99 protein-coding genes and 1 tRNA gene are annotated in these 115343 nt (G+C 65.1%); 21 read left to right on the forward strand and 79 right to left on the reverse strand.

Annotation, left to right across the window (positions count from 1 at the left end; genetic code table 11):
* The first annotated feature begins 198 nt into the window (after positions 1-198).
* Positions 199-513 (forward strand): hypothetical protein, encoded by a 315-nt coding sequence (locus AC1DS6_RS18835; protein WP_477102911.1) that lies wholly within the window; start codon positions 199-201, stop codon positions 511-513.
* 169 nt (positions 514-682) lie between these two features.
* Here AC1DS6_RS18835 and AC1DS6_RS18840 read toward each other — a convergent pair whose 3' ends face one another.
* From AC1DS6_RS18840 to AC1DS6_RS18850, 3 genes are all read right to left on the reverse strand, one after another.
* Positions 683-1243: an NADPH-dependent FMN reductase gene (locus AC1DS6_RS18840; protein ID WP_441632208.1), complete on the reverse strand. Its 561-nt coding sequence runs from the start codon at positions 1241-1243 to the stop codon at positions 683-685.
* Between the two features lie 139 nt (positions 1244-1382).
* Positions 1383-2459 carry an enoyl-CoA hydratase/isomerase family protein gene (locus AC1DS6_RS18845; RefSeq protein ID WP_441632206.1) on the reverse strand — a complete coding sequence of 359 codons (1077 nt, stop codon included), beginning with the start codon at positions 2457-2459 and terminating at the stop codon, positions 1383-1385.
* A 111-nt stretch (positions 2460-2570) separates the two neighbouring features.
* Positions 2571-4133 (reverse strand): methyl-accepting chemotaxis protein, encoded by a 1563-nt coding sequence (locus AC1DS6_RS18850; protein ID WP_477102912.1) that lies wholly within the window; start codon positions 4131-4133, stop codon positions 2571-2573.
* Positions 4134-4375: 242 nt separating this feature from the next.
* On the opposite strand from AC1DS6_RS18850, the gene AC1DS6_RS18855 reads away from it, so the two are divergent.
* On the forward strand, positions 4376-5281 hold the full coding sequence (locus AC1DS6_RS18855; protein WP_477102913.1) for a sterol desaturase family protein: 906 nt from the start codon (positions 4376-4378) through the stop codon (positions 5279-5281).
* Between the two features lie 75 nt (positions 5282-5356).
* Here AC1DS6_RS18855 and typA read toward each other — a convergent pair whose 3' ends face one another.
* Positions 5357-7177, reverse strand: coding sequence for a translational GTPase TypA (gene typA, locus AC1DS6_RS18860; RefSeq protein ID WP_035867884.1), 1821 nt, complete (start codon positions 7175-7177; stop codon positions 5357-5359).
* Between the two features lie 224 nt (positions 7178-7401).
* On the opposite strand from typA, the gene AC1DS6_RS18865 reads away from it, so the two are divergent.
* The 4 genes from AC1DS6_RS18865 to AC1DS6_RS18880 all read left to right on the forward strand — a co-directional run bounded on the left by AC1DS6_RS18865 (position 7402) and on the right by AC1DS6_RS18880 (position 12418).
* On the forward strand, positions 7402-7881 hold the full coding sequence (locus AC1DS6_RS18865) for a MarR family winged helix-turn-helix transcriptional regulator (protein WP_035867882.1): 480 nt from the start codon (positions 7402-7404) through the stop codon (positions 7879-7881).
* 100 nt (positions 7882-7981) lie between these two features.
* Positions 7982-9487: an efflux transporter outer membrane subunit gene (locus AC1DS6_RS18870; RefSeq protein WP_477102914.1), complete on the forward strand. Its 1506-nt coding sequence runs from the start codon at positions 7982-7984 to the stop codon at positions 9485-9487.
* A 73-nt stretch (positions 9488-9560) separates the two neighbouring features.
* Entirely contained in the window at positions 9561-10811 is a 1251-nt protein-coding gene (locus AC1DS6_RS18875) for an HlyD family secretion protein (protein WP_441632198.1), read from the forward strand.
* A gap of 2 nt (positions 10812-10813) precedes the next feature.
* Positions 10814-12418, forward strand: coding sequence for a DHA2 family efflux MFS transporter permease subunit (locus AC1DS6_RS18880; RefSeq protein ID WP_441632196.1), 1605 nt, complete (start codon positions 10814-10816; stop codon positions 12416-12418).
* A 108-nt stretch (positions 12419-12526) separates the two neighbouring features.
* On the opposite strand, the gene AC1DS6_RS18885 is transcribed toward AC1DS6_RS18880, so the two are convergent.
* The 9 genes from AC1DS6_RS18885 to AC1DS6_RS18925 form a co-directional block, all read right to left on the reverse strand.
* Complete coding sequence (locus tag AC1DS6_RS18885) at positions 12527-12907, reverse strand: GreA/GreB family elongation factor (RefSeq protein WP_441632194.1); 381 nt, start codon at positions 12905-12907, stop codon at positions 12527-12529.
* Between the two features lie 416 nt (positions 12908-13323).
* Positions 13324-14271 (reverse strand): tRNA pseudouridine(55) synthase TruB, encoded by a 948-nt coding sequence (truB, locus tag AC1DS6_RS18890; protein ID WP_477102915.1) that lies wholly within the window; start codon positions 14269-14271, stop codon positions 13324-13326.
* 101 nt (positions 14272-14372) lie between these two features.
* Positions 14373-14741: a 30S ribosome-binding factor RbfA gene (rbfA, locus tag AC1DS6_RS18895; RefSeq protein ID WP_035867871.1), complete on the reverse strand. Its 369-nt coding sequence runs from the start codon at positions 14739-14741 to the stop codon at positions 14373-14375.
* 62 nt (positions 14742-14803) lie between these two features.
* Entirely contained in the window at positions 14804-17704 is a 2901-nt protein-coding gene (gene infB, locus AC1DS6_RS18900) for a translation initiation factor IF-2 (protein ID WP_035867869.1), read from the reverse strand.
* 94 nt (positions 17705-17798) lie between these two features.
* Positions 17799-19274, reverse strand: a complete 1476-nt coding sequence (nusA, locus tag AC1DS6_RS18905; RefSeq protein ID WP_477102916.1) for a transcription termination factor NusA — start codon at positions 19272-19274, stop codon at positions 17799-17801.
* Positions 19271-19759: a ribosome maturation factor RimP gene (gene rimP, locus AC1DS6_RS18910; RefSeq protein WP_035867865.1), complete on the reverse strand. Its 489-nt coding sequence runs from the start codon at positions 19757-19759 to the stop codon at positions 19271-19273. Before rimP ends, nusA begins: the two co-directional genes overlap by 4 nt.
* Before the next feature lie 332 nt (positions 19760-20091).
* The gene (gene rluB / locus AC1DS6_RS18915; RefSeq protein WP_477102917.1) at positions 20092-22065 is read right to left on the reverse strand and encodes a 23S rRNA pseudouridine(2605) synthase RluB; all 1974 of its coding nucleotides are present in this window, start codon (positions 22063-22065) and stop codon (positions 20092-20094) included.
* A 5-nt stretch (positions 22066-22070) separates the two neighbouring features.
* Complete coding sequence (gene scpB / locus AC1DS6_RS18920; RefSeq protein ID WP_477102918.1) at positions 22071-23123, reverse strand: SMC-Scp complex subunit ScpB; 1053 nt, start codon at positions 23121-23123, stop codon at positions 22071-22073.
* Positions 23124-23709: 586 nt separating this feature from the next.
* Complete coding sequence (locus AC1DS6_RS18925) at positions 23710-24468, reverse strand: sulfite exporter TauE/SafE family protein (protein WP_441632181.1); 759 nt, start codon at positions 24466-24468, stop codon at positions 23710-23712.
* A gap of 286 nt (positions 24469-24754) precedes the next feature.
* Between AC1DS6_RS18925 and fnr the strand changes: the two genes are divergently transcribed.
* The gene (fnr, locus tag AC1DS6_RS18930) at positions 24755-25480 is read left to right on the forward strand and encodes a fumarate/nitrate reduction transcriptional regulator Fnr (RefSeq protein ID WP_035867856.1); all 726 of its coding nucleotides are present in this window, start codon (positions 24755-24757) and stop codon (positions 25478-25480) included.
* Between the two features lie 161 nt (positions 25481-25641).
* Here fnr and AC1DS6_RS18935 read toward each other — a convergent pair whose 3' ends face one another.
* The 13 genes from AC1DS6_RS18935 to AC1DS6_RS18995 form a co-directional block, all read right to left on the reverse strand.
* Positions 25642-25887, reverse strand: coding sequence for a hypothetical protein (locus AC1DS6_RS18935; protein ID WP_441632179.1), 246 nt, complete (start codon positions 25885-25887; stop codon positions 25642-25644).
* Between the two features lie 2 nt (positions 25888-25889).
* Positions 25890-26105, reverse strand: a complete 216-nt coding sequence (locus AC1DS6_RS18940; RefSeq protein WP_081862235.1) for a FixH family protein — start codon at positions 26103-26105, stop codon at positions 25890-25892.
* Between the two features lie 24 nt (positions 26106-26129).
* Entirely contained in the window at positions 26130-27623 is a 1494-nt protein-coding gene (ccoG, locus tag AC1DS6_RS18945) for a cytochrome c oxidase accessory protein CcoG (protein ID WP_477102919.1), read from the reverse strand.
* A 49-nt stretch (positions 27624-27672) separates the two neighbouring features.
* Positions 27673-28599: a cytochrome-c oxidase, cbb3-type subunit III gene (gene ccoP / locus AC1DS6_RS18950; protein ID WP_045239399.1), complete on the reverse strand. Its 927-nt coding sequence runs from the start codon at positions 28597-28599 to the stop codon at positions 27673-27675.
* Between the two features lie 3 nt (positions 28600-28602).
* Positions 28603-28806, reverse strand: a complete 204-nt coding sequence (locus AC1DS6_RS18955; protein WP_035867847.1) for a cbb3-type cytochrome oxidase subunit 3 — start codon at positions 28804-28806, stop codon at positions 28603-28605.
* Between the two features lie 3 nt (positions 28807-28809).
* Entirely contained in the window at positions 28810-29487 is a 678-nt protein-coding gene (gene ccoO, locus AC1DS6_RS18960) for a cytochrome-c oxidase, cbb3-type subunit II (protein ID WP_441632174.1), read from the reverse strand.
* Between the two features lie 19 nt (positions 29488-29506).
* Entirely contained in the window at positions 29507-30955 is a 1449-nt protein-coding gene (gene ccoN, locus AC1DS6_RS18965; protein ID WP_035867843.1) for a cytochrome-c oxidase, cbb3-type subunit I, read from the reverse strand.
* 232 nt (positions 30956-31187) lie between these two features.
* Positions 31188-31334: a cbb3-type cytochrome oxidase assembly protein CcoS gene (gene ccoS, locus AC1DS6_RS18970; protein WP_006162067.1), complete on the reverse strand. Its 147-nt coding sequence runs from the start codon at positions 31332-31334 to the stop codon at positions 31188-31190.
* Positions 31335-31337: 3 nt separating this feature from the next.
* Positions 31338-33896 (reverse strand): heavy metal translocating P-type ATPase, encoded by a 2559-nt coding sequence (locus AC1DS6_RS18975; protein WP_477102920.1) that lies wholly within the window; start codon positions 33894-33896, stop codon positions 31338-31340.
* Between the two features lie 86 nt (positions 33897-33982).
* On the reverse strand, positions 33983-35080 hold the full coding sequence (gene zapE / locus AC1DS6_RS18980; RefSeq protein ID WP_441632170.1) for a cell division protein ZapE: 1098 nt from the start codon (positions 35078-35080) through the stop codon (positions 33983-33985).
* Between the two features lie 149 nt (positions 35081-35229).
* Positions 35230-36666 (reverse strand): dihydrolipoyl dehydrogenase, encoded by a 1437-nt coding sequence (gene lpdA / locus AC1DS6_RS18985; protein WP_477102921.1) that lies wholly within the window; start codon positions 36664-36666, stop codon positions 35230-35232.
* Between the two features lie 133 nt (positions 36667-36799).
* Complete coding sequence (gene odhB, locus AC1DS6_RS18990) at positions 36800-38059, reverse strand: 2-oxoglutarate dehydrogenase complex dihydrolipoyllysine-residue succinyltransferase (protein ID WP_441632166.1); 1260 nt, start codon at positions 38057-38059, stop codon at positions 36800-36802.
* A 97-nt stretch (positions 38060-38156) separates the two neighbouring features.
* Positions 38157-41012, reverse strand: coding sequence for a 2-oxoglutarate dehydrogenase E1 component (locus AC1DS6_RS18995; RefSeq protein WP_441632164.1), 2856 nt, complete (start codon positions 41010-41012; stop codon positions 38157-38159).
* 429 nt (positions 41013-41441) lie between these two features.
* Between AC1DS6_RS18995 and AC1DS6_RS19000 the strand changes: the two genes are divergently transcribed.
* Positions 41442-43100, forward strand: a complete 1659-nt coding sequence (locus tag AC1DS6_RS19000; protein ID WP_441632162.1) for a SulP family inorganic anion transporter — start codon at positions 41442-41444, stop codon at positions 43098-43100.
* A gap of 27 nt (positions 43101-43127) precedes the next feature.
* On the opposite strand, the gene ugpQ is transcribed toward AC1DS6_RS19000, so the two are convergent.
* The 5 genes from ugpQ to ugpB all read right to left on the reverse strand — a co-directional run bounded on the left by ugpQ (position 43128) and on the right by ugpB (position 48303).
* Positions 43128-43874: a glycerophosphodiester phosphodiesterase gene (gene ugpQ / locus AC1DS6_RS19005; protein ID WP_441632160.1), complete on the reverse strand. Its 747-nt coding sequence runs from the start codon at positions 43872-43874 to the stop codon at positions 43128-43130.
* Position 43875: 1 nt separating this feature from the next.
* A complete protein-coding gene (locus AC1DS6_RS19010; RefSeq protein WP_035867003.1) occupies positions 43876-44979 on the reverse strand; it encodes a sn-glycerol-3-phosphate import ATP-binding protein UgpC in 1104 nt (367 codons plus the stop codon).
* A gap of 68 nt (positions 44980-45047) precedes the next feature.
* Positions 45048-45896 (reverse strand): sn-glycerol-3-phosphate ABC transporter permease UgpE, encoded by an 849-nt coding sequence (gene ugpE / locus AC1DS6_RS19015; RefSeq protein WP_035867005.1) that lies wholly within the window; start codon positions 45894-45896, stop codon positions 45048-45050.
* Positions 45897-45912: 16 nt separating this feature from the next.
* Entirely contained in the window at positions 45913-46794 is an 882-nt protein-coding gene (ugpA, locus tag AC1DS6_RS19020; RefSeq protein ID WP_276291302.1) for a sn-glycerol-3-phosphate ABC transporter permease UgpA, read from the reverse strand.
* 192 nt (positions 46795-46986) lie between these two features.
* Complete coding sequence (gene ugpB, locus AC1DS6_RS19025) at positions 46987-48303, reverse strand: sn-glycerol-3-phosphate ABC transporter substrate-binding protein UgpB (RefSeq protein ID WP_035867008.1); 1317 nt, start codon at positions 48301-48303, stop codon at positions 46987-46989.
* A gap of 175 nt (positions 48304-48478) precedes the next feature.
* On the opposite strand from ugpB, the gene AC1DS6_RS19030 reads away from it, so the two are divergent.
* Positions 48479-49270 (forward strand): HAD-IIB family hydrolase, encoded by a 792-nt coding sequence (locus tag AC1DS6_RS19030; RefSeq protein ID WP_441632155.1) that lies wholly within the window; start codon positions 48479-48481, stop codon positions 49268-49270.
* A 99-nt stretch (positions 49271-49369) separates the two neighbouring features.
* Here AC1DS6_RS19030 and ntrC read toward each other — a convergent pair whose 3' ends face one another.
* The 4 genes from ntrC to AC1DS6_RS19050 all read right to left on the reverse strand — a co-directional run bounded on the left by ntrC (position 49370) and on the right by AC1DS6_RS19050 (position 54298).
* Positions 49370-50914, reverse strand: a complete 1545-nt coding sequence (gene ntrC, locus AC1DS6_RS19035) for a nitrogen regulation protein NR(I) (protein WP_441632153.1) — start codon at positions 50912-50914, stop codon at positions 49370-49372.
* A gap of 115 nt (positions 50915-51029) precedes the next feature.
* Entirely contained in the window at positions 51030-52181 is a 1152-nt protein-coding gene (gene glnL / locus AC1DS6_RS19040) for a nitrogen regulation protein NR(II) (RefSeq protein WP_045239410.1), read from the reverse strand.
* Between the two features lie 4 nt (positions 52182-52185).
* Positions 52186-52749 carry a DUF4124 domain-containing protein gene (locus tag AC1DS6_RS19045; protein ID WP_441632150.1) on the reverse strand — a complete coding sequence of 188 codons (564 nt, stop codon included), beginning with the start codon at positions 52747-52749 and terminating at the stop codon, positions 52186-52188.
* A 133-nt stretch (positions 52750-52882) separates the two neighbouring features.
* Positions 52883-54298 carry a 3-hydroxylaminophenol mutase gene (locus AC1DS6_RS19050; RefSeq protein WP_035867014.1) on the reverse strand — a complete coding sequence of 472 codons (1416 nt, stop codon included), beginning with the start codon at positions 54296-54298 and terminating at the stop codon, positions 52883-52885.
* A gap of 568 nt (positions 54299-54866) precedes the next feature.
* On the opposite strand from AC1DS6_RS19050, the gene AC1DS6_RS19055 reads away from it, so the two are divergent.
* Positions 54867-55331, forward strand: coding sequence for a rhodanese-like domain-containing protein (locus AC1DS6_RS19055; RefSeq protein ID WP_477102922.1), 465 nt, complete (start codon positions 54867-54869; stop codon positions 55329-55331).
* 78 nt (positions 55332-55409) lie between these two features.
* On the opposite strand, the gene AC1DS6_RS19060 is transcribed toward AC1DS6_RS19055, so the two are convergent.
* From AC1DS6_RS19060 to hrpA, 6 genes are all read right to left on the reverse strand, one after another.
* Entirely contained in the window at positions 55410-56243 is an 834-nt protein-coding gene (locus tag AC1DS6_RS19060) for a competence/damage-inducible protein A (RefSeq protein WP_441632148.1), read from the reverse strand.
* Positions 56244-56255: 12 nt separating this feature from the next.
* Complete coding sequence (locus AC1DS6_RS19065; RefSeq protein ID WP_441632147.1) at positions 56256-57131, reverse strand: EI24 domain-containing protein; 876 nt, start codon at positions 57129-57131, stop codon at positions 56256-56258.
* Positions 57132-57293: 162 nt separating this feature from the next.
* Positions 57294-58268 (reverse strand): sterol desaturase family protein, encoded by a 975-nt coding sequence (locus AC1DS6_RS19070; protein WP_441632145.1) that lies wholly within the window; start codon positions 58266-58268, stop codon positions 57294-57296.
* Positions 58268-59134: a polysaccharide deacetylase family protein gene (locus AC1DS6_RS19075; RefSeq protein WP_441632143.1), complete on the reverse strand. Its 867-nt coding sequence runs from the start codon at positions 59132-59134 to the stop codon at positions 58268-58270. Before AC1DS6_RS19075 ends, AC1DS6_RS19070 begins: the two co-directional genes overlap by 1 nt.
* 110 nt (positions 59135-59244) lie before the next feature.
* Positions 59245-60171, reverse strand: a complete 927-nt coding sequence (locus tag AC1DS6_RS19080) for a YVTN family beta-propeller repeat protein (protein ID WP_441632212.1) — start codon at positions 60169-60171, stop codon at positions 59245-59247.
* A 195-nt stretch (positions 60172-60366) separates the two neighbouring features.
* Positions 60367-64629: an ATP-dependent RNA helicase HrpA gene (gene hrpA / locus AC1DS6_RS19085; RefSeq protein WP_477102923.1), complete on the reverse strand. Its 4263-nt coding sequence runs from the start codon at positions 64627-64629 to the stop codon at positions 60367-60369.
* A gap of 23 nt (positions 64630-64652) precedes the next feature.
* Between hrpA and argA the strand changes: the two genes are divergently transcribed.
* Complete coding sequence (gene argA, locus AC1DS6_RS19090) at positions 64653-66089, forward strand: amino-acid N-acetyltransferase (RefSeq protein WP_045239419.1); 1437 nt, start codon at positions 64653-64655, stop codon at positions 66087-66089.
* 110 nt (positions 66090-66199) lie between these two features.
* Positions 66200-66475, forward strand: coding sequence for an oxidative damage protection protein (locus AC1DS6_RS19095; RefSeq protein WP_035874906.1), 276 nt, complete (start codon positions 66200-66202; stop codon positions 66473-66475).
* 107 nt (positions 66476-66582) lie between these two features.
* Here the strand turns inward: AC1DS6_RS19095 and rpiA are convergent, their stop codons facing one another.
* Positions 66583-67269: a ribose-5-phosphate isomerase RpiA gene (gene rpiA, locus AC1DS6_RS19100; RefSeq protein WP_035874903.1), complete on the reverse strand. Its 687-nt coding sequence runs from the start codon at positions 67267-67269 to the stop codon at positions 66583-66585.
* Positions 67270-67444: 175 nt separating this feature from the next.
* Here rpiA and tal point away from each other — a divergent pair, with 175 nt between their 5' ends.
* The gene (tal, locus tag AC1DS6_RS19105) at positions 67445-68383 is read left to right on the forward strand and encodes a transaldolase (protein ID WP_441637509.1); all 939 of its coding nucleotides are present in this window, start codon (positions 67445-67447) and stop codon (positions 68381-68383) included.
* A gap of 175 nt (positions 68384-68558) precedes the next feature.
* Here the strand turns inward: tal and AC1DS6_RS19110 are convergent, their stop codons facing one another.
* From AC1DS6_RS19110 to rnr, 3 genes are all read right to left on the reverse strand, one after another.
* A complete protein-coding gene (locus AC1DS6_RS19110) occupies positions 68559-69317 on the reverse strand; it encodes an SIR2 family NAD-dependent protein deacylase (RefSeq protein ID WP_477102934.1) in 759 nt (252 codons plus the stop codon).
* A 4-nt stretch (positions 69318-69321) separates the two neighbouring features.
* Entirely contained in the window at positions 69322-70065 is a 744-nt protein-coding gene (rlmB, locus tag AC1DS6_RS19115; RefSeq protein WP_035874924.1) for a 23S rRNA (guanosine(2251)-2'-O)-methyltransferase RlmB, read from the reverse strand.
* Positions 70066-70141: 76 nt separating this feature from the next.
* Positions 70142-72730, reverse strand: coding sequence for a ribonuclease R (gene rnr, locus AC1DS6_RS19120; RefSeq protein ID WP_441632062.1), 2589 nt, complete (start codon positions 72728-72730; stop codon positions 70142-70144).
* 70 nt (positions 72731-72800) lie between these two features.
* On the opposite strand from rnr, the gene AC1DS6_RS19125 reads away from it, so the two are divergent.
* The 3 genes from AC1DS6_RS19125 to AC1DS6_RS19135 all read left to right on the forward strand — a co-directional run bounded on the left by AC1DS6_RS19125 (position 72801) and on the right by AC1DS6_RS19135 (position 74516).
* Positions 72801-72887 (forward strand) — tRNA-Leu (locus AC1DS6_RS19125).
* A 451-nt stretch (positions 72888-73338) separates the two neighbouring features.
* Positions 73339-73773: an Rrf2 family transcriptional regulator gene (locus AC1DS6_RS19130; protein ID WP_045239423.1), complete on the forward strand. Its 435-nt coding sequence runs from the start codon at positions 73339-73341 to the stop codon at positions 73771-73773.
* A 131-nt stretch (positions 73774-73904) separates the two neighbouring features.
* On the forward strand, positions 73905-74516 hold the full coding sequence (locus tag AC1DS6_RS19135) for an NAD(P)-dependent oxidoreductase (RefSeq protein ID WP_477102924.1): 612 nt from the start codon (positions 73905-73907) through the stop codon (positions 74514-74516).
* An 87-nt stretch (positions 74517-74603) separates the two neighbouring features.
* Here AC1DS6_RS19135 and AC1DS6_RS19140 read toward each other — a convergent pair whose 3' ends face one another.
* The 16 genes from AC1DS6_RS19140 to ndk form a co-directional block, all read right to left on the reverse strand.
* Positions 74604-75167, reverse strand: a complete 564-nt coding sequence (locus AC1DS6_RS19140) for a phosphoribosyltransferase (RefSeq protein WP_477102925.1) — start codon at positions 75165-75167, stop codon at positions 74604-74606.
* A 143-nt stretch (positions 75168-75310) separates the two neighbouring features.
* Positions 75311-76651 (reverse strand): adenylosuccinate synthase, encoded by a 1341-nt coding sequence (locus AC1DS6_RS19145; RefSeq protein ID WP_035874886.1) that lies wholly within the window; start codon positions 76649-76651, stop codon positions 75311-75313.
* Between the two features lie 114 nt (positions 76652-76765).
* A complete protein-coding gene (locus AC1DS6_RS19150) occupies positions 76766-77929 on the reverse strand; it encodes an ATP phosphoribosyltransferase regulatory subunit (RefSeq protein WP_035874882.1) in 1164 nt (387 codons plus the stop codon).
* A 226-nt stretch (positions 77930-78155) separates the two neighbouring features.
* Positions 78156-79064: a protease modulator HflC gene (hflC, locus tag AC1DS6_RS19155; protein ID WP_441632055.1), complete on the reverse strand. Its 909-nt coding sequence runs from the start codon at positions 79062-79064 to the stop codon at positions 78156-78158.
* A gap of 11 nt (positions 79065-79075) precedes the next feature.
* Complete coding sequence (gene hflK, locus AC1DS6_RS19160; protein ID WP_441632053.1) at positions 79076-80473, reverse strand: FtsH protease activity modulator HflK; 1398 nt, start codon at positions 80471-80473, stop codon at positions 79076-79078.
* Between the two features lie 104 nt (positions 80474-80577).
* Complete coding sequence (gene hflX, locus AC1DS6_RS19165; protein WP_441632051.1) at positions 80578-81825, reverse strand: GTPase HflX; 1248 nt, start codon at positions 81823-81825, stop codon at positions 80578-80580.
* A gap of 296 nt (positions 81826-82121) precedes the next feature.
* Positions 82122-82361: an RNA chaperone Hfq gene (gene hfq, locus AC1DS6_RS19170; protein ID WP_006157757.1), complete on the reverse strand. Its 240-nt coding sequence runs from the start codon at positions 82359-82361 to the stop codon at positions 82122-82124.
* Between the two features lie 208 nt (positions 82362-82569).
* The gene (gene der, locus AC1DS6_RS19175; protein ID WP_035874870.1) at positions 82570-83913 is read right to left on the reverse strand and encodes a ribosome biogenesis GTPase Der; all 1344 of its coding nucleotides are present in this window, start codon (positions 83911-83913) and stop codon (positions 82570-82572) included.
* A 225-nt stretch (positions 83914-84138) separates the two neighbouring features.
* Positions 84139-85326: an outer membrane protein assembly factor BamB gene (gene bamB, locus AC1DS6_RS19180; protein ID WP_441632048.1), complete on the reverse strand. Its 1188-nt coding sequence runs from the start codon at positions 85324-85326 to the stop codon at positions 84139-84141.
* A 95-nt stretch (positions 85327-85421) separates the two neighbouring features.
* Positions 85422-86054, reverse strand: a complete 633-nt coding sequence (locus AC1DS6_RS19185; protein ID WP_441632046.1) for a YfgM family protein — start codon at positions 86052-86054, stop codon at positions 85422-85424.
* Positions 86055-86129: 75 nt separating this feature from the next.
* Positions 86130-87503 (reverse strand): histidine--tRNA ligase, encoded by a 1374-nt coding sequence (gene hisS, locus AC1DS6_RS19190; RefSeq protein ID WP_441632044.1) that lies wholly within the window; start codon positions 87501-87503, stop codon positions 86130-86132.
* 39 nt (positions 87504-87542) lie between these two features.
* The gene (gene ispG / locus AC1DS6_RS19195) at positions 87543-88835 is read right to left on the reverse strand and encodes a flavodoxin-dependent (E)-4-hydroxy-3-methylbut-2-enyl-diphosphate synthase (RefSeq protein WP_441632042.1); all 1293 of its coding nucleotides are present in this window, start codon (positions 88833-88835) and stop codon (positions 87543-87545) included.
* Positions 88836-88886: 51 nt separating this feature from the next.
* On the reverse strand, positions 88887-89903 hold the full coding sequence (locus tag AC1DS6_RS19200; RefSeq protein WP_477102926.1) for a RodZ domain-containing protein: 1017 nt from the start codon (positions 89901-89903) through the stop codon (positions 88887-88889).
* Positions 89896-90675, reverse strand: coding sequence for a type IV pilus biogenesis/stability protein PilW (pilW, locus tag AC1DS6_RS19205; protein ID WP_035874855.1), 780 nt, complete (start codon positions 90673-90675; stop codon positions 89896-89898). Before pilW ends, AC1DS6_RS19200 begins: the two co-directional genes overlap by 8 nt.
* The gene (gene rlmN / locus AC1DS6_RS19210) at positions 90672-91820 is read right to left on the reverse strand and encodes a dual-specificity RNA methyltransferase RlmN (RefSeq protein ID WP_276290033.1); all 1149 of its coding nucleotides are present in this window, start codon (positions 91818-91820) and stop codon (positions 90672-90674) included. Before rlmN ends, pilW begins: the two co-directional genes overlap by 4 nt.
* Before the next feature lie 53 nt (positions 91821-91873).
* Positions 91874-92299: a nucleoside-diphosphate kinase gene (gene ndk, locus AC1DS6_RS19215; RefSeq protein ID WP_441632036.1), complete on the reverse strand. Its 426-nt coding sequence runs from the start codon at positions 92297-92299 to the stop codon at positions 91874-91876.
* A gap of 336 nt (positions 92300-92635) precedes the next feature.
* On the opposite strand from ndk, the gene AC1DS6_RS19220 reads away from it, so the two are divergent.
* A complete protein-coding gene (locus AC1DS6_RS19220; protein WP_477102927.1) occupies positions 92636-93337 on the forward strand; it encodes a Bax inhibitor-1/YccA family protein in 702 nt (233 codons plus the stop codon).
* 101 nt (positions 93338-93438) lie between these two features.
* Here the strand turns inward: AC1DS6_RS19220 and rlmD are convergent, their stop codons facing one another.
* The gene (gene rlmD, locus AC1DS6_RS19225; RefSeq protein WP_441632068.1) at positions 93439-94893 is read right to left on the reverse strand and encodes a 23S rRNA (uracil(1939)-C(5))-methyltransferase RlmD; all 1455 of its coding nucleotides are present in this window, start codon (positions 94891-94893) and stop codon (positions 93439-93441) included.
* 179 nt (positions 94894-95072) lie between these two features.
* Between rlmD and AC1DS6_RS19230 the strand changes: the two genes are divergently transcribed.
* The gene (locus tag AC1DS6_RS19230; RefSeq protein ID WP_035874841.1) at positions 95073-95942 is read left to right on the forward strand and encodes an endonuclease/exonuclease/phosphatase family protein; all 870 of its coding nucleotides are present in this window, start codon (positions 95073-95075) and stop codon (positions 95940-95942) included.
* Between the two features lie 18 nt (positions 95943-95960).
* Here the strand turns inward: AC1DS6_RS19230 and AC1DS6_RS19235 are convergent, their stop codons facing one another.
* Genes AC1DS6_RS19235 through surE form a run of 5 tightly spaced genes read right to left on the reverse strand, consistent with a single transcriptional unit; the run spans position 95961 to position 100525 of the window.
* Positions 95961-96809 carry a 3'-5' exonuclease gene (locus AC1DS6_RS19235; RefSeq protein WP_441632032.1) on the reverse strand — a complete coding sequence of 283 codons (849 nt, stop codon included), beginning with the start codon at positions 96807-96809 and terminating at the stop codon, positions 95961-95963.
* Positions 96806-97978, reverse strand: coding sequence for an RNA polymerase sigma factor RpoS (rpoS, locus tag AC1DS6_RS19240; RefSeq protein WP_035874835.1), 1173 nt, complete (start codon positions 97976-97978; stop codon positions 96806-96808). The genes AC1DS6_RS19235 and rpoS overlap by 4 nt, the downstream gene beginning before the upstream one ends.
* A gap of 6 nt (positions 97979-97984) precedes the next feature.
* A complete protein-coding gene (locus tag AC1DS6_RS19245) occupies positions 97985-98839 on the reverse strand; it encodes a peptidoglycan DD-metalloendopeptidase family protein (protein ID WP_441632030.1) in 855 nt (284 codons plus the stop codon).
* An 8-nt stretch (positions 98840-98847) separates the two neighbouring features.
* On the reverse strand, positions 98848-99744 hold the full coding sequence (locus AC1DS6_RS19250) for a protein-L-isoaspartate(D-aspartate) O-methyltransferase (protein WP_477102928.1): 897 nt from the start codon (positions 99742-99744) through the stop codon (positions 98848-98850).
* 28 nt (positions 99745-99772) lie between these two features.
* Entirely contained in the window at positions 99773-100525 is a 753-nt protein-coding gene (surE, locus tag AC1DS6_RS19255; protein WP_045239443.1) for a 5'/3'-nucleotidase SurE, read from the reverse strand.
* A 220-nt stretch (positions 100526-100745) separates the two neighbouring features.
* Here surE and AC1DS6_RS19260 point away from each other — a divergent pair, with 220 nt between their 5' ends.
* On the forward strand, positions 100746-101720 hold the full coding sequence (locus tag AC1DS6_RS19260) for an NADPH:quinone oxidoreductase family protein (RefSeq protein WP_441632066.1): 975 nt from the start codon (positions 100746-100748) through the stop codon (positions 101718-101720).
* A gap of 115 nt (positions 101721-101835) precedes the next feature.
* Here AC1DS6_RS19260 and AC1DS6_RS19265 read toward each other — a convergent pair whose 3' ends face one another.
* Positions 101836-102897, reverse strand: a complete 1062-nt coding sequence (locus AC1DS6_RS19265) for a porin (RefSeq protein ID WP_441632026.1) — start codon at positions 102895-102897, stop codon at positions 101836-101838.
* Between the two features lie 269 nt (positions 102898-103166).
* Between AC1DS6_RS19265 and AC1DS6_RS19270 the strand changes: the two genes are divergently transcribed.
* Both AC1DS6_RS19270 and AC1DS6_RS19275 read left to right on the forward strand, forming a co-directional pair.
* The gene (locus AC1DS6_RS19270) at positions 103167-103865 is read left to right on the forward strand and encodes a response regulator (RefSeq protein WP_477102929.1); all 699 of its coding nucleotides are present in this window, start codon (positions 103167-103169) and stop codon (positions 103863-103865) included.
* On the forward strand, positions 103862-105268 hold the full coding sequence (locus AC1DS6_RS19275) for a sensor histidine kinase N-terminal domain-containing protein (RefSeq protein ID WP_477102930.1): 1407 nt from the start codon (positions 103862-103864) through the stop codon (positions 105266-105268). The genes AC1DS6_RS19270 and AC1DS6_RS19275 overlap by 4 nt, the downstream gene beginning before the upstream one ends.
* Before the next feature lie 29 nt (positions 105269-105297).
* Here AC1DS6_RS19275 and AC1DS6_RS19280 read toward each other — a convergent pair whose 3' ends face one another.
* The 11 genes from AC1DS6_RS19280 to AC1DS6_RS19330 form a co-directional block, all read right to left on the reverse strand.
* Positions 105298-106002 carry a hypothetical protein gene (locus AC1DS6_RS19280; protein ID WP_441632020.1) on the reverse strand — a complete coding sequence of 235 codons (705 nt, stop codon included), beginning with the start codon at positions 106000-106002 and terminating at the stop codon, positions 105298-105300.
* A gap of 278 nt (positions 106003-106280) precedes the next feature.
* The gene (locus tag AC1DS6_RS19285) at positions 106281-107072 is read right to left on the reverse strand and encodes an ABC transporter permease (protein WP_441632018.1); all 792 of its coding nucleotides are present in this window, start codon (positions 107070-107072) and stop codon (positions 106281-106283) included.
* A gap of 129 nt (positions 107073-107201) precedes the next feature.
* Positions 107202-108014, reverse strand: coding sequence for an ABC transporter ATP-binding protein (locus AC1DS6_RS19290; RefSeq protein WP_035874817.1), 813 nt, complete (start codon positions 108012-108014; stop codon positions 107202-107204).
* Positions 108015-108230: 216 nt separating this feature from the next.
* Positions 108231-109277 (reverse strand): ABC transporter substrate-binding protein, encoded by a 1047-nt coding sequence (locus tag AC1DS6_RS19295; protein WP_441632016.1) that lies wholly within the window; start codon positions 109275-109277, stop codon positions 108231-108233.
* Positions 109278-109593: 316 nt separating this feature from the next.
* Complete coding sequence (locus AC1DS6_RS19300; protein ID WP_477102931.1) at positions 109594-110628, reverse strand: Bug family tripartite tricarboxylate transporter substrate binding protein; 1035 nt, start codon at positions 110626-110628, stop codon at positions 109594-109596.
* Positions 110629-110738: 110 nt separating this feature from the next.
* A complete protein-coding gene (locus tag AC1DS6_RS19305; protein ID WP_441632012.1) occupies positions 110739-111713 on the reverse strand; it encodes a hydroxymethylglutaryl-CoA lyase in 975 nt (324 codons plus the stop codon).
* On the reverse strand, positions 111710-112906 hold the full coding sequence (locus tag AC1DS6_RS19310) for a CaiB/BaiF CoA transferase family protein (protein ID WP_441632010.1): 1197 nt from the start codon (positions 112904-112906) through the stop codon (positions 111710-111712). Before AC1DS6_RS19310 ends, AC1DS6_RS19305 begins: the two co-directional genes overlap by 4 nt.
* 162 nt (positions 112907-113068) lie before the next feature.
* Complete coding sequence (locus AC1DS6_RS19315; protein ID WP_035874805.1) at positions 113069-113974, reverse strand: LysR family transcriptional regulator; 906 nt, start codon at positions 113972-113974, stop codon at positions 113069-113071.
* 52 nt (positions 113975-114026) lie between these two features.
* On the reverse strand, positions 114027-114641 hold the full coding sequence (gene recR / locus AC1DS6_RS19320) for a recombination mediator RecR (RefSeq protein WP_045239450.1): 615 nt from the start codon (positions 114639-114641) through the stop codon (positions 114027-114029).
* Entirely contained in the window at positions 114638-114961 is a 324-nt protein-coding gene (locus tag AC1DS6_RS19325) for an antibiotic biosynthesis monooxygenase family protein (RefSeq protein WP_477102932.1), read from the reverse strand. The genes recR and AC1DS6_RS19325 overlap by 4 nt, the downstream gene beginning before the upstream one ends.
* A 20-nt stretch (positions 114962-114981) precedes the next feature.
* Positions 114982-115314, reverse strand: a complete 333-nt coding sequence (locus AC1DS6_RS19330; RefSeq protein ID WP_035874797.1) for a YbaB/EbfC family nucleoid-associated protein — start codon at positions 115312-115314, stop codon at positions 114982-114984.
* Positions 115315-115343: the final 29 nt, after the last annotated feature.

Here is a 115343-nt window from a genome sequence, read left to right on the forward strand (position 1 = left end):
CAAAGCATCAACGTGAACACGCTCAACAACGTCGGCGTGATCGGCTCCGGCTTCGGCCCGCTGAGCATCGACGTCAACCCGTCGCAATGGGCCGCCACCCACGCCAAGGTCTGAACGAAATGCGCCAGGCTCCGTGGAAACCCCTGCGGTTTCCACGGCCGTTGCGCATGCAAAGGCAGTGCCTCGGAGGTAAAACCCGTGGCCTATACTGATCTGGATGGGCTTGCCGCATCACCCGCACCCACCCGGCGAGCGCTGGACAACCCGGCCCTCGCCATCAAGCAGGAGGAAGTCATGGCCGTCATCGTCATCAAGGATTTGCCAGACAGCGTGGATCTCGACAAGGAAGCCATGGTGGCAATCACAGGCGGCGCGAGAGTTCGCGCCGGGCATGCATGGACGCCGCGCATGGCAGGGGGAGGCATGCGCGTCATCAGCTATCCGGGGGGCTTTCCAGGCCAGCCGCTGGCAGGTACGCAGGAGCGGCCGGCCACGGACATCAAGCGCAAGTAAGCAGAATCAGAAGCGCAAGGCAGCGATATTCTGCCCTCCGCGCCCGCTGCCCTGTCGGCAGCGGGCGTCAGTGCTTTTTGGGGGGTGGTTGACGTTGATTCCTGTTGCTTGACGTCAAAGACTTCAAAGTCAGGGGCCTGAAGTCAACGACGGTCCCCCTCTGCCAGTATCAGCGCGGTGCGTTGCGCTCGATCCAGGCTTCGAAGGTCGTCAGGTATTTGCCCAGGAAGCCGCGAGTGGATTCGTTGGCGATGCCGCCTTGTTCGTCGAACAGTTTATCGACACCGCTGATATAGGCTTCCGGCTGCTGCAGCACGGGGATATTGAGGAAGACGAGCGACTGGCGCAGGTGGTGATTGGCGCCGAAACCGCCGACGGCGCCCGGCGACGCGCTGATCACACCGCCCGGCTTGCCGTCCCAGGCACTCTTGCCATAGGGGCGGGAGCCGACGTCGATGGCATTCTTGAGTGCCGCCGGCACCGAGCGGTTGTATTCCGGCGTCACGAACAGCACGGCATCGGCACGGCGGATGCGATCACGAAAGACCACCCACGGCGCGGGCGGGCTGGCGTCTTCGTCCTGGTTGTACAGCGGGAGCTGCCCGATCTCGATGATCTCGAGCTTGATGCCTGCCGGCGCCATCGCGGCCAGCGCCAGCGCGAGCTTGCGGGTGAAGGAGTCCTTGCGCAGGCTGCCTACCAGTACGGCTACGTCACGGGGAGTACTCATCGCGATTCCTTTCTCGTTCACTGCACCATGGGTGGCAGGACACAACCGTCCCGGTCGGCACAGACAGCGTGCTGCGCGCAGCGGCAGGTCCAGACGACACTCTAATCCATTTGCGGGAAAGGAACCGCCCGGCACGTGCCTACAGCGACGCGAGGGGATGTCCGCCGTGCGCCCAGGGACTGTCGAAGAAGGCGCGCACGCGTTCGCGGCTTACCTCATCCAGGCGCGCCGGCTGCCACTTGGGCGCATGGTCCTTGTCGACCGCCAGTGCACGAATGCCCTCGACGCCATCGCCTTGACGGAACACGTAGTACATCATGTCCAGCTCCATGCGCAGTTCGTCTTCCAGCGACATGGTGCGGGCGCGGCGGATTTGCTCCAGCGTGACATTCAGCATCAGCGGCGAGCGTGCGCGCAGCATGGCGGCTGTCTGCGCGGCCCAGTCGGAGCCGGCATCGCTGACGGCAGCCAGGATGTCGATCACCGAGGCAGCGGCGAACAGACGGTCGATATCATCCTGCAGCGCGGCCAACTGGCTTTCCCCCGGCGGGCAGGCTGCACGGTGCGCGGCGGTGGCCTCGTCGATGCATGCCAGCACGGCGTCGCCATTGGCGAAGTCGCGGGCACGCAGGGTGTCCACCAGCTCGGCCATCGCATTGCCCGGCAGGTAGGCATCGGCCAGGCCGGCATGAAGTGCGTCGGCGGCATGGATCATGGCGCCGGTCAGGCCCAGGTATTCGCCCAGGCGGCCTGGCGTGCGCGACAGGAACCAGCCGCCGCCCACGTCGGGAAACAGGCCGATATTGGTTTCGGGCATGGCCATCTTGGTCCGCTCGGTCACCAGCCGGCGGCGCGCACCTTGCGAGATGCCCATGCCGCCGCCCATCACCACGCCATCCATCAACGCGATATAGGGCTTGGCATACCGATGGATCAGGTGATTGAGCGCGTACTCCTCGACAAAGAACTGGTCGAGCGAAGGATCGCCGGCCTGCGCGGCCTTGTGGAAGAAGCGAATGTCGCCGCCGGCGCAAAAGGCCTTGCCGCCAGCGCCGGCGATGACCACCGCCACCACCTCGGGCGCCACCGCCCAGTCATTGAGCGCCGTGGTAATGGCGCGAATCATCTCCAGCGAAAGCGCGTTGAGCGCCTGGGGCCGGTTCAGCGTCAGGTAGCCGATACCGCCGCGAATCTCGCTTGCGACCAATTCAGTCATGTCTCTTTCTCCGCGAATGCAACCCGCAACTTTACACCAGCCGCGCCGCAGGCCGCACCCGCCGGCACATGGCGCGCGGCGTGCCGCTCAGCGCCGCCGCGCGCCATCCGCTCAGACCACCCGGAACGCCGACATCAGCCCTGTCAGGCGCTGCGCCTGGTCTTCCAGCGATGCCGCGGCGGCGGCTGCCTGCTCGACCAGCGCGGCGCTCTGCTGGGTCATGCCGTCCATCTGCGCCACCGCCTGGTTGACCTGCTCGATCCCGCGCGATTGCTCGTCGGAGGCCGAGCTGATGCCGCCCATGATGCCGCTCACGCGCCGCACCGCATTTACCATCTCCTGCATCACCTGCCCCGCCTGATCCACCATCTCGCCGCCGGCGCGCACCCGGGACACCGAATCGCCGATCAGCGTGCGGATCTCCTTGGAAGCGCCCGCGCAACGTTGCGAAAGATCGCGCACATCACCCGCCACCACCGCGAAGCCGCGCCCGTGCTCGCCGGCTCGCGCAGCCTCCACCGCCGCGTTGAGCGCGAGGATATTAGTCTGGAACGCAATTTTCTCAATCACGTCGATGATGTCCACGATCTTGTTGGCGCTGGCATCAATGGCTTGCATCGTGCTTGCCACCCGCGCCACAGCGTCGCTGCCGCGCTCCGCCAGGCCGGTGGCATCGCTGGCAAGGTCGTTGGCCTCGCGCGCGCTGTCGGCGTTCTGGCGTACCGTGCCCGTGAGCTGCTCCATGCTGGATGCGGTCTCTTCCAGCGACGCGGCTTGCTGCTCGGTGCGCTGCGAGAGATCGCTGTTGCCGCTGGCGATCTGCTTGCTGGCGGCGGCAATCGAGTCCGCGCCACCGCGCACATCGCTCACCATCGCGGCCAGGCTCGCCTGCATGCGGCCGAGCATGGCCAGCATCCGGCCTGTCTCGCTGCGCTCGCCCTCGGCGCTCAAACCCGCGCCATCGGACTTAGCGCCAAGATCGCCGGCCGCGATGCGTTCGAAGCGTGCGATGGCCGCATCGAGGGGACCCACGATGGAGCGGCGCAAGCGCCAGGCCACCACCGTGCTGAAGCACAGCCCGAGCGCCAGCACGCCAATCGAGAGCGAGCGCAACGTGGTGTAGCGCTCCTGCGAACCGTGATAGACCGCCTCCGCGCTGGCGACCTGTAGCCTGCCCAGCTCGGTGTTGACGGCGGTAAAAGCGATATCGAGCTTGGGAATGGTTTCCAGCACGGCACGCATCACGGCCTCGCGATCCCCTTGATGCAGCGCTGCGATCATCGGTGAGACGCCTTGCGTGAACAACGCTTCACGCCTGGCGGCAACTTCCTCGGCGGCCTTGGCTTCCTCGGGCGAACGCGGCAGCGCCAGGTAAGCCTTCCAGGCGGCGTCCGACTGGCGCGCAAAGCCCTCTGCGGTAGCGGCACGCGCACGCGCATCGGCCGGGTCGGCGGCAAAGGTGGCCTGGTCCAGCAAGACGCGAACGAGCAACTGGTTCGAGCGTGCCTCTGCCAGATTCACGGCGGCGGCGAGCTGCTGCTGGTAGATCTGCCGGGTGGCGTCATTGCTGCGCGACATGCCGAGCCAGCCTACGGCACCGACAACCAGCAACAACATATTGGTAACAACAGTCAAAATCCACAATCTAGTACCGATGGTGGTGTTGCGAAACATGAGGGCTCCCCGTTGGAATTAGCGCTGACGCGGCTCTGTTTTCAGCCGCCCTGCTATAACGGCGCCACGCTTGCCGGCTTGACCCCACGCGCATGGATATTCAGTCGTGCAAAATGATCAGGAATGCAAATGTGCGTCACAAGCATTACTGAGTGCATCGGCGTGCGCATTTGGCAACGCCACACGGGCGTATAGAGGATCGCCTCCAGACAAAACACCCTGAATCGCGCAACATTGCCCGGATGAAACCGTCAACAATCGATCCCGGCCTGATCCTGCTGGCGTTCGCGCCGGCCTTCCTGCTGACCATCGGCGCGGAGGCGTGGTACTGGGCGCGGCGCGATCCCGCCGTCTACAGCTTGCGCGATACCGTTTCCAACGCGGCGCTGGCGCTGATGCATCAGGCGTCGGATGCCTTTTTCCTCTGGCTGATGGTGCGCACGGTCTACACCTGGAGCTACCAGCACGGGTTGAAGGCGATGCCGCAAACCCTGTGGTCGTTTCTTCTGCTGCTGCTATTGCAGGACTTTCTCTATTACTGGTTTCATCGCGCCAGCCATCGGGTGCGCTGGATGTGGGCCTCGCACGTCACCCATCATTCCTCCGAGGGCATGAATTTCTCGACGGCCTTCCGGCAGAGCCTGACTTATACGCTTTCGGGAATGTGGCTCTTCTGGATTCCGCTGGCGCTGATCGGCTTCACGCCCGACTGGGTGATCCTGGCGGTGGGGCTGAACCTCGCATTCCAGTTCTTTGTGCATACGCGGCTGGGCGGCCGCTGGCACCGGCTTGAATGGCTGGTCAATACGCCCTCGGTCCACCGTGTGCACCATGCCAGGAACCCGCAGTACATCGACCGCAACTATGCGGGCGTGCTGACCGTGTGGGACCGGATGTTCGGATCCTTCGTGCCTGAGCAAGCGCCGCCCGAGTACGGCATAACCCGAGGCATTGCCAGCCATAACCCGCTCACCCTCACCTTCCACGAATGGCGCGACATGTTCGCCGACGCATGGCGCCACCGGGATCCGCGCCATCTCTGGAAGCCGCCGGAGTGGCGCAATCCGCGCGAAGCGGCCGCCAAGCTGGCGCCGCCCGGCGCGGCGTTTGGAGCGGATCGCAGCCAGAATGCCCGACAGCCCCGATAACCCCGAAAAACGGGCAACAAAAAACCGCGCACAAGGCGCGGTTTTTTGTTGGCAAGACTGCCCGAGGCGAAACGCTTACGCGGTTTCGCGCGAAGCACGCTTACGCTCGTGCTCCTTCAGGTGACGCTTGCGCAGGCGGATGCTCTTCGGCGTGATCTCGACCAGCTCGTCGTCGGCGATGAATTCCACCGCGTATTCCAGCGACATCTGGATCGGCGGCACCAGGCGCACGGCTTCGTCGGTACCCGAGGCGCGCACGTTGGTCAGCTGCTTGCCCTTGATCGGGTTCACGACCAGGTCATTGTCGCGGCTATGGATGCCGATGATCATGCCTTCGTACAGCGCATCGCCCGGCTTGACGAACATGCGGCCGCGGTCCTGCAGCTTCCACAGTGCGTAGGCCACGGCATCGCCGTCGTCCTGCGAGATCAGCACGCCGTTGTGGCGCTCACCCAGGCCGCCTTCGCGCACGGGCGCGTAGTCGTCGAAGATGTGGCTGATCAGGCCGGTGCCGCGCGTCAGCGTCAGGAACTCGCCCTGGAAGCCGATCAGGCCGCGTGCCGGAACGCGGTACTCGAGGCGGGTGCGGCCCTTGCCGTCCGATGCCATGTCGAGCAGTTCGCCCTTGCGGCGGCCCAGTTCTTCCATCACGCTGCCCTGGTGGCCGTCTTCGACGTCCACGGTCAGCAGTTCGTACGGCTCGTGCTTGACGCCGTCAATTTCCTTGAACACCACGCGCGGGCGCGACACGGCCAGCTCGTAGCCTTCGCGGCGCATGTTTTCCAGCAGGATGGTCAGGTGCAGTTCACCGCGGCCCGACACTTCGAAGATGGTGTCGTCGCCGGTTTCGGCCACGCGCAGCGCCACGTTCGACTTCAGTTCGCGGTCCAGGCGCTCGCGCAGCTGGCGGCTGGTCACGAACTTGCCTTCGCGGCCTGCCAGCGGCGAGGTGTTGACGCAGAAGTTCATGGTCAGCGTGGGCTCGTCCACCTTCAGCATCGGCAGCGCGTCCTGCGCGTCCGGTGCGCACACGGTACAACCGATGCCCAGTTCTTCGATGCCGTTGATCAGCACGATGTCGCCGGCTTCGGCTTCCGCCACGATTTCGCGCTCCAGGCCCTGGAACTTCAGCACCTGGTTGATACGACCCTTGATGGGGTTGCCTTCGGGGCCGAACTTGACCACCACGTCTTGCAGCGAGCGAGCGCGGCCACGCGAAATGCGGCCCACGCCGATCTTGCCGACATAGCTGTTGTAATCGAGCGAGATGATCTGCAACTGCAGCGGGCCATCCGGGTTGTCGTCACGGACGGGCACCTTGGACAGCACCGTCTCGAACAGCGGCTTCATGTCGCCTTCGCGCACGTCGTCGGTCAGGCCGGCGTAGCCGTTCAGGCCCGAAGCGTAGATCACCGGGAAGTCGAGCTGTTCGTCGGTGGCGCCCAGCTTGTCGAACAGGTCGAAAGTCTGGTTGATCACCCATTCCGGACGCGCGCCCGGACGGTCGACCTTGTTGATGACCACGATCGGCTTCAGGCCCAGCGCCAGCGCCTTGCGCGTGACGAAACGGGTCTGCGGCATCGGGCCTTCAACGGCGTCGACCAGCAGCAGCACGCCGTCGACCATCGACAACACGCGCTCCACTTCACCGCCGAAGTCGGCGTGGCCAGGGGTGTCGACGATATTGATATGGGTGCCGTTGTATTCGACAGCGCAATTCTTCGCGAGGATGGTGATCCCGCGTTCCTTTTCAATGTCGTTCGAATCCATCACGCGCTCGACCACTTGCTGGTTGTCGCGGAAGGTGCCTGCCTGGCGCAGGAGTTGGTCGACCAGAGTGGTCTTGCCATGATCGACGTGAGCGATGATGGCGATATTGCGGATGGCGCGGGTCATTGCAGCGTCTCGCTTTGGGGGCTGAGCATCAAAAGATAACCCGAAATTATAGCATGTTGCGGCGCAAAACCCGAGGCCGACATTCGGACACTTCTTACCCACCCCGCTCGACTGGATTTGGATTATTGCGTCATTAGCAATAACAAATTGCCCTCCTTGCGATTAGCAAATCGTGAACATATAGTTGCCACGACAAACATTGCAGCGACAAGCACCCGAGCGAGATGTCCGAGCAGACCCAATCCACTCCCGATGACACCCACCCCTTCGACCCGGCCGAATATTGCATGGGCGAAAGCGTGGGCTACCTGATGGCGCGCGCCAAGAACGTGTTATCGCACGAGGTGGAGCAGGAGGTGACCGGCCTGGACATCACGCATGCCCAGGCAACCTGCCTGATGATGCTGGCCGCTGGCCGTGGCAGCACGGTGACCGACCTGGGCCGGGAACTCAACACGGACATGGGTTCTGTCACGCGCCTGCTCAGCCGCATGGAGAAACGCGGCCTGATCGAGCGCCAGCGCAGCGATGCCGACCGGCGCGTGGTCGACCTGTCGATCACGCCCGCCGGCCGGATCCTGGTGGACGAGTTGCCCCGGATCTACTGCCGCGTGCTGAACCGGCATTTCAAGGGCTTTTCCGATACCGAGTTGCAGACCTTCCGCTCGATGCTGCACCGGATCATCAGCAACAACAGCGGCTAGCCGGCGTAACAGACGCGCCTTTGCCAAGCCTCCCGGCCGCCGCCGCCCCGACCTCTCGAATAAAAGAACAAACAACAAGGCTCTGTCGTTCCGCACCCAGATGAATCAAGCTCTCTTCTCTCTCGCCCTGTCGCCGCGCGCAAGCGCGGCGGGCCGCCGGGCCGGCACGCTGGCGCTGACGGCGCTCGCGGCCGCGGTTCTTGCGGGTTGCGCCGCGTTCGGCAATTCGCACAGCACGCAGACGGTCACCGCCCCTGGCGCTCTTGCCAGCGCCCAGTCCCTGCCCTCGCAGCACGGCCAATGGCCCTCGCTCGACTGGATCGACCAGTTCAAGGATGCGCAGTTGCGCGGCCTGGTCGACGAGGCGGTGAAGGACAGCCCTAACCTGCAAGCCGCTTTCGCCCGCGTGGAAGCCTCGCGCGCAATCGCCGACGCCACCCGCAGCGCCCTGTATCCACAGGTCGACCTCCAAGGCAGCCTGGTACGCCAGCGCTTTTCCGAGACAGACCTGTTTGAAGGCACGCCGCTGGCCGGTTCGTGGCAAAACCAGACACGCCTGCAAGCCGGCCTGTCGTACGACTTCGATTTCTGGGGCAAGAATCGCGCGGCGCTCGAAGCCGCGCTGTCCGACGATCGCGCCATTGAGGCCGAAAGCCAGGCCTCGCGCCTGATCCTGACCACATCCGTGGCCCGCACCTATGCGCGCCTTGCCGCCTTGTACGCGCAACGCGACGTGGCCGAGCGCGCTATCGCCCAGCGGCGCGGCCTGACCCAGTTGTCGAGCGAGCGTCTCAGCGCCGGGCTGGATACCCAGGTGGAAACCACCCAGGCACGCGGCACGGTGGCTTCGGCGCAAACCGACCTGCTGCGCGTGGACGAAGACATCACGCTGGCGCGCAACCAGCTCGCCGCCCTGTTGGGCAAGGGCCCGGACCGCGGCCTGGCGATCCAGCGCCCGACCATCCTGGCGCAAGACACACCGCAACTGCCGGACAACCTCACCATCGACTTGCTGGGCCGCCGCCCCGACCTGGTTGCAGCCCGCTGGCGCGTCGAGGCCAGTAGCAAGGATATCGAGGTGGCGCGCGCGGAATTCCTGCCCGCCGTCAGCCTGACCGCCTTCGCCGGCGTCGCCTCGCTGGACCCCGCCAACCTGCTGATGAGTATCAGCCGCACCTTCGGCATCGGCCCGGCCATCCGCCTGCCGATTTTCCAGGGTGGCAAGCTGCGCGCCAACCTGAAGGGCAAGTACGCGCAATACGACCTCGCCGCGGCAAACTACAACCAGACGCTGGTCGACGCGCTGCGCGAAACCGCCGATACGGTCGCCAGCATCCGCAGCGTGGACACGCAGATCACGGCCCAGCGCGAAGCACTGGCCCTGGCCGAGCGGGCTTACTCGCTGGCCACCATCCGCTACAAGGCCGGACTGGGCACGCAGCTCACCGTGCTCAATGCCGAAAGCAATGTGCTGCAGCAGCGCCGCCTTGCCACCGACCTGCAGGCGCGCCGCCTGGATCTGCAAATGGGCCTGATGAAAGCGCTCGGCGGGGGCTACCAGGAACAAGCCGAAGGCACGCCAAAGCCGGCCGAGGCACGCGGCTAAGCCCGCCCTCGCAGCGCAGGCACAGACAACAAGAACAGACCAACGGTACCGACAGCATTCTTCAAAGACGATCATGAGCGATAACAAGCAAGCGGCCCAGACTCCCGCCTCCCAGGCGGCCCCTGTCAACAACAACGGCAAGCGCAAGCGCCTGCTGCTTTCCCTGACCGCCGCGGTAGTGGTGGCCGGCGTGGGCTACGGCGTTTACTGGGGCCTGTACGCGCGCCATTTCGAAAGCACCGACGACGCCTATGTGGCGGGTAATGTCGTGCAGGTTACGCCGCTGGTGGGCGGCACCGTGATCTCGATCGCGGCCGACGACACGCAACTGGTCACTGCCGGTCAGCCCTTGATCCAGCTCGACCGCGCCGACTCGCAGGTCGCCCTGGAACAAGCCGAAGCGCAGCTGGCGCAAGCCGTGCGCGAGGTCCGCACCCTCTACGTCAACAACGGTTCGCTGGCAGCCAACGTGGCGATGCGCGAGGCCGATGTGGCCAAGGCGAAGGAAGATCTCAGGCGGCGCATGGCCATCGCCAACTCCGGCGCGGTGTCGGGTGAAGAAATTTCGCACGCCCAGACGGCGCTGACGGCAGCCCAGTCGGCGCTGTCGGCAACACGCGAGCAACTGGCGTCCAACAAGGTGCTGACCGACCAGACCACGGTGGAGAAGCATCCCAATGTGCAGCGTGCCGCGGCCAACCTGCGTGCCGCCTACCTCGCGTTCGCGCGCTCGACCCTGCCGGCGCCGGTGACGGGCTACGTGGCCAAGCGTTCGGTGCAGGTGGGCCAGCGCGTGGCACCGGGCGCGCCGCTGATGGCCGTGGTGCCGCTGGACCAGGTGTGGATCGACGCCAACTTCAAGGAAGTGCAGATCACGCATATGCGTGTTGGCCAGCCGGTCACGCTGGAGGCCGACCTGTACGGATCCAAGGTGACTTACAACGGCAAGGTAGAGGGTTTCTCGGCCGGTACCGGCTCGGCCTTCTCGCTGCTGCCGGCGCAGAATGCCACCGGCAACTGGATCAAGGTGGTCCAGCGCCTGCCGGTGCGTATCGCGCTGGATCCGAAGCAGCTGAAGGACCACCCGCTGCGTGTCGGCCTGTCGATGAACGTGACCGTCGACGTGCGCAAGGAGGAAGGCGCTGCGATGTCCAGCACCACGGTCGCCCGGCCGATGCAGACCGACGTCTATGAAAAGGTCGCGCAGGACGCCGACGCGCTGATCGCCCGCATCATCTCGCTGAACAATGGCGGCCGCCATGCGGCCGAACCCATGGCAGCGCCGGTTGCAGCCCCCGCCTCGGCCAAGCCCGCCAACACCTGAACATGGCCACCTCCATCCCCGCGCGCGACGGCGCCGCTCCCGGCGCCCCCGCGCCGGCTGCGCGCCCTGCCGCGCCAGTACCGCTCTCGGGCGGCAAACTGATCATCGGCACGATCGCGCTGTCGCTGGCCACGTTCATGAACGTGCTCGACTCGTCCATCGCCAACGTGTCGATTCCGGCGATTTCGGGCGACCTCGGCGTGGCGCCCAACCAGGGCACCTGGGTCATCACCTCGTTCGCGGTGGCCAACGCGATCTCGGTGCCGCTCACAGGCTGGCTGACAACGCGCTTCGGGGCGGTACGGCTGTTCATCACCTCGATCCTGCTGTTCGTGCTCTCGTCGTGGCTGTGCGGCGTCGCGCCCAACCTGGAAGTCCTGCTGGCGGCGCGCGTGCTGCAAGGCGCCGTGGCCGGGCCCATGATCCCGCTGTCGCAATCGCTGCTGCTATCGAGCTATCCACCGCAGAAGAGCACCATGGCGCTGGCGCTATGGGGCATGACCACCCTGGTGGCACCGATCATGGGGCCGCTGCTGGGCGGCTGGATCTCGGACAACATGACCTGGCCGTGGATCTTCTACATCAACATCCCGGTGGGCCTTGGCGCTGCCTATGCCACCTGGGCGATCTACCGCGATCGCGAAACGCCCGTCAAGATCCTGCCGATCGACCGGATCGGGCTGGCGCTGCTGGTGATCTGGGTGGGGTCGATGCAGCTCATGCTCGACAAGGGCAAGGAGCTGGACTGGTTCCACTCGACCTCGATCGTGGTGCTGACCGTGGTGGCCATTGTCGGATTCCTGTTCTTCCTCATCTGGGAGAGCTATGAAAAGCATCCGATCGTGGATATCACGCTGTTCAAGGGCCGCAATTTCAGCGCGGGCGTGGTCGCCATCTCGGTCGCGTACGGACTGTTCTTCGGCAACCTGGTGATCCTGCCGCTGTGGCTGCAAACCATCGTCGGCTATACCGCGACCAATGCCGGCATCGTGATGGCGCCGGTCGGGATCTTCGCTATCCTGCTGTCCCCGGTGATCGGGAAGAACCTGCCCAGGATGGATGCCCGCTGGGTCGCCACCGTGGCCTTCATCACCTTTGGCGTGGTCAGCCTCATGCGTTCGGGCTTCACCCTGCAGGTCGATACCCGCTCGCTGATGATCCCGACGCTGATCCAGGGTGCGGCGATGGCGATGTTCTTTATCCCGCTGACCTCGATCATCCTGTCCGGCCAGCCGCCGGAGAAGATCCCGTCGGCCTCGGGCGTCTCCAACTTCGTGCGGATCACCTTCGGCGCGATCGGCGCTTCGATCTCGACCACAATCTGGGAGAACCGCACGGCGATGCATCACGCGCAGCTGGTGGAACAGGTCAACCCTTACAACCCGGCATACGCCGACCAGTTGAATCACCTGACGCAGTTGGGCATGAGCCAGGCCCAGGCCATTGGTCAGATCGAGCGCAGCATTTCGCAGCAGGCGGCCATGCTCGGCGCCAACGACATCTTCTGGATCTCGGGCGTGCTGTTCTTCGTGCTGATTGTTTTCGTCTGGCTGACCAAGCCGAAAAAGGGAGGCGAACTTGACGCCTCCGCCGCCGGGGCGCACTAAGCCAAGCGAGTGCTTCGCGCCCCCGGGCCAGGCCGGTGCCCTCACAGGCATCGGCCTCCCCCCCAATCGCCAATCGCCGGCGTACCTGCTCGACCCTCCCCTACCGGTTCAAGCCGGCAGGATTTCCTGCACCACGAATTCGACTGACTGCGCACCATCGGCGACGGGCAGGCGAACATGCCATCCAGTTGGCGTCCCTAGCAACGCCATGCCGGCGGGCGACAGGACAGACAGCTGTCCGCGCCGGAAGTCCGCCACATCGGGGTAGACGATGCGCCAGACAAAGTGCTCGCGGTGCTGCGCCTCAATGCAGAGAAAAGGTGCATTCAGCGTGACCACCTCGCGCGGCCGGTTGGCGGAGGCGCCGACCACGGCACGTCCGATGACTTCGCGGATGGACTTGCGCTGGAGCGCCGCCGTCCGTTGATCGGCGGCGAGCGCATTCAGGCGTTCGATATCGCAGGGGGTGAGGAAAACTGTCTTTCGCATGCCGACTCCCGGTGTCAACGCGCGCGACGTGGTCGCGCGTGTGGCATTTGGCTTCTGGGGGGAGCGAGGTTCGGCCCGGTGCGCTGCGCTTCGACGCGCCTTGCAGGCGGATCAGGCAGCGTACCGGGCGGCAGCGAGCGAGGCGGCTGTTGCCGCGCGTAAGAGCAGGAAGAGGCGGTTCACGAAGGCTCTGCAGTCGTGCCGCGTGTGCCCGGACGCAGGATGCGCCGGGTTGCGCGACAGATATTTTATATTTAAACAAATATCCGCCACAAAGGAAAGGCATCGCGCCAACCCTGCGCGCTTTCGCCGCGGCTCTCGTGATGTGAAGCGGCCTTTTTGCGCGATGCAACACGTTGGTAGCACCAAAGTCAGGCCGATGCGCCATTCGGAGCAGGGTCGGGCGCCCGCCTCCCTTATAGCTTGACCAGCCGCTCGGGACGGAGCGCCCCTTCGCGCATGCGTGCCACGCCCAACAGGCGTTGCGGTGCATCGCCATAGACGCGGGCAAGCTCGTCCTCCGCCAGCGCGGTGCCGGCAGGCAGGTCGCGCTGCGCAATACGCTGCCCCTGCAGGAAGCGTCCCATCGCCGCCGCATCGAGCGTCACCGGAACGCAGCGCTGCAACAAGGCATCGACCGGAGCCAGCAACGCCGGGCGTTCGTCATCGCCGTGCTGTTCGATCTGTTCCAGCGTGACCGCGCCGGCCAGGCTCAGGTCGCCAACCGCGGTGCGGCGCAAGCCGGTCAGGTGCGCGCCACAGCCCAGCGCCTCGCCGATATCTTCGGCCAGGGTGCGGATATAGGTGCCCTTGCTGCAAGTCACGCGCATGCTGAAGGTGGGTGCCAGCGGCAAGCCGCACTCCAGCAGCGCGATTTCGTGAATGGTGACGCGGCGCGCCGCGCGCTCCACTGTCTGGCCCGCGCGTGCGTACTCGTACAACGGGCGCCCGTCTTTCTTCAGCGCGGAATGCATCGGCGGCACCTGCTCGATTTCTCCCGCGAAGCGCATCATGGCTTCTCGCAGTGCCTCGATGTCACACGTCACCGGGCGTTCCACAATCGCCTCGCCTTCGGCATCGCCGGTGGCGGTCTTGATGCCCAGGCGCACGACCGCCTCGTAGGTCTTGTCGGCCTCAAGCAGGTCCTGCGAAAACTTGGTCGCCTCGCCGAAGCACAACGGCAACAGCCCGGTGGCAAGCGGGTCGAGCGTGCCGGTATGGCCGGCCTTGAGCGCGCGCAGCAGGCGCTTGGCACGCACCAGCGCATCGTTGGACGACAGGCCGAGCGGCTTGTCGAGCAGCAGTACACCGTGCACCTCGCGGCGGGGCTGCCGGGGCGGGCGGTTGTTTTTGGGATCGGTCATGACGGGAGCAATGTGGCGCCGGCGGGATTCCGAGCCCGGCGCGACAAACGGAAACAAGACAAGCGGGAACAAGAAAACGGCCCGTAATCACGGGCCGCCTTTCAGTCTTCTTTTGCGCGAGTGGAGTTCGCTTCTTTAATCAGCTTGGACATCTCGATCGCCTGTTCCACCGAGGTATCGTGGAAAAAGCGCAGCGTCGGCACCGTATGGATATGCAGCCGCTTGTAGAGCAGCGAATGCAGGTAGCCGGACTTTTCGTTGAGGATACCTTCCACTTCCGCGGCGTCGGCCGCCAGCACGGTGAAGTACACCTTGGCGTGCGCGTAGTCGGGGGTCAGCGTGACCGACTGCAGTGTGACGAGCCCCAGGCGGGGATCGCGCAGCTCACGCTGGATCATCTCGGCCAGGTCGCGCTGGATCTGGTCGGAAATCCGGAGATTACGGGAGGAGATACTGCCTTTCTTGGCCATTCAATACGCTTCTGTCGAGAAGGGCAGCGGCGGGCCAGTTGGCCCGCCGCCCGCAACACGCCTTACAGCGTGCGCGCCACCTCGGTGATTTCATACACTTCGAGCTGGTCGCCTTCCTGAACGTCGTTGAAGTTCTTGATCGACAAACCGCACTCGAAGCCTTGCTTGACTTCCTTGACGTCGTCCTTGAAGCGCTTGAGCGAATCGAGCTCGCCGGTATGGATGACCACGTTGTTACGCAGCACCCGCACCAGGGCGGTACGCTTGACCATGCCATCGGTGACCATACAGCCAGCCACCGCACCGATCTTCGGCACACGGAATACCTGGCGCACCTCGACCGTACCCAGCGTGACTTCGCGCTTTTCCGGAGCCAGCATGCCCGACATTGCCGCCTTGATCTCGTCTACCGCATCGTAAATGATGTTGTAGTAGCGGATATCGATGCCGTTGTTCTCGGCCAGCTTGCGCGCGCCAGCATCGGCACGCACGTTGAAGCCGATGATGACCGCCTTCGAGGCCGTGGCCAGGTTGACGTCCGACTCCGAGATGCCGCCCACGCCACCGTGCACGATCTGCACGCGCACTTCTTCGGTCGACAGCTTCTGCAGCGATTGCACCAGCGCTTCCTGCGAACCCTGAACGTCGGCCTTGACGATCAACGGCAGCGTCTGCACTTCGCCTTCGCTCATCTGCTCCAGCATGGTTTCGAGCTTGGCCGCCTGCTGCTTGGCCAGCTTGACGTCGCGGTACTTGCCTTGGCGGAACAGCGCGATTTCGCGCGCCTTGCGCTCGTCCGGCAGGACCAGGACTTCTTCACCGGCGGCCGGCACTTCGGACAGGCCCTGGATCTCGACCGGAATCGAGGGACCCGCTTCCTTGGTCGGCTTGCCGGTTTCGTCCAGCATGGCACGGACACGGCCGTATGCGCTGCCAGCCAGCACCACGTCGCCACGCTTGAGCGTGCCGCTGGTGACCAGAATGGTCGCGATCGGGCCCTTGCCCTTGTCCAGCTGGGCTTCCACCACCAGACCCTTGGCCGGGGCATCCACCGGAGCGCGCAGTTCCAGCACTTCGGCCTGCAGCAGCACTTGCTCCAGCAGATCGTCGATGCCCGCGCCGGTCTTGGCGGATACCGGAACGAACGGCGAATCACCGCCGTACTCTTCCGGCAGCACCTGCTCGGCCACCAGTTCCTGCTTGACGCGGTCCGGGTTGGCTTCAGGCTTGTCGATCTTGTTGATCGCCACAACGATGGGCACGCCCGCCGCCTTGGCGTGGGCGATAGCTTCCTTCGTCTGCGGCATCACGCCGTCGTCGGCCGCCACCACCAGGATCACGATGTCGGTTGCCTTGGCGCCACGGGCACGCATGGCCGTGAAGGCCTCGTGACCCGGGGTGTCCAGGAAGGTGATCACGCCGCGTTCGGTTTCCACATGGTAGGCACCGATGTGCTGCGTAATACCGCCAGCTTCGCCCGCCGCCACCTTGGCACGACGGATGTAGTCCAGCAGCGAGGTCTTGCCGTGGTCGACGTGACCCATCACGGTCACCACCGGCGGACGCGGCAGCTGCTCGGCGTCGGTGTGGTCTTCGCCACCCACCACCAGCAGCGCTTCCGGATCGTCCAGCTTGGCGGCAAACGCCTTATGGCCCATTTCTTCCACCACGATCATGGCGGTTTCCTGGTCCAGCACCTGGTTGATGGTCACCATCTGGCCGAGCTTCATCATCTGCTTGATGACCTCGGATGCCTTGACGGCCATCTTGTGGGCGAGATCCGCCACCGAGATGGTTTCCGGCACGTGCACTTCGCGCACCACCGGCTCCGTCGGCGCCTGGAAATTGGTGCCGCGATCATCCTGCTGGTGACGGTTGCCACGACCGCGCGGACCGCCGCGCCAGCCGCCAACGCCACCCGACGAATCGCCGCGAGTCTTCAGGCCGCTGCCCTTCTTCTTCGAGCCTTCGTCCTGCCAGGTCGAGGACGTACCAGCCTTCACTACCTTGCCGGTCTTCTTGTCGACGGTGGTGGTGGCGGTGGTCGTCGTCGTTGCGGGCTTCTTGTCGTCTTTCTTGACTTCGGTGCCCGGTGCCTTGACCGGCTTGTGCAGGGTACCGGTCTGCTCGGCCTTTTTCTCTTCGGCCTTGCGTTCCGACGGCGCCTTGAGCACGCGCGCCGGCGCATTCAGCATCTGCTGAATGGCTCGCGCCTCGGCTTCGGCGGCCTCGCGGCGCTTGCGCGCTGCGTCCTGCTCTGCACGCGCCTTATCGGCAGCCTGCTTGGCATCGTCGGCGGCCTTCTGCGCGGCAGCGCGCTCGGCGGCCAGACGGACCTTTTCGTCCTCGGCCTTCTTGCGCGAGTCGTCGTCTTCCGGCGCCTTGGCGGTAGCGGCGGCGCGCAGGGCAGCGGCTTCCTCTTCCGCCTTGCGGGCGGCGAGCTCAGCCTGGCGGCGTTCTTCCGCCTCCAGTGCTTCCTGCTTGGCACGGCGCTCGGCTTCCTCGCGTTCAGCCGCCTCCTGGCGTGCCTTCGACTCGGCTTCCTGGCGTGCCAGCAACTCGGCCTGCTGACGATCTTCCTCTTCCTGGCGCGCCTGCTCGGCCGCATCGACCTGCAGGTCGGCCACGTCGTGGCCATCGGCGCCCTCGGGCGAAGCCTCGTCGCGCTTGATCAGGACGCGCTTCTTGCGCACCTCGACCTGCACCGTGCGAGTCTTGCCGGTGGAATCAGCCTGGCGGATCTCGGAAGTCTCACGCTTGGTCAGCGTGATCTTCTTGCGCGCGCTGTCATCGGCCGCCCCGTGCGAACGCTTGAGGTAATCCAGCAACTTGGTCTTGTCGGATTCGGTGATGATGTCGTCAGGCGTCACCTTGCCCACCCCAGCTGCCTGCAATTGTTCCAGCAGGGCAGCTGCGCTGCGGCTCAGTTCTGCGGCCAGTTGGGCAACTGTTGTGCTTGCCATTCAAACCCTTTCAATGCTCGGTTTATACGTCGGGACAGTCGTGTGCGGAATGCGCGCTCAGGTAGCCTGAAAAAGCGTTACGTGAGCGTGTCCCTCAGTTAAACCAATGTTCCCGTGCTTTCATGATCAGCGCGCGGGCGTCTTCCTCGCCGAGACCAACCATGTCGACAAGTTCGTCGACGGCCAGCTCGGCCAGTTCGTCACGCGTATGGATATTGCCTTCAGCCAGCTTGCCGATCAGTTCCGGGGTCAGGCCGTCGAGCGAACGCAGATCCTGCGACACCTCTTCCACCTTTTCTTCCCGGGCCAGTTCCATCGTCAAGAGCGCATCGCGTGCGCGGTTGCGCAGCTCGTTGACGGTATCTTCATCGAAGGCGTCAATCTCCAACATCTCGCTGATGGGCACATAGGCCACTTCTTCCAGCGTGGAGAAACCTTCGTCGATCAAGATGTCAGCCACTTCTTCGTCCACGTCCAGCTTGGCCATGAACAACTTGCGCACCACGTCGCTTTCCTCGGCCTGCTTCTGCGCCGATTCTTCCTGCGTCATGATGTTGATCTGCCAGCCGGTCAGCTCGGACGCCAGGCGTACGTTCTGACCGCTGCGGCCGATGGCGACAGCGAGGTTTTCCTCGTCCACCACCACGTCCATGCTGTGCTTTTCCTCGTCGACAACAATCGACTGTACCTGTGCCGGCGCCAGCGCGCCAATCACGAACTGCGCTGGGTCTTCCGACCACAGCACGATGTCGACCGCTTCGCCGCCGATTTCGTTACGGACCGCGGTCACCCGCGTGCCGCGCACGCCAACGCACGTCCCGATCGGGTCGATGCGCTTGTCATGCGCCACCACGGCGATCTTGGCGCGTACGCCAGGGTCACGGGCAGCCGCCTTGATCTCCAGCAGGCCCTGCTCCATCTCCGGCACTTCATTCTCGAAGAGCTTGATCAGGAACTCGGGCGCGGTACGCGACAGCTCGATTTGCGGGCCGCGTGCGGTGCGATCCACATTCAGGATATAAGCGCGCACACGGTCGCCGGTGCGCAGATTTTCCTTCGGAATGATCTGGTCGCGGGCCAGCAGCGCTTCCACGCGGCCGGACTCGACGATCAGGCCCTTCTTGTCGGCACGCTTGACCGTACCGGTCATGACCTTTTCGCCACGATCGAGGTAATCGTTGAGGATCTGCTCGCGCTCGGCGTCGCGGATCTTCTGCAGGATCACCTGCTTGGCGGCTTGCGCACCGATACGGCCGAACTCGACCGATTCGATCTGCTCTTCGATGAAGTCATCCAGCTCGATGTCCGCATTCTGCTCGCGTGCCTCGAACATGAGGATCTGCTTGTCCGGCTCCTGCAGGCCCTGTTCATCGGGGACCACAAGCCAGCGACGAAACGTCTCGTGCTCACCGGACTCGCGATCGATGGCGACGCGAATGTCCACGTCTTCCTCGAAGCGCTTCTTGGTTGCCGAAGCGAGTGCCGCTTCCAGCGCACCGAATACCACATCCTTGTCGACGTTCTTCTCACGCGCAAGCGCATCGACGAGCAACAGAACTTCGCGGCTCATTGCTTGTTCCCTTTTTTCTGATTTCCTTTGAAGTCGATCACCGGCACCAGGCGTGCGCGATCGACATCGGATATGGCGAATTCCAGCAGTGCCGTGCCATTCTGGCCTTCGAACTCGAGGCCGACCTGCTCCGCCCCCGGCTCGCCGGTGGGCGTCTGCAGGATGCCGACGAAATTCTTCTGGCCATTGACCGGCAGGCGCAGCGTGACCCTGGCTTCCTGACCCGCGAAGCGGACGTAGTCAGCCAGTTTCTTCAGCGGCCGGTCCAGCCCCGGCGAGGACACTTCGAGGCGCTCGTAGTCGATATTCTCGACGGTCAGCACGTGGGTAAGCTGGCGGCTTACCTTCTCGCAGTCCTCAATGACGATGCCGGTTTCAGGCTGATCGATATAGACGCGCATGAGTCCGCCCGGAGCGCGCTCGAGCTCAACCAGCTCGTACCCCATGCCGTTAAGGGTGGTTTCGATCAAATCTGCCAGATGCACTGTATTCCCGAATAATGGCCATCAATACCGTGGCAGACCCAGCCCACCGGCACGGCCGCCTTTGTTGGCGGCTTGCAGCCTGCTTGCCTGCCAGCCATCCCGACCGGCGCGCCGTGAAACACGGCAAGCACACGAAACGGGCGAAGCAAAAAAAAATGGGCGCAATGCCCATCATTCGCCCACCCTTTTACAGGATGACTTTTGAATAGACTTGGATTATACGCTGTCGCGATGCAAAAGGCAAAGGCACCAGGACTTGGCTTGCCAGGGGCGCGGCCCGGGCCGCGCTTTTCCTTGCGTGGCCGGCCCCGCGCGCACTGCCTTCCCTCGCTTTAGCGATTGCCGTCGCGGCCACCGCCGCCGCGAGGACGGCGATTGCCACTGGGCTTGCCAGCCTGCGGCATCACATTGCCGTTGGCTTCACCACCGCCGCGACGCTGGGAACGGCCTTGGCCGCCACCCATGCCACCCATACCGCCCATACCACCCATCGGGCCCATGGGTCCGTTCGTGCCTCGGCTGCCCCGGCCACCGCCGCGCCCCGGACCACTAGGACCACGCGGGGAACCCGCCGCGCCACCGCCAAACTTCGTGGTATGCGAGGTGAGCAGCGTCGGGCCGCCGATATAACCCATCGAGGTCTGCATCGGATCTGGCTGACCCCGGCCTGCGCCACTACCGCGCGGGCCATTGTTCCTGTTGACGCGCGGCAGGCCATCCATGCCGGTCGGCATCGGCATGCCGGCAATGGCTGCCTCGGTGCGCTGCTGGCGACCACCCACCTTGGTGCCACCTCTGGGGCCGCCATCACCCTTGCCGGGCGCCTTCAGGCCGATGGACGCCATCAGCGCGCGCACGTCATCCGCGGCGAGTTCCTGCCAGCGGCCGCGCTTAAGGCCGCGGGGCAGCAGGAACTGACCGTACCGGGTGCGAATCAGGCGCGACACGGTCAGGCCGACGGCCTCGAACATGCGGCGCACTTCGCGATTGCGGCCTTCGGTCAGCGCGACGTGATACCAGTGGTTGATGCCCTCGCCACCGCCGTCGGCGATGCGCAGGAAATTGGCTTCACCATCGTCAAGCTTGATGCCATGCAGCAGGCGCTGGCGATCCGCCTCCGCCAGCTCGCCCAGCGTGCGGACCGCATACTCGCGCTCCACGCCGTAGCGCGGATGCATGAACTTGTTGGCGATATCGCCCGAGGAGGTAAAGATCAGCAGCCCTTCGGTGTTGAAGTCCAGGCGGCCCACGGCCACCCATTTCCCTGCCTTGATGCGCGGCAGGCTGTCGAACACGGTCGGACGGCCTTCCGGATCCGACTGGCTGACGATCTCGCCCGCCGGCTTGTGGTAAAGCAGCACGCGCGGCGGCTTGGTCGACACACGGCGATGGATCAGCTTGCCGTTGACGCGGACCTGATCGGCCGGCAGGATGCGTTGTCCAATATGGGCCGGCAGGCCATTGACAGAAACGCGCCCCTGCAGGATCAGCTCCTCCATCTCGCGGCGCGAACCCAGGCCGCCCTCGGCGAGCACTTTGTGCAGCTTGGGCGCATCGTCATCGGCCGAGAGCTCGCGCACCGGCTTTACCTTGGCACGCACACCGCTGGTATCTTCCTGGTCGTACTGGCCGGAGATGACGAAACGAAACAGGTCTTCGCCACCTGCGGCTGCAGCCGCGGGGGCCTTCTCGGGCACGCCCGGAGCCTGGCGCTGCGTGCCGCCCCTGCCTTTGTTTCCTTTGCTTGCCTGGCGCGGGCCACCCTGCTGCCCCTCGGCACTGCCGCGCCTGGCCGCGCCCTGCGGCTGCTGGCCTTGCTGCGGCTTGCGCTTGCGCGCGCCGTTGGAGTTGGCGCGGGCACCGTCGCGCTGGCGCTCTCCAGCGGCTTCGCCGCCGGTTTCGCTCGCACCTTCGGCAGTGTCGCCGCCGAACGCGCGGCGGCCTCGCGGCGCCGGGCGTTCGCCCTGCTGCTCGCCGGCCTGCACGGACTCGCCTTCGGCGGGCTTGCGCTTGCCGCGCGTACGCCCCTTTCTCACGCCATCGCCACGCGCGGATTGCGCGTCCGGTGCGGCTCCCGCGTCCGGACCGCCAGCGAAGGCAAGTGCATCGCCTTCCGCGGCACGCCCGCCATCGCGGTCCTGCGTGGCCTGGCGGCGCGTGGCCACCAGATTGCGCAGGCCACGGCGCAGGCCCTTGCGGCGCGGCGCGCCTTCGGCGCCATTGCCGGCATCGCCGGCCGGCGTATCCGCCTGGCGGACGTCTTGATCAACAGAATCGGACAAGGTATTCACATTCGGATGTTGCATGGTGTTCAGTTGGACACGCGCTCGTCGTGCTCGCTGGGGTGCGCCGGATTCGTCTTGGACGCCCCCGGGACTTCGGACTCCTGCTCGCCGGAGGCCACTTGCTCGTGGTAACCGTTGGCGGGTGCTTCCGTTTGCTCATTTGCTTCGCCGTCGTCGACGGCATCCTCCACGGCTGTGCCGTCAAGCCGCGCCCCCATGGGCTCGGCGGACACCAGTTCGCTCTCCGGCCCATCATCCGGCTCGGACACCGCGGGTACTTCAGCCTCGGGCACGGCTTGCGCTTGCACCGAGGCTTCCTTCTTTTCAAATGCTTCCACCAGTTCGGCGATGCCATCCGTGGCACCGGCATCGAGGACACCGGGGACGGAGCGGGTCAATTCGCCAGCATTGGACACATCGGCGACGGCAGCGCCAGCGCCGCCCGCAGGCTCCTCGCCGGCCTCCGCAAACGCTTCTTCGTCGCTTCCGGCCGGCAAAGCGGGCACAGTGCCCAGGGCCTCGAAATCTATGGGCTCCTGGTTCAGCAGCGCGGCTTGCGTCTGCGCCTGGACATCCTCCAGCGGCGGCAACTCATCTAGCGTACGCAGGCCAAGGTCATCAAGGAAGTTCTTGGTGGTAGCGTACAAGGCCGGCCGGCCCGGTACGTCGCGGTAGCCGATCACCTCGATCCAGCTACGGTCCTCGAGCTTCTTCACGACTTCGGTGCTCACCGCAACACCGCGGATTTCCTCGATATCGCCCCGGGTGACCGGCTGCCGGTAGGCGATGATCGCCAGCGTCTCCATGACCGCGCGGGAATATTTCGGCGGCTTTTCAGGATTCAGCCGGTCCAGGTATTCGCGCATGACGGGGCGGCTCTGAAAGCGCCAGCCGCTGGCCAGCGCCACGAGTTCCACGCCGCGCTGCTCCCAGTCGCGGCGCAACTCTTCCAGCAGCACCCGAATGGTGTCGGCACCGACGTCGTCGGCAAAAAGCCGGCGCAAGTCATTGACGCGCAAGGGTTCCTGCGCACAAATCAGCGCGGTCTCGAGGACGATCTTCGCCTCTTGGGTATTCATGTGATTGCGTGCAGCCTGTCTTTGCACCTGCGCCCCGGACAAACCCGGACGCACTGGAGATTGCGGGTTCAGCGGTTGGAATTGCCACCGCCATCTGACCGCGCAGCCAACCACAATGCTTGATGCATGCAGTCGTGCGCTTTCTTTTTTGCATCGGGTGCCGGACCTGCCCGGCAGGAGATCGCCCGGCCACCGGCTTTACCTGCCGGTCGACGGAGCCCTTGCGTCGCGCCTTCCCCCTGATGTGGCGGACCTGTCCGGCACGACGTCCGTCGCTCCGGGTGCAAGAAAAATACGGATATCGGGCCTGCTTGGCCTATTTCACCCCGCCCTGCCGTGGCTGGTCTTTTGAACCAAATAATCTTTTGAACCGGACGGCGGATTGGGAACGGTCCCTGGCGGTAATACGTGCTGGAGGGTTCCTGGCATGCATCCCCGAGTGCGAATGCTACCTGACGATGCCACGATGAAATACGCTGCGCGATATCGCTGTTCTTGCGATTGTATGGCATTCCCTGGCAAACCTGCAACCGATTCACACAGGCATCTGCCCGACAAAGTGCGCAATGCGCCATGAAGCGGCGTATCAGAAGACCAGACAGAAGCCGTGCGCGGCCAGCGTCTCTGGCAAAAGCAGCGCGCGCGCCACCCCGACGACACCAAAGGCAGCCACTGCCAAACCGGCAAGGGTACGTACCGCCGGGCGGCGCGACCACTGCCTGAGGTAGCCGGACAGGCCCGAGATAACCAACAGGTTTGGCAAAGTGCCCAGTCCGAACACGGCCATCACCAGCGCACCCGAAGGGGCGTTCCCGGCCAGCAGCGCCATCGCCAGGGCGCCATAGACCATGCCGCATGGTACCAGCCCCCAGGCCAGCCCCATGCCGTAGCGGCGCAGCAGCCGCCCCTGTGGCAGGCCCAAGGGCGCCAGGCGCACGCCCACGGCGGCAAGAAAACGGAGCAAACCGCCAGCGCCGCGCGCGGCAAACCGCTCCAGCCAGCCAGCCCCCACGGCGCGCCCACGCAACATCCATAATCCCGACATCACCAGCATCATGCTGCCGATTCCGAACAGCCAGCGCTGCAGCGGCAAGTACTGGGCCTTCCACACACCGGCGCCCAGGGTACCCAGCAAGGCGCCCAACAGCGCATACATGCTCAGCCGCCCGGCATGCATCACCAGGAGTTCGAGCAGCCAGTGGCCTGGCCGGCGCAGGATGGTGGCCGGCACACGGGCCGTGCCGCCTTGCTCGGCCGCAAGCGCAATGCCGCCACACATGGCCGCGCAATGCACACCACCTAGCAAAGCCAGGGTAAAAACGCTGAAGAGCACGCCTACGGTCAACTTCTCCTCCCAATCACATCGCCTGGCGCGGTAAAATGCGCCCTACGCGCCCCCGCGACTCCAAGAGGCGCTATCAACATGAAGCCCAGCGCCCGCGCACATCCGCGCAATCGCAAATCATGACGACGGGCACGGCAGGCGGCGCCACGCAGATGGCAGGCCCCGCCAGACCCGCGCCAGGCTAATGTGGATAGCGCTTCCAACCGACAGCTCTCAACGTCAAGCTTTCAACTCAATGCGCCTGCCACACGCGCTTGAGTGATTGCGCTAAACCGACAGGCCCCAATTGCTAACATCCATTCCCATTACCGAGATGTCGCCCCGCTGCTCCACTTGCTCGCTGGGACAGCTCTGCCTGCCCGTCGGCATGTCGCAGCAGGACCTCGAAAAAATGGATTCGCTGGTGCAGGAGCGCGTGCGCGTACGCAAGGGCGAGACCCTGTACCGCCTCGGCGATCCGCTCACCGCCGTCTATGCGATCCGCTTCGGCACGCTCAAAACCCACCTGACGATGGAAGATGGCCGCTCGCAGATCACGGGCTTCCACCTCCCCGGCGAAGTCGTCGGGCTCGACGGCCTTGGCGAAATGCAGCACGCGTCCGACGCCACCGCCCTTGAGGATACCGAAGTTTGCGTGGTGCGCTTCGGCGACCTCCAGTCGCTGTCCGGTGCGCTCCCGTCGTTGCAACATCAGTTCATGCGGCTGATGAGCAAGGAAATCTCGCAGGACCAGGTGATGCTGATCACGCTGGGCTCGATGCGCGCCGAAGAGCGGCTTGCCGCCTTCCTGATCAACCTTTCGGAGCGCCTTTCCGCGCGCGGCTATTCGGCCTCCGAGTTCGTGCTGCGCATGAGCCGCGAGGAGATCGGCAGCTACCTCGGGCTCAAGCTCGAAACCGTCAGCCGCCTGTTCTCCCGTTTTGCGGAAGCCGGGCTGATCCAGATCCGCCAGCGGCACGTCAAGCTGGTCGACATGACAGGCATCAAGCAGATCATCAACAAGTCCTGCTAGTCCGGCAGGCATCGACCGGCCGCGCGGAGTTTCCCGGCTCCCGCGGCATTGGCAGCCGCCTTGCCTTCCTTGCGTGGTGCCAATACCACGTCGCGCCGGCCTGGTCACGACACTCCTGCTCCGCCGCCCCCTGCCCCGCGGCGCGAAGACGCGCATCGCGCTCACTCCAGTTCGTCTGTCTCCGCCAGCCGCGTGGGCATGGTGTAAAGCGTCAGGCCGCTCGACAACGAACAAAGCACCCACGCGACCAGGAAGCCCACGGTGTAAACCGCCTCCCGCGACGCCTCGACCGGCTGTCCGAAGAAGCGCAGATCGCCGGGATCGACCATCGAAAACACCAGGGCGGTCGTCAGCCCGGCTACCAGGAAGCCGGGCCATAGCACCCACATCAGCCAGCGCAGTCTCATGGTCACCTCGCCTGCGCCGTGGCCGGCTCAGCCTGCCGCCCGATACCCGTCTTCTCGACCACCAACCCGTGCCGCGATACGCCATCGACAACGGGCGGGTCCGGGTGCGTCATGGCCAGCCAGATCGTGACCCCGCAGGCCACCATCGCCAGCAAGGGCCCGCTCATCAGCAGCCATGGCCAGGGTTCCTTCCACCAGGGATTGCTTTGCTGCATCATCAGGCCTCCTCTAGATTTCTCGGTTCAAAGATTGCGCGGTACGATGAAGCTGGTGCCCTGGCTGATTTCCGCACCGCCCCCACTGTCATCTCCTGTCGCAGTGACCGTCACCTGGATCTTGTGGGTGCCCTGGCCAGCGGCTTCGATCGGCACGCGCACGCGAATCGGAATCAGGCGGTTTGAGGTGGGCTCGAGATTGCCGGCAGCGTGATCGTATTCCACGGCCAGGCCCTTCAGGTCATCACTGTCCGCGCGAATGGCCACATGCATCGGCGCCTCGGTCGTGTTGATCAGTTGCAGGCGATACACGTTCTCGATCCAGCGTCCCTCCACTTCCCTGCCCAGCGCGCCGCGGTCGCGGATGATATCGACCTTGATCGGTGTGCGCATGGCCAGCGACACCGTGAAGCCGGCAACCAGGGCCAGCCAGATCACGGAGTACACCACCGTGCGCGGCCGGAACAGACGCTTGCGCGCCTCCGCCTCGGGCAGCACGCTGCGCATGGCGTTCTCCGAGGTGTAGCGGATCAGCCCGCGCGGATACGCCATCTTGTCCATGACTTGGTTGCAGGCGTCGATGCAGGCGCCGCAACCGATGCAGTCGTACTGCAGGCCGTCGCGAATATCGATGCCGGTGGGGCAGACCTGCACGCAGATGCTGCAGTTCACGCAATCGCCCATGCCGGCGGCCTGGTGGTCCACCTTGCGCGAGCGGCTGCCGCGCGGCTCGCCGCGGCCCACGTCATACGTCACCACATACGTGTCGCGATCGACCATCACGCTCTGGAAGCGTGCATAAGGACACATGTACTTGCACACCTGCTCGCGCATGAAGCCGGCGTTGCCCCAGGTGGCGAAGGCGTAGAACAGCATCCAGAACGTTTGCCACGGCCCCAGCGACAGGCTGAGCACGTGGCCGCCCAACTCGCGAATGGGCGAAAAGTACCCGACGAAGGTAAAGCCGGTCCATAGCGCGATCACGATCCAGAGCGTGTGCTTGGTGGCCTTGAGCCGCAGCTTGCGCGCGCTCCACGGATCGCCATCCAGGCGGATGCGGGCAAAGCGATCGCCTTCCACATGCCGCTCGATCCACATGAAGATTTCTGTGTACACCGTCTGCGGACAGGCATAGCCGCAGAACAGGCGACCCGCGATCGCCGTGAACAGGAACAGCGAGAGCGCGGAAATCACCAGCAGCACGGACAGGTAGATCACATCCTGCGGCCAGAGCACCAAGCCGAAGATGTAGAACTTGCGCGCGCCGAGATCGAACAGCATGGCCTGGCGGCCGTTCCATTGCAGCCAGGGCATGCCATAGAAGAACAGCTGGGTCAGGACCACCATCCAGACCCGCCAGCTCGAAAACGCCCCTGTGACTGAGCGCGGATAGATCTTGCGGCGGACTTCGTACAGGGTTTCATCCGAGGTTTCCCCATCCCCCGTGGCGGATGCGGGCTCCCGCAGAGGCCCCCAGGCGGCTCCGTGCTTTCTCAGCGGTTCCGGTTCCGGGGCATTCATGGGCGATCACCCCCAGCGGCACGCAGGCTCCACATGCTGGCGTCGCCGTTCATTGCCCGCTCCCCGCGGGGGCTGCCCCATTGTTCGACAGTCCCCAGACATAGGCCGTCAGCATGCGGATGCGCTCCGGCGTCAGGATTTCCTCGTGTGCCGGCATGTGGTTGTTGTGACCCTTCAGGATGGCGTCGACGATGTTTGCCTCCGAACTGCCGTACAGCCAGACCTTGTCCGACAGGTTGGGCGCACCGAGCGCCTGGTTACCCTTGCCGGAAGAGCCATGGCAGGCCGCGCACGTGGACTTGAATGTGCTTTCGCCACGCGAGGCGCGAATCGGATCGGAAGACAAGCCTGACAGCGAACGAACGTATTGCGCCACGTCGCCGGCCAGTTTGCCGTCGATGGTCGAAGCGAATGACGGCATCACGCCGTTGCGCCCCTTGGTAATGGTCTGGGTGATGGTCGCGGGATCGCCGCCATACAGCCAGTCGTTGTCGGTCAGGTTGGGAAAGCCGCGGCTGCCGCGCGCGTCGGAGCCATGGCATTGCGCGCAGTAGTTGAGAAACAGGCGCTGCCCGATCTCGCGCGCAGCCGGATCCGCGGCCACCTGCTTGACGTCCATCTGCATGTACTTGCCATAGACATCGCTCTGCACCTGCTCAGCCGCCTTGCGATGTGCCTCCAGTTCGACCCGGCTGGATGTCTTGAGCACGCCGGCGTAGGAACCCAGTCCCGGGTACAGCACCAGGTAGACCAGCCCGAAGAGGCAAGCCAGCAGGAACATCCACATCCACCAGCGTGGCAGCGGATTGTTCAGCTCGCGCAGGTCGCCGTCCCACACGTGGCCAGTGTCTTCGGTAGCGCCGGCCACCTTGACCACCTTGCGCTGGGAGAACAGCAGCCATATGCACCAGACGATGCCTACCAGCGCAATGGCGGCGATGTAGTAACTCCAGAAATCCGTGAAGAAGTCGCTCATGACTCAGTGTTCCTGCTTGGTGTTGTTTGCTCCGCCGGCACGATGGCGGCCGTCGTGGTTCGCGGCCAGCGGCTCGTCGGGCAGCGCGAATGGCAGCATGGCCGACTCCTGGTTGGCTGCCTTGCGGCCGGACGACCAGGCCCACCAGCAGATCGCGAGAAACGCCACCATCGAGATCACGGTGGAAAACGCAGTGATCATTGCCATGGCTTACTCCTTGGCCGGCGCGGCTGCGGGCTGAACCGCGGCTGCGGTGTCCACACGCACATTGCGCTTGCTGATGCCAAGCTCCTGCAGGTAGGCGACCATCGCGTCCTCTTCGGTCTTGCCTGCCAGCGTGGCGGGCGCCTGTTCGATCTCGGCGTCGGTATAGGGCACACCCAGCCGCCTCAGCGCACGCATGCGGTCGCGGATATCGTTGGCCTGCAGCGGAGCCTTCTCGAGCCACGGGTAGGACGGCATCACCGACTCGGGCACCACGTCGCGCGGATTGCGCAGGTGGATGCGCTGCCAGTCATCGGAATAGCGGCCGCCCACGCGCGCCAGGTCGGGACCAGTACGCTTGGAGCCCCACAGGAAGGGATGGTCATAGACCGATTCGCCGGCCGTCGAGTAGTGGCCATAGCGTTCGACATCGCCCTGCAGCGTACGCACCTGCTGCGAATGGCAGCCCACGCAACCCTCGCGGATATAGATATCGCGGCCCATCAGGCGCAGCGGCGAATACGGCTTGATCCCCGCATCGGGCTCCGTTGTGGAGTGCTGGAAGAACAGCGGCACAATCTGGACTAGCCCGGCGATACTGACCACCAGGATGGTGCAGATGATCAGCCAGCCGATGTTCTTCTCCAGGGTCTCGTGCGTAAAGAAGCTTCGTTTTTCAGACATCGTTTCTATCCTGGAATGATCAATGGGCGGAGGCACCAACGCTGGTCGGGATCGGCGCATCCACCGCGGGCTTGCCGATGATGGTTCGCGCCACGTTGTAGGCCATCAGCAACATGCCGGACAGGAAACACAGGCCACCCAGCAAGCGGATCAGGTAGAACGGGTACTTGGCCTTGACCGCTTCCACGAAGGCATAGGTGAGCGTGCCGTCGGGCTGCGTGGCCCGCCACATCAAGCCTTCCATCACGCCTGCGATCCACATCGAGGCGATATACAGGACCACGCCGATGGTGGCGATCCAGAAGTGCAGTTCGATCAGCCGCACGCTGTACATCTCCTTCTCGCCAAACAGACGCGGGATCAGGTAATAGAGCGAGCCGATCGAAATCATCGCGACCCAGCCCAGCGCACCGGAGTGCACGTGGCCGATGGTCCAGTCCGTGTAGTGCGACAGCGCGTTGACAGTCTTGATCGACATCATCGAGCCCTCGAAGGTCGCCATGCCGTAGAAGGACAGCGCCACCACCAGGAACTTGAGGATGGGATCGGTGCGCAGCTTGTGCCAGGCACCCGACAAGGTCATGATGCCGTTGATCATGCCGCCCCAAGAAGGCGCCAGCAGGATCAGCGAGAACACCATGCCGAGCGACTGCGCCCAGTCGGGCAGCGCGGTGTACTGCAGGTGGTGGGGGCCGGCCCACATATAGGTGAAGTTCAGCGCCCAGAAGTGAACGATCGACAGGCGGTAGGAGTAGATCGGGCGGCCGGCCTGCTTGGGAATGAAGTAATACATCATGCCCAGGAAGCTGGTGGTCAGGAAAAAGCCCACCGCGTTATGGCCGTACCACCACTGCACCATGGCGTCCTGCACGCCGGCATAGGCCGAGTAGGACTTCCACATCGTCACAGGCATCTCGACGTTGTTGACGATGTGCAATATGGCGATGGTCAGGATGTAAGCGCCGAAGAACCAGTTGGCCACGTAGATATGGCGGGTCTTGCGCTTCATGATGGTGCCGAAGAACACGATGGCGTAAGCCACCCAGACCAGCGTGATCAGGATGTCGATCGGCCATTCGAGTTCGGCGTATTCCTTCGAGCTGGTGAAGCCCATCGGCAGCGTGATGGCCGCGGCAACGATCACCAGTTGCCAGCCCCAGAACGTGAACGCGGCCAGCGGGCCGCAGAACAGCCGTGCCTGGCAGGTACGCTGCACGATGTAGTAGGAGGTGGCAAACAGCGCGCTGCCGCCAAACGCGAAAATGACGGCATTGGTATGCAGCGGACGCAGGCGCCCGAAGGACAGCCATGGCGTGTTGAAGTTAAGCTCCGGCCAGATCAGCTGTGCTGCGAGCAGCACGCCGACGGCCATACCGACGATCCCCCAGACTACCGTCATGACGGCAAATTGCCGCACGACGCCGTAATTGAAGGTGTCGGCGCGAGAATACGCGGCGGTGACAGCCATTCAGACCCCCAGATTGGATAAATATGAATTGATGTTGTGACTGTAGGAAAACCGCGCTCCGGGCGTCTTGATCTGTATCAAGCGCACGGGAAAGCATGGGAACTAAGGCGCAACGGCGTCTCGCATCCGCACGCATGCGCGTCGCGCGTGGGCGAGGACAGCCATTCTTGCCGCGGCAAGCGGCGGCGAAAAAGGGGGATCTCCATGCGGGGCGGAGCGCGGCCGCGATGGATCAGGGCTTGTCGTTATCGAGCAGGATGGCCTCGCCGGGCCGGTCGAGGTCGTCATATTGCCCGGCATGCAGCGCCCACCAAAGCGCGCCGGCGATCACGGCCACCAGCACCAGGCTCATCGGCACCAGCAGGTAGAGCATGTCCATGTGTCAGTCTCCGGGCTTGCCCGAGCGCAGCAGGCGCCAGGCGTTGGCCACCACCAGCAGCGACGACACCGACATGCCGATGCCCGCCATCCAGGCGGTGACATAGCCGGTCGCAGCCAGCGGGATGGCGATCACGTTGTAGGCAAAGGCCCAGCCGAGATTCTGGCGCACCACGCGGCGGGTGCGGCGAGCCATCTCCAGCGCGTTCGCGATCTCGGCCACACGGCCATGGGTCAGCACGGCATCGGCGCCGGCCTGCGCCAGCGGGGCGCCGCTGCCGATGGCGATCGAAACCTGCGCCTGCGCCAGTACCGGCGCATCGTTGATGCCGTCGCCCACCGCCAGCACAACCGCACCGGCACGCTGCAGGTTCGCCACATACTCGCGCTTGCCTTCGGGCGTGACGCCGCCCTCGCGGCGCGCGATCTGGAAATGATCGGCCCACCAGCCGACCGTGGCCGGCGTGTCGCCTGACACCAGGTGGCAGGTCACGCCGAGCGCACGCAATGCAGCAAGCAATCGCGCCGACTGCGCGCGTTCAATGTCGGCGAGCACGAACACAGCCTGCGCGCCCTTCGCACTACCCAGCCACACCAGGGTGGCGCCGCTGCGCTCGCTGGCTGCCAGCGCGGTGGAGATACCTTCACGGTCCGTGCTTGCGCTCGTGCCCAGCGCGGTAACAAACTCGCGCCGGCCCAAGCGGTAACGCTGCCCGTCCACTTCAGCCTCCAGGCCCTGCCCCGGTACATTGCGCATGGCACTGACGGCGTGCGCGCCGCAGGCGAGTCCCTGAGCCTGCGCTGCCTCGACGATGCCCCGCGCGATGGGATGCTCGCCGGAACGTTCCATGGCCGCGGCCAGTTGCAGGCTGGCATCGGCGCTGGCGTCGCCCAGGGCCAGGATTTCGGTCAGCGCGAAACGGCCTTCCGTGAGCGTGCCCGTCTTGTCGAGCATCACGTCGGTAACGGCAGCGAGCGTTTCCAGCGCGTGACCGCGCGTCAGCAGCAGCCCGCGGCGCGAAAGCGCCGCCCCGGCGGCGGCCAGCGCGGCGGGCGTGGCCAGCGAGAGCGCGCACGGGCAGCTGACCACCAGCACCGCCACCGTCACCAGCAGCGCGCGCGACGGGTCGATCCAGGCCCACCAGACCGCCCCGGCAAGGGCGGCAAGCACCAGCAATATGCCGACGAACCATCCGGCAACACGGTCGGCCACTGTGGCCAGGCGCGGCTTCTCCGCCAGCGCGCGGTCCAGTACGGCGACGATCTCGGCCAGCCGGGTCGCCGCGCCTACCTTCGACACGCGCAGCTCAAGCGGACTGGTGGTATTGAAGCAACCCGCCAATACCGGATCGCCGATACCACGCGGCACCGGACGGCTCTCGCCGGTCAGCATGGATTCGTCCAGCTCACTGGCGCCAGCAACAACGGTCGCATCGGCCGGAACCACCTCGCCAGCCTTGACGCGGATCAGGTCACCTGCGCGCAAGCGCGCCACCGGCACCCGCTCGCCCGCCCCGCCTTCGGCCCGCAGGCGTTCGCAGGTGGCAGGCAACTGCCGTGCGAGCATCTCGGCGCCGCTGCGCGATGCCTGGCGCACGCGCAGTTCCAGGTATCGCGCCAGCAGCAGGAATGCGACGAACATGGTGACCGAGTCGAAGTAGACCTCGCCAGTGCCGCGCAGCGTGGCCACCGTACTGGCAAGGAAGCCCGCGCCGACGCCGATCGCCACGGGCACGTCCATGCCCAGATGGCGCTGCCTCAGGCTGCGCCATGCCCCGGCGAAGATTGGCGAAGCCGAGTACAGCACCACGGGCAAGGTCAGCACCAGGCTGGCCCAGCGCATCAACTGCAACTGGCCGGGATCGATGGTGGCTTCATGGGTGTAGATAGGCCATGCGTACATCATCACCTGCATCATGCCCAGCATGGCTACCGCCATGCGCATCAGCAGGCCACGGCGTGCGTGGCGATCCTGCCGGTCGGAGCGTGAGACCTCGAACGGCCACGCCAGGTAGCCGATGCCGGCCAGTGCCGCGAGCAAGGCGGAAACCGGCTGCTCGGCGGCGCGCCAGCGCACCACCACGCGGCGGGTCGCCACATTGGCAATCACCGATTCCACGCCAGGCAGGCTGCCGAGGTGCTGCTCGATCAGCCAGGCACAGGCCGCGCAACGGATGTTCTCCGGCGCCAGCGTGATCTCGGCACGGCGTTCGTCGAGCGGGCGCACGAACTGCGTCCGCAATTCCTCGGTGTCGTAGGCGGCCCACACGGGCTCGGCCTCGCGCCGCGCCGCCTCGTCGATGGGGCGGGCAAAACGGGCTTGGTCGCCATAAAGATGCCCGAACCCGGCGGCGTGCAGGGTCTGCGCCAAGGCCTGGCAGCCGCCGCAGCAGAAGGATTGGTCCTTGCCGTCGATGCTGGCACGCAGGGAGGGCTCGGCGGCTGAAAGCGGCTGTCCACAGTGAAAGCAGCCTTCCTGCACGACGGCCGTCGGCGCGCCGCTTGCGCGTGCAAGCGGCGAATTGGGCAGATCGGGCAGGGAATAAGCAGGAGAAGGCGGCATCGGGGCTCTTTTTTACCAACTGCATGGTAAGAGCCCAGGCTGCAAGCCGCCTTGATACAGATCAAGCGTGCGGTGGGATGGCCGCCTCAGGTCAGCGAGGTGTCGACAGTACGGCGCGGCGCTTCGAGATATTCGCGCGACTGCATCTCGATAATGCGCGAGACCGTGCGGCTGAACTCATTGGCCATCTGACCTTCCGTATAAAGCTCATCGGCAGGCACTTCCGCGGAGATCAGCAGCTTTACCTTGTGATCATAGAAGACGTCGATCAGCCAGGTGAAACGCCGTGCTTCCGAGGACATGCGCGGCGTCATCTTCGGCACATCGGAGAGAATCACCGTGTGGAACTCGGTGGCCAGTTCGAGATAGTCGTTCTGCGAGCGCGGGCCGCCGCACAGCGTATTGAAATCGAACCAGACCGCCCCGCCCGCCTTGCGCAGCGCACGCAGTTCGCGATGCTCGATATGCAGGATGGGCGACTCGTCGGCCACACCGGCAATGCTGGTGAATGCGTGACGCAGCGCCGAACTGGCTTCGGGCCCCAGCGGCGTGTGATAGGCATCGACCTGTTCCAGCGCACGCTTGCGATAGTCGATGCCGGCATCCACGTTGAGCACATCGAGCTTCTGTTGCAGCAGTGCGATTGCCGGCAGCACACGGTCACGGTGCAGCCCGTCCGGATACAGCAGGTCGGGCCGGTAGTTGGAGGTCATCACGAACTGCACGCCGTTCTCGAACAGCTGCTGCAGCAGGCGGTGCAGGATCATCGCGTCGGCCACATCGCTGACGTGGAATTCGTCGAAGCAGATCAGGCGGAAACGCCGTGCAATCCGCTTGGCCAGTTCGTCCAGCGGGTCCGGGCGGCCACGCAGCTCTTCCAACTGGCGGTGGACCTCGCGCATGAATTCGTGGAAGTGCAGCCGCGTCTTGCGCACCACCGGCACGCAGGTATAGAAGCTGTCCATCAGGAAGGACTTGCCGCGCCCCACCCCACCCCACAGGTAGACGCCCTTGGGCACGTCCGGGTGCACCAGCAGCTTCTTCAGCGTGCTGTTGCGCCGGCTCTTGTACGCCACCCACTCGTCGTAGCACTGCTGCAGCCGGTCGACGGCGCGCAGCTGCGCCTCGTCGGAGGTGTAGCCACGTTGCTTCAGTTCCTGCTCGTAGTACTCACGGACGTTCATGCTGACTGCTTGCGCTGGATGCCGGGAGGCTCCGGCTTGAATGAGGATCGGGACGCCTGACAAGGCAAATAGCCCCTGTCGCCCCGAAAGCGAAAACGGCGCGCCGCTGGAGCGGCGCGCCGGTACTCAACAATACGAAGGCTTGTGCCTTACATATTGAGCTGGCGCTTGTCCACGGCGAGTGCGGCTTCGCGCATGACTTCCGACATCGACGGATGCGGATGGCAGGTGCGGCCGATATCTTCGCTGGCGGCCTTGAACTCCATCGCCACCACGGCTTCGGCGATCAGGTCCGACGCGTTCGCGGCAACCACATGCACGCCCAGGATCTCATCGGTCTTGGCATCGGCCAGCATTTTGACGAAGCCATCCGAATGACCCATGCCCAGCGCACGGCCGTTGGCCATGAACGGGAACTGGCCGGACTTGTACTCGCGGCCCTCGGCCTTGAGCTGCTGCTCGGTCTTGCCCACCCATGCGATTTCCGGGAAGGTGTAGATCACCCACGGAATGCAGTTGTAGTCGATGTGCGGCTTCTGGCCGGCGATGCGCTCGGCAACCGCCACGCCTTCGTCCTCGGCCTTGTGCGCGAGCATCGGGCCACGCACCACGTCACCGATGGCCCACAGGCCCGGCACCTTGGTGGCGCAGTGGTCGTCCACCTCGATAAAGCCGCGCTGGTCGGCAGCCAGGCCGATGGCGTCCAAACCGAGGTTATCGGTGTTGGGCACGCGGCCGACCGACACGATCAGGCGATCGACTTCCAGCGTCTGAGCAGCGCCGTCCTTGTCGGTGTAGCTGACAGTGACGTTGTCCTTGCCGGTCTTGACTTCCTTGACCGTCACGCCCAGGCTGAACTTCAGGCCCTGCTTGATCAGCAGCTTCTGCGCTTCCTTCGCCACGCCTTCGTCGGCGGCGCCCAGGAAGGCCGGCAGCGCTTCCAGCACGGTGACTTCGGCACCCAGGCGGCGCCATACCGAACCCAGCTCGAGGCCGATCACGCCGGCACCGATCACACCCAGCTTCTTCGGCACGCCGGAGAACTTGAGCGCGCCTTCGTTATCGCTGACCAGCACGTTGTCCACCGCGACGCCCGGCAGGTGACGCGCCTTGGAGCCCGTGGCGATGATGACCTGCTTGGCCGTCACGACTTCGGCGCCGGCCTTGCCGGCGATCTCGACCTGGAAGCCCTCGGCGGTCTTGCCGACGAACTTGCCGTAGCCCTTGAGCAGCGTGACCTTGTTCTTGCGGAACAGGAACTCGATGCCCTTGGTCATCTTGCCGACGATATCGTCCTTGCGCTTGAGCATCTTGGCCACGTCGACCTTGACGTCGCCAACCGTGATGCCGTGGTCGCCCAGGTGATGCTGCACGTTCTCGAATTCTTCCGAGGAGGCCAGCATTGCCTTGGAGGGGATGCAACCCACGTTCAGGCAGGTGCCTCCCAGGCGCGGTTCGTCCTTGGGATCGTCGTAGGCATTGCCTTCGCAGCAGGCCACGTTCAGGCCCAGCTGGCCGGCACGGATGGCGGCGATGTAGCCGCCGGGGCCGGCACCGATGACCAGCACGTCGAATTGTTTGCTCATGGAGATTCCTTTTGCAGCCCGGGCCGGGGCAACATCGCCCGCCAGGCCGCCTTCAACTCTTCGGTCCGTCATGCCCGCCCGCGCCGCGTATATCTGCGGGCATGGCGGGCAAGACCTCAGTCAATGCGGATGATTACAGGTCCAGCAGCAGGCGGGCCGGATCTTCCAGCGCATCCTTCATGGCGACCAGGCCCAGGACGGCTTCCCGGCCGTCGATGATGCGGTGGTCGTAGGACATGGCGAGGTAGTTCATCGGGCGGATCACGATCTGGCCGTCTTCCACCACCGCGCGGTCCTTGGTGGCGTGCACGCCCAGGATGGCCGACTGCGGGGGGTTGATGATCGGGGTCGACAGCATCGAACCGAAGGTGCCGCCATTGGAGATCGAGAACGTACCGCCGGTCAGCTCTTCCAGGGACAGCTTGCCGTCACGGGCCTTCACGCCGAATTCGGCGATCTTCTTCTCGATGTCCGCCAGGCTCATCTGGTCTGCGTTGCGCAGGATGGGCACCACCAGGCCGCGCGGCGAGCCCACCGCGATACCGATGTCGAAATAGCCGTGGTAGACGATGTCATTGCCGTCGATCGAAGCGTTGATCAGCGGGAACTTCTTCAGCGCATGCACCGCGGCCTTGACGAAGAAGGACATGAAACCCAGCTTGACGCCGTGTTCCTTCTCGAAGCGGTCCTTGTATTTGGCGCGCAGGTCCATCACCGGCTTCATGTTCACTTCATTGAAGGTGGTGAGGATGGCGTTGGTGGATTGCGATTGCAGCAGGCGCTCGGCAATACGGGCGCGCAGGCGACTCATCGGCACACGCTCTTCCGGACGGTCGCCCAATGCGGCGAAGTCCACCGGGGCGGAAACCTGCTGCAGCGCCGGCCTGGCGGCGGCCGGAGCCGGAGCGGCCTTGGCGGCAGGCGCGGCGGCCGGAGCCGAGGTCGCGGCCAGCACGTCGCCCTTGGTGATGCGGCCATCCTTGCCCGTGCCAGCGACCTGGCCGGCCGACAGGCCACCTTCGGCCATCAGCTTGGCTGCCGAAGGCATGGCAACGGCGCCGGCTGCGGCGGGCGCAGCGGCGGCCGGTGCGGCAGCGGCAGCAGCGGCGGGCGCCGGTGCGGCAGCAGCCGGTGCGGCGGCGCCAGCGGTGGCTTCGGTGTCGATCTTGGCGATCACTTCGTCGGCGACCACGGTGTCGCCATCGTTGCGGATGATTTGCGACAGCACGCCGGCCGACGGGGCGGGCACTTCGAGCACGACTTTGTCGGTCTCGATTTCAATCAGGATTTCGTCTTGGGCAACCGCTTCGCCCGGCTTCTTCTTCCAGTTCAGCATGGTTGCTTCTGCAACCGATTCAGAGAGTTGCGGAACCTTGACGTCAACAATAGCCATGGTTGGAATTTCCTTGATGTATTCGTTTTTGCTTAAGGCAGGTGGCAAAAAACATGGCGGTGCGCGCTCTTCGCGCGCGCCGCCATGCTGGCCACGATCATTTGGTCAGGACAAAGCCCTTGAGCTTGGAGAACGCCGCATCCAGCAGCGCCTTTTGTTGCTCGTTGTGCTTGGCGTAGTAGCCCACCGCCGGCGATGCCGAGGCGGGACGACCTGCGTAACCGAGCTTCTGGCCTTCCGCCATGTTTTCCATGATGAAATGCTGGACGAAGAACCAGGCACCCTGGTTCTGCGGCTCGTCCTGGCACCACACGATTTCGTTGGCGTTCGGGTACTTCTTCAGCTCGGCTGCCACTGCCTTGTGCGGGAACGGATACAGCTGTTCCATGCGGATGACGGCCGTGTCGGTAGCGCCGCGTTCCTTGCGGGTGTTGACCAGGTCGTAGTAGACCTTGCCCGAGCACATGATCACGCGCTTGACCTTGCTGGCGTTCAGTTCTTCGTGATCGGGGATGACCGTCTCGAAGTGACCCTTGGCCAGGTCGGACAGTGGCGAGACCGCATCCTTGTTACGCAGCAGCGACTTCGGCGTCATGATCACCAGCGGCTTGCGGAACAGACGGATCATCTGGCGGCGCAGCAGGTGGAAGATCTGGGCCGGCGTGGTCGGCTGGCAGACCTGCATGTTGTGGTCCGCGCACAGCTGCAGGAAGCGCTCGATGCGCGCCGAGCTGTGTTCCGGACCCTGGCCTTCATAGCCGTGCGGCAGCATCAGGGTCAGGCCCGAGGCGCGGCCCCACTTCACTTCGCCGGAGGAGATGAACTGGTCGATCACCACCTGGGCGCCGTTGACGAAGTCGCCGAACTGGGCTTCCCAGATCACCAGCGCGTTCGGCTCGGCCGTGGAGAAGCCATATTCGAAGCCGAGCACGGCCTCTTCCGACAGCACCGAGTCGATCACCGTGAACGGTGCCTGGTTTTCCGACACGTTCTGCAGCGGCACGTAGCTGCCGGCATCCCAGCGCTCGCGGTTCTGGTCATGCAGGACCGAGTGGCGGTGCGTGAACGTACCGCGGCCTGCATCCTGGCCGGTGATGCGCACCGGGTAGCCCGAAGCCACCAGCGACGCGAAGGCCAGGTGCTCGCCCATGCCCCAGTCGAGCGCCTGGTCGCCGCGGCCCATGTTGGCGCGATCCTTGACAACCTTCTCGACCAGCGGGTGCAACTTGAGGTGCTCGGGGATGGCGGTAATGCGTTCGGCCAGGCGCTTGAGCTCGGTCACCGGCACGGCGGTGTCGGCGGCGTCGGTCCACTTGCGGTTCAGGAACGGCATCCAGTCCACGGCGAACTTGTTCTTGAAGTTCGACAGGACGGGGTCGACCGTGTGCTTGCCCGCATCCATGGCGGCGCGGTATTCCTTGACCAGTTGATCGCCGAAGTCAGCGGGCACCAGGTTTTGCGCAGCCAGCTTGTCAGCGTACAGCTTGCGCGTGCCCGGGTGCTGGGCGATCTTCTTGTACATCAGCGGCTGGGTAACGGCCGGGGTGTCCTGCTCGTTGTGGCCCAGCTTGCGGAAGCAGATGATGTCGACCACGACATCCTTCTTGAATTCCATGCGGAATTCCACCGCCAGCTGCATGGCGAACACCACGGCTTCGGCATCGTCGCCGTTCACGTGCAGCACCGGTGCCTCGATCATCTTGACGACGTCGGTGCAATACAGCGTGGAGCGCGAGTCGCGCGGGTCCGAGGTGGTGAAGCCGATCTGGTTGTTGATCACGATGTGCATCGTGCCGCCCGTGCCGTAGCCGCGGGTCTGAGCCAGGTTCAGCGTTTCCATCACCACGCCCTGGCCTGCGAAGGCCGCGTCGCCGTGCACTTGCACCGGCAGCACTTCCGCATGGCCTGCGGGTTCGCCGCGGCGTTCCTGGCGGGCCTTGACCGAGCCTTCCACGACCGGGTTGACGATTTCCAGGTGGGAAGGATTGAAGGCGAGCGACAGGTGGATCGGGCCGCCTTCGGTGGAGACGTCGCTGGAGAAGCCCTTGTGGTACTTCACGTCGCCGGCCGGCAGGTCGTCGACGTGCTTGCCCTCGAATTCGGCGAACAGGTCAGCCGGCATCTTGCCCAGCGTATTGACCAGCACGTTCAGGCGGCCGCGGTGGGCCATGCCGATGACGATTTCCTGCACGCCCTTGCTGCCGCTGTGCTGGATCAGTTCGTCCATGGCGGCGATGAAGCTTTCACCGCCTTCGAGCGAGAAGCGCTTCTGGCCAACGTACTTGGTGTGGAGGAAACGCTCCAGGCCTTCGGCCGCCGTGAGGCGGTCGAGGATATGCTTTTTCTTCTCGAGCGTGAACACCGGCTTGGAACGCGTGGTTTCCAGACGCTCTTGCCACCAGCGCTTTTGCGCCTGGTCGCTGATGTACATGAACTCGGCGCCGATGCTGCTGCAATAGGTTTCGCGCAGGTTGTTGAGCAGCTCGCGCAGGCTCATCGATTCCTTGCCGAAATACGTATTGCTGGCGTTGAAGACGATATCGAGATCGCTTTCCGAGAAGCCGTAGAAGGCCGGATCGAGATCCGGCAGGGGCGGACGTTCCTGGCGCTTGAGCGGATCCAGGTCAGCCCAGTGCGAACCGATGTTGCGGTAAGCGGCGATCAGCTGCGTGGCAGCGACGCGCTTGCGCCCCATATCGGAGTCGGCCGAAGCAACAATTGTCTTGATCGGGCCCGCCTTGGCGCGCTCTGCGAACGAGGCGACGATGGGAGCGTGGGGGATATCGCGGGCGTTGGAGCCATCGACAGCCGGCACGTTCTGCATCGCGTCGAAGTACGCGCGCCAGTTATCGGGAACCGAGGAGGGATTTTCGAGGTAGGCCTCGTACAGCTCTTCTACATAGGGGGCATTGCCGCCGAAGAGGTACGAATTGCTCTGATACTGCTGCATCATGGGGCGCTCACTATTATCCGGGAATGCCGGAATAAAGCGGGTTTATCAACCTTCCGCGACACGGCTTGACCGGTTAGCGGATTGCAAACAACTCTTTAGGGGCAGCAACCGAAACATATTCATGCATCATTATGCAAACGGCACCACAGCGGGTGCCGAACTGTTCAGTCGCCCTGAAAGGGTCAGTTGTGCGTGGAAGGACCTAAGTCTTCACTCGCATAAGGATAGCACGTTTGACACATAAGCCGGGGGAATTTTGCCTCACGGCCCTTTTGCGGGCGTGCCACGTTGCGTAGAGGCCAATGCACGCAGCCAGCAAGGCAGCAGGGCCTGCCGGTTCGATAGCATGGACAGGAAACCAAAACCAATGGAGCGCTCGGTGTATTTCTCGAAATATCTACGCCAATCCGGCGCGAACGGCAGCCAATAATGCCAGCTCCCACCATCAACGCCGCCGCACCGAGCGCCGGCCCCGCCACATGGCGGGCAGACCTGGTGGCCGGGCTAGCCATCGCCGGTCTGTTGCTCCCCGAAGCCGTGGCCTATTCCGGTATTGCCGGACTGCCGCCGCAAGCCGGCGTGATCGCGCTCTTCGCCGGCCTGTTGGTCTACGGCGTGCTTGGCAGCAGCCGCTTTGCCATTGTCTCGGCCACGTCATCGTCGGCAGCGGTGCTGCTGGCTGCCACCACCGCTGCGGCAGAAGGTGACATGGGACTGCGCATCGCGCTTGGCACCGCGGTCATCCTGCTGGCGGGGGTGTTGTTCCTGCTGGCGTCGCTGGCGCGCCTGGGGGCGATTTCCAGCCTGATCGCCAAGCCCGTGCTGCGCGGCTTTGCATTGGGGCTGGCGCTGACCATCGTGCTTAAGCAATGCCCGAAGATCCTGGACATTCATCCGGCGCATGGCGACTTCCTGCGCCTGGCCTGGGAACTGCTCGCCGGATGGCGCCACTGGAACCTGGCAGGCGCGGCGGTGGCCCTGGTGGCGCTGGCGCTGCTGCACGTGTTCGCGCGCTGGCGCGCCATGCCGGGCGCGCTGCTGGTCATCGCCGCCGGCATCGTGCTCGATCTCAGCGGCTGGACCCAGGCGCACGGCGTGGCGGCCGTCGGCAACATCGCCTTGCAGTTCTCGGCGCCGCGGGTGCCGGAACTGACCCCGACCGACTGGATGCGAGTGGGCGAGCTGGCGGCCGCGCTGGCGCTGATCCTCTACGCCGAAAGCTACGGCTCGATCCGCACCTTTGCCATGCGCCATGGCGATATCGTCTCCCCAAACCGCGACCTAGCGGCACTGGGGCTAGCCAATCTCGCCTCGGGGCTGTTCCAGGGCATGCCGGTGGGTGCGGGTTTTTCCGCCACCTCGGCCAACGAAGCGGCCGGCGCGCAAAGCCGCCGCGCCGGCCTGGTTGCCGGCACGGTGGTCTTTGCCGCTGTGTGCACGCTGCTCCCCTGGATCTCGCACACGCCGGAGCCGGTACTCGCGGCCATCGTGATCCGCGCGGTCGGGCATAGCCTCAATCCGGGCAGCCTCAAGCCGTATTTCGACTGGCGGCGCGACCGGCTGGTCGCGCTGACCGCCTTTGCCGGCGTGCTGTTGCTGGGTGTGCTGCATGGGCTGCTGCTGGCGATCGGGGTCAGCCTGGCGATGCTGCTGCAACGCTTGTCGCGCCCGCAGGTTACGTGGCTGGGCCGCTGGGCCGATAGCCACGACTTCGTCGACATGGCGCGCCACCCCGAGGCCACCGCGCCCAAGGGACTGCTGATCGCGCGCCCGGAAGTCCCGCTGTTCTTCGGCAATATCGATAGCGTGCTTGGCACCGTGCGCCAGGCACTGGCGCACGAGCACCCCCAGTATGGCCTGGTGCTAAGCCTCGAAGAATCGTCGGATCTCGACGGCACCGTCCTGGAAGCCCTGGGCGAACTGGCGGTGTTTGCGAAGGCACACGGCATACCGCTGCGGCTCGCGCGGGTCAAGGACGAGGTGCGCGACCTGCTGGCCCACGCGCGCAACCCGGCCCTGCCCGAAGAAATGTGGCGCGGCTGGAGCGTGGACGACGCGGTCCGCGACGCGCTGGCGCAACCTGCATGAACAGGCGATGCGCCCGCGCCTGGCGGACTAGCCCTGGCGCGGCGCGATCAGGTCGACCGCGTCGGTAATCAGCGCGTCGAGCCCCCAGCCAAGCAGTTCAGTCGCGCGCTCCGGGTCATTGACCGTATAGCAGGCCACCCTGAAGCCGGCCGCATGGGCGGCCCGGATGACCTCGGCACTGAGTTCGCGATGATTGGCATCGAGCGCCACGCAGTCCAGACGGCGCAGCCGCTCCAGCCAGTCGGGTGGCAGCTTGTCGAGCAGCAGCGCGCGCGGCAGGCCCGGCGCGGCCCGACGGGCCGCCTCCAGCGACTCTTCCGAGAACGACGACAACAGCGGCTGGGTGTCGCTGCCAGCCCACAGCGCCTGGGCATCGAGGGCCACGGCGGCGCCGGTACGCCATTCCGCGCCCGGCACCGGCTTGATCTCGATATTGACCATGAACCCGTTGGCGCGCGTATAGCGGGCAATCGCCGCCAGCGTGGGAACCGGCTCCCCGGCATAGGCCGGGCTATGCCAGCTGCCCGCGTCCAGCATGGCAATCTCACCCAGGGTCAGCGCATCGGCGCGACCCTGGCCGTTGGTGGTGCGGTCGAGCGTAGCGTCGTGCAGCAACACCGGCCGCCCGTCGCCCGACAGCTTCACATCGAACTCGAACATGCGATAGCCGAACGACGCGCCGTGGCGGAAGGCCGCCAGGGTGTTCTCGGGCGCCAGCTTGCCGGCGCCCCGGTGGGCGATATGGCGCGGATAGGGCCAGGCGGCTTGGGTCATGTCAGGCCTCGATGCGTTTGCCCGAATCGGCGTCGAAGAAGTGCAGGTGCTCGGCCGTGGCCGTAATCGGCAGGCGATCGCCGCCGCGCACCGGCATGTTGCTGTCCAGCCGCACCACGACCGGCTGGCCACCCAGCGTGCCGTAGGCAAAGGAATCGGCACCCAGCGCTTCCACCAGACGAACCTCGATTTCGGCAATCGCATCGTGCGCCGCGCACGGCTCGATATGCTCGGGACGCAGGCCAAGCAGCGCGCGCTGAGGCAGGTGCAGGCCCATCGGCAGGTGGCCGAGGGTGGCGGCTTGCCCTTGGGCGCCCTCCTTCTGCTCCACACGCATCTGCGCCTCGCCCTGCCCGCCATTGGTCCGCGCAACCGGCACGAGGTTCATCGGCGGCGAGCCGATGAAGCTGGCGACGAACGTGCTGGCGGGGCGCGCATAGACTTCCAGCGGCGTGCCGATCTGTTCCACGCGCCCGCCGTTGAGCACCATCATGCGGTCGGCCAGCGTCATGGCCTCGACCTGGTCGTGCGTCACATACATGCTGGTGGTACGCAGGCGCCGATGCAGTTCCTTCAGTTCCAGGCGCATCTGCACCCGCAGCTTGGCGTCGAGGTTGGACAGCGGTTCGTCGAACAGGAACACGGCAGGCTCGCGCACGATCGCGCGGCCCATGGCCACGCGCTGGCGCTGGCCGCCCGACAAGGCGCGCGGCTTGCGCTCCAGCAGCGGCGCCAACTCGAGAATGCCCGCGGCATGCTTGACGCGCTGCTCGATCTCGCTCTTTGCCATGCCACGTATCTTCAAGCCATAAGCCATGTTGTCGTACACGCTCATATGCGGATAGAGCGCGTAGTTCTGGAACACCATGGCGATGTCCCGCTCGGCGGGTTCGAGGTTATTGACGATCTTCTCGCCAATATGCACCTCCCCGCCACTGATGGCTTCAAGCCCGGCCACCATGCGCAACAGCGTGGATTTGCCGCAGCCCGACGGGCCGACAATGACGATGAACTCGCCATCGTTGATTTCCATATCGATGCCGTGCACAACCTTGACGTTGCCGGCGTAGGTCTTCTGTACGTTGCGAAGCGACAGTTTTGCCATTGCTATTCTTTCTCGCTGGGCAAGCGTGGCGGGCGCGCCAACCAGTGGGCACACCCCGCCCCGCCCGCTTATTTTTCGGTTTCGACCAGGCCCTTGACGAACCACTTCTGCATCAGCACCACCACGATCGCGGGCGGCACCATGGCCAGCATCACGGTGGCCATCACCAGGTTCCAGTCGGTGGCTGCGTCTCCGGAGCGGGAGATCATCTGCGTCACGCCCACCACCACCGGCGTCATCGACTTCTGCGTGGTGATCAGGAGCGGCCACAGGTACTGGTTCCAGCCGTAGATGAACTGGATCACGAACAGCGCCGCGATGCTGGTCTTGGACAGCGGCAGCACCACGTCCTTGAAGAAGCGCAGCGGCCCGGCACCGTCGATGCGCGCGGCCTCGGCCAACTCGTCCGGGATGGTCAGGAAGAACTGGCGGAACAGGAAGGTCGCGGTGGCCGAGGCGATGATCGGGATGGTCAGGCCAAAGTAGCTATCCAGCATGCCCAGGTCCGACACTACCTTGTAGGTCGGCAGGATCCGCACTTCCACCGGCAGCATCAGCGTGATGAAGATCATCCAGAAGAAGGTCTTGCGCAGCGGGAACTTGAAGTACACCACCGCGAAGGCCGAGATGATCGAAATCGCGATCTTGCCCAGCGAAATGCCCAGCGCCATGATCAGGCTGTTGAACATCATGCTGGAGACGGGGGAAGCGGACTCGCCCACGCCCCTGAACAGCACGGTGCGATAGTTCTCGAAGAAATGGCCGCCGGGGATCAGCGTCATCGGTGCGTCAAGCACCTGCTCCGCCGTCAGCGTGGAGGCCACGAAGGTGATATAGACCGGAAACGCCACTACCAGGATGCCGAGGATCAGCACCGCATGCGTGAGGAAATCCAGAAAGGGTCGTCGTTCTACCATGTTTGCGCCCGCCTGATCAGTATTGAACCTTGCGTTCCACGTAGCGGAACTGCACCACCGTGAGCGCGATCACGATCACCATCAGCACCACCGACTGCGCTGCCGAGCCACCGATGTCCATGCCGCGGAAACCGTCGTGGAACACCTTGTAGACCAGCGTGTTGGTGGAGTTGAACGGACCACCGTGCGTCACCGAGTCGATGATGGCGAAGGTATCGAAGAACGCGTACACCACGTTGATCACCATCAGGAAGAAGGTGGTCGGCGACAGCAGCGGAAAGATGATCGACCAGAAACGGCGCCACGGCCCCGCGCCGTCGATGGCGGCAGCCTCGATCAGCGACTTTGGAATGCTCTGCAGGCCCGCCAGGAAGAACAGGAAGTTGTAGCTGATCTGTTTCCACGCCGCCACCAGGATCACCAGGGTGAGAGCCTGCTGTCCGTTGAGCAGGAAGTTCCAGTCCATGCCCAGCGCGCGCAGCGCGTACGACACCACGCCCAGGCTGGGGTTGAACAGGAACATCCACAGCACGCCCGCCACTGCCGGCGCCACGGCATAGGGCCAGATCAGCAGCATCTTGTAGGCCATCGCGCCACGCAGCACGCGGTCGGCGAAATACGCCAGCACGAGCGCGAAGGAGAGCCCCACCAGCGTGACGCCCACGGCGAATACGCCGGTAATGCGGAAGGACTCCAGGTAGAGCGGATCATTCCACAGCGTGCGGAAGTTCTCCAGCCCGACAAAGTCCAGGTTGATGCCGAACGCGTCCTGCTGCAGCACGGACTGGTACAGGGCCTGGCCCGCGGGCCAGAAGAAGAAGATGAGCGTGATGGCGATCTGCGGAAAAACCAGCAGATAAGGCAGCCATCGCGATCGGAAGACAACCCGTTTTTCCATGGGCAATTGTCCAACGGATGCCGCGCGAAGCGGCATCAAACCAGATCACAGCGCGAGTCCGCGAAGCGGCGCGCCAACCAATCGGCGCATTGGCCGGGACGCACCCTTGCGGGAACGCCCCGGCCAATGCGCCGGGCCAACAAAAACGGGCGGGATACTGCCCCGCCCGTTTTGCGGCAAAACAGGCCTAGCTTACTCGCGCGCGGTCTTCTGGAAACGCTCGAGCAGATCGTTGCCGCGCTTGACGGCGGTATCGAGGGCTTCCTGGGGCTGCTTCTTGCCTGCCCAGACCGCTTCGAGTTCCTCGTCAACCACGGTACGGATCTGCACCAGGTTGCCAAGGCGCACGCCGCGCGACTTGTCGGTGGTTTTGACCACCATCTGCTCCACGGACACGTCGGCGCCCGGGTTCTTGTCATAGTAGCCGGACTTCTTGGTCAGCTCGTAGGCCGCCATGGTGACCGGCAGGTAGCCGGTAGCCTGGTGCCAGTCGGACTGGATTTCCGGACGCGACAGGTAGGTGAAGAACTTGGCCACGCCCTTGTACTCCTCGGCCTTCTTGCCGCCCATGACCCACAGCGAAGCGCCGCCGATGATGGTGTTCTGCGGGGCGCCCGGCACGTCCGCGTAGTACGGCAGCTGCGATACGCCGAAGGCGAACTTGGCATTCTTGCGGATATTGGCCAGCGAAGCCGACGAACCGGTGAACATCGCGCATTCGCCGTTATAGAACTTGGCCTGCGATTCCGACTTGCGCCCGCCGTAGCTGAAGTAGCCCTTCTTCACCATTTCCTGCAGGTTGGCGATGTGCTTGACATGCAGCGGGCTGTTGAAGACCAGGCGCGCATCGGTGCCGCCGAAGCCGTTGTTCTTGGTGGCGAACAGCGTGTTGTGCCAGGCCGAGAAGCTCTCCAGGTGCACCCAGCCCTGCCAGTCGGTGGTGTACGCGCACTGGCCGCCGGAGGCCTTGATCTTGGCCGAGTACTGCATCACTTCGGGCCAGGTCTTGGGCGGCTTGCTGGCGTCCAGGCCGGCCTTCTTGAAGGCGTCCTTGTTGTAATAGAAGACCGTGGTCGAACTATTGAACGGGAAGGACAGCATCTCGCCCTTGGACGAGGTGTAGTAGCCGGCGACGGCGGGGATGTAGATCTTCTGGTCGAATTTCTCGCCCGCATCCTTCATCACGGTGGATACCGGCTTGATGGCCCCCTTGGCGCTCATCATGGTCGCGGTGCCCACTTCGAAGACCTGCAGGATGGCAGGCTGCGTACCGGCGCGGAAGGCGGCGATGCCCGCTGCCATGGTCTCGTCGTAGTTGCCTTTATTGACCGGCACGATCTTGTAGTCGGACTGGCTGGCGTTGAACTTGTCGGCGATCTCGTTCACCTTGTCATTCAGCGCGCCCTGCATGGCATGCCACCATTGGATCTCCACAGCGGCGTGGGCGGTCCCGGCCCCGGCCAGCGCGGCAAAGGCCGCAATCTTCAGCACGGTACGTTGGAAGGTCATCGACAGCTCCTAGTTTTGTTTTCTCAGTACGGACAAAAATCGTCCGACTGTATGCAGTTTTTGTGACAGCCGGATGTTACCCCGCCGTGTCGGATTGGAAAACCGGGCATTTCTACTAAATTACAATAATATGACAACGATTTATCGACAGCTTGACAGGGTAAAATCTTGCGCTATGCAAGCCATCCACACCCTTCCCGCTCCGGCGCTGCGCCGCGTTCGCGGCGTACTGACCGATATCGACGGCACCATCACCACCGACGGCAGGCTGCCGGCGGCCACCTACCTTGCGCTGGACCAGCTCAAGCGAGCCGGCCTCCATGTCATCCCGGTGACCGGCCGCTGCATTGCCTGGGCCGAGATCCTGACCCGGCTCTGGCCAGTGGACGCCATCATTGGCGAAAACGGTGCCTTTTACTCCCACCTGCGCGCGGGGAAGCTCGTGACCCGCTACCTGGACGACTCCGCTACCCGGGCCGATAACCTGGCGCGCATCCATGCCCTGGGCGCACGCATCGTGCAAGAGGTGCCGGGCTGCGCGCTGGCCTCCGACCAGGCCTGGCACGCCGCCGACCTGGCCATCGACCATGCCGAGGACGTGGCGCCACTACCCCCGGCAGCGGTCGACCGCGTTGTCAGCCTGATGCGCGAAGCCGGCATGACCGCTACCGTCAGTTCGATCCATGTCAATGGATGGTTCGGGGAGCACGACAAGCTGAGCATGAGCCAGTTGTGCGCTGCGGAATTGCTGGGCGCCGACCTCGATGCCGAACGCGACGAGTGGCTGTTTATCGGCGACTCGGCCAACGATGCGAGCATGTTCGCCCATTTCCCCTTGTCGGTCGGGGTCGCCAATATCCGCGACATCCTGCCGCAACTGCCGGCCAAGCCCGCCTACATTACCGAGGCGGCTTGCGGCGAGGGTTTTGCCGAGATGGCAGCGTTGCTGCTGGCCGCGCGCGACTGAGCGCGGCGACGAAAGGCGACGGCGGCAAGCCACCATCAAAAAAAGAGCCGGGACAAGCCCGGCTGTTTTTTTGTGCCCCGCAGCAACCCACTACCTGCTTCAATCGAAGCCCAGTTCCTGCAGCTTGCGGGTAATGGTGTTGCGGCCGATGCCCAGGCGGGTTGCCGCCTCGACACGGCGCCCACGCGTCACGCCCAGGGCCGCCTCCAGCACCGCCTTCTCGAAGCGCCGCGTGAGCGCATCCATCACCTCCGGCTGGCCAGACTCCAGCATGGCGCGGGCCTCCCCTGCCAGCAGGTGCTCCCAGCCGGCAATCGCGCTCGCGGCAGCAGTGCGGTTCGCGTAGGCCTGCGCGGAATCGGCCTCCGCGCCCATGCCGGCAGGCGCGGCGCCATAGTCGACGGCGTCGTGGCCCTCGGCGTCGTCCGCCCTGCCCTCGGCGCGTGGCTCCGCCATGCGCGGCACACCGGCATGGCTGCCCTGCGGCGTGCCCGTGCCGATCATCTCGCGCGGCATGTCCTTGACCTCGATGGTCTGCGCCGGCGCCATCACGGTCAGCCAGTTGCACAGGTTCTCGAGCTGGCGGACGTTGCCGGGGAATGGCAGCGTGCTGACATAGACCAGGGCCTCGTCCGACATGCGCTTGGGCTCGACGCCTAGTTCCTTGGCGCTCTTCTGCAGGAAATGACGGGCCAGCAGCGTAATGTCTTCCGGCCGCTCGCGCAGCGGTGGCAGGCGCAGCCGGATCACGTTGAGGCGGTGGAACAAATCCTCGCGGAACAGCCCTTCCTTGACGCGCGTTTCCAGGTTCTGGTGGGTGGCGGCAATCACGCGCACATTGGCGCGCAGCGGATTGTGCCCCCCCACGCGGTAGAAGTTGCCATCCGACAGCACACGCAGCAGGCGCGTTTGCAGGTCGAACGGCATATCGCCGATTTCGTCGAGGAACAGCGTGCCGCCCTCGGCCTGCTCGAAGCGGCCGCGGCGCATGGTCTGCGCGCCGGTGAAGGCGCCGCGCTCATGGCCGAACAATTCCGACTCGAGCAGATCCTTGGGGATGGCCGCGGTATTGAGCGCGATAAAGGGCCCATTGGCGCGCGGGCTGTGCTTGTGCAGCGCCTGCGCCACCAGTTCCTTGCCGGTGCCGGACTCACCGGTGATCAGCACCGTCACGTTCGACTGCGACAGGCGGCCGATGGCGCGGAACACATCCTGCATGGCCGGCGCCTGCCCGAGAATCTCGGGCGCGTCGACCAGGCGGTCTTCCAGCTCCTCCTCGCGCAGGCTTTCCTGCAGCGCGCGGCGGATCAGCTCGACCGCCTTGTCGACGTCGAACGGCTTGGCCAGATATTCGAAGGCCCCGCCCTGGAAAGCGGCTACCGCGCTGTCCAGGTCGGAGTAGGCCGTCATCACGATGACGGGCAGCCCCGGGTGCCGGGCCTTGAGCGCTTGCAGCAAATCCAGGCCCGAGCCTCCCGGCATGCGGATGTCGGAGATCAGGACTTGCGGCTCGTCATCTTCCAGCGCGGCCAGTACGTCGCGCACGTTGGTGAAGCTGCGCGAAAGCAGGCTTTCACGGGCGAGGGCCTTTTCCAGGACCCAGCGGATTGATTGATCGTCGTCGACTATCCAGATCGGCTTCATGTGCGTCGCTTGTCTGCTCGGTGTCATTTGGTCTTCCGTGAACCTGGCCGCACACCGCCGGCAAGCCGGTCGGCAGCAATCATTGGGGCAGTTCCAATTGCTGTCGCCGATGCGCTCAATGCAGGGGCAGCAGGATACGGAAGTCGGTACAGCCGGGCCGGCTCTCACATTCGATCAAGCCCTCGTGCTGCTGCACGAAGGTTTGAGCGAGTGTGAGACCGAGGCCGCTGCCGCCATCCCTACCCGACACCAGCGGGTAGAAGATGCGTTCGCGAATATCCTCGGGGATGCCCGGACCGTTATCGATGACATGCAAGTCCAATGCCAGCTTGAACAAACGCTTGGCAATTGTTACCTGGCGGGCCACCCTGGTACGCAGGATGATCTGCGCATCGCCGCGCGCGACGCGCTCGGCGAGCGCCTGGGCGGCGTTGTGGACGATGTTGAGCACGGCCTGGATCAACTGTTCCATGTCGCCGCGCAAGTCGGGCAGGCTCGCGTCGTAGTCGCGCACGATATCCAGCCCGGAGGGGAATTCGGCCAGCACCACCGAGCGCACGCGCTCCAGCACCTCGTGGATATTGAGGTCGGACACGATATGCGGATGGCGGTGCGGCTCCAGCAGGCGGTCCACCAAAGTCTGCAGGCGATCCGACTCCTTGATGATGACCTGCGTGTATTCGCGCAGCGAACGATCGGGCAACTCGAACTCAAGCAGTTGCGCCGCGCCGCGGATGCCGCCCAGCGGGTTCTTGATCTCGTGGGCGAGATTGCGGATCAATTCCTTGTTGGCCGAGGTCAGGTCGAGGATGCGCTCCTCGCGGTCGCTGCGCACCTTTTGCTCGTTGGGCAGCACCTCCACCACCACGGCGTCGGAATTGGCGTCCAGCGCCCCGATGACGACATGGGCGTGCATGGGCTCCTGCAACGGCGGATGCAGCACCACGTCTTGCCGGCGGGCATCGAACTGCCGCGAAATCACGGTCTCTATCATGCTGGCCAGCTCTTCCGAGCTACCAAACAGGTCCGCGAGCGACAGCTCCACCATGGCCTTGCGCGACACCGCGAAACTCGCCTCGGCCGCGGGATTGGCATAGACGATGCGCAGGCCGGGCTGGCGCACCAGCAACACGGGGTTGGCCACGACGTCCAGCCCCTGGTGGTAGGACACATCGCCCAGGGGCAGCACCACGGCCTCTCCTTCGGGCGGGGTACCGGCTCCGGCCGAGGCTACCTTGCGCGAGACGCTGCGAATCAGGCGACGCATGACACTAGTCCTTCAAGTTGGAGAGTTCGCGCCGCAGTGAAGCGGCATTGGCCTCACCGCGCGCAATGTCGTCGCGTAGCGCGGCGGTGCGGTCGAGATACCTCTGGTAGTTGCGTTCATTGCCCTGGCGCTCGGGCTGGCCGTTGTTGTACTCGGCGCGCAGCGCGGCCAGCTTGGCCTCTTCGCTTTGCAGCTCCTGGTCGAGTACGGCGCGGCGCTCGCCATCGCGGCTTTTCTGGGTCGCGCTGTCGACTCGCGGAAACGCCGCGGGCGCCACGGCAGGGCCGGCGCCCTTGCCCGCCGCAGGGGCATTCACGCGCCCGCCCGGCACGGTCATCACCTCGGGCAGGCTGAGCCGCTTGCAGCCCTTGCCGCCGTTGCCGTTCCGGTATTCCGGCACCCCGTTGGGGCCGGTGCAGACATAGATTTCCGACTGGGCCGGGGCCGGGCGGCTCCAGCACAGCAGGGCCAGCGCCAGCATGGCGCAAACGGCTGCCGATGCGTGCATGCGGGCACCGAAGCGGTGCACCGGGTGGAGCGAGGGGGGCGGGAATTCGAGCGCGTCCATTGACATCAGCAGGGATGGTGGGAAAGGAGCCCCATTCTAGCGATCAAACCAGCGAACAAAACAAAAAGGGACAGCCGAAGCCGCCCCTTCCTGGTGCAACTGTTGCCCGGTCACAACCTGGCAACGCCTCGCCTTACAGCGAGTAGTACATGTCGAACTCGATCGGGTGAGTCGTCATGCGGAAGCGGGTCACTTCTTCCATCTTCAGTTCGATGTAGGCATCGATCATGGAGTTGGAGAAGACGCCGCCGCGCGTCAGGAACTCGCGGTCATTGTCGAGGTATTCCAGGGCCTGGTCGAGGCTGGAGCACACGGTCGGGATCTTTGCATCCTCTTCCGGCGGCAGGTCGTACAGGTTCTTGTCGGCAGCTTCGCCCGGGTGGATCTTGTTCTGCACGCCATCCAGGCCGGCCATCAGCAGTGCCGAGAAGCCCAGGTACGGGTTCATCAGCGGATCCGGGAAGCGGGTCTCGATACGGCGGCCCTTCGGATTGGCAACGTACGGAATGCGGATCGAAGCCGAACGGTTGCGAGCCGAGTACGCCAGCTTGACCGGTGCCTCGAAGCCCGGCACCAGACGCTTGTACGAATTCGTGCCCGGATTGGTCAGGGCGTTCAGCGCGCGAGCGTGCTTGATGATGCCGCCGATGTAGTACAGGGCGAATTCCGACAGGCCGGCGTAGCCGTTGCCCGCGAACAGGTTCTGGCCGTCCTTCCATACGGACTGGTGCACGTGCATGCCCGAGCCGTTGTCGCCAACGACCGGCTTCGGCATGAAGGTGGCGGTCTTGCCGTAGGTGTGGGCGACGTTCTGGATCACATACTTTTGCAGCTGGGTCCAGTCGGCGCGCTGCACCAGCGTGCTGAACTTGGTGCCGATTTCGTTCTGGCCCTGGCCGGCAACTTCGTGGTGGTGGACTTCCACGGGGATGCCCAGCGATTCCAGGATCAGGCACATTTCCGAACGGATATCCTGGAACGTGTCGATCGGGGCGACCGGGAAGTAGCCGCCCTTCTTGCCCGGACGGTGACCGCTGTTGCCGTGCTCGAATTCCTTGCCCGACGACCACGGTGCTTCTTCCGACTGGATCTTGACGGAACAGCCCTGCATGTCGATGTTCCAGGTCACGCCGTCGAAGATGAAGAATTCGGGTTCCGGACCGAAGAAGGCGGTGTCGCCCAGGCCCGTGCTCTTCAGGTAAGCCTCGGCGCGCTTGGCGATGGAACGCGGGTCGCGGTCATAACCCTTGCCGTCCGACGGTTCAACCACGTCGCAGGTCAGGATCAGGGTGGGTTCTTCGTAAAACGGATCGACGTTGGCGGTGTTCGGATCCGGCATCAGCAGCATGTCCGAAGCCTCGATACCCTTCCAGCCGGCGATCGACGAGCCGTCGAAAGCGTGGCCGCTTTCAAACTTGTCTTCGTCGAAGTGCGACACGGGTACCGACACGTGTTGCTCTTTGCCTTTGGTATCGGTGAAACGGAAATCGACGAACTTGACGTCGTTTTCCTTCACAAGCTTCATCACATCTGCAACGCTGTGGGCCATGCCTATCTCCTGGAAATTCGGCTGAAGTCTATAAAGCCATTCTTGCGTCGATCTCTACAGCGCTACGCCTGGAAGGCGTTGGGGGCAGGATAAAGATCGGCCACGAAAGGGACGAGGAATGTTAGCAGAAAGCGTGCCAAGGCAACCCCCTTGTCACCCCTGCGTTCCCGAAAAAAGTGCAGCTGCGCGGCGCGATTCAGGGCCTGCGGCGCGTTCCGGGTGCAGCATATGACATACACCACAATTCTGCTGCCTCGTCGGTCGCGCCCGCTGCGGCAAGGCTCCGCGACCGCCGCAAACAAAAACACCCTAATGGTGCATTTGCACGCCAATTTGCACCGTTTCCGTGCTCACGCACCAGATTAGTTCATTTTGGCGCGAGCGGGGCAGTCTTGCCTGCTTGCGGTGCAGAAGTACCCGGTGCGGACACCATGCCGCCGGTATTCCCGTTGTCCCGGCGGAAGTCTATACCGTTCCCCGCCAAACGCACCGGCACGCACTCCCGGCGCGCTAGAATACTTGCCGGGCTCCCCCTGACGCTATTCCACCCATCGATTTTGTCACCCAGATGACCACCCGAGACGAACTCCTCCAAGCGGCGCGCCAGCGCCAGCAGCAAAACCAACTGCCCTACTTCGGCGCCCTCTCCCCGCAGGAAGCCTTCGCCTTGCTGCAGGGCGACCCCACTGCCGTGATGGTGGATGTGCGCACGCAGGCCGAACTGGACTGGATCGGCGCGCCGGACCTGCCGGAAGCCCAGGCGGCGCATGTGGAATGGAGCAGCTATCCGGGCGGCGCGCAGAATGCTGCGTTCATCGCCCAGCTGAAGACCCGCGTGCCCGCCGACGTGCCGGTGCTGTTCCTGTGCCGCAGCGCGGCGCGCTCCAAGCACGCCGCCCGCGTCGCCACGGAGGCTGGCTACCAGTACGCGATGGATGTGCTGGAAGGTTTCGAAGGCAGCCGCGATGAACACCATCACCGCAAGACGGTGGAAGGCTGGTGCTTCCGGGGCCTTCCCTGGCATGGCGCCTGAAGCGGCGGCACGCCCGCGCCCCAAGCAAAACGGGACAGCCTGGCTGTCCCGTTTTTCATTTCCCCGGCGCTTGGCGGTTCAGTCCCCCGCCGGATCGCCTGGCCTCCGCGCTGCCACTTCCACCAGTTCGAAGCCCATCGCCCGCACACCTTCGCGCAGCATGGCATAGGCCGGCTCGACCTGATCGGCCGGGCCCTTGACGCCCAGGTCAATATGGCGGCGCGCATAAAGTTCGCCGCGCTTGGCATCTCCCACCGACGGCAGGCTGAACACGCGGATGCCGTCGAACGCGGCCTCGACCCGCTCCATCAGCGGCGTCAGCGTGGACTCCGGCGCCTCGAACACCAGGAAGGAGCGCTCCACCTGCACCGCCAGATGGAACAGGTGCGGATAGTAGTGGTCCAGCACCCATTCCATCATCGGCCACGCCATCACCGGGAAGCCCGGCATGAAGTGATGGTCGGCCACCGAGAATCCGGGGATGCGGTTGTAGCTGTTCGGGATGATGCGCGCCCCGGCGGGGAATTCGCCCATCTTGAAGCGATGCTGGTTTTCCGGCAGGTTCAGGTCGGCCTTGACCGCATCGCCAGCCGCCGTCTCGGCAATGCGCTGCGCGATCAGTTCCCGCGCCTCGGGATGCAACTCAAGCGGCACCCCCAGCGCAGCCGCCGCGCACTGCCTGGTGTGATCGTCCGGGGTCGCGCCAATGCCGCCGGTGCAGAACACCACATCGTCGCCGGCGAAGGTACGGCGCAGCGTCGCGGTAATGCGTGCGCGTTCGTCGCCCACGTACTCCGCCCAGTCCAGCGCCAGCCCGCGCGCCGCCAGCAGTTCGATGGCACGGCGCATATGCTTGTCTTCACGCCGCCCCGACAAAATCTCGTCACCAATGACGATCAGGCCGAAACCCATGATGCCCTCGCTTCAGGATTGTTCAAGGCGCCGCACATCCGACGGCGCGAGATCGATAACGTCCACCACCGGCGCGGCCGCTGCGGCCGCGGCCGCGCGTTCGACACGCAACTGCTCCAGCGCGCGCAGGCAGAAATGGCCGAACCACAGCGCCGAGAAGATAAAAATCAGCACGTAGAGCCAAAGCGTGGCGGCCAGTACGAACGGAAAGAGAAAAATCAGCGCCGCCGAAAACACCCAGATCAGCGTCGGCGCCGAGCCCAGCAGGCCCACTGCCACGCCAATGGTGAGCAAGGCCCCGCGGTGGCGCTTCATCAGCGTCTTGCGCTCCTCCGCGGTGGCATGCTGGGCCAGCGCATCGTAGGTCATCACGCGGTAGGTCAGCCAGCCCCACAGCAACGGCGGAATCAGCGCGAAGAACGGCGGAATCAGCCACAGAGGCAACGTCACCAGCGCCAGCAGCAGGAACACCATGGTGCTGCCCAGTGCGTGGAACACGCTGCCCAACATGCTGCCGCCCCTGGACTTGACCAGGTCCGGATAGCTGCGCTCCAGGTGCCGCACCGCCGCCGGCACCGAGAACAGGCTGATAAACACCAGCATGGAGGCGATCACCAGCGGGATCATCAGCGCGATCACGAACAGCGGCGCCACCACCGTGCGCAGGGACTGCAGGCCGAACCAGTCGAGCGCGCCGTAGATCCAGCTGGTCAGCACCGAGGCTTCCAGCACGCCGCGCGCGGCCGTCATGATCGGCTCCCATCCCCACAGCAGCAGGCCACCCCACAGCCCGGTGGCGAGCAGGAAAGGAATGACGGTGAGCATCAGCATGCGCGGATGCAACTGGCTGATCAGGGCACGGCCAAGCGCGCGGAAAATATCGTTCATGCAGTGAATTGGGTTTCCACAAAGGCGGGGACAAATAGACTAGCACACGTCATAAGTGTCGCGGGGGACGCGTGCGCGGCCGCTGCTTGACAGCCCGGCGCCGCCGATACGGCAGGCGGGGGGGATGGCGCCACCTGGCCGCCGCTCAGGCGGCCAGGCGCGTCAGCCGCGCCGCAGCAGGCGCTTGATGCCGTACCACTGCTGGGACAGCAAACCGGTGCCGTAGTTGCGTCCCTTGCCTGCCGGCGGCGGCATCTGGTCGCGGATGCCGGTGGGGTAATAGGCGTCGGTGAATACGGCGGTGCGAAACAGCATGTCCCACCAGGGGAAGATCACGCCGTAGTTGCATCCGCCCAGCCGGGTGGGCCGGCCGATTGCCTCGTGCCCGAGACCCACCGCATGATGCATGCGGTGAAAGCGCGGCGAGACCAGCAACCGCTCGCCCAGGGGGCCAAAGTGCAGGCGCAGGTTGGCATGCTGCAAACTTTGCAGCAGTTGCGACAGCGCCACCAGCAGCACGTACTGCGATGGCTCGACGCCCACCGCCAGCGCGGCCACGGCGAACACCACGTCGCGCAGCATGTCGTCGAGCAGGTGGTTGCGGTTGTCGCTCCACAGCGTCATCTGGCGCTGGCTGTGATGCACGGCATGCAGGCTCCACCACCACCGGTAGGTATGCGAGAGCCGGTGGTACCAGTAGTCGAGCAGGTCGAACAGCAGCAGGTAAATGAAGAAGCTGACCAGCGGGATCGAGGTCACCGCCGGCCACCAGTCTTCCACATTCACGCGCTGCCAGCCAAGCAGCCGCAGATGTCCTTCCAACCCGTCCATCAGCGGCCCGAGCAGGAAGAACATGGCGAGCCGGAACAGGCCAAGGCGATGCACCACGGTATAGAGGATATCCGTGCGGATCGCTGCGCGATCCGTGACGGCCTCGACCGGGCGCAGCTTTTCCAGCGGCCCGAGAATCAGCACCATCACTGCGATCTGCACCAGCCCCACAAGCAGCCATTCGGTGCCGGTGAAGGCGTCCTCGGCATAACCGCCGAAGCCGAGTTGGTAGACCACGGGCAGGATCACATCCTGGAACAGCGTGGCCTCGATCTGGCCTACCCAGGCATTGAGCGCATCGAGCATCAGCGTCTCCCGGCCATGGTGGCGGCCTGGCCGCGTATCCAGTCACGATAGGCCGGATGGTCGCGCAGCGTCGCAAAGCAGAAGCCCTTCTGCTCCAGGCCGCTGATCAGCGGCTCCAGCACGCCGGGCGCCCACGGATCCTTGCGCGACCAGATGCCAAGATGGGCCATGGCGATGTCGCCATCGCGCAGGTCGCGCAGCGCGCGCGCCAGTAATGCCTGGTTGGAAAAACGCTCGGAAGATAGCTCGTCCCCGAGGAAGCCCGCCGGCGCCCAGCCCACATGCTTGAAACCGCACTGCTCGGCCCATTGCAGGGTCTGCGGTGCGGTATGGCCGCCCGGCGCGCGCCACAGCGGCGACATGGCGGTCCCGGCAAGGCTGCGCAGCGCCTGCGCGCTGCGGTTGAGTTCGCTGCAGAAGCTCTGCTGGTCCATGACCACATCCTGCCCCGCATGCGCGCCGAACTGCGGGCGCATCTTCACCTTGCCGTCGCGCACGCCGCGCAGGTAGACGTGATCGAAGGTATGGCTGCCAAAGACATGGCCATCGGCCGCCAGGGTCTTCCAGTATGCGGCCCAGCCCGGATCGAGCGAGCTGTCCTTGTTGATCGTAGGCTCGTTGGCGAGGAAGAAGGTGGCCTTGATATGGTGGCGGCGCAGCGTGTCGGCAATCAGCGCCGCCTGGCTCATGCTGCCGGTGTCGAAGGTCAGGTAGAGCGTGCCGGCGCGGCAGGCCGGTGGCGCGGTCTGCCCGGCTTCGGCCGAGCCGGCCGGCGAGGCGGCCAGCGCCAGCCCGGTGGCGGCAAGCCCCGCAGCCACCGCGCGGACCAGGGCGCCGGGCAGCCAGGGCTGCGAAATCTTGCTCATGATGCCTGTCCTGATTTCCTGTGACTGCGTTGGAGTGGCAGCGGCCATACTAGTTTCGATACCGTGCCGGCCGCGGCGTTCCCGCCCGTGGCGCGGCTACCCGCCATCCCTCAATAAAGCGGTGCGCGGGTACGGAAATAAATACCGTGGGGCGAACGGCCCACGCGGATGGTCTTGACCAGCTTGCGACTGGCCACGTCGATCAGGCCCACCGAGCGCGCCCAGCGGAAACTCACCCACAGGGTCTTGCCGTCGGCCGTCAGCTCCATGTCGTCGGGGCCGGCCGGCAGGCCGGTGATGTCGCCGACCTTGGTCAGGGTCTGCTGGTCGATGATGCTGATGGTGCCGGAAACCCGGTTGGACAGGAACAGATGGCGCTTGTCGCCCACCGCGCGGAAGTTGTGCGCGCCCTTGCCGGTCTGGATCTGCTTGACCATCGTGCGGGTACGCCAGTCGATCACGGCCACGTAGTCGGCGCCGGTCATGCCTACCAACAGGTATTTCTGGTCCGGCGTGACCCATACGCCCGCGGGTGCGGAACCGGCATCCATGCGCCACATCACGGTCTGCGTGGGCAGGTCGATGGCGACCACCTCGTTGGAGTCCTGCAACGTGACAAAGGCGATGCGGCTATCGTCGGTGAAGGCGATATGGCTGGGGGTCTTGGCCAGCGGCAACTGCTTGGCGATCTTCAGCGCCTTGCCGTCCCAACGGTAGATATCAACCCGATCCAGCCGGTTGCCGGTAGCCAGGAACCATTTCTGGTCGGGCGAGAAGCCGATCTGGTAGGGATCGTCGATATTGGCAACGCGCTGCTGGACCTTGCCGGTAACCGGATCAAGGAAGACCAGGTCGTTGCCCACCGCATTGGCGACAATCAGCGACTTGTCGTCAGGGGTGGCGATCAGGTGGTGCGGCTCCTTCCCGATCGGGAACGTCTCCAGCACCTTCTGGGTGTCCTTGTCAATCAGCGTGACCGTGGCATCACCCGAATTGAGCACCACCACGACTTCCGCCAACGCCGGCGCCGCTACCATCCCCAGGGCCAGGGTGCCGATGGCGGCAAACCCGGAAACTACACGACGCAATGCGAGCATAAGACCGTTAAACAATGACTTAATCGATCATTCTAACGTTTTCGGACTGTGATCCGATGACCTAGCGCAACAAACTAACATTTGGTCACAATCTCCGCCCGGACCAGTGCCCGGGCGGGGCGACGCGCCCGGTCTTCAGCGCTGCATGGCCTCCCACACCTTTTGCAGCCGCTTCACCGACATCGGCACCGGCGTGCGCAATTCCTGCGCGAAGAGCGCGATCCGCAGCTCTTCCAGCATCCAGCGGAACTCGTCCAGCCGGGCGTCTTCCACACCCCTGCCCTGCTGCCGCAATTGCGTCTCGGCGCGCTGCCATTGCTGCAACAGCGGCGTGATTTCCTGCAGGCGCTGCGTATCGCGCGCCGGATCGCCCTTGATCTTGTCGATGCGCATGGCGATGCCCTTCAGGTAGCGCGGGAAATGCACCAGCTGCTGGTAAGGCGTATCGGCCACGAAGTTCTTGCCCATCAGCCGCGTCAGCTGCGCCTGCATATCGGCATGCGCAGCGGCAAACGGCTTGGCCTGGATCAGCTTGCGCGGCAGCGTCGCGTATTCGGCCAGCACCGCCCCAACCAGCCGGGCGATTTCCTGCGCGAGCAGGTTCAGGCGCGAGCGCCCTTCCTCCTTACGCGCGGCGAACTCGGCCTCGTTGCGCGGCAGCGGCGCCTGCAGGCAGGCCCGCTCCAGCGCCAGCATCACGATCTGGTCGCGCAGCATTTCCTGCGTGCCCAGCGTCATGTACTGCATCGCCATCTGCTGCAGGCCGGGGATGTTCTTCTCCAGGAACTTCACCTGCTCGCGCAATTGCAGCGCGAACAGGCGGCGCAGCCCGGCGTGGTGGATGCGCACCGCCTCCTGCGGATCGTCGAACACCTCCACTTCGCAATAGGTGGTGTGGTCAACCAGCGCCGGGTAGCCATACAGCGTCTGGTTGCCCTTGCGGATCTCCAGCAGCTCCGGCAGTTCGCCGAACGACCAGCTGGTCAGGTTTTCGTACTGCCCGGCCTCGGCCGCCGGCACATCGCGCGCCGCGATGTTCTGGAACGACTGCTGCGCCTGCCCGCCGAACTCGGCGCGCAGCTGCGCCAGGTTACGGCCCATGTCCAGCTGCCTGCCGTGCTCGTCCACCACCTTGAAATTCATCGCGTGGTGAGCGGGCAGGGTTTCCAGCTTGAAGTCCGCGCGCTTGACCATGGTGCCGGTCTGCTCGCGGATGTCGGCGATCAGCACGTCGAGCAGTTCGCCTTCGCCAAAGGGATTGCGATCGACAAAGCCCGCCGCGTAATCCGGCAGCGGCACGCAATGGCGCCGCAGCTTCTGCGGCAGCGACTTGAGCAGCAGGTGGACCTTCTCCTTGACCATGCCCGGCACCAGCCAGTCGGCCCGCTCCGGGCGCACCTGGTTGAGCGCGTACAGCGGCACGGTCAGCGTCACGCCGTCGCGATGGCTGCCAGGTTCGAAATGATAGGTCAGCGACATATCGACGCCGGCCACCGGCATGACCTTGGGGAACAGGTCCGTGGTGATGCCGGCAGCCTCGTGGCGCATCAGCTCTTCGCGGTTCAGGTAAAGCAGCTTGCGGTCGCGCGCGCTTTCGCTCTGGTACCACTGCTCGAACGTGGCCTGCTGATGGATCTCCGCGGGGATCAGACGGTCGTAGAACGCAAAAATCAGTTCATCGTCCACCAGCACGTCCTGGCGGCGCGACTTGTGTTCCAGATTCTCGATCTCGCGTGTCAGCCGCTGGTTATGCGCGAAAAACGGCAGCTTGGTGTCGAACTCGCCCTCCACCAGCCCGCGGCGGATAAACAGCTCGCGTGCTTCCTGCGGGTTCATCGGGCCGTAGTGCACGCGCCGGTGCTGGTAGACCACCAACCCGTACAGCGTGGCGCGCTCCATCGCCATCACCTGGCCGGATTTTTTCTCCCAGTGCGGATCGCTCCAGCTCACGCGGAGCAAATGGCGGCCCACCTGTTCCAGCCATTCCGGCTCGATCCTGGCCAGCGTGCGAGCGAACAGCCGGCTGGTCTCGATCAGCTCGGCGCCAATGACCCAGCGGCCTACCTTGCGCGCGATCAGCGAGCCGGGCCACAGGTGGAACTTGATGCCGCGCGCGCCCAGGTACTCGCGCCCGCGGCCGTCGGCGTCTTCCAGCTTGCAGCCCACATTGCCCAGCAAGCCGGTGAGCAGCGCCTTGTGCACTTGTTCATAGGTGGGCTCGCTTTCGTTGAGGCGCCAGCCCTGCTCCGTCACGGTGGTCAGCAACTGCGAATGCACGTCGCGCCATTCGCGCAGGCGCACATGCGACAGGAAATTGGCGCGGCACTGGTCCTGCAACTGGCGGTTGGTCTTCTTGTGCGCCACCGCCTCCTCGAACCATTTCCACAGCTTGACCCAGCCCAGAAACTCGGACTTCTCGTCCATGAACTTGCGGTGCGCCTGGTCGGCCGCTTCCTGCGCCTCCTGCGGGCGGTCGCGCGGGTCCTGCACCGACAGCGCGCTGGCGATGATCAGCACCTCGCGCAGGCAATGGTGCTCGCGCGCGGCCAGGGTCATGCGGGCCACCCGCGGGTCGAGCGGCAGGCGCGCCAGCTGGCGCCCGGTCTGGGTCAAAGCGTTGGCGTCGTCACCCACGCTTTCCACGGCACCCAGTTCCTGAAGCAACTGGTAGCCGTCGGCAATGGCGCGGCCCAGCGGCGGCTCGATAAAGGGGAAGGTCTCGATCGCGGTCAGCTTCAGCGCCTTCATGCGCAGGATGACCGCGGCCAGCGAGGAGCGCAGGATTTCCGGATCGGTAAAGCGTGCGCGGCCGATGAAATCGGCCTCCTCGTACAGCCGGATGCACACGCCGTCGGCCACCCGGCCGCAACGCCCGGCCCGCTGGTTGGCCGCAGCCTGCGAAATCGCCTCGATCTGCAACTGCTCGACCTTGTTGCGGTAGGAATAGCGTTTGACTCGCGCCATCCCGGTATCGACCACATAACGGATGCCTGGCACCGTCAGCGAGGTTTCGGCCACATTGGTCGCCAGTACGATGCGGCGGGCATTGGAGGGCCGGAACACGCGTTCCTGCTCCTGCACCGACAGCCGCGCGAACAGCGGCAGGATCTCGGTATGCGGCGGATGGTGCTTGCGCAGCGCTTCCGCCGCCTCGCGGATCTCGCGCTCGCCGGGCAGGAATACCAGCACGTCGCCCGGCCCGAGACGGCATAGCTCGTCCACGGCCTCGACGATGCCGTCGAAGAGGTCGCGATCCTTCGTTTGCGCCGATCTGGGCGCAGCCTCGCCCGGCGCGGGCTTGTCCTTCTCGATCGGCCGGTAGCGGATCTCAACCGGATACAGGCGCCCGCTGACCTCGATCACCGGCGCGGGCTTGCCACCTTGTGCGAAATGCTCGGCAAAGCGGTTGGCGTCGATGGTCGCGGACGTGATGATCAGCTTCAGGTCAGGCCGCTTCGGCAGGATCTCCTTCAGGTAGCCGATCAGGAAATCGATATTGAGGCTGCGTTCATGCGCCTCGTCGATGATGATGGTGTCGTAGGCCCGCAGCAGCGGATCGGTCTGCGTCTCGGCCAGCAGGATACCGTCGGTCATCAGCTTGACCGAGGCACCGGGCGACATGGTGTCGTTGAAGCGCACCTGGTAGCCCACATGCTCGCCCAGCGGCGTGCCGATCTCCTGCGCGATCCGCTTGGCCGTGGAGGTGGCCGCGATCCGGCGCGGCTGGGTATGGCCGATCAGGCCACCGCCGCCATCCGCGCCCGGGCCGCGCCCGATCGACAGGCAGATCTTGGGCAACTGGGTAGTCTTGCCGGAGCCGGTCTCGCCGGAAACGATCACCACCTGGTTGGCCAGCAGCGCTTGCGCGATTTCCTCGCGGCGGGCCGATACCGGCAGCGCCTCGGGGAAGCTGATGGGCGGCAACGGATTGGCCTGGCGAACCGGACGGCGCGCTTCACCCGGCGCACGTTCCTGGCGCTCTGCCCTGTCCTGACGCTCCTGGCTTCCGGGCGGCGCGGCGCGGCGCGGGCCGGCCTCGCGGCCTTCCCGTGGCGGGCGTGGCGGCGTGGCCGTGCCATTCGTGGGACGCGGACGGGCGGGCCTGTCCTGGCGCGGCTGTCCTGGCGGGCGTTCGGCGGGTGCGCCGGCTTGGGCCGGGGAGCCGCCTGCCGGCTGGGGTGGATGGCGCCCCTCCTGCCGTCCGGACGGGCGCTGCTCGCGGCGCCCTTCCTGGCGCTCGCCGGCTACCGGCGCAGCGGCGACGGCAGGCGCGCGGGCCTGCCTGGCGGCGGGCTGATTAGCGGGCTGGGCGGGAGACGGGGCGACCTTGGGCGCCGGCTGGCCGGCATCGGTTTTCCGATCCGGCGACAAAGGTTTGGCGGGGCGTTGTGCTGACATTGGCCGGGATTATAATCCGCGGCATGAATGCAAGAACCGACACGCTAGCCGACGCGCCCGCGCCGTCCGAAAAGGACGAGCCCCTGCCCGTCACGGACCCTTCCGCGCCACCCGCGCCTGCTGTCTGCGCCGACCCGGTCGAGCGCGGCGGCCCCGACCACCAGCAGTTCGTCGACTGGCTACGAGCGGTCGCGCCCTATATCCACGCCTTCCGCGGCAAGACCTTCGTGATCGCCTTCGGCGGCGAACTGGTCAAGGCCAACATCCTCAATGCGCTGGTCAACGACGTGGCGCTGTTGCACGCCATGGGCATGCAGATCGTGCTGGTACACGGTTCGCGCCCGCAGGTGGAAGAACAGCTCGCGCTGCGCCACGTCGAGTCGCAATTCACCGACGGCGTGCGCATCACCGACAACGCCGCGCTCGAATGCGCCAAGGAAGCCGCCGGCGAACTGCGCCTGGACATCGAGGCCGCCTTCAGCCAGGGCCTGCCCAATACGCCCATGGCGGGCGCCCAGCTGTCGGTGATCTCGGGCAATTTCGTTACCGCGCGCCCGCTGGGCATTGTCGACGGCGTGGACTACCAGCATACCGGCCTGGTGCGCAAGATCGACGGGGAGTCGGTGCGCATGTCGCTGTCGCACGGCAAGATCGTGCTGCTTTCGCCACTTGGCTTCTCGCCGACCGGCCAGGCCTTCAACTTGTCGATGGAAGACGTGGCCAGCGCCACCGCCATCGCGCTGAAGGCTGACAAGCTGGTCTTTATCACCGAGGTGCCCGGCGTGCAGGACGCGGTCGGCAAGCTGATGCCGGAAATGTCGCTGCGCACCGCCATCGAGCGGCTGCAGAACAACCACCTGCCGCCCGACGTCGCTTATTACCTCGAACACCTGGTCAAGGCGCTCAAGGGCGGAGTGCCGCGCGCCCACCTGATCCCCTTCCACCTGGACGGCTCGGTGCTGCTGGAACTGTTCCTGCACGACGGCGTCGGCACCATGATCTCCGACACCGACCTGGAAAGCCTGCGCGAAGCCACGCTGGACGACGTCGGCGGCATCCTGCAGCTGATCGCGCCGCTGGAGCAGGACGGCACGCTGGTGCCGCGCGGGCGTCACCTGATCGAGCGCGACATCGCCAACTTCTCGGTCATCGAGCACGACGGCGTGCTGTTCGGCTGCGCGGCGGTCTACCCTTACCCGCGCGAGGGCATGGCCGAGATGGCCTGCCTGACGGTGTCCTCCGAAGCGCAGGGCACCGGCGACGGCGAACGCCTGCTCAAACGCATCGAGCGCCGCGCGCGCAGTCTCGGCCTAGACCGCCTGTTCGTGCTCACCACGCGCACGGAACACTGGTTCCTCAAACGCGGCTTTGTCCACGCCAACGTGGACGACCTGCCGGAAGACAAGCGCAAGCTGTACAACTGGCAGCGCAAGTCCATGGTGCTGATGAAGAAACTGTGATGGCGGTGGGGGTAGCCTGAAGGCTGGCCTCCGCTTCGTTACAATAGCGGCACCGCAACGGCCGGCTCCCTCGCCGCGCCGGCTACATCACACGATAACAAGGAGTTCCCATGGCCCGCATGGTTCAATGCGTCAAGCTCAACAAGGAAGCCGAAGGGCTCGACCTGCCGCCGCTGCCGGGCGAACTCGGCAAGAAGATCTGGCAAAGCGTGTCCAAGGAAGCCTGGGCCGGCTGGCTCAAGCACCAGACCATGTTGATCAACGAGAACCGCCTCAATATGGCCGATGCCCGGGCACGCCAGTACCTGCTCAAGCAGACGGAGAAGTACTTCTTCGGCGAAGGCGCCGACCAGGCACAGGGCTACGTCCCGCCGCCGCAAGCGTGATTTCCCCTGCCCGCGGCCTTGCGCCTCCGGGTGGGAAGAAAAAAGGGTGCCATTCGCGGCACCCTTTTTTCATGCGCTGGCGGCCCGTCGGCGGGGCCGGTCAATGGTCAATAATCGCTGCGCGCCACGCCATCGGGCGTGCCAAGCAGCAACACGTCGGCGCCGCGCAAGGCAAAGAGTCCCACTGTGACCACGCCGGGCACATGATCGATGGCCGCTTCCAGCGCCTTCGGATCGGTGATCTTCAGGCCTGCGACGTCCAGGATCACATTGCCGTTGTCGGTCTTGTAGATGCCGCCCTCCTTGGTCATCCGCAGGCGGGGCTGGCCGCCAAACGTGGCAAGCTTGCGCGCCACCGCGGCACGTGCCATCGGAATCACTTCCACCGGCAGCGGGAATGCGCCCATCACATTCACCAGCTTGCTGCCATCGGCGATGCAGACAAAACGCTGCGCCACCGAGGCCACGATCTTTTCGCGCGTCAGCGCGCCGCCGCCGCCCTTGATCATGGCGCCGCTCGCGTCGATCTCGTCGGCGCCGTCCACATATACCGGGATCTCGTCGACCTCGTTCAGGTCCAGCACCTTGAAGCCGTGCTGTTGCAAGCGGCGAGTGGAAGCCTCGGAGCTGGAAACCGCGCCAGCGAACCGTTCCTTGAACGCCGCTACCGCATCGATAAAAAGGTTGGCGGTGGAGCCCGTGCCCACGCCCAGCACCGCACCCGCCGGCACTACCTCCTTGACATAGTCGGCCGCGGCTTGCGCCACCAGCGCCTTGAGTTCATCCTGTGTCATGACAACAGCCCGTCTGCTTTGGGGGAAACCGCATAGTGTACCGGATTGCCGTGGCATCGCAGGTGCTGGCGCGTACCGACGGTACAATGCCCCGAGGCATGCATCAGCGCGGCGTCCGGGACCTGCCGCTTCGGTCCCGCGCCATCACCAAACCTTTATAAGCAACTCACTGACCATGAACCAGCTCGATCAGCTCAAGCAGTTCACCACCGTGGTGGCGGACACCGGCGATTTCCAGGTGATGAAGCAGTACACGCCGCAAGACGCCACCACCAATCCCTCCCTGATTCTCAAAGCCGTCCAGAAGACCGAGTACCGCCCGCTGCTCGAAAAGGCCGTGCGCAGCCATGAAGGCACCGACGCGGTCATGGATGCCCTGCTGATCGCCTTCGGCTGCGAAATCCTGGCCATCGTGCCGGGCCGCGTCTCGACGGAAGTCGACGCCCGCCTGTCCTTCAACACCGAAGCCACCGTGGCCAAGGCGCGCCACCTGATCTCGCTGTACGAGCAGCGCGGTATCGCCCGCGAACGGGTGCTGATCAAGATCGCTTCCACCTGGGAAGGCATCCGCGCCGCCGAAGTACTGCAGCGCGAAGGCATCCGCTGCAACATGACGCTGCTGTTCTCGCTGGCGCAGGCCGTCGCCTGTGCCGAGGCCGGCGCGCAACTGATCTCGCCCTTTGTCGGCCGCATCCTGGACTGGCACAAGAAGCAGGCCGGCGACAAATGGGATGCCGCCGCCAACGCCGGCGACAACGATCCCGGCGTGCGCTCGGTGCGCCAGATCTACGACTACTACAAGAAGTTCGGCTACCCCACCGAAGTGATGGGCGCCAGTTTCCGCAGCACGGAGCAGATCCTGGCGCTGGCCGGATGCGATCTGCTGACGATCAGCCCGGACCTGCTGGAAACGCTGGCCGGCAGCGCAGGGACGGTCGAGCGCAAGCTGTCGGTCGACCAGGCGCAGGCCGGCAATATCGCCCGCATCGCGTGCGATGAAGCCGCCTTCCGCTGGCAGCTCAACGAGGATGCGATGGCGACGGAGAAGCTGGCCGAGGGAATTCGCGCGTTTGCCGCGGATGCGGTGAAGCTGGAGGCGTTGATTACGGCTTGAGGGTAGCGGCGCCACGCCGGCTGGTCGGCGCTCGGGCGGCACTGACCAGTTGATATGCAGGCCTGGATACAAGGCGAAATCCTGCATGCGGGCGGCCACCACGATCACGTCCCCCGCAGCTCTCGCTGCCGTATCGATGGGTTGCGGCATTTTGAGAATCAGGCGGCGAAGCGGTTCAGGCCGGCGCCGCCGGAGCGCCGTCCCACAGCAAGGGCAAGACTACCCCGGCCGGTCCCCGCAGCACGGTGTCAGCGGTCTGGTCCAGCGCCGACGGCTCGGGATTGACCACGATGACGTGGGCGCCATGATCCTTGGCGGCACCGGGCATGCCGGCGGCCGGATAGACCAGGCCCGAGGTGCCCACCACCAGGCAAAGGTCGCAATTCTCGGCCGCGTGCTCTGCACGATAGCGCGCCACGCGCGGGAGTTCCTCGCCAAACCACACCACGCCGGGACGCATCATGGCGCCGCAGATGGCACAACGCGGCGGCATGCCGGGCGCGGCGGTCGCCGGGTCGCAACGGCCGCAGCCGTCCAGCCATTTGTTGGCGAACAGGTTGCCATGCAACTCGATCGCATCGGGGCTGCCGGCACGCTGGTGCAGGCCGTCCACGTTCTGCGTGACGAGGGTGACAGCCTTTTGTGCCGCGAGTGCCGCGATGGCGAAATGCGCCGGGTTCGGATGCGTTGCCGCCACCAGCTCGCGCCGGTGCAGGTACCACTCCCACACCAGCGCAGGCTGGCGCCGGTAGGCATCTTCCTGCGCCAGTTCCTCGGGATTGAATCGCGACCACAGGCCGGTCATGGCATCGCGGAACGTGGGCACGCCGGACTCGGCGGAAACGCCGGCTCCGGTCAGCACCATGACATTGCCGGCCCCGGCGATCAGGCGGCGCGAGGCTTCCAGTGCCTGCGCGTCAAGGTCCGCCGCCATGCCGTCAGCGCGGCAGGCGGCGCTGGCGCACCGCTTCATAGAGGCACACGCCACTGGCTACCGAGACGTTCAGGCTTTCCACGCCACCAGCCATCGGGATGCCGACCAGTTCGTCGCAGGTTTCGCGGGTGAGGCGGCGCATGCCCTCGCCTTCGGCGCCCATAACCAGAGCCATCGGGCCCTTGAGGTCGACGTCGTAGATCGTCTTCTCCGTGCCGTCCGCGGTGCCGATCACCCAGATGCCGCGCTCCTGCAGTTCGCGCAGGGTGCGCGCCAGGTTGGTGACAGTGATGTAGGGGACGGTTTCCGCCGCGCCGCTGGCCACCTTGGCCACCGTGGTATTCAGGCCCACGCTGCGGTCCTTGGGGGCGATCACCGCATGCGCGCCGGCGCCGTCGGCCACGCGCAGGCAGGCGCCCAGGTTGTGCGGATCGGTAACGCCGTCCAGCACCAGCAGCAAGGGCGTGCCCTCGATGCCGTCCAGCAGTTCGTCGAGATTAAGGGCCAGCGCCACGTCTTCAGCGCGGGCGACCACGCCCTGGTGACGGTCGGTGCCGGCCATGCCGCGCAGGCGCTCGGCGTCCACCGGGTGCAGGCGAACGTTAAGGCTTTCGGCAAGGCGGATGAAATCCTGCATGCGGCGGTCACGCCGCGCGGATTCTACGTAGACATCGGTGACGCCGGCGGCGTCCTGGCGCAGGCGCGCGGTGACGGCGTGAAAGCCGATCAGGAGTTTTTGTTTAGCCATGGCGGGATTGTACATTCCCGCCATGGCTTGGCCAGTTGCCGGGGCCGCTTGGCGCTGCCCCGGCAACTACCCGCCATCAGCGCTTGCGCGACGCGCGGCTGCTCTTGCCGGCCGGCTTGGCACCGGCCTTGTGGGTCGAGCCCAGGTGCTGCGGCTTGGGCTTGGCGGCGCGCTTGGCCGGTTTGCCGCCGGCCTTGGCGCCCTGCCCCACATGCGGCTTGACCGGCGTCATGACGGCCTCGAACACCGATTGCTCTTCGATCACGCGATCCAGCGTTTCGTCGAACGACTCTTCCGGCTTGGAGCTGCCGCCCAGCAGGGCTGCCAGCTGGCGGCCTTTCTTGCGCGCGGGCACGGCGTGCGCGGCAGGCACCCTGGGCGCGGCCTCGGTGGTCGGGACGCGGGCGCGCAGGTTCTTGGCCGACGGCTCCTGCACCAGGCGGAAATCGATCTTGCGGGCATCGAGATCCACGCGCGAAACCTGCACGCGTACGCGGTCGGTCAGGCGGTAGCGGATGCCGGTACGCTCGCCGCGCAGTTCATTGCGCGCCTCGTCGTACTGGAAGTAATCGCTGCCCAGCTCGGTGACATGGACCAGGCCTTCCACATAGAGCTCATCGAGCTGCACGAAGATGCCGAACGAGGTAACGGAGCTGACGGTGCCCGAGTACTCGCTGCCGAGCTTGTCACGCATGAAGTAACACTTGAGCCAGGCTTCCACATCGCGCGAGGCTTCGTCGGCGCGGCGTTCATTGGCCGAGCAATGCAGGCCAAGCTCATCCCAGATGGCTTCATTGCGCTTGGCGCGCGCTGCGGTCTGCTCTGCCTTGGCCGCGGCATCCTTGGCTTGCAGGCGGCGCGCCTTGGGTGCGATCGCGGTGTTCAGCGCGGTACCCGGCGCAAATGCCGGTACGTACTTGGTATGCGCCAGCACGGCCTTGATCGCGCGGTGCACCAGCAAATCCGGGTAGCGGCGGATCGGACTGGTGAAGTGGGCGTAGGCCTCATAAGCCAGGCCGAAGTGGCCGATATTGTCGGGGCTATAGACCGCCTGCTGCATCGAGCGCAGCAGCATGGTCTGCAGCATGGGCGCATCGGGACGGCTCTTGATCTTGTCCATCACTTCGGCGTAATCGGCCGCCTGCGGCTTGTCGCCGCCAGCCAGCGAGAGGCCGGCCGAGCGCAGGAACTCGCGCAGGTTCTTCAGCTTTTCCTCGCTCGGGCCGGCGTGGATCCGGTACAGCGCGGGATGCTTGAAGCGCTCGAGGAAATCGGCTGCGCACACGTTGGCGGTCAGCATGCATTCCTCGATCAGGCGGTGGGCATCGTTGCGGGTACGTGGCAGGATCTGCTCGATCTTGCCCTGCGCATTGCACACGATATACGTCTCGGTGGTGTCGAAGTCGATCGCACCACGCTCGCGCCGCGCCTTCAGCAGGACCTGGAACAGCTCATACAGGTTCTGCAGGTGCGGCACCAGGTCGGCACGCTTGTGCGCCTCCGGCCCCTTGGTATTGGACAGCACCGACCAGACCTCGTTATAGGTCAGACGTGCCGCCGAATGCATCACGGCGGGATAGAACTGGTAGCCCTTGAGCTCACCCTTCGCGGTAATCACCGCGTCGCACACCATGCACAGACGGTCGACTTGCGGGTTAAGCGAGCACAGCCCGTTGGAGATCTTCTCCGGCAGCATCGGGATCACGCGCCGCGGGAAATACACGGAGGTGGCGCGGTCCAGCGCATCGGCGTCCAGCGGCGTGCCCGGGCGCACGTAGTGCGACACATCGGCAATCGCCACCACCAGGCGCCAGCCCTTGGCGCGGCCGATCTTGACGGGCTCGCAGTAGACCGCATCGTCGAAGTCGCGCGCGTCTTCGCCGTCGATGGTCACCAGCGGCACGTCGCGCAGGTCGATGCGGTGTTCCAGGTCGGCTTCGCGCACCTCGTCGGGCAGCGCCAGGGCTTCCTTGGCGCAGGCGTCCGAGAAGGCATGCGGCACACCGTACTTGCGCACGGCGATCTCGATTTCCATGCCGGGATCGTCAAAGTCGCCCAGCACTTCGACCACGCGGCCCACCGGCTGGACGTAGCGATCGGGGTAATCAATGATCTCCACGCTGACCACCTGGCCGACTTGCGCCTTGCCCTGGGCCTTGGGCGGGATCAGGATGTCCTGGCTGATGCGCTTGTCTTCGGGCGCCACCACCAGCACGCCGCCCTCGCTCAACAGGCGACCGATCACGTAGCGGTTGGCACGCTCGAGGATCTCGACGATCTGCCCTTCGGGCCGGCCGCGCCGGTCGTAGCCGATCACGCGCACCTGGGCGCGGTCGTTGTGCATGGCCTTCTGCAGCTCGCGCTCCGGCAGGAAGATGTCGTCATCGCCATCATCGCGGATCAGGAAGCCGAAGCCGTCGCGGTGGCCTTGCACCCGGCCGACCACGAAGTTGGGCTGGTGGGCCAGCTCGTAGCGGCCCTTGCGGTTGAGTTCGATCTGCCCGTCGCGCTCCATGGCGGCGAGGCGTTTCTGGAAGCCGTCGTGTTCCTTGCGCGTGACGGCGAGCGCCTTGGCGATATCGCCAGCCGACAGTGGCGACCCGGACGTCCTCAGGACGCCAAGGATTTCTTCCCGACTAGGGATCGGATAGTTATTCTGATTCAATTTTTTCTAGAAATAATTTGACAAACGTTTTGCGGTCGCTATAATGAGCGCTTCGGTTGTTTCGACGCCCGCCCAGGTGGCGAAATTGGTAGACGCACTAGGTTCAGGTCCTAGCGGTGGCAACACTGTGGAGGTTCGAGTCCTCTCCTGGGCACCAGATCAAACGGAAAACCCGCAGCGCTTTCGAGCCTTGCGGGTTTTTTGTTTTCCGGCGTCTGATCTTGCAACTTTGCACTCCCGATTCGATATTGACGCGACTGCGCGACTTGATAAAAACAGCCGCAACAGCGGCCGCTCCGGAGCCTGGAATCCATTCTCGCCTGTTAAGGCGGATTCACTCGCACACGGCCTGGCGCTCACACGAACTGCCAGGGCGCGGCCCGGACGGCGCCGACTGCTGCGCTGCGGGTGAGTGTATCAGTTTCAGTGGCGATCCCGGCATTCTTCCGCCATCCAGACCCCTGAATGTCGTGTTTTTTGACGTTTCCCGGCGCAAACAACACAGTTATTGCAAGTGCGCGCTTTGCCGGGACGTCCCGGCAACCCGGTCGCCGCTTGACGAGTCATCCAATCTGTAACTATTATGGTTTCATATTTCCTCTTCCGCCATGACCACCAGTAGCCGATTCGCCGTCGCTGTCCACATCCTGACCCTGCTGGCCAGCGCGGCCGACCCCCTGCCGTCGTCGCTGATCGCGGGCAGCGTGGGCACCAATCCCGCATTGATCCGCCGCCTGGTTGGTCAACTGGTGGAAGCCGGCCTGGTAAGTACCATGATGGGCAGCAACGGCGGGGCCTCGCTAGCCCGCGCGGCCGGGTCGATCACCCTGCTGGATGTATTCCGCGCGGTGGAGTCGACAACGCTGATCGCCCCACATCACAGCGTGCCCAACCCGGCCTGCATGGTGGGCCGGGAAATCTCCGGGGCGCTGAAGCGAGCCGCCGACCGCGCGCAGGCCGCGATGGATGGCGCACTGGCGGAAATCACGATTGCCGGCATGCTCGCCGATGTGGAGCGTGCCGCGGAGCGCCGCGTGCGCTGATTTTTTTATCCCGATATGTAACCGTAATAGTTTCATATCGATATGAAACTCGTGCCAGGCACGGGTTTGACTATGCTGGCCTCACCCTTTGGTGAAGCAGCCTGACCAAGCAACCATGCAAGGAGTTGAGCATGAAGATCGCAATCATTGGCGCTACCGGCCGCGTCGGCACCCGCCTTATCGACGAAGCGCTGCGCCGCGGCCACACCGTCACCGCCATTGCACGCCAGGCAGAGAAACTACCCACGCGGCAGGGACTTGCCACGTGCAATGCCGACGTGGCCGACACCGAGGCCCTGGCCAGTGCCCTCGCCGGCCATGACGTGGCGATCAGCACCGTGCGTTTCCTGCAAACCAGCGCCGCGCAGATTGTTGGCGCGGCCAAGGCAGCGGCCGTGCCGCGTCTGCTGGTAGTAGGCGGAGCCGGCAGCCTCTATGTGGCCCCCGGCGTGCAACTGGTCGATACGCCGCAGTTCCCCGAGGCCTACAAGGCGGAAGCACTGGCAGGCCGCAACTTCCTGAACGCCTTGCGTGCCGAGACCACACTGGACTGGACCTTTCTCTCCCCCGCCGCGCTGTTCGAGCCGGGTACCCGCACTGGTGCCTATCGGGTCGGTGAGGAAACGCTGCTATCCGATGCCAGCGGCAAGAGCTGGATCTCGATGGAGGACTACGCCATTGCCATGATCGACGAAGTGGAAAAGCCGGCGCACTCGCGCCAGCGCTACACGGTGGCCTACTAAGCGAAAAAAAAGGCGGCTGATCGCCGCCTGCCGCCCTGCTTTGCCGCCGCGGCCATTTCAGCCATGCGGCTGGGGCCGTCCGCAGCTTCAGCCCTGGCTACCGCTGCCAGCAGCATGCTTGCCGCGCTTGAGCCAGGCCGCAAGATTGTGCGGGCGCAGCGTGTCATACTCCTCGAACGGCTGGTGGATCCAGGGGTTCGTCGGCAGGAAGGCAACGTGGTAATCCGGCTTGACCTTCGAGCACGCCTTGTACCACAGCACCGACGAGCGGACTTCCGTCACGGCAGGATAGCGCTCCTGCAAATGGCGGCCCACGCGCTCCAGCGTGACGCCGGAATCGACTAGGTCATCGACCAGCAGGATCTTGCCGGAGAGGTCGCCCCGGGTCATGGTGATGTACTGCGCGATGTCGAGATCGCCCTGCTGCGTGCCAGCCGCTTCGCGATAGCTGCTGGTGGCCAGAATGGCCAGAGGCACGTCGAAAATGCGTGACATCTGGTCGCCCACGCGCAGGCCGCCGCGCGCCAGGCACAGAATCTTGTCGAACTTCCAGCCCGACTCGTGGACGTTCAGCGCCAGCCGTGCGATCAGGCTGTGGTATTCGTCCCAGGAGACCCACAGGTTCTCTTCGTCATTCGATGGCAGGGTCATGATTTATTCTTGGCTCTTCGGCTTGAGGTCTGTCGACCGATAAAGTTTCGGCCCGCTTGCGCGGGCCGATTTGCTCTTGTGCATTTGCCGTCCTGTACCGGCGGCCCGTCAGCCGCGCGGCGCCCTTTCGGGCACAGACAACGTCAGGCCACGTACGGGTGGCGCAGCAGGATGGTTTCGTCGCGGTCCGGGCCGGTCGAGATCATGTCGATCGGGATACCGACTACTTCCTCGATGCGCTTGAGGTAGGTGCGGGCCTGTTCCGGCAGCGCATCCCAGGCCTTCACGCCGAAGGTGGACTCGTTCCAGCCGGGGAATTCCTCGTACACCGGTACGCAGCGCGCCACGGCATCCGAACCACGCGGCAGGATATCGATAGTCTTGCCGTCCAGTTCGTAACCCACGCACAGCTTGAGGGTTTCGAGGCCATCAAGCACGTCGAGCTTGGTCATGCACAGGCCCGACACCCCGTTGATCTGCACCGAACGCTTGAGCGCGGCGGCATCGAGCCAGCCGGTACGGCGCGGACGGCCGGTGACCGAGCCGAATTCCTTGCCGACGTTGGCCAGGCGCACGCCGATCGGATCCTGACGCTTGGGGTTGTCATTGTCGTACAGCTCGCTGGGGAACGGGCCCGAACCCACGCGGGTGCAGTAAGCCTTGGTAATGCCCAGGATGTAGTTCAGGCGGCCCGGGCCAACGCCGGCGCCAGCGGCGGCCGCACCGGCCACGCAATTGCTGGAGGTGACGAACGGATAGGTGCCGTGGTCGACGTCGAGCAGCGTGCCCTGCGCGCCTTCGAACATCAGGTTGTCGCCGGCAGCGTTGACCGCATACAGCTCGGCTGACACGTCGGCCACCATCGGCGCCAGGCGCGGCGCGAAGGCCAGCATCTCGTCCAGCGTCGTCTGGAAGTCAACTGCTTCGGCGCCCAGGTACTGGGTCAGCATGAAGTTATGCAGGTCGAGGTTCTCGCGCAGCTTCTCGGCGAACGCCTTCGGATCGAACAGGTCCTGCACGCGCAGCGCGCGGCGGGCAACCTTGTCCTCATAGGCCGGACCGATACCACGGCCGGTGGTGCCGATCTTGTCGGCGCCACGGCGCGCCTCGCGGGCTTTGTCGATGGCGACGTGATACGGCAGGATCAGCGTGGTCGCTTCGGAAATGCGCAGGCGGTTCTGCACCTGCAGGCCGGCGCTTTCCAGTTCCTCGATTTCACGAAAGAGCGCCTCGGGCGACAGCACGACACCGTTGCCGATGTAGCAAATCGTGCCGGCGCGCATGATGCCCGAAGGGATCAGGCGCAGGATGGTCTTCTTGCCGCCGATGATGAGCGTATGGCCAGCGTTGTGGCCGCCCTGGAACCGCACCACGCCCTTTGCATGATCGGTAAGCCAATCGACGATTTTCCCTTTGCCTTCGTCACCCCATTGGGTGCCGATCACGACGACATTGCGTCCCTGGCTTACTGCAGAAGCGGACATGTTGATTTTGGTCAGTGGGTTAAAAACGTATTTTACTCTCGTTGCAGGTCAACTCCCCGATTTTGGGGAGATCGGCCTGCAACGCGGGGGAATTCCGTGCCCTGGCGCTTGCGCTCAGGTCCCGGCGCTGCGCGGAATCACCGTCCATGCGCCATCCTGGCGCACCAGTTGGCGGTCGCAGTTGAACTCGTCGAGCTGGTGCGTGTGGCCCGGCAGGGACTGGATCACGATCTCGCCGGCCTCGCGCAGCGCCGTGATCGCCGTGCGCAGGGCGGGATCCGCATCCCACGGCGCAAAGATGGCAAAAGCACGCACTTCCAGCGGCGACAGCGAGGCAACCTCGCGCAAATCGAGCGAAAAACCGGTCGCCGGCCGCGCGCGACCGAAGGCTTCACCCACCTTGTCATAGCGGCCCCCGCGCGCCACGTAATTGGGCAGGCCGGCCACATAGGCCGTAAACATCACACCGCTGTGGTAGTGATATCCGCGCAAGTCGGAAAGATCGATATTGACACTCGCGCCGCGGACTTCCGCGGCCAGGGCTGCCAGTTCGTCCAGCGCGCGGCCGATTGCCGGGCTTGCCGGCAACGTGGCACGGGCGCGCTCGATCACCTCCACGCCACCGTACAGCGTCGGCAAGGCCAGCAGCGCGTCGCGCTCGGCCTGCGGCATGCCTTCGGTCAGTTCGCGCAGCGCCGATACGTCCTTGGTTTCCAGCGCTGCGAACAGCGCGTCCTCGATCTTCCGGCTCGACGGCAGGCCGTCCAGCAGCGCTTCCAGGATGCCCGCGTGGCACAGGTCCAGGCGGATTTCCGTCAGTCCCGCCACCTGCAGCGCAGCCAGCATCAGGGCCTGGATCTCTACGTCGGCTTCCAGGCCGGCATGGCCGTAGATTTCCGCACCGACCTGGATCGGCTCGCGGGTTGCACGAAAACCTGCCGGGCGGGCGTGCAGCACATTGCCGGCGTAGCAAAGCCGGGTCACGCCGGAGCGGTTCAGCAAGTGGGCATCGATGCGGGCCACCTGGGGCGTGATGTCGGCGCGCAGCCCCATGGTGCGGCCGGAGAGCTGGTCGACCAGCTTGAGAGTGCGCAGGTCCAGGTCGTGCCCGGTCCCGGTGAGCAGCGATTCCAGGTATTCCAGCATCGGCGGCATGACCAGTTCGTAGCCGTAGGTGCGGAACAGGTCCAGCATGCGGCGGCGCAGTTCCTCGATCTTGCGGGCCTCCGACGGCAGCACGTCGGCGATGTTTTCAGGCAGGAGCCAGTGATTGGACATGGTAAATCTCTTCACTTCACACAGTTGCCGGGCGGCCTGGGCCACCCGTTGAATTACGTTCCCGTCTCGCCCCGGGACACGGGCCAAGCCGGGCACCAGTCACCTGGCGCGGCGGATGAGGCGGCGACGACGCCCGTCGAAGGCATCGGCAGCCACCCCTCCAGCCGGACAAAACCCCGGCAAGCCGGGGTTTTGTCGTATTGCCTGGCGGCCGTGGCCGCCCAGCTTAGCGACGGCTCGCCGGAGGCACTGCCGCCGGCGCCGCGGCGCCGCCCGCCGACCGCATATAGCGGAAGAAGTCGGAATTGGGCTCCAGCACCAACACGTCGCGCTTGTCGCGGAACGTATTGCGGTAGGCCTCCATACTGCGCCAGAACTGGGCGAACTGCGGATCGCGGCCAAACGATTCTGCGTAGATCTGCGAGGCGCGGGCATCGCCCTCGCCCTTGATCTTCTGCGCATCGCGATAGGCCTCGGCCAGCACGACTTCGCGCTGGCGATCGGCATCGGCGCGAATCTTCTCGCCTTCGGCGGCGCCGGTGGAGCGCAGCTCATTGGCCACGCGCTTGCGCTCGGCCTCCATGCGGCGATACACCGATTCGCTGATCGCGGGCAGCAGGTCGACGCGCTTCAGGCGCACGTCGATGATCTCGACGCCCACGGACTGGGCGTAGTCGGCCATCGCGGAGCGGATATTCTGCATCACCTTCTCACGCTCGCCGGCCACCAGCTCCGCCACCGTGCGCTTGCCGAATTCCTCGCGGGCAACGGAGTCGATACGCTGGGTCATGCGGTCCTGCGCGCCACGGATGTTGCCATTGAAGGCCACGTAGAACTTGCGTGGATCGGTGATGCGCCATTTGACGAACCAGTCCACCACCATGCTTTTCTTCTCGGCGGTCAGGAAACGCTCCGAGGCGGCCACGTCGATGGTCAGCAGGCGGCGGTCCATGAAGATCACGTTCTGCAGTGGCGGTGGCAGCTTGAAGTGCAGGCCAGGCTCGTTCACCACCTGCTTGATCTGGCCAAACGCGAACACCACGGCGTACTGCCGCTGGTCCACCACGAATACCATCGACGAGCCGATCGCCAGCACGATGAAGAGGCCGATTACTACGGAAATCAGTCGGTTCATGTCGGGGCTCCTCAGCGCGAATCGCGGTCACGGTTGCGCAACAGCTCGCGCGACCGGGTATCGCTACCGGCTTCCGGCGCGGCAGGCGTGCTGCTGCCGGCCGCGGGCGCCTGCGCGGTGCCGGAACCCGGCGTGCCGCCCTGCGACTGCGCCATCAGCTTGTCCAGCGGCAGGTAGAGGAGATTGTTGCCCTGGCGCGAATCCACCAGCACCTTGGTCGAATTGGTATAGATCTGCTGCATGGTCTCGATGTAGATGCGGTCACGCGTCACCTGCGGGGCCTTGGCGTACTCGGCCTGGACCTGCCGGAAGCGCGAGGCATCACCTTCGGCCTGGGCGGTCACCCGCGCCTTGTAGGCTTCGGCTTCTTCGTTCAGGCGCGCGGCGGTACCCTTGGCGCGCGGGATCACGTCATTGGCGTAAGCCTGGCCTTCGCTGATGGCACGCTCCCGGTCCTGGCTGGCCTTGTTGACATCGTCGAAGGCGGCCTGCACCTGCTCGGGCGGCTGCACGCTCTGCACGTTGACGGAGATCACGCGGATACCGGTCTTGTAGGCGCTCAGGATCGACTGGATGGATTTGGCCAGATTCTGTGCGATCTGCTCGCGGTTCTCGTAGAGCACCGCGTCCATCTTGTTGCGCCCGACGATCTCGCGCACCGAGGTCTCGGCGGCCTGGGTCACCAGTTCTTCATCGCCACCACGATCGGTCTTGTTGTAGAACAGGAATTCGCTCGCGTCCTGGATGTCGTATTGCACCGTGAAGCGGACGTCGATGATGTTCTCGTCCTGCGTCAGCATGGACGCGTCCTTCAGGTTGCTGTCCTTGATCGAAGTGGAGCGCCCCACCTCTACCGAACGCACGCCCGACAGGTTGACGATCTCGGCGGACTGGATCGGGTACGGCAGGCGCCAGTTGATACCGGGGCCCGTGGTGTACTTGAACTTGCCGAACTGCAGGATGACGGCGGTCTGGCCTTCCTGCACCATGAAGAATCCGCTGGCCAGCCAGATGCCCAGCGCGGCGACCACCACCACGCCAGCGCCGATGCCCGAGCCCTTGCCCGGCGTGCGCGCGCCGCCGCCGAAGCCCTGGTTGCCGCCACCGCCGTTTTCCTTGCGGCCGAGCAGGCCATTCAGGCGGCGATTGAAATCGCGCCAGAGCTCGTCGAGGTCGGGCGGACCATCCTGCGGGGGACGCTGGTGCTGGCGATTGTTGTCGCGGCTGTCCTTGTCCTTGTCCTTGTCTTCGTCATCCGGGCCGCCCCGACCCCAACGTGGATCGTTCAACGACAGGATCGCGCGCAAACGCTGCCAGGCCGTCCGCGACGGTGCATGGCCGCCGTTGCGGCCACCTGCGCGGCTGCCAAAGGCATGGCTCGATTCAGAATTCCGGGGAAACTGGGGCATGAAGTGCACGGGTCCGGGATAGTTGGAACAGGGGGATTCTAACAGTCATCGACGCCACATTTTCCTATTTGAGGCAATCTGGCCGCGATTTCCGTCGAACTGGATCAATGCATGTCGGGTTCTTCCGGATTCACCCCGGCGTCTTCGCGATCATGATCGCCGCCGTCATCGTCGTCGTGATAAGCCGCCACATCAGCCAGGCGCGGGTCCAGCGGCGGACGTTCGGGCGGACGTTCGGCCAGCCAGCGCGCCACGTCCACCAAGGCCTCGCGCAAGGTGTCCAGACCGATGCCGTCGCGCGCACTGACGAACACGCGCGTCGGCACGCCGTCCTCATTGCGCTCCACCCTGGGGCCCTGCGCCAGAAGTTCCGGCGCCGCGTCGATCTTGTTCATCACCACAATCTGCGGGATGTCGTCGGCATTGATCTCGGCCAGCACGCGATTGACCTGCTCGATCTGCTCATGCCGCACCGGACTGGAGGCGTCGACCACATGCAGTAGCAGATCCGCGTGCACGGTTTCTTCCAGCGTAGCCCGGAACGCAGCCACCAGCTGGGTGGGCAGATCGCGGATAAAACCGACGGTATCCGATAACACCACGTTGCCCACATCCTCCAGGTAAAGCCGGCGCGAGGTGGTATCCAGCGTGGCGAACAACTGGTCGGCCGCGTAGGCACGCGCCTTGGTCAGGGCATTGAACAGCGTCGACTTGCCGGCATTGGTATAGCCGACCAGCGAGATGCTCAGGGTGTCGTTGCGGGCGCGCGCCCGCCGCTGGGTGCTGTGCTGGCGCTGCAGCCGCGTCAGGTCAGCCTTGAGCCGTTTGGCGCGTTCGTCCAGCAAGCGGCGATCGAGCTCGAGCTGGCGCTCGCCCGGGCCGCCGCGCATGCCGATACCGCCCTTCTGCCGCTCCAGGTGGCTCCAGGCGCGGACCAGCCGCGAAGCCTGGTACTGGACCTGGGCGAGCTCGACTTGCACCTTACCGACGTGGCTCTGTGCCCGCTGCCCGAAGATATCCAGGATCAGGCCCGTACGGTCGATCACGTGGCGTTGCAGGAAACGCTCCAGATTGCGCTGCTGCGCAGGGCTGAGCGTGTGATTGAACACCACCACGTCGGCGTCAAGCGCATCGGCGGCTTCCTTCAGTTCCTCCGCCTTGCCGGAGCCGATGAACAACGCCGGATCCGGGCGCGACCGGCGTCCGGTCAGCGTATGCACCGGGGTGGAGCCGGCGGTCGACGTCAGCAACGCCAACTCGCTCAGGCTTTCCTGGAAATCATGCTTGCCGAAATCGACACCGACGAGGATGGCGCGGGAGGTCTCGGAATTGGAGGTGGCTCTGGATTGCAAACGGGAGGATCGCGAAACGCGAGAAAGGAAAACGGGTTGGAACCGGCTGGGAGGCAGTGGCGGGTGCCGTGAGGCAAGGCGCCGCGGCCCGGGAAGACACTCGAAGCGGGACGCTATCCGCGGCGGCATGCACCAGGGTGAGCATGTCCCTGCTCATGGCCGTTGTGCGCCCAGGATGGCCGGGCATCGTTTGGTGTCGCGCCAGCGCATCTGGCCCCGGCGCGACACCGGCAACTGGCAGCCTTGTCGTGATGCGACCGGCCTGCCGAAAAGACTGCGGAACACTCCGCGAAAGATCAACCTTCAGCCGTTTCGTCCACGCGGAAATTCACTGCGCGGGCCGGTACGACGGTGGAAATCGCATGCTTGTAGACCATCTGCGTCACGGTGTTGCGCAACAGGACGACGTACTGGTCGAACGACTCGATATTGCCTTGCAGCTTGATGCCATTGACGAGGTAGATTGAAACCGGTACGTGCTCTTTGCGCAGCGCGTTCAGGAACGGGTCTTGTAGCAATTGCCCTTTGTTGCTCATGGCACACTCCAAATTTATAGATTTAGTGATAGATGATGGGGACGATGATCCCCGATTCAAGTCAAACGGCGCAAAACCGCGCCAAAAAAAGATCAAAACGGTACCAAGCTAGCATCGTCTCGCAGGGAACCCCCTGCTACCGTGAATTTAGCCTCAGTTCCAAACGAACGCAAACGAAAGTTGGCCGCCTGGGCTCCCGCTGTCCGACTCAATCCTTCGAGTCCGCATATGGGTTTTTGTTCGTACGAAATTCGATGCGAAGCGGCGTGCCCTTCAGTTTGAAAGCCGAGCGGAATCGGTTTTCCAGATAACGCCGATAGGTGTCCGCAATGCCGGAAAGCGAATTGCCGTGCACGATGATGATGGGCGGGTTGGAGCCGCCCTGGTGCGCGTAGCGCAGCTTGGGCCGGGTTGCACCGACGCGCCGCGGCTGCTGGAATTCGACCGCTTCCTGCAGGATCCGCGTGAGCTGCGGCGTGGGCAGCTTGACCATCGCCGCCGCATACGCGTCGTCCACCGAGCGCAGCAGCGCGCTGATGCCGGTGCGCTCCTTCGCCGACACAAAGTGGAAATTGGCGAAATCGAGGAACTGTAGCTTGCGCTCCAGATCGTGCTTGATGCGGTCGCGGGAGTGCCCGTCGAGGCCGTCCCACTTATTGACACCGACCACCAGCGCACGGCCGGATTCCACGATGAAGCCAGCGATATGGGCGTCCTGCTCCGACACATCCTGCTGCGCGTCGAGCAACAGCACCACCACGTTCGCATCGGCGATCGACTGCAGCGTCTTGACCACCGAGAACTTCTCGATCGCCTCGAACACCTTGCCGCGCTTGCGCAGGCCGGCGGTATCGATCAGCGTGTAGGGCTTGCCGCCACGCTCGAACTCCACGTAAATGGCGTCCCGCGTGGTGCCAGGCATGTCGAACGCGATCACGCGCTCTTCGCCGATCAGCGTATTGACCAGCGTGGACTTGCCCACGTTGGGGCGGCCCACAATGGCGATCTTCACGCCACGCTGGGCGCCGTCGTCTTCCTCGGCGAGTTCGGGCCGCTCCTTCACCGCCAGCTCGAGCGCCTCGTCGACGAGTTCGCGCACGCCGTCGCCGTGGGTCGACGAGATGGCATAGGGGTCTCCCATGCCCAGCTCGTAGAACTCGGACACCACGGTGGTGTACTTCATGCCTTCGGCCTTGTTCACGGCCAGCATGACGCGGCGCCCGGTCTTGCGCAGGTAATCGGCGATCACCCGGTCCTGGGGCGCCAGCCCGAGGCGGCCGTCGACAAGAAAGATCACCACATCGGCCTCGACCACAGCCTGGCGGGTCTGCTTGGCCATCTCGGCCACGATGCCGTCCTTGGCCACCGGCTCGAAGCCACCGGTGTCGATCGCGATGAACGGGCGTTCACCGATACGGCCTTCGCCATAGTGGCGGTCGCGCGTGAGCCCCGGCAAATCGGCGACAAGTGCGTCGCGCGAACGGGTCATGCGGTTGAATAGCGTCGACTTGCCCACATTGGGGCGGCCGACCAGAGCGATAACTGGTTTCATGCAATAAACGGAAATGGGGGCCGGCAGATGCCGCCCCCCAGGAACTCCGGAGTGATATGGGTCCGACGGCCGGGCGTCGCGCGCCTGGCCACTTTTCCTGTCGGGCGGCCGGGTTAGCTTTGCAACCCGACCTCGTTCACCTGCACGGCCAGGAGGGCCGTGCTACCGGATTGGCGCCGCCCATGCCGACAGGTGCATGGGCAGTCGCCATGAATATTGACCGCCTCAGTCCGGCACGAAGCCGTAGAGGTTGCCATCGCGCGTCTGCACCACCAGGGACGTGCCCGCCACAACCGGCGCAGCGGTAATCTCGCTGCCATCGGTCTTCAGGCGTGCCACGAACTGGCCGTCCTCACGCGAAATGAAGTGTACATAGCCCTCGTAATCGCCCGCCACCACCGAACGTCCCACCGCCAGCGGCGTGCCGAGGCGGCGGTAGAGCAGTTGATCGTTCTTCCAGCGTTCCGTGCCGTTCTGGCGGTCGAAGGCATGGACCACCGAGCGCTCGTCGCTGGCGTACAGCGAAGCGTCATCCTGCGCAGGCCCGGTCGGAGACGAGAAATCCTTGCCCCATTGCGGCTGGCCATTGGCCAGTTCCAGGCAGGCGATCCGTCCCTGGAACGTGGTGGCGCAAACCTGGCGGCCATTGACCATGGGCTGGCCCGTCACGTCGTTGAGCCGTTCGATCTCGGACACGCCCTTCGGATAGGAAACCGTGCTCTCCCAGCGCAGCACGCCGTTGCCGGGGGCCAGCACGCCCAGCTTGCCGCCGGGGAAGCCCATCACGATACCGTCGCCGGCAAACACCATGCCCATCGACGCGCGCAGGTTGAGCGCGGTCTGCGAGCGCTGGTAGATCCAGCGGCGTTCGCCAGTCTGCGCGTCCAGGCCCAGCACGCGGGTATCGGTCGTACGCACCACCACCAGGCCGTTGCCGACCAGCGGCGCGGAGAGGACCTCGCCATTGACCTGCTTCTTCCAGAGCTGCTTGCCACTTGCGTCGAAGGCGAACACCGCGCCCTTCTCGCCCGCCACCGCCGTGACGGAGCCGTCGCTACCCGGCCCGGAGGTCAGGTCGATGTCGGTCTTGGCCTCCCACAGGGTACGGCCAGTGATGCCGTCGAGCGCCACCACCTTGCCGCCGTTGGAGGACGCATAGACGGTACCGCCTGCGACGGCCGGCTGCAGCGTGTACGGGCCGCCCTTGCCGACGCTGGCTTTCCAGGCCTGGCGCACCGACAGCGTCTGGGTGATCGGCTTGAGTTCGACCGGCGTACGCTTGTCACTCTTGCTGAACAGCGAGCAGCCGCCAAGGCTGGCGACGCTGGCCGCACAAGCGGTGGCCACCACCAGGGCGCGGACGAACTTGCCGTGTTGCTGGTTCTGGGCCGTGCCGGAAAACAATGACTTCATGAGGTTCCGATCCTGAATTGGGTTGAAGCGCAAGGGTGCGGGCCTGCGCAAATGCGAGTGCCCGCGGGCCTGTCGGCTAGCCGGATCCACCGCCTTCAGGCGGCGCCCAGCGCGTCGAGCTTGAACTGGATGATCTGGCGCATGGCCGCATCGTTGGCGCTCAGCTTGTCGAGCGCCTTCTGATAGGCCGACCGTGCTTCCGAGCGCTTGTCCTGGGCTGCCAGCAGATCGCCGCGGCGGTCGGCATACAGCGCCACGAATGGTGCCGGCGGCTCGTTCTTCAGCAGCGCCAGGCCCTGGTCGTAAGCCTTCTCGTCGAGCAGCACGCCAGCCAGGCGCACGCGCGCGAGGTGAGCATATTCGCCTTCACCGTGGTCGATCGCCCACTGCAGCTGGGTCTTCGCGCCGGCCAGGTCGCCTGCATCGTACAGCACCTTGGCCGACACCAGCGCGGTCATGGGGCCATAGGCGGTCTTGCCGAATTTCTGCTCGAGGTCGCCGGCGGCGCGCTTGATCCGCTCGACGTCGCGGCTCTCGGCGGCCTTGACGACCTGCTCGTACAGCAGCGCGGCTTCGCCGGCCTGCTTGCGTTGCCAGTAGTTCCAGCCGCTCCAGGCAGCGAAGGCCAGCAAGCCGGCGATCAGGGCCCAGGTCACGGTATTGCCATACTGGCGCCACCAGGCCTTGAGGCTTTCAAGCTGTTCCTGTTCTTCTAGATCGTAAGCCATGTCGAGGGATCCACCCGCGTGTGTTTGTTATAAGGGACCGCGCCGCGCGGCCCCCGGTTCCGCTGCCTGGTTTTCTTATTCGCTGGCGCCGACCATCGCGTCGATGATGTGGGCAACCAGTTCTTCGGCCGGTACCGTCACCTGCGCGCCACCGCCTTCGGCCTGCGCGCCCTGCCGCAGATCCTTGACCTGGACCGTACCCGCCGCCACTTCGTCGTCGCCAATGATAACGGCATAGCCAGCGCCGTTACCGTCCGCGCGCTTCATCTGCGACTTGAAGCTGCCGCTCTTGCCGTCCGGCGTGGCATGCAGCAGCACGTCGAGCCCGGCATCGCGCAGCCGCTCGGCGACGATCATGGCCTGCAGGCCCGCCGCTTCGCCCTGGTGGACGAGGTACACATCGCACCCTTCCGCCTGCGGCGCGAGTTTCTCCTCGCGCAGCAGCTCGATGATGCGCTCGATGCCCATCGCCCAGCCGCAAGCGGGCGCCGGCTTGCCGCCCATCTGCGCGATCAGCGGATCGTAGCGGCCGCCGCCGGCAATGGTGCCCTGCGCGCCGAGCTTGTCTGTGATCCACTCGAACACCGTCAGGTTGTAGTAATCCAGCCCTCGCACCAGGCGCGGGTTGATCTTGAACGGGATGTTGTTGGCCTTGAGCAGGCGCTGCACGCCTTCAAAGTGGGCCAGCGACTCCTCGCCCAGGAAGTCGATCAGCTTGGGCGCGTTGCTTGCCATTTCCTGCAGCGCGGGATTCTTGGTATCCAGCACGCGCAACGGGTTGGTGTATAGGCGGCGCTTGCTGTCTTCGTCAAGAATGTCCTGGAAGCCTTCCAGGTACTTGATCAGTTCTTCGCGATGCGCGGCGCGCTCGTGCGCCTGGCCCAGCGAATTGAGCTCCAGCCGCACCCCGACCAGCCCGAGATCGTCCCACAGGCGCTGGCACATCATGATGATCTCGGCATCCACGTCGGGACCGGCGAAGCCGAGTGCCTCCGCACCAAGCTGATGGAACTGGCGATAGCGCCCGCGCTGGGGACGCTCGTGGCGGAACATCGGGCCGGTGTACCACAGGCGCTTGGGGCCGTCGTACAGCAGGTTGTGCTCGATGGTGGCACGCACCGCGGCCGCCGTGCCCTCGGGGCGCAGCGTCAGTTGCTCGCCGTTAAGCGCGTCGGTGAAGGAATACATTTCCTTCTCGACGATGTCCGTCACTTCGCCGATGCCGCGCACGAACAGTTGCGTGTGCTCGACGATGGGCGTGCGGATCTGCTGGTAGCCATAGGCGCGCAGCATGGCGCGCGCGGCGTTCTCGAAATGCTCCCACAGCGGCGCGTCCGCGGGCAGCATGTCGTTCATGCCCTTGACGCCCTGCAGTGCCTTGGGCAACTTGATCTTGCTGTCGGCCTTGGCGCCGTCGCTGGCGGCCGCCGGATTCACGGGTTGGTTCATCTTCTCTTGTATTTCCCTGCAGCGCCTGGCCTTGATGGCTCAGGCTGCCGCCTCATTGCCTGCGCGTCCGGCGTCCTTGCCGTAACGGGTCCGCACATAGTCATCGACGATCGCCTGGAATTCCTCGGCAATCCGATCGCCGCGCAGCGTCTTGACCTTGACGCCGTCGACGAACACCGGCGCCGCCGGCGATTCGCCCGAGCCCGGCAGCGAGATGCCGATATTGGCATGCTTGCTTTCGCCCGGCCCGTTCACGATGCAGCCCATCACGGCCACATCCATTTCTTCCACGCCTGGGTAGGCAGTCTTCCAGGTGGGCATCTGCTCGCGCAGGTAGCTCTGGATACTGGACGCCAGTTCCTGGAAGGTAGTGCTGGTGGTGCGGCCGCAGCCGGGGCAGGCAATCACCATCGGGGTGAAGTTGCGCAGTCCCATGGTCTGCAGGATCTCCTGCCCCACATAAACTTCCTTCTCGCGCGCGGCACCGGGTTCCGGGGTCAGCGAGATGCGGATGGTGTCGCCGATGCCTTCCTGCAACAGCACCGAGAGCGCGGCGGTGGAGGCCACGATGCCCTTGCTGCCCATGCCCGCCTCGGTCAGCCCTAGGTGCAAGGCGTAGTCGCACCGCTTGGTCAGCTCGCGGTAGACCGCGATCAGCTCCTGCACTTGCGAAACCTTGCACGACAGGATGATCTGATTGCCGGGCAGGCCGATTTCCTCGGCCTTCTTCGCCGACTCGATGGCGGAGGTGATCAACGCCTCGACCATCACGTTCTGGGCCGGCCACGGCTCGGCGCGCTGCGCGTTCTCGTCCATGACGCGCGCCAGCAGTGACTGGTCCAGACTGCCCCAGTTGACGCCGATGCGCACCGGCTTGTCATGCCGGCAGGCCATCTCGATCATCTGCGCGAATTGCGTGTCGCGCTTCGCGCCCTGCCCTACGTTGCCCGGGTTGATGCGGTACTTCGACAGCGCCTTGGCGCAGTCGGGGAAATCCTGCAGCAGCTTATGGCCGTTGTAGTGGAAGTCGCCCACCAGCGGCACATTCACGCCCATGCGGTCCAACTGCTCGCGCAGGGCCGGCACCGCCGCCGCGGCTTCCGGCGTATTGACCGTGATGCGCACGATCTCGGAACCGGCACGCGCCAGCTCCTTGACCTGGATCGCGGTGCCGATGGCGTCCACCGTGTCGGTATTCGTCATCGACTGCACGCGCACGGGCGCATCGCCACCGATGGTGACCACGTTGTCGCCCCACACCACGCGCGCCTGGCGCGTCTTGCGGCGGGGCAACGGGCCGGGCAGGACCGGCATACAAGCCTGTTGATTCATAGCATTACCACCTTGCAATGCGGAGATACGCATGGCTGGAGAAACGACGTTTCAGGGCAGCGTCAGGCGCGCCACGTTGTTGCGGTTCGCGGACTGCAGGTCGACCGGCGTGCCGTTGCGGGTCAGCGACTCGACGCCCTTGACATTGCCGATCACGATTTTATAAGGCGGCGTACCACCGCCACTCAGATCCTGGCCGGCACGCGCGGTGCCGCCGAGTACGACCTTGCCGCCGCGGTCGCGAATCTCATACCAGGTGTCGGAAGCAAAACGGATCCGCAACTCGCCGGTACCGGCCACCGCAGTTGATACCGCGGTTGCGGCGGGCGCCGCAGCCGCTGGTGCCGCTGACGCAGGCATCGCAGGCGCTGGTGCCGCTGCCGAAGCGGCAATCCCGGCGGAGGCCGGGGCCGCCGGCGCCACCACGGCGGGGCCACTGGCCGGCAGCGCCTCGGAAGGCGCGGGGGCGTCGGACGCAGCCATCACCGGCGGCAGCGCGGCCGTCACGGTACCTGGCTCGCCGCCTTGCACCGTCGCTTCCGCTGCCGGAGGCGCCGTGAGGTTTTCCTTTCGCGCTTCCATCCATTGCTTGAAATGGTCCAGGCCGAACAACACGCCGCCGCCAATCACGGCGACGACCAGGGCCAGCCAGATCCAGCGGCCACCGGAGCCACCCGAGCCAAAGCGGTTGCGGTCGTCGAAGCTTTCGTTCAGGCCGCCTTCGCGGCGCATGCCGATTTCCACCACCGGCACGGCCTGCGCGTGAAAGCGCGCCAGCAGGGCATCGATGTCGACCTGGAGCATTCGCGCATAGGCACGCATCACGCCTTTGGCAAAGGTCACGTCGGGCAACGCCGCGACGTCGCCCTGCTCAATCGCCGCCAGCTTGTGCGCGGCGACTTTCAGCCTCGCACTGACATCTTCCAGCGAGAAACGCTGATCCTGGCGCGCTTGCGCCAGGCGATCACCGATCTCGCGCGCCACCGCCTCGCGCCCGGCGTCGGCGGCGGTGCCGCCCACGTGCCCCGTCGCTGCAGGCTGGCCCTCGGCGCGCTCGTGCTCACTCATCCCATGCTCCTTGTTCGTATGCGGTCAACTCACGCGAATCGGGGAAACGGCTGCGCAACTGTGCCACCAGGGCATTCTGCGCCGCGACGTCGCCCTGACGGCGGGCAATGCGCGCACCCAGCCAGAGGGATTGCGCGCTGACGAAATTGCTGCTGTTGACGCGCCCGACATACTGCTGGGCTCGCTGGTAGTCCCCGCGCTGGTAATACAGCAGCGCCAGGTTGCTGTTCGCCACCGGGTTGCCGCGATCGAATCGCAGCGCGCCAAACAGGCTCTTCTCGGCCGCCTCATCCTTGCCATTGCGCAACTGGCAGGTGCCGAGGCTGGTCAGGGCCTTGCCCGGCCCGCTCGCCGAAGGAGCGGACACCGCGCGCTCCAGGTAGGGCACGCCCTCGGCATAGCGCCCGTTCATGCACAGGAACCAGCCATAGTTGTTCAGTACGTCGCCATCGTCGGCGCGCATCGACAGCGCGGTGCGAAAGCTCTCCTCGGCCAGCACGCGCTCGTTCATATTCATATAGACCAGCGCGCGGATATGGTACGCATCGACCAGGGTCGGATCGATCGCGATGGCCTGTTTCGCTTCGTCCAGTGCAACGCCGTACTGGCCGGCCTCCAGGTAGCTGGTTGCCAGCTGGAGGCGGATCGTGGCGCGGCGGCTAACATCGGTCTGGTCGGATGCCGTCTGCAGTTCCGGCTTGGCCGGCGGCGGCAGCTGGCAGGCAGACAGCAGCACCAGCCCCATCAGGACCGCGACTATCAGACGCGTCATGCAGGGCGCGCCTCTTGCGGCTGGCTGGGAGCAGCCACGATCGGCGTGATCTTGCCGAACTTGCCGCGCTGCGCCAGGCGGGTGCGGTCCTTGACCTCGCCAGCCAGCTGGCCGCAGGCGGCGTCGATATCGTCGCCGCGCGTCTTGCGGATGGTGGTGACAATGCCGGCGTCCATCAAGACCTGGGCGAAGCGACGGATCTGCTCGTTGTTCGAGCGCTTGAGGCCCGACTCCGGGAAGGGGTTGAACGGGATCAGGTTGAATTTGCATGGCACGTCGGCCACCAGCTTCAACAGTTCCCGGGCATGCTCGACACCGTCGTTGACGCCATCCAGCATGCAATATTCGAAAGTGATGAAATCGCGCGGGGCGAATTCGAGATAGCGACGGCAAGCCGCCATCAATTCGGCCAGCGGATACTTCTTGTTGAGCGGCACCAGCATGTCGCGCAGCGGGTCGTTGGACGCGTGCAGCGAAACTGCCAGCGCCACGGGCAAATCCTTGGCCAGGCGGTCCATCATCGGCACCACGCCGGAAGTGGACAGCGTCACGCGCCGGCGCGACAGCCCATAGGCGTTGTCGTCCAGCATGAGGCGCATGGCCGGCACCACCTGATCGTAGTTGAGCAGCGGCTCGCCCATGCCCATCATCACCACATTGGAGATGACGCGGTCGTCCTTGGGGCCACGGCCCAGCTGGGCACGCATGGCGAACTCGGCCATCCATAGCTGGCCGATGATCTCGCCAGTGGACAGATTGCGCGAGAAGCCCTGCTTGCCGGTGGAACAAAAGCGGCAATTGACGGCGCACCCCGCCTGGGAAGACACGCACAGCGTGCCGCGCGTCTCCTCAGGGATGTACACCGTCTCCACCGCATCGCCAGCGCCAACGTCGAGCAGCCACTTGCGCGTGCCGTCGGCCGACAGGTTGTCGGTGATAACGGCGGGCGAGCGGATCTCGGCCCGCGTGGCGAGCTTTTCGCGCAGCGACTTGGCGAGATCCGACATGGCATCGAAACGGCTGGCGCCGAACTGGTGAATCCAGCGCTGCAACTGCCGCGCACGAAACGGCTTCTCGCCGAGCTCCCCGCAATAAGCGGTGAGCGCGTCCGCATCCAGATCGAGCAGGTTGACGAGAGTGTTCATGACGGCAGTATCGACTTCAATATCAGTCTAGTCTTGGGCAATATGCCAGACAATCAGCGGCTGTAAACGTTCATGCCGGGGAAGAAGAAAGCAATCTCGACGGCAGCGGTTTCCGCTGCGTCCGAGCCGTGCACGGCGTTGGCGTCGATGCTGTCGGCGAAATCGGCGCGGATGGTACCGGCTTCAGCCTTCTTCGGGTCGGTCGCGCCCATCAGGTCGCGGTTCTTCAGGATGGCGCTTTCGCCTTCCAGGGCCTGGATCATCACCGGGCCGGAAACCATGAAGTCCACTAGGTCCTTGAAGAACGGGCGGGCTGCGTGCACTGCGTAGAACTGCTCGGCTTCGCCGCGCGACAGGTGAACCATCTTGGCAGCCACGACCTTCAGGCCGGCGGCCTCGAAACGCGCGTAAATCTGGCCAATGACATTCTTTGCCACGGCATCCGGCTTGATAATCGACAGGGTGCGTTCGATCGCCATAAAAACTCCGAAAAATGAAGGGGTTACAACTGGAATAAACGTGCAATTCTAGCACGAGACAGTTATGGTTTCGAGAATGCCCATAGTCGCCCGTCACCGAATGCCGGGACTGATGGAGCTTGCGCCGCAAAGCAGTGCAAAGATCACATTAAATTGAGCGCATGTACAGGGAACGCACAAGGCGCATGGCGATCAAACGATCACTGGCAACGCGGATTCTGCATAAAAGTGGCGAATGGGTTCCCCGCCCCTTGCAATTCCCCCTCCGCGATGCCACATTTGCGTTGTGCCCGCTGGGTTACCCCGGCGCCTCACCGTTTTGAGACAGGAGTCACCATGGATAACAAGCTGAACACATACAGTTTCGGCAGCGGCACCGCAACGAGCGACGTTGCGGTGCGCAATCGGGTCATGCGCAACACTTACTGGTTGCTCGCCATTTCGATGATCCCCACCGTACTCGGTGCCTGGATCGGCGTCACAACCGGCTTCAGCCTGATGAAAGGCAGCCCCGGCCTGTCGCTGATCCTGTTCCTGGGTATCGCGTTCGGCTTCTTCTACGCCATCGAGAAGACCAAGAACAGCAGCATGGGCGTGGTCCTGCTGCTGGCCTTTACCTTCTTCATGGGCCTGATGCTGTCGCGCCTGATCGGGTCGGTGCTGCAGTTCTCGAACGGTCCGGCATTGATCATGTATGCCTTCGGTGGCACAGCGGCGGTATTCGGCGCCATGGCCACCATCGCCACCGTCAGCAAGCGCGATTTCTCCGGGCTGAGCAAATTCCTGTTCGTCGGGGTGATCCTGCTGATCCTGGCCAGCGTCGCCAATATCTGGCTGCAGTTGCCGTCCCTGATGATCACGGTTTCGGTGATCGCCATCGGCATCTTCTCGGCCTATATCCTCTTCGACGTGCAGCGCGTGCTGAACGGCGGCGAGACCAACTACATCACGGCAACGCTGGCAATTTATCTGGACGTGTACAACGTCTTCGCCAACTTGCTGGCACTCCTCGGCATTTTCGGCGGCAACCGCGACTGAGGCGGGCGGCCTCGCGCGCCGCCCTGCTCCGGAACAAGAAAGGCCAGCGCCTGGGCGTTGGCCTTTTTCTTTTTGCCTCGTCCGCCCGCCGGCGCCGGTCATCAGCCCCGATCGAACACCGCGATCGACTCGACGTGCGATGTGTGCGGGAACATATTGACCACCCCCGCGCCCGACAGGCGGTAGCCGGCCTCGTGCACCAGCAAGCCGGCGTCCCGCGCCAGCGTGGCCGGGTTGCAGGACACATAGACAATGCGCTTGGGCAGCACATCGCTGCCAGCCTGGGCCAGTTCGCCCAGCGCCCTGCTTACCGCCAGCGCGCCTTCGCGCGGCGGATCGATCAGCCAGCGGTCGAAGCGGCCGAGCGCGGCGATGTCCTCGGCGCCCACCTCGAACAGGTTGCGGCAGGCGAACTCGGTCTTGTGGTCCAGCCCGTTGACAGCCGCATTGGCAAGCGCCCGCCTGGTCAGGACCTCGCTGCCCTCGATGCCCATCACCGAACGGCCGCGCGTCGCCAGCGGCAGCGTGAAGTTACCGATGCCGCAGAACAGGTCGAGCAGCCGGTCATCCGGCTGGGCGTCCAGCAAGCGCAACGCCCGGCCGATCAGCGCGCGATTGATCTGATGGTTGACCTGGGTAAAATCGGTCGGCTTGAACGGCATCCGGATATTGAATTCCGGCAGCGTATAGGCCAGTTCGCGGTCAAGCGGGTAGAACGGCACCACCGTGTCCGGCCCCTTGGGCTGCAGCCAGAACTGCACGCCGTGCCGGTCCGCGAAGCCGCGCAGCAACACCTCGTCAGCCTCGGTAAGCGGCTCCAGGATACGCAGCACCAGCACGGTCACGTCCTGGCCCACAGCCAGTTCGACCTGCGGCATGCGGTCACGGATCGACAGCCCCGTGATCAGTTCACGCAGGGGCACCAGCAGGGCCGAAACGTGCGGCGGCAGCACTTCGCAGCGCGTCATGTCTGCCACATAGCTGCTCTTCCTTTCATGGAAGCCGACCAGTGCCGTGCCTTTTTTGGCCACATACCGCACGGTCAGGCGGGCCCGGTAGCGGTAGCCCCAGTCGGGCCCCGCGATCGGGCGGAACACCACGTCCGGGCGCAGTTTCGACAGATGCCAGAGATCATCCTCCAGGACGCGTTGCTTGATGGCCACCTGCGCGCGTGCATCCAGGTGCTGCATTGAACAACCACCACAGATACCAAAGTACTGGCAGCCCGGATTCACGCGCATCGACGAAGACTTCTTGATCTCGACCAGATTCGCCTGTTCGTAACTTGCCTTGCGCTTGAAGCTGCGGTAGCTGACGGTTTCGCCCGGCAGCGCGCCTTCGACGAAAATCACCTTGCCGGGAGTGCCGTCTTCATTGACCAGCCGGCCAACGCCACGCGCCTCCATATCGAGGCTGTGGATCTGTACGACGGGCTGCGCCGCGGGCGCGGGCTGAGCGGAAACGGGAGCCGCCGGGGAGGCGGAAGCGCCACCTTCGGGCGCCGATTGGGCTTGCGGACGAGTCACGGCTTGGGACACCTGGGGGACCTGACGTATTGTTTTGTAAAAGCGCGATTGTAGTCCAGACGCTGCCTCGAGCGGCCGCGCGGCGGCTTCGACGTAACAACAATGGGACAAGCGCGCAAGATAGGCGCAACATGGATGCAGCATGCGCGTGGCACCGCCGGCACCGAACACCGGCACCGCGCGCAACGGAATTCGAGCAGGGAGGCGACATGGAACTGATTTCCTGGAATATCCAGTGGGGTCGTGGCGCCGACGGGCGCGTGGACCTGGGCCGCACGGTCAGGACTCTGCGCGCGATCGCGGATGCCGATGTGCTCTGCCTGCAGGAAGTGACACGGGGCTATGGCGACCTCGGCGGCGGACCTGGCCCAGACCAGGTGGCTGAACTGGCGGCACTGCTCCCCGGCTACCGGATTCTGTACGCGCCGGGGGTGGACCGCTTCTCCGCGGATGGTTCGCCGCGCCAGTTCGGCAACCTCATCGCCACCCGCCTGCCCCTGTGCGAAGTGTTCCACCACGCCCTGCCCTGGCCTGCCGATCCAACCGTGCCCTCGATGCCACGCGTCGCGCTGGAAGCTACGGTGCTGGCGGGTGATCGACGCTTGCGCGTGATCTGCACCCATCTCGAGTACTACTCGACGCACCAGCGCGCTGCCCAGACCGACGCGCTGCGCGCATGGCACCGCGAAGCGTGCGAGCACGCCAGCCAGCCCGGCCTGGCGGAAACCGGCCCCGGCCCGTTCACACCCGAGCCGCGCCCCGCCTCCGCCGTATTGTGCGGCGACTTCAACAGCGTCCCGGACGACATTGCCTATCTGCGCATGCTGGCACCGTACGATGGCTCTCACGAGACCGGCATCATCGGTTGGCATGACGCCTGGATGCACGCCAATCCAGGCAAGCCCCACGCGCCCACCTGCGCGTTGCACGACAAGGATCAGTGGCCGGAAGCACCATTTGCGTGCGACTTCGTCTTCCTCACGGAAGACCTGCTGTCGCGCGTGCTGTGCTGCGAGGTGGACAGCGAAACGCAGGCCTCGGACCACCAGCCGATCTATCTGTCCCTGGCGGACGAATAAAAGGGAGGCGGGGCGCTGTCAGATCTCCGGTTCTTCGTCGTCATCGCCGCCAGCGTGCACCGGCTTGACGCGGAAGGACTGGAGGTATTCGATCCACTGCGAACCGGGCAACTCGGCAAGCGATTCCTGCACGAATTCGATCTCGGTATCGAACTGCCGGGGCGTCAGGCCGCCGCGCATCAACTGGAAGCGGCAGTACATCAGATAGGTATTGACGACATCAGTCTCGCAGTAGTCGCGGATCGCGCCCAACTGGCCATCCTGATAGGCCTGCCAGACCTTGCTGCCATCCATGCCCATCTTTCCGGGAAAGCCGCACAACTTGGCCAGGTCGTCCAGCGGTGCGCTGGCGCGCGGCTGGTACATCGCCAGCAGATCCATCAGGTCGAGGTGCCGCATGTGGTAGCGGCTGATGTAGTTATTCCACTTGAAATCGCGGCTGTCAGACTCGCTGCCCTCGCCCATTTCCCAGTAGCGCGGCGCCACGATGCCGTGGACCAGCCCGCGGTAGTGGAGCACGGGCAGGTCGAAGCCGCCGCCGTTCCACGACACGATCTGTGGCGAATAGCGCGCCACCAGGTCATAGAACTTCTGGATCAGCACCGCCTCGCCGTCGTCCATCGTGCCCAGCGAGCCCACATGGAAGACCGGGCTGCCGTCCCGCTGGTTCCGGCGCAACACGCAGGAAATGGCAGCGATGCGCTGCAGGTAGTGCGGCAGGAAATCGCTGCCGTTTTTCTCGCGGCGGGCCGCGAAGGCATGTTCGGCGACTTCGGCGTCGCTCATGGAATCGGGATGGTCGTGCAGACGACGCAATCCATCGACATCGGGAATCGTCTCGATGTCGAAAACCAGCACAGATGTCATAGAACAGCGTCCTTGCGCACGCCTTGCGATGCAAAATGGCGTTTGAGCTTGACCAGCGCCTCTTGCTGGATCTGGCGCACGCGCTCGCGTGTCAGTCCCATTTCCTCGGCAAGTTCTTCCAGCGTGGCCGGCTCGATATGATTAAGGCCGAAGCGGCGCTCCACCACGTAGCGGTGTTTTTCCGACAAGCGCGCCAGCCACTGTTTCATCAGGTTTTCCAGTTCCCGGTGCGCGACCTCCTGGTCGGGCGCGGCGTTGTGCTCGTCCGAGAGGAAATCGAGCAAGCTGGAGCCCGGATCGAGATCGAAAGGCGTGTCGAGCGAGGTGGTGTGTTCGTTGAGCGCGAGCACGTCCTGCACTTCGTCGGGCGTCTTGCCAAGCAGATGGGCGATATCTTCCAGGCTGGCGTCGCGGCCGTCGGTGCCGCCTTTTTCCAGATGACGCTTGGCACGCAGCACCTGGTTGAGCTCGCGGATGACATGGACCGGCAGGCGTACGGTACGCGCCTGGTTCATGATGGCGCGCTCGATGCTCTGGCGGATCCACCAGGTGGCGTAGGTCGAAAAACGGAATCCACGCGAGGGATCGAATTTCTCGATCGCGTGCATCAGGCCGAGATTGCCTTCCTCGATCAGGTCCAGCAGCGGCACGCCGCGATTGAGATAGCCCTTGGCAATGCTGACCACCAGCCGCAGGTTGCGCTCGATCATGACCTGGCGAGCCGAAAAGTCGCCACCCTTGGCCAGCGTGGAAAAATGCAGTTCCTCGGGGGCCGACAGCAGCGGCTTGATGCTGATACGGTTCAGGTAATGCTGGACGGTATCGGCTGCCAGTTCGGTATGCAGCACGGTTCGGAAATCATCATGGTCGGGCGCGGCGGCCTCTGTACCATTCTCGGTTTCCTCTTCGTCCTCGGACTCTTCCTCGTCCTCGTCGCGGGCCTGCCGTTCGACTTCCTCGACCATCAGGTCGGCCTCGCGCAATCCTACCGCCGTACCCGTGGTGATGGGCTCATCGGTCAGTGGAACCATGTCGGCGGCCGGGTCCTGTTCATAGGCTTCCGAATCGGCGTCGGCTCGCGCCACGCCAGCGGACTGCTGCAACTCCGGCTGCTTGGAACGCCGGGTCCGGCTGGTGCTTCCGGTAGAGACAGTTTTCTGGCGTGGCATGAACCCTCACTGTGGCGGCAGATACCGCATCGGATCGACTGGTTTCCCGTTCTTGCGTACCTCGAAATGCAGTTTCACACGATCGGTGTCACTGTTGCCCATCTCTGCAATCTTTTGTCCCTTGCGGACCGTTGCCTGCTCCGTCACCAGCACCTTGTCGTTGTGGCCGTAAGCAGTGAGATATGTATCGTTGTGTTTGATGATGACAAGATTCCCGTAGCCGCGCAAGGGGCCAACGTGAATCACACGGCCATCGTCGGCAGCCTGCACCGCATCGCCCTTCTTGCCGGCAATATCGATGCCCTTGTTGCCTTTTTCGTCGAATCGTCCGATCAACTGGCCGGTGACCGGCCATGCCAGCTTGATTGTGCCATCAGCGGCGGCGGCGGACGCGGGCGCCGAGGGCGCGGAAGCCCCGCCAGCGGCGGCAGTCGACGGAATCGGGGTGGGAACCGGACGAGCCTGGTCGATCGGCTGCGCCTGCACGCTGCCGGGCGCCACCGGCACGGTGGCCACGCCAGAGCCCGCATTCACATCGGCACCCGGCGGCACCACCCGCAACAATTGACCCACCTCAATCTGATTCGCATTCGCGAGCGAATTCCAGGCCGCGACATCGCGGTAGGACTGGCCGTTCTCGAGCGCGATTCGATAAAGCGTATCGCCTCGCTTGACGCGATAGTATCCAGGCGGCGCAGGCTCCAGCGGGACGACGCCAGCGACACCGGCGCCGGAGGTGCGGTCCACCACCGGCGCGGGCATGGGCGAGGAAGCGCAGGCCGCCAGCAGGGCCAGCAACAGGGAGGCGGTGGCGAGCTGCCCGGCGCGGGCGATACGTTCCGTGTTCACGATATTGTGCATAGTTCGACTCAGATAGTGCCCGATTTTAATGGCACAAAGAAAACGGCTTCAAGCGCGGTCCGGTGAAAACGATGCCGGTTACGCCGCTCGATCAACAATAACTGCTGTGTGACGGTCTGGCCCGGCCCGCCGGCGGGGGGCGCCACCGCCACAGGCGCGATCAGCCGCCCGCCGACTGCCAGCTGCTCCAGCAACGCCTGCGGCACCTCCATGCCGGCCGCCGCCAGGATAATCGACGAAAACGGCGCCGCCTGCGGCAAGCCCAGCATGCCGTCGCCATAGTGCAGGCGCAGGTTTGGCACCCGCAACGGCCGCAAGTTCGCTTTGGCTTGTTCGTGGAGCGGACGAATCCGCTCGATGGAAAACACTTCGCGCGCCACCAGGCTCAGTACCGCCGCCTGGTAGCCGCAGCCGGTGCCGATCTCCAGCACGCGCTCCAGCGGCTCGTCGGCGGCGAGGCCATCGCGCAACAGTTCGATCATGCGTGCCACCACCGACGGCTTGGAGATGGTCTGCTGGTGGCCGATCGGCAACGCCGCGTCTTCATACGCTTGCGAAGCCAGCCCAGGCTCGACGAACAGGTGGCGAGGGATAGTGGCAATTGCGTCGAGTACACGCTCGTCGCGGATGCCCGCTGCGCGCAACCGCGCCGCCAACGCGCCGCGCGCCCGCTCGGACGCCATCCCGCCCCCGCCCGCCGTGGACGCACTGGCGCGAGCCTGCACGGCGCTGGCGGCCGGCGTCGGCGCGGCAGGCGCCTTGGCCGCGAGCGACTTGGCGGCCATCGCCGCGCCGCGAGCCCCGCCAACGGCAGGCATGCCGGCGGTACGCGCCGGTGCGGGCTTGCGCTCGACCACGGCGTCCAGCGACAGGGGAAACTTTGGGCGACGCGGGACGGTACTCATGACGGCCAGATACTGCGCGCGCAAGGGCTTATGCGAGCCACTGGTTGATCTGCTCGAGCTGCCCGCGGTGTGTCAGGTCCAGCTGCAAAGGGGTCAACGACACGAAACCTTCGCCCGTGGCGTGGAAATCCGTGCCCTCGCTCGCATCGCGTGCGTCGCCGGCAGGTCCGATCCAGTAGTTGGTGTCGCCACGCGGGTTTACCTGCGTGATGACAGGCTGCGAGGGATGACGCTTGCCTAGCCGGGTGGCGCGATACCCTTTGAGATGCTCGAACGGCAGGCTGGGAATATTGACATTGAGCAGGAAGGGTTCTTCCGCCGGCTTGGCAATATAGCGCTCGACAATGTCGCGCGCCACGCGGGCGGCCGCGTCGAGGTGCGTCCAGCCCTTGTCCACCTGGGAAAAGGCGATCGAGGGAATGCCCAGCAAGAAACCCTCGATGGCCGCGGCGACGGTGCCGGAGTACAGCACGTCCTCACCCATGTTCTGGCCCTGGTTGATGCCTGACACCACCAGATCCGGTTTCTCGTCCAGCAGGCCGGTCAGCGCGATATGCACACAATCGGTCGGGGTGCCGTTGACGAAACGGAAACCTTTCTGCACGCCCTCGCGCGCCTCGAAGATCGACAGGGGCCGTTGCAAGGTCAGCGAATTCGACGCACCGCTGTGGTTTTGCTCGGGCGCGATCACCGTGATGCGAGCCAGCGGCGCCAGCGCGGCATGTAGCGCGGCAAGCCCCGGCGCCAGGTAACCGTCATCGTTTGCGAGGAGGATATGCATGGGCGCGATTGTACCTGACAAGGCTGCTGCGAGCGCCCTGTCCGTACCGCAAATCGTGCTGCCGACCGACCGCCGAAGATGGCCACTGGTGCGCAACAGAACGATCGTGCTATTTTTGCGCTACACTTGCCCGGGCCTGTCTGGCGCAACGCGCATGGACCTCGCGTTCACCCATTTGCGCCATACTCTGCCGGGCATCGAACATATCACCGGAGACATGATGAAAGCCGTACTTTGCAAAGCCTGGGGCCCGCCTGATTCGCTGGTTCTTGAAACCCTGCCCGACCTGGCGCCCGGCGCGGGCGAAGTGGTCATCGACGTGAAGGCGGCCGGCGTGAATTTCCCCGACGTCCTCATCATCCAGAACAAATACCAGGCCAAGCCGCAACTGCCCTTCTCGCCCGGCTCGGAGCTGGCCGGCGTGGTCAACGCGGTGGGAGAAGGCGTGACGCACGTCAAACCCGGCGACAATGTCATCGCCTATCTCGGCAACGGCGCTTTTGCCTCGCAAGCCAAGGCGCCCGCCAGCGCGGTGGTGCCGATGCCGCCGGGCATCGACTTCGAAACCGCCGCGGCATTCACCCTCACTTACGGCACCTCGCACCACGCGGTGATCGACCGCGGCGAGTTGAAGGCCGGCCAGACCATGCTGGTACTCGGTGCCGCCGGCGGCGTGGGCCTGGCCGCGATCGAGATCGGCAAGGCCATCGGCGCGCGCGTGATCGCGGCAGCTTCCACCGACGAGAAGCTCGCGGTATGCAAGGACCATGGCGCCGATGCGCTGATCAACTACAGCACCGAAGACCTGCGCGAGCGCGTCAAGGCGCTGACCGAAGGACGCGGACCCGACGTGATTTACGATCCGGTCGGCGGCATCTACGCCGAGCCGGCGTTCCGCTCGATCGGCTGGCGCGGCCGCTACCTGGTGGTGGGTTTCGCCAATGGCGAAATCCCCAAGCTCCCGCTGAACCTCGCGCTGCTCAAGGGCGCCTCGCTGGTGGGCGTGTTCTGGGGCGATTTCGCACGGCGCGAACCCAAGGCGAACCAGGCCAATATGGCGCAGATGCTGGGATGGATGAAGGAAGGCAAGATCCGCCCGCATATCTCCGCGCGCTATCCGCTGGAGCAGGCGCCGCAGGCCCTGAAGGACATGGAAGCACGCAAGGTCACCGGCAAGATCGTCATCGTGCCCTGACCGCGCGCGCCTTCGGCGCGGTGCAAAAGAAAAAACGCCTGGCACCTTGGTGCCAGGCGTTTTTTTGCGCCGTCGATCTTCACGTCACCATGGCGGCGGCGCCCCGCCCCGCCGTTCAGAAGCGATGCTGCAGACCGGCGGTCACGCCCACCTGGTTGTTCGCATAGCCAATGAAATCACGCGACAGGCTCACGTTCTGGCCGTTGCGGGCCTTGGCGTAGCCGCCCGACAGGTAAGCCGTGGTGCGCTTGGACAGCGCGTACTGGGCCCGCACCGAGAACAGAATCGGATCGGCGTCGCTGCCACCCTTGATGTTCTGCTTGTAGACGGCACCATACAGCGTGAAGGCCGGTGTGAAATCGTACGAAGCACCCCCCCAGTACATGTCGCTGCGCTGGGATGCTGCGGCGGTGGTAAAGGCGCGCTTGTAGTTGCGGTAGCCGGCATAGAGTCTCAGGTCGCCGAAGGCGTAGCTGGCGCCGGCGTGAATGCCCTGGATGTAATCCGTCGCGTCGGCCGGCGTGGTGCTGGTGCCGGCGCCGTTCTGGCGATCCCAGGTGGCGGCCGCGGCGAAGCCGCCCGCGCTGTAGCCCACGCCGAGGTCGTATTTGGACAAGCTTTTGAAACTGCCGGCCACTTCGCCCAGCGCTACCGTGGCGCCCAGCTTCACGCCGCCGAAATTGCCGTCATAGCGGATCGCGTTGGACGCGCGCGAGAACAAGCCGTCCTTGCGATCGCCGGTCGCCGTGGACGAAGTCGCCCAGGAGTAGTTCGGCGCGTACCCCATCGGGTCGAACGGCAGCATGAAATCGTAGGTGGTGGTAAAGGTGCGGCCCAGCACAACCTGCCCGTACTTGTTGCTGGACAAGCCGACGATGGCGCGGCGGTCGAACAGCGTGCCCTCGGAGTCCAGCCTTCCGGTATCGATGGCGATGCCGCTTTCCAGCTGGAACAACGCCTTCAGGCCGCCGCCCAGGTCCTCGACGCCGCGCATGCCCCAGCGCGACGTGTTCTTGCCGCCCGAGACCAGCTTCGTTACCGAGCCGTCCGGGCCGGCGTGGCTGGCGTATTCGATGCCGGCATCCATGATGCCGTACAGGGTCACGCTGGATTGCGCCGCGGCGGTACCGGCCAGGCTCATGCCCAGTGCTGCCAGCGCGATCGATTTCAACTTCATGACGTCTCCTCTTGTCGTAGTCGTGGTGCGTTGTTGTTTGGTGCCGGGGCAGCCCCCCGGGATGGCACGCATGGTATGGCAGGCGCACTTTCAGTTCGCTTTCGAAATTCGACGGATTTCATCGGCCCACGGGCGTTGGGGGTTGGGAGTTTCCCTAGCTTCAAAGTCGGGCCGGATGCCTGTATTCCTCTGCGGCTGCCGATTTCGCCGTTGCGGTGGCGCGCGCTGACTTTTCCGCTTTTCAAGGGGGCCCTGCCCTCGCCTAAACCATGCGAATCCTGCTTGTTGAAGACAATGTGATGCTGGCCAATGCGCTGGTCGAAGCGCTGACCCAGGCCGGCTTCGCCGTCGACTGCATGCACGACGGGCGGGCCGCCGATCACCTGCTGGCGACGCAGGACTACGCGCTGCTCATCCTCGACCTTGACCTGCCCAAGCTCGATGGGCTCGAGGTGCTGCGGCGCCTGCGACAACGGCGCAATGCCTTGCCCGTACTGATCCTGACCGCGCACGGATCCGTCGAGGACCGGGTAAAGGGGCTCAATCTCGGCGCCGACGACTACCTGTCCAAGCCGTTCGACCTGTCCGAGCTGGAAGCCCGCGCCCGCGCGCTGATACGCCGCAGCCACGGGCACGAGAGCACGCAATTGCAATGCGGCACGCTGTGCTATGACGGGATCAGCCGCGCGTTTACGCTGAACGGCGAAACGCTGGCACTGACCCGGCGGGAGCGCGCGGTGCTCGAAGTGTTGATGCTGCGCGACGGACGCGCCGTCAACAAGGAGGCCATGTCGGAGAAAATCTTCGGCATCGACGAGTCGGTCAACCCCGATGCCATCGAGATCTACGTGCACCGCCTGCGCAAGAAGCTGGATGGCAGCGGCGTGGCCATCGTCACCCTGCGCGGGCTGGGCTACCTGCTCGATGCGGGCGCCCAGGCTGGCGCGGCCCTGCCCGCCGCGCGATGAAAGTACCGAGCCTGCGCCTGCAGCTGTCGCTCTGGCTGCTGCTGCCGTTGCTGATGTTGCTGGCGCTCGACGCATGGATGACTTACCACCGCGCCATGGATGCCGCCCACGTGGCATTCGACCGCACGCTGGAAGCCTCGCTCAAGTCGATGCGCGAAGGCATCCGCCTGCATGAAGGCCGCTTCGCCATCGACGTGCCCTACCTGGCGCTGGAGATTTTCGAGTCCGAGGCCGGCAGCCGCATCTATTACGTGATTCGCGATGAAAAAGGTGCCACGCTGACCGGCTACGACGACCTCCCGATGCCTGCCGCGCCCAAGCCCCAACTCTACAAGACCGTTTTCTACGATGCCCGTTTCCGGGGAGAGCCGGTGCGCATGGCGGCCCAGCCACTGCCGGTGCGCGACACGCCGTCGGGACAGACGCGGCTGGTCTGGGTACTGATCGGCGAGACCATCGAGCCGCGCCAGATGCTGGCGCGCGATATCCTGACCGGTTCGCTGCAGCAGGAACTGGTGCTGGTGACGCTGGCACTGGGTATCGTCTGGCTTGGCGTGCGGCGCGGCCTGCGGCCGCTGCACCGGCTCAGCGGCACGGTGGCCGCGCGCGGCGCCGATGACCTGGCGCCGCTGGAACATCGGCACCTGCCCGCCGAGATGCAACCGCTGGTCGAGGCCATCAACCAATATGTCGCGCGCCTGCACCGCATGCTGCTCGCGCGCAAGCGCTTCTTTGCCGACGCGGCCCACCAGTTGAAGACCCCGCTGGCGATCATGCAGGCACAGTCCGAGCTCGCGCTGCGCGAGCACGATGGCGAACGCATTCGCCGCCACCTGCGTCCGCTGCACGATACCGTGCGCCAGGCGGCCAGAGGCGTACAACAATTGCTGTCGCTATCGCGCCTGGAACCGGACAGCGGCTATGCGCCGGCACTGCAGCCCCTGCGCCTCGACCTGCTCGCCAGGGACGCTGCGCTCGAATGGACAGCGGTGGCGCGCGCCGGCCGGGTCGACCTGGGCTTCGAGGCCCAGGCGCCGGTACACGCGATGGGACAGGCAGAACTGCTGCAGGAGCTGGTCGGCAACCTGGTAGACAACGCGATCCGCTATGCCGGCCATGGCGCGCAGGTGACGGTCCACGTGGCCGCGCGGGGAAAACAGCCGTTGCTGCAGGTGATCGACAACGGTCCCGGCGTTGCAGACGAGGAGCGCGACAAGGTATTCCGGCGTTTCTATCGTGGCGAATCCACCCAGGCGCAGCAAGGCAGCGGCCTTGGCCTGCCGATCGTGCGCGAGATTGCACGCACCCATGGCGCCACGGTAACGCTCGAGCAAACGCCGGGTGGCGGCCTGACGGTCAGCGTACGCTTTGCGCCGGTGGCGGCTGCGAGTGCCGCCACCTGACCCGCATCGCGTTGCCTTCGACGGTGCCGCTAAGGCGGGCAATTGGTCGGCACGGCAAGCTCCTGGCGAAAAGGATCGACCTTCAGGCTGGGGTCCTTCGCGCGCAGGCAGTAGGTTCCCGCTGCGCCCCGCACTCGCGCGGTGCGATTCACACCCGCCTGCCCTTCGCCGAGATCCGCGCCCGGTGCCGCGGCAGCAATGCCCGCGGCAAGCCGGCGCGCGGGCGACGCCACCGCATCCGAGGCTGCGCGCTCGAAGCTCGCCCCGCCCCGCTGCCTGCTGCGGGCGATATTGTCCAGTGCGGCGCCGGGGACTGGCGGCGCGTCGCCGGAGGCAGGCGGTTCCAGCCGCAACATGGGTACCGTGGCGGCACCGGAGGGTGCCGCACGCGTAGGGTGCGCAGAGACCGTTGCCGCGGCAGGCGGCTGCACGGGCTGCTCAGCCCGTGCAGCGGGGCGCGCTCCGACTGCAGGCTGGCCACGCGTGGTCGCGGCAAGTGGCGCGTGTGCTGGCATGACAGGGATTGGCGGCGCCGCGGAAGGCATGACGGTGACCCATTGCAAGGCCTTCGCGCCGGCTTCGTCCCGCCGCTGCGGTTCGGAAAGCAACTGCCGGGCAGGCCAGGGCACCGGCGCCAACACCAGGACATGCGCCGCCAGCACCAGTGCGGCCACGATCAGGCGCTGGCTGCGGGCGCCGCGGCCGGCAGTCGGTATCGGGTACGTCAATGGCATCGGTGGCTTGCCTGCGCATCCCGGCGCCTCGGCGCTGGAACGCGCAGCATGTCTCGGGCAATGGAAATCAGGTCCCGATTCTAGGTGAAAATAATTGTCTTAAACACAAAACATTACGCCCGACAATTGCGCCCTACCCCCGTCGACAGTGCCAGATGAAGCGGCACCAGGGCAGGCTACGCAATTACCTCGMAAAATAAAAACGGCCGGAGGAAAGTCATCCTCCGGCCGCTCCTATTGCCACGCGCGATCGCCGCCGCGCCATGCCGATGCCAGTCTTACAAGCGCTCGGTCTCCCCGCTACGCGGTTGCCACTTCATCAATCGCTTCTCCACGATGCCCACCAGCGTGTCGAGCACCAGCGCCGCCGCGGTCAGCACCACGATGCCGGCGAACACGGTGTTGATGTCGAAAGTGCCTTCGGCCTGCAGGATCAGGTAACCCACGCCCCGCGCCGAGCCCAGGTATTCGCCCACCACCGCGCCCACGAAAGCCAGGCCAACCGAGGTATGCAGCGAGGAGAAGACCCAGCTGGTCGCGCTCGGCAGGTAGACATGGCGCAGCAGCTGTTTCTGGTTTGCGCCCAGCATGCGCACATTGGCCAGCACCACCGGGCTGACTTCCTTGACGCCCTGGTAGACGTTGAAGAACACGATAAAGAACACCAGCGTCACCGCCAGCGCCACCTTGGACCAGATGCCCAGACCGAACCACACGGCGAAGATCGGCGCCAGAATCACACGCGGCATCGAGTTCATGGCCTTGATGTAGGGATCGAGGATGGCGGACGTCAGCGGGCTGAGCGCCAGCCACAGGCCAACGCCGAGCCCCGCCGCCGTGCCGATGCCGAAAGCCAGCAGCGTCTCGATCAGGGTCACGCCGAGGTGGATATAAATATCGCGCTCGACCACGAACCAGTTCCAGATACGCTGGGCCACCATCAGCGGTTCGCCGAAGAAGAAGGCAACTTGTTGCGAGCGCGTGGCGATATGCCAGGCGCCGAGGATCACCACGAGGACGAGCAACTGCCAGAATCGCAGCATGCCCTTGGAGTCGGGACGGAAAGCCATGGGAATCGGAGTTCGAATTTAAATCAGACAGGATTGAGTGGGAAGCGGGCGGGCCGGGCCATCGTGGCGACCGGCGCGCTCGCGGAGTTCGTTGCGCGCAATGCGCCGCGCGAAGTGACGGTAGTCAACTCACGCAACCTTGCGCTGCTGCGCATAGCCCTTGAGGACTTCCTCGCGCAGCACATCCCAGATCGCGGCGTGCAGTTCGACAAAACGCGGGTGATTGCGTATCTCGGCGACATCGCGCGGACGCGGCAGGTCGATGGCGAATTCGCCGATCGGGTGCGTGCCCGGCCCCGCCGACAGCACCACCACGCGATCGCTCATGGCGATGGCCTCATCGAGATCGTGGGTGATGAACAGGACCGCCTTGCGCTTGGCCGCCCACAGGTCGAGCACTTCGTTTTCCATCAGCTGACGGGTCTGGATGTCGAGCGCGGAGAACGGTTCATCCATCAGGATGATGTCCGGATCGAGCACCAGGGTCTGGGCCAGGCTGACGCGCTTGCGCATGCCACCCGAGAGCTGGTGCGGATAGCGGTCGCCAAAACCGCCCAGGCCAACGCGGCGCAGCCAGGCCTCGCCCTCTTGCTCTGCCTGGGCGCGCGCCATGCCGCGGAATTCCAGCCCGGCGATCACGTTGTCGAGTGCGCTGCGCCAAGGCATCAGGGCCTCGGCCTGGAACATGTAGCCGGCGCGGGTGTTGATGCCCCGCAGCGGCTCGCCGAACACGCGCACCTCGCCAATCGAGGGCTGCAGCAAACCCGCCCCCACATTAAGCAAGGTGGACTTGCCGCAGCCGGTCGGCCCCACCACGGAGACGAATTCACCCGGCTGGATATCCAGGGTGACATCCTTGACGGCGGTATAGCGCTGGCTGCGGTCTTCGCGCGAGACGAAGGTGCAGGTGACGTTGTCGAGGGAAAGTGCGGCAGTGCTCATGGCAGGCTCTTGGCGGATACGGTGCTGAATAACGCTGACTGCGCGAACGGTGCGAACCGTGCAAGCGATACGGACAGCGCAGTACCGCGTGACAGGAATAACGTGGAAGGCAAGTTCAAGGCGGCGTGCCCGATGCCATGGCCGGCATCGGCGCTTGCCAATGCAAAGGCCCGCTGCACGCAGCGGGCCGCCGGCACCCTGGGCGCGGGCGATGCCTTATTTGTACTTGGCGTTTGCCTTCTGCACGAAGCTGTTGGTGAAGGTGTTTTCCAGCTTGATGGTCTTGCCCTTCAGGTCCGGATCGAACTGTTGCAGCGCGCTCAGCGCGGTCTTGGGGCCGTCGGCGGGCATGCTGCCGTCCGGCGAGATGGCTTCCTTGACCTTTTCCCAGGCAGCCAGGTAGAGCGCGCGGTCGCCCAGCAGGTAGCTTTCAGGCACGGTCTTGACGATGTCCGACGGACCGGCCTTCTGCAGCCACTTGAGCGCGCGCACCATGGCGTTGGTGAGCGCCTGCGTGGTGTTCGGGTTCTGCTGGATAAACGCCACCGATGCATAGAGGCAGCCCGACGGCATATTGCCGCCGAACACGGCCTGGGTGTCCTTCAGCGTGCGGGTATCCGAGGCGATGCGGACTTCGTTCTTCTGGGTCAGCATCGACACCACCGGATCGAGGTTGGCCATCGCGTCGATCTGGCCGGAGCGCATTGCCGCCACCGCGCCGGCGCTGGCGCCGACACCGATGAAGGAAACGTCCGACGCCTTCAGCCCTGCCTTGGCCAGAACGAAGTTGGCCATCATATTGGTCGACGAACCCGGCGCGGTCACGCCGATCTTCTTGCCCTTCAGGTCGGCCACCGACTTGAAGTCGGGCATGGTCTTGTTGGAAACCATCAGCACGATCTGCGGGGCACGGCCCTGCAGCACGAACTCCTGGTACTGCTGGCCCTTGGCCTGCAGGTTGATGGTGTGCTCGTAGGCGCCGGAAACCACGTCGGCGCTGCCGCCCACCACCGCCTGCAATGCCTTGGCACCGCCGGCGAAGTCGACGATCTCGACGTCGAGGCCTTCATCCTTGAAGTAGCCAAGGCGCTCGGCGATGGTCAGCGGCAGGTAGTAGAACAGGTTCTTGCCACCCACGGCGATGGTGATCTTGGCCTTCTCGGGCTTGCCTTGCGCCTGGGCGTAGCCACCGAACGTGAACCAACCCGCAAGGAACAGCGCCAGCGCGAGCAGCGCCTGCTTCCAGAACTTCTTGTTATACATTTTTCTCTCTCCTACCTGTTGTACCCGGCTGCCGGCCGGCGGCATGCACCGTTGCGTGCCATCCGCCGACGCCAGCCGCCGATCTCGCGCTCATGCGTGCCACGGCGTGCCACGGATTCCGTGGTGCCGCGAAGCGGCAAGTTGCGATGCTAGCCGATGCCGCGCCGGGTCGCATCGGGATCAACACCTACAGTGCGGCTCCGCATGGCGGCATGCGGGGCACTAACAATACAGGTCGTGCCTTTCGACCGCCTTACTGACCGGCTTTACTCGATGGCCTTGCGGAATCGCCCTGACGGCCAGCCCGACGCGCGCCTCATTCCGCGTGGATATCGGCCGACTTGATGACCTTGCCCCAGCGCGCCAGTTCGTTGCGCTGATACGTGGCGAGCTGCTGCGGCCCCATGAACTTCGCCTCGGCGCCGAGTTCTTCGGCCTTCTTGCGGAAGGCCTCGGTCTGCATGATGCGTTCGATCTCGCCCGCGAGCTTGTCGATGACCGGCTTGGGCGTGCCGGCCGGCGCGTACATGGCGAACCACGAAGACACGTCGAGGTCGGGGTACCCGGCTTCCGGCGCGGACGGCACGTCCTTCAGGCTGGGCAGGCGCTGCTTGCTGGTCACCACCAGCGGGCGCAGCTTGCCGCCCTGGATATGGCCCATCAACGGCGGCGGCGTGGTGATGGTGAGATCGACCGAGCCGCCAAGCAGGTCGGTCATGGCCGGGCCGGTGCCTTTGTATGGAACATGGGTGATCTGGATGCCGGCCATCTGGTTCAGCAACTCGGTGGAAACGTGCTGCAGCGAGCCGTTCCCCGACGACGCGTAGTTGAGCTTGTTGGGATTGGCCTTGGCATACGCCACCAGTTCCTTGAGCGTCTTGACCGGCAGGCTCGGGCGCACCACCAGCACTTGCGGCGCCGACAGAAGGTTGGCGACCGGCGCGAAGTCCTTCACCGGGTCCCACGAGGTCTTCGTCAGCAGCGGCGTGATGACCTGGAAGCCAGAGTACTGCACCAGCAGCGTATAGCCGTCCGGCTTGGCACGCGCCACGGTCTGCGCGGCAATGCCGCCTGAACCACCGGGCCGGTTGTCCACCACCACCGGCTGGCCGAGGGCCTTGGACAGCGGCTCGGAGATCATCCGTGCGGCCAGGTCGGTGGTGCCGCCGGCGGCGGCGGAGACCACCAGCGTGACAGGCCGGTTCGGATAGCTGCTGTCCTGGGCCCAGGCGGAAGTACCCGCAAGGCTGGCGGCTGCCAGCGCCACGGCGGCGAGTGTCTTGCGGCGCGCCGGCGATACGGACAGGGAAGAATGCGGACGTGCGTTGGCAAATGCCGGGATGCGAGGCATGGAGCGTCTCCTGCTTGGTGCTTGTTGATCTTGGTCTTTTACAGCGCCCGCGCCAGCCCTCGCCGCGCGGTGCGCAACCGTTCTTCGGGATTCGGTATGGCCGTGCGGCGTCAGTGCTGCCCGCCGAAATGTTCGGCCAGCCAGGCCGGCGGCTGATGCGTGCGCAGGCGCGGCCCCGCGCGCAGCAACTGACTGGCGGTGTCGCGCTGGACCAGCGCCGGCAGCCCGGCCACCACATCGAGCAGGCGCCCCAGGTCCACTCCGGTATCCACGCCCATTGCCGCGAACATGTGCACCAGCTCTTCGGTGCTGACATTGCCGCTCGCACCCGGCGCGAACGGGCAGCCGCCCAGGCCGCCCGCGGCGGCGTCGAAACGCGTCACCCCCGTTTGCCAGGCGGCCAGCGCGTTCGCCAGGCCCATGCCGCGGGTGTTATGCAGGTGAATGGTCAGGCCGGCTTGCGGCAGGCCTTGCTGGAAGCGCTCGCACAGCGAGGCGACCTGGCTGGGATAGGCCATGCCGGTGGTATCGCACAGCGTGATGCCGGCCGCGCCGGCGCTGGCGAAGGATTCGGCCAGCGCCATCACGGCATCGGGATCCACCTCGCCTTCGAAGGGACAGCCGAACACCGTGGACAGCGAAACATTGACCGGCACGCCAGCCGCGTTGGCGGCCTCGGTCATCGCCAGCAACTGGGCTTGCGACTGGACACGCGTCATACGCAGGTTGGCGCGGTTATGGGTCTCGCTGGCGGACATCACCAGGTTGAGCTCATCGGGCCGGCACGACAGCGCACGCTCCAGGCCGCGCAGGTTGGGCACCAGCGCGGTATAGCGCACGCCCGCGGCGCGCGCCATGCGATGCATCACGGCCTCGGCGTCGGCCAGCGCCGGGATAGCCTTCGCCGATGTGAAGGACGTGGCCTCGATGCGGGCGAAGCCGCAGGCCGACAAGGCGTCCAGGAATGCGACCTTGGCGTCGGTGGGCACCACCACCGGTTCGATCTGCAGGCCATCGCGGGGCGCCACTTCGTTGATCTCGATGCGGCCCGGTCCGCGCAGGCGGGTGGAAATGGCGGCGCTCATGCGACCACTCCGCGCGCGCGCAGCTCGGCGATGGTGGCGGCGTCGAAACCGGCGGCCTCCAGCACGCTATCGGTGTGCTCCCCCAGCGTAGGGGCGCGATCGTGAATGGCGCCGGGGCTTGCCGAGAGCTTCGGCATGATGCCCGGCACCTCGACCGTCAGGCCGCTGGCCGCAGTCACGCTTTCGATCACGCCGCGCGCGCGGTAGTGCGGATCTTCCGAGATGTCCTTGACGGTGTAGATGCGGCCCGATGGCACTTCGGCCTGCTTGAGCACCGCCAGCGCGTCTTCCACGCCTTGTGTCCGTGTCCACGCCGTGATCGCCGCATCGATCTCGTCGACACGGCTGACGCGGCCGTCGTTGCGCGCGAGCGCCGGATCTTCAGCCAGATCGGCGCGGCCGATGGCATGCATCAGCCGCTTGAAGATGGCGTCGCCGTTGGCCGCCACCAGCACGTATTCACCGCTGGCGCAGGGATAGGCGTTGGACGGCGCGATGCCCGGCAACGCGCCGCCGGCCGGCTGGCGCACCGCGCCGAAGGCCGAGTATTCCGGCAACAGGCTCTCGCTCAGGTTGAACAGCGACTCGTACAGCGCGACATCGATCACCTGCCCTTCGCCGCCACGCGCATCGCGCTCATACAGCGCCAGCAGCACGCCCAGCGCGCCATGCAGGCCGGCAATGGTGTCGCCCAGCGACAGGCCCGCGCGCACCGGGGCACGCCCCGGCTCGCCGGTGAGATAGCGCAGGCCGCCCATGGCCTCGGCTACCGCCGCAAAACCGGGCTCGTCCCTCTTCGGGCCGGTCTGGCCATAGCCGGACACGCGCACCATGATCAGTCCGGGGTTCTCCGCGCGGAGCGCCTCGTAGCCCAGGCCCCATTTTTCCATGGTGCCCGGACGGAAATTCTCGATCAGCACGTCGGCCTCGGCCGCCAGCTTGCGCACCACCTCCTGGCCCTCGGGATTGCGCAGGTCAATGCAGATCGACTGCTTGTTGCGCGACTGCGCTTCCCACCAGACCGAGGTGTCCTCGTAGAGCATGCGCCATTTGCGCAGGGGATCGCCCTGCCCCGGCGGCTCCACCTTGACCACGTGGGCGCCGAAATCGGCAAGGGTCTTGGCGGCGAAGGGGCCGGCTATCAGTTGCCCGAGTTCCAGGACCCGGATGCCTTCGAGGATCTGTCGCGCCATGATGGGGGTGTCTCCGTGCGATGTCGCAATGTCGATTGGGGCTGGCGTGTGGCCGTTGCCGGCACCACGCCTTGTTTCGACGCAGTGTGCCCCAGCCGCGCGGCTGGCGGAATCGGCATTCGGAGAAGCGGGCTTTCTCGGAACGCGAAAGCCCTCGGGGGTTCAGAATGGCGCGCGGTCGCCGCAGAGGTGGGTAATGAGCAGCCGCGCCGACACCGTCAGGCCAGCCGGATCGCGCATGCCGATGAGCAGGGAACGGCGCGCCCAGGCGTCCTGCAACCCCACCAGCGACAAGCCCATCGACTGCACATGCGGCTCGGCCGCGATGCGCGGCAGCACGCCCACGCCCAGCCCCGCCATCACCATGCGGCACATGGCGTCAAAGCTGCGTACCTGGATGCGCAGGCGGAACGGCCGGTCCAGCCGGCTGCTTTCCTCCAGCAGGCGGGCCGCCAGCGAAGTAACCTGCGGCAAGCTGACGAAATCGTATTCGAGGGTGTCCGCATAGCGCACCGGCCCGCGCTCGGAGAGCGGATGGCCTGGCGGTGTCACCAGCACCAGTTCGTCCTGCCGGTACTCCACCGTGACCAGGCCCGCGCTGGGCGTGCGGTCGGCAAAGATGCCCACATCCGCCCGGTTCTCCACCAGGGCGGCGACGATCTCGCTGCTGTTCTGCTCCTCGAGCTCGATACGGATGGTGGGATGCAGCGCCATGAAGGTCGCCAGGTCGTCGGGCAGGAACTGCGTGATGGCCGACGTATTGGCGCAGACGCGCACCTGGCCGCGCACGCCACTGGCATAGTCCGACATCACGCCAGCCATGCGCTCCACGTCCTGCAGGATGGTCAGCGCGTGATGGAAGCATGCCTGACCGGCCTCGGTCAGCTGCACGCCGGCCGCGTGGCGGAAGAACAGCGGCGCCCCGACCGCGGTCTCCAGATCCGAGATGCGCTTGCTGGCCGCCGCCACCGCCAGGTGGGACTGGCGCGCACCGGCGGAGATACTGCCCTGGCGCGCCACGGCGACGAACAGGCCGAGCGTGACGAGGTCGAAGCGGGCGAGATTCATGCGGTTGCGTTCAAGCGCACGGCCGGATACAGGGCGAGGCAGTCCGGCACGGCTAGACCGAGCGCCGGTCCATCACCGCGCGGGCGATGGTGCCGGCATCCACGTATTCGAGTTCGCCACCCACCGGCACGCCGCGCGCCAGGCGCGACACCTTGAGCCCGCGCGCCTTCAGCATCTCGCCGACATAGTGCGCGGTGGCCTCGCCTTCGCTGGTGAAATTGGTGGCGACGATCACCTCCGACACGGGTCCGCCCATGGCGGGATCCGTGGCGCGCGCCAGCAGCCGGTCCAGGTGGATCTCGCGCGGGCCGATGCCGTCGAGTGGCGAGAGCCGGCCCATCAGCACGAAATACTGGCCACGATAGGTCAGCGTCTGCTCGATCATGATCTGGTCGGACGGGGTTTCCACCACGCACAGCAGCGAGGCATCGCGCCGTTCGTCCAGGCAGGTCGAGCAGATTTCCTGCTCGGTGAAGGTATTGCAGCGCGAGCAATGCTTGATGCCATCGGCCGCGCCGCGCAACGCGTCACCCAGCTTGCGGGCGCCCTCTCGGTCGTGCTGCAGCAGGTGGTAAGCCATGCGCTGGGCCGATTTCGGGCCTACGCCGGGCAACACCCGCAACGCCTCGATCAGCGCCTGCAGCGAGGTCGGGGGGGCGCCTTTCACGCTGCGTCTCCCAGGGCCGGCGCCGTCATGCTCACCACCGGCGTGTGATGCAGTACGGTGGGGAACGGCTCGTAGAAATGATGCAACAGGGCTTTCCATTGCTGGTATTGAAGCGAACCGCGAAATCCCACGGTGTGGTCTTCCAGCGTGCGCCAGCGTACCGTCAGCAGGTAAGCGGACGGTTGTTCGATGCCGCGATGCAACTCAAGCCCGAGGAAACCCGGCATGCCCGCGATGATATGGCGCGCCTGCCCGAAGGCCGCCTCGAAGGCGGCTTCCTGGCCCGGGCGCACCGGCAACACTGCGGATTCGAGAATCATGCGCGAGCTCCGTAACTGGCTCAGAACGGCAACTTGAAGCCCGGCGGCAGCGGCAGGCCGGAAGTCATCGAACCCATCTTTTCCTGCGAAGTGGCTTCGGCCTTGCGCACGGCGTCGTTGAAGGCAGCCGCGACCAGGTCTTCCAGCAGTTCCTTGTCCTCGCCCTCGGCGAGCAGGCTGGGGTCGATGGACACGCGCTTGACGTCGTTCTTGCAGGTCATGGTCACCTTGACCAGGCCGGCGCCGGACTGGCCCTCGACCTCGATCAGCGCGAGCTGCTCCTGCATCTTCTTCATGTTTTCCTGCATCTGCTGGGCTTGCTTCATCAGCCCGGCCAGTTGGCCCTTCATCATGGAATGCTCCTGATTAGCGATTGGATAGA

Source organism: Cupriavidus sp. 05L310 (assembly GCF_056398185.1).

What these genes read in the sequence shown, in the direction of transcription:
- AC1DS6_RS18840 (WP_441632208.1), bottom strand. Translation starts at nt 1,243, where the DNA reads ATGAGTACTCCCCGTGACGTAGCCGTACTGGTAGGCAGCCTGCGCAAG.
- AC1DS6_RS18845 (WP_441632206.1), bottom strand. Translation starts at nt 2,459, where the DNA reads ATGACTGAATTGGTCGCAAGCGAGATTCGCGGCGGTATCGGCTACCTG.
- AC1DS6_RS18850 (WP_477102912.1), bottom strand. Translation starts at nt 4,133, where the DNA reads ATGTTTCGCAACACCACCATCGGTACTAGATTGTGGATTTTGACTGTT.
- AC1DS6_RS18855 (WP_477102913.1), top strand. Translation starts at nt 4,376, where the DNA reads ATGAAACCGTCAACAATCGATCCCGGCCTGATCCTGCTGGCGTTCGCG.
- typA (WP_035867884.1), bottom strand. Translation starts at nt 7,177, where the DNA reads ATGACCCGCGCCATCCGCAATATCGCCATCATCGCTCACGTCGATCAT.
- AC1DS6_RS18865 (WP_035867882.1), top strand. Translation starts at nt 7,402, where the DNA reads ATGTCCGAGCAGACCCAATCCACTCCCGATGACACCCACCCCTTCGAC.
- AC1DS6_RS18870 (WP_477102914.1), top strand. Translation starts at nt 7,982, where the DNA reads ATGAATCAAGCTCTCTTCTCTCTCGCCCTGTCGCCGCGCGCAAGCGCG.
- AC1DS6_RS18875 (WP_441632198.1), top strand. Translation starts at nt 9,561, where the DNA reads ATGAGCGATAACAAGCAAGCGGCCCAGACTCCCGCCTCCCAGGCGGCC.
- AC1DS6_RS18880 (WP_441632196.1), top strand. Translation starts at nt 10,814, where the DNA reads ATGGCCACCTCCATCCCCGCGCGCGACGGCGCCGCTCCCGGCGCCCCC.
- AC1DS6_RS18885 (WP_441632194.1), bottom strand. Translation starts at nt 12,907, where the DNA reads ATGCGAAAGACAGTTTTCCTCACCCCCTGCGATATCGAACGCCTGAAT.
- truB (WP_477102915.1), bottom strand. Translation starts at nt 14,271, where the DNA reads ATGACCGATCCCAAAAACAACCGCCCGCCCCGGCAGCCCCGCCGCGAG.
- rbfA (WP_035867871.1), bottom strand. Translation starts at nt 14,741, where the DNA reads ATGGCCAAGAAAGGCAGTATCTCCTCCCGTAATCTCCGGATTTCCGAC.
- infB (WP_035867869.1), bottom strand. Translation starts at nt 17,704, where the DNA reads ATGGCAAGCACAACAGTTGCCCAACTGGCCGCAGAACTGAGCCGCAGC.
- nusA (WP_477102916.1), bottom strand. Translation starts at nt 19,274, where the DNA reads ATGAGCCGCGAAGTTCTGTTGCTCGTCGATGCGCTTGCGCGTGAGAAG.
- rluB (WP_477102917.1), bottom strand. Translation starts at nt 22,065, where the DNA reads ATGCAACATCCGAATGTGAATACCTTGTCCGATTCTGTTGATCAAGAC.
- scpB (WP_477102918.1), bottom strand. Translation starts at nt 23,123, where the DNA reads ATGAATACCCAAGAGGCGAAGATCGTCCTCGAGACCGCGCTGATTTGT.
- AC1DS6_RS18935 (WP_441632179.1), bottom strand. Translation starts at nt 25,887, where the DNA reads ATGAGACTGCGCTGGCTGATGTGGGTGCTATGGCCCGGCTTCCTGGTA.
- AC1DS6_RS18940 (WP_081862235.1), bottom strand. Translation starts at nt 26,105, where the DNA reads ATGATGCAGCAAAGCAATCCCTGGTGGAAGGAACCCTGGCCATGGCTG.
- ccoG (WP_477102919.1), bottom strand. Translation starts at nt 27,623, where the DNA reads ATGAATGCCCCGGAACCGGAACCGCTGAGAAAGCACGGAGCCGCCTGG.
- ccoP (WP_045239399.1), bottom strand. Translation starts at nt 28,599, where the DNA reads ATGAGCGACTTCTTCACGGATTTCTGGAGTTACTACATCGCCGCCATT.
- AC1DS6_RS18955 (WP_035867847.1), bottom strand. Translation starts at nt 28,806, where the DNA reads ATGGCAATGATCACTGCGTTTTCCACCGTGATCTCGATGGTGGCGTTT.
- ccoO (WP_441632174.1), bottom strand. Translation starts at nt 29,487, where the DNA reads ATGTCTGAAAAACGAAGCTTCTTTACGCACGAGACCCTGGAGAAGAAC.
- ccoN (WP_035867843.1), bottom strand. Translation starts at nt 30,955, where the DNA reads ATGGCTGTCACCGCCGCGTATTCTCGCGCCGACACCTTCAATTACGGC.
- ccoS (WP_006162067.1), bottom strand. Translation starts at nt 31,334, where the DNA reads ATGGACATGCTCTACCTGCTGGTGCCGATGAGCCTGGTGCTGGTGGCC.
- AC1DS6_RS18975 (WP_477102920.1), bottom strand. Translation starts at nt 33,896, where the DNA reads ATGCCGCCTTCTCCTGCTTATTCCCTGCCCGATCTGCCCAATTCGCCG.
- zapE (WP_441632170.1), bottom strand. Translation starts at nt 35,080, where the DNA reads ATGAACGTCCGTGAGTACTACGAGCAGGAACTGAAGCAACGTGGCTAC.
- lpdA (WP_477102921.1), bottom strand. Translation starts at nt 36,666, where the DNA reads ATGAGCAAACAATTCGACGTGCTGGTCATCGGTGCCGGCCCCGGCGGC.
- odhB (WP_441632166.1), bottom strand. Translation starts at nt 38,059, where the DNA reads ATGGCTATTGTTGACGTCAAGGTTCCGCAACTCTCTGAATCGGTTGCA.
- AC1DS6_RS18995 (WP_441632164.1), bottom strand. Translation starts at nt 41,012, where the DNA reads ATGATGCAGCAGTATCAGAGCAATTCGTACCTCTTCGGCGGCAATGCC.
- AC1DS6_RS19000 (WP_441632162.1), top strand. Translation starts at nt 41,442, where the DNA reads ATGCCAGCTCCCACCATCAACGCCGCCGCACCGAGCGCCGGCCCCGCC.
- ugpQ (WP_441632160.1), bottom strand. Translation starts at nt 43,874, where the DNA reads ATGACCCAAGCCGCCTGGCCCTATCCGCGCCATATCGCCCACCGGGGC.
- AC1DS6_RS19010 (WP_035867003.1), bottom strand. Translation starts at nt 44,979, where the DNA reads ATGGCAAAACTGTCGCTTCGCAACGTACAGAAGACCTACGCCGGCAAC.
- ugpE (WP_035867005.1), bottom strand. Translation starts at nt 45,896, where the DNA reads ATGGTAGAACGACGACCCTTTCTGGATTTCCTCACGCATGCGGTGCTG.
- ugpA (WP_276291302.1), bottom strand. Translation starts at nt 46,794, where the DNA reads ATGGAAAAACGGGTTGTCTTCCGATCGCGATGGCTGCCTTATCTGCTG.
- ugpB (WP_035867008.1), bottom strand. Translation starts at nt 48,303, where the DNA reads ATGACCTTCCAACGTACCGTGCTGAAGATTGCGGCCTTTGCCGCGCTG.
- AC1DS6_RS19030 (WP_441632155.1), top strand. Translation starts at nt 48,479, where the DNA reads ATGCAAGCCATCCACACCCTTCCCGCTCCGGCGCTGCGCCGCGTTCGC.
- ntrC (WP_441632153.1), bottom strand. Translation starts at nt 50,914, where the DNA reads ATGAAGCCGATCTGGATAGTCGACGACGATCAATCAATCCGCTGGGTC.
- glnL (WP_045239410.1), bottom strand. Translation starts at nt 52,181, where the DNA reads ATGCGTCGCCTGATTCGCAGCGTCTCGCGCAAGGTAGCCTCGGCCGGA.
- AC1DS6_RS19045 (WP_441632150.1), bottom strand. Translation starts at nt 52,749, where the DNA reads ATGGACGCGCTCGAATTCCCGCCCCCCTCGCTCCACCCGGTGCACCGC.
- AC1DS6_RS19050 (WP_035867014.1), bottom strand. Translation starts at nt 54,298, where the DNA reads ATGGCCCACAGCGTTGCAGATGTGATGAAGCTTGTGAAGGAAAACGAC.
- AC1DS6_RS19055 (WP_477102922.1), top strand. Translation starts at nt 54,867, where the DNA reads ATGACCACCCGAGACGAACTCCTCCAAGCGGCGCGCCAGCGCCAGCAG.
- AC1DS6_RS19060 (WP_441632148.1), bottom strand. Translation starts at nt 56,243, where the DNA reads ATGGGTTTCGGCCTGATCGTCATTGGTGACGAGATTTTGTCGGGGCGG.
- AC1DS6_RS19065 (WP_441632147.1), bottom strand. Translation starts at nt 57,131, where the DNA reads ATGAACGATATTTTCCGCGCGCTTGGCCGTGCCCTGATCAGCCAGTTG.
- AC1DS6_RS19070 (WP_441632145.1), bottom strand. Translation starts at nt 58,268, where the DNA reads ATGCTCGATGCGCTCAATGCCTGGGTAGGCCAGATCGAGGCCACGCTG.
- AC1DS6_RS19075 (WP_441632143.1), bottom strand. Translation starts at nt 59,134, where the DNA reads ATGAGCAAGATTTCGCAGCCCTGGCTGCCCGGCGCCCTGGTCCGCGCG.
- AC1DS6_RS19080 (WP_441632212.1), bottom strand. Translation starts at nt 60,171, where the DNA reads ATGGTAGCGGCGCCGGCGTTGGCGGAAGTCGTGGTGGTGCTCAATTCG.
- hrpA (WP_477102923.1), bottom strand. Translation starts at nt 64,629, where the DNA reads ATGTCAGCACAACGCCCCGCCAAACCTTTGTCGCCGGATCGGAAAACC.
- argA (WP_045239419.1), top strand. Translation starts at nt 64,653, where the DNA reads ATGAATGCAAGAACCGACACGCTAGCCGACGCGCCCGCGCCGTCCGAA.
- AC1DS6_RS19095 (WP_035874906.1), top strand. Translation starts at nt 66,200, where the DNA reads ATGGCCCGCATGGTTCAATGCGTCAAGCTCAACAAGGAAGCCGAAGGG.
- rpiA (WP_035874903.1), bottom strand. Translation starts at nt 67,269, where the DNA reads ATGACACAGGATGAACTCAAGGCGCTGGTGGCGCAAGCCGCGGCCGAC.
- tal (WP_441637509.1), top strand. Translation starts at nt 67,445, where the DNA reads ATGAACCAGCTCGATCAGCTCAAGCAGTTCACCACCGTGGTGGCGGAC.
- AC1DS6_RS19110 (WP_477102934.1), bottom strand. Translation starts at nt 69,317, where the DNA reads ATGGCGGCGGACCTTGACGCGCAGGCACTGGAAGCCTCGCGCCGCCTG.
- rlmB (WP_035874924.1), bottom strand. Translation starts at nt 70,065, where the DNA reads ATGGCTAAACAAAAACTCCTGATCGGCTTTCACGCCGTCACCGCGCGC.
- AC1DS6_RS19130 (WP_045239423.1), top strand. Translation starts at nt 73,339, where the DNA reads ATGACCACCAGTAGCCGATTCGCCGTCGCTGTCCACATCCTGACCCTG.
- AC1DS6_RS19135 (WP_477102924.1), top strand. Translation starts at nt 73,905, where the DNA reads ATGAAGATCGCAATCATTGGCGCTACCGGCCGCGTCGGCACCCGCCTT.
- AC1DS6_RS19140 (WP_477102925.1), bottom strand. Translation starts at nt 75,167, where the DNA reads ATGACCCTGCCATCGAATGACGAAGAGAACCTGTGGGTCTCCTGGGAC.
- AC1DS6_RS19145 (WP_035874886.1), bottom strand. Translation starts at nt 76,651, where the DNA reads ATGTCCGCTTCTGCAGTAAGCCAGGGACGCAATGTCGTCGTGATCGGC.
- AC1DS6_RS19150 (WP_035874882.1), bottom strand. Translation starts at nt 77,929, where the DNA reads ATGTCCAATCACTGGCTCCTGCCTGAAAACATCGCCGACGTGCTGCCG.
- hflC (WP_441632055.1), bottom strand. Translation starts at nt 79,064, where the DNA reads ATGAACCGACTGATTTCCGTAGTAATCGGCCTCTTCATCGTGCTGGCG.
- hflK (WP_441632053.1), bottom strand. Translation starts at nt 80,473, where the DNA reads ATGCCCCAGTTTCCCCGGAATTCTGAATCGAGCCATGCCTTTGGCAGC.
- hfq (WP_006157757.1), bottom strand. Translation starts at nt 82,361, where the DNA reads ATGAGCAACAAAGGGCAATTGCTACAAGACCCGTTCCTGAACGCGCTG.
- der (WP_035874870.1), bottom strand. Translation starts at nt 83,913, where the DNA reads ATGAAACCAGTTATCGCTCTGGTCGGCCGCCCCAATGTGGGCAAGTCG.
- bamB (WP_441632048.1), bottom strand. Translation starts at nt 85,326, where the DNA reads ATGAAGTCATTGTTTTCCGGCACGGCCCAGAACCAGCAACACGGCAAG.
- AC1DS6_RS19185 (WP_441632046.1), bottom strand. Translation starts at nt 86,054, where the DNA reads ATGGCTTACGATCTAGAAGAACAGGAACAGCTTGAAAGCCTCAAGGCC.
- hisS (WP_441632044.1), bottom strand. Translation starts at nt 87,503, where the DNA reads ATGAACCAACCCGTGAATCCGGCGGCCGCCAGCGACGGCGCCAAGGCC.
- ispG (WP_441632042.1), bottom strand. Translation starts at nt 88,835, where the DNA reads ATGAATCAACAGGCTTGTATGCCGGTCCTGCCCGGCCCGTTGCCCCGC.
- AC1DS6_RS19200 (WP_477102926.1), bottom strand. Translation starts at nt 89,903, where the DNA reads ATGAGTGAGCACGAGCGCGCCGAGGGCCAGCCTGCAGCGACGGGGCAC.
- pilW (WP_035874855.1), bottom strand. Translation starts at nt 90,675, where the DNA reads ATGACGCGTCTGATAGTCGCGGTCCTGATGGGGCTGGTGCTGCTGTCT.
- rlmN (WP_276290033.1), bottom strand. Translation starts at nt 91,820, where the DNA reads ATGAACACTCTCGTCAACCTGCTCGATCTGGATGCGGACGCGCTCACC.
- ndk (WP_441632036.1), bottom strand. Translation starts at nt 92,299, where the DNA reads ATGGCGATCGAACGCACCCTGTCGATTATCAAGCCGGATGCCGTGGCA.
- AC1DS6_RS19220 (WP_477102927.1), top strand. Translation starts at nt 92,636, where the DNA reads ATGGATAACAAGCTGAACACATACAGTTTCGGCAGCGGCACCGCAACG.
- AC1DS6_RS19230 (WP_035874841.1), top strand. Translation starts at nt 95,073, where the DNA reads ATGGAACTGATTTCCTGGAATATCCAGTGGGGTCGTGGCGCCGACGGG.
- AC1DS6_RS19235 (WP_441632032.1), bottom strand. Translation starts at nt 96,809, where the DNA reads ATGACATCTGTGCTGGTTTTCGACATCGAGACGATTCCCGATGTCGAT.
- rpoS (WP_035874835.1), bottom strand. Translation starts at nt 97,978, where the DNA reads ATGCCACGCCAGAAAACTGTCTCTACCGGAAGCACCAGCCGGACCCGG.
- AC1DS6_RS19245 (WP_441632030.1), bottom strand. Translation starts at nt 98,839, where the DNA reads ATGCACAATATCGTGAACACGGAACGTATCGCCCGCGCCGGGCAGCTC.
- AC1DS6_RS19250 (WP_477102928.1), bottom strand. Translation starts at nt 99,744, where the DNA reads ATGAGTACCGTCCCGCGTCGCCCAAAGTTTCCCCTGTCGCTGGACGCC.
- surE (WP_045239443.1), bottom strand. Translation starts at nt 100,525, where the DNA reads ATGCATATCCTCCTCGCAAACGATGACGGTTACCTGGCGCCGGGGCTT.
- AC1DS6_RS19260 (WP_441632066.1), top strand. Translation starts at nt 100,746, where the DNA reads ATGAAAGCCGTACTTTGCAAAGCCTGGGGCCCGCCTGATTCGCTGGTT.
- AC1DS6_RS19265 (WP_441632026.1), bottom strand. Translation starts at nt 102,897, where the DNA reads ATGAAGTTGAAATCGATCGCGCTGGCAGCACTGGGCATGAGCCTGGCC.
- AC1DS6_RS19270 (WP_477102929.1), top strand. Translation starts at nt 103,167, where the DNA reads ATGCGAATCCTGCTTGTTGAAGACAATGTGATGCTGGCCAATGCGCTG.
- AC1DS6_RS19275 (WP_477102930.1), top strand. Translation starts at nt 103,862, where the DNA reads ATGAAAGTACCGAGCCTGCGCCTGCAGCTGTCGCTCTGGCTGCTGCTG.
- AC1DS6_RS19280 (WP_441632020.1), bottom strand. Translation starts at nt 106,002, where the DNA reads ATGCCATTGACGTACCCGATACCGACTGCCGGCCGCGGCGCCCGCAGC.
- AC1DS6_RS19285 (WP_441632018.1), bottom strand. Translation starts at nt 107,072, where the DNA reads ATGGCTTTCCGTCCCGACTCCAAGGGCATGCTGCGATTCTGGCAGTTG.
- AC1DS6_RS19290 (WP_035874817.1), bottom strand. Translation starts at nt 108,014, where the DNA reads ATGAGCACTGCCGCACTTTCCCTCGACAACGTCACCTGCACCTTCGTC.
- AC1DS6_RS19295 (WP_441632016.1), bottom strand. Translation starts at nt 109,277, where the DNA reads ATGTATAACAAGAAGTTCTGGAAGCAGGCGCTGCTCGCGCTGGCGCTG.
- AC1DS6_RS19300 (WP_477102931.1), bottom strand. Translation starts at nt 110,628, where the DNA reads ATGCCTCGCATCCCGGCATTTGCCAACGCACGTCCGCATTCTTCCCTG.
- AC1DS6_RS19305 (WP_441632012.1), bottom strand. Translation starts at nt 111,713, where the DNA reads ATGAGCGCCGCCATTTCCACCCGCCTGCGCGGACCGGGCCGCATCGAG.
- AC1DS6_RS19310 (WP_441632010.1), bottom strand. Translation starts at nt 112,906, where the DNA reads ATGGCGCGACAGATCCTCGAAGGCATCCGGGTCCTGGAACTCGGGCAA.
- AC1DS6_RS19315 (WP_035874805.1), bottom strand. Translation starts at nt 113,974, where the DNA reads ATGAATCTCGCCCGCTTCGACCTCGTCACGCTCGGCCTGTTCGTCGCC.
- AC1DS6_RS19325 (WP_477102932.1), bottom strand. Translation starts at nt 114,961, where the DNA reads ATGATTCTCGAATCCGCAGTGTTGCCGGTGCGCCCGGGCCAGGAAGCC.
- AC1DS6_RS19330 (WP_035874797.1), bottom strand. Translation starts at nt 115,314, where the DNA reads ATGATGAAGGGCCAACTGGCCGGGCTGATGAAGCAAGCCCAGCAGATG.